The sequence below is a fragment of the Desulfitobacterium sp. THU1 genome (assembly GCF_038181555.1).
GTDB lineage: Bacteria > Bacillota > Desulfitobacteriia > Desulfitobacteriales > Desulfitobacteriaceae > Desulfitobacterium.
This window is the reverse complement of record NZ_JBBWUA010000004.1, coordinates 57,672-173,014: the sequence shown is the minus strand read 5'-3', so window position 1 is coordinate 173,014 and position 115,343 is coordinate 57,672. Positions and strand designations below refer to the sequence as shown.

The following is a 115,343-nucleotide window of genomic DNA, read 5'->3' as shown; positions in this document are numbered from 1 at the left end:
CCTCTAAGGAACGATGAATGCCCTCTATGACTTTGTTAACATCCCCTCCCCGAGTTATTTCTCTGAATTTTTCAGGGTTGAAGGTATCAAGACTAATATTGACTCTGCTGACCCCGGCCTTTTTTAAATCCGCAGCCATTTCCGGAAGTAGCAGACCGTTGGTTGTAATCATTAGATCCTCTACTCCCGGGATTTGCGATGCTTCTTGCAAAAAGTCGAGAACTCCTGCCCGAACTAGTGGCTCTCCCCCAGTGATGCGAAACCGTTTGAATCCAAGAGAAGTACTAATCTGCATAACGCGTAAAATTTCTTCATAGGACAAAATAGAATCATGGGGAATCCATTGGACTCCTTCAGCCGGCATGCAATATTGACAGCGTAGGTTGCAGCGGTCTGTAATGGAAATCCTCAAATATTCAATCTTGCGCTGATATTGATCTTGCATAGATTTCCTCACCCTTCATCTTTTACTATCTACCCTACAAGCAAATAAAAAAAGCTCCACGGTCTGTACAACCGCGGAACTATCCCGCATTTACTACAGACTCCTTTCCAAATGGGAGGCAAGACCGTTTCCAGTCATACCCGGTGCTTTCACACAGTCTGGTCAACCATAGTAAAACTTTAGGTCACCAGTTTCGGAGCATAAAACGTATTTAATTAAGCATTAAGAAGAAACTCTTCTTATATTAGTCTTATTGTTATATTCCTATTACATTTGTATTCGATTTATATCTATGATTCATATTATAAATGATATTTTATATTTAGTATACACCATTTTTCCATTTGTGAAAAGCGATTCTATCAGCATACCCCTGTGAGAAAATTTGCCATTGTGTCAAGACATCTGTTGTTTTTTTAGCGCTAAACACTCTTGGGGAGTATTGACGCTACTTAAATTCAGTTGAATCTCTGGAAAGTCTCGAAAATCTTCTTCTCTTAGAAAGTGAACGCTACACAGACGAAAAACGTCTCTCAAGCTTAAGCGGTTGGCCATTAACTGCTTTTCAATGACGGGCAGGCAGCTTTTATGGTAGAAGGCATGGAGAGGATAAAATCCTCCACCTATCTCCGGGGCCAAAATATCCTTTTCGTCAATCTCCCTGGCCATGAAACGAATCACTTCCGAGTTCAAGAAGGGCATATCACAGGCTACAAAAAATGTATGATCATAGCGGGCTACTCTTAGACAAGCTTCTAAACCTCCAAGAGGACCCCGATCCGGATAGTTATCCTTAACCACCTGAACATCATAGCTAGCGTATAACTCTGGATGATTGCTGCTAACGACTACTTCCGAAAAAACCATCCTTAATGCAGATAGACTTCTCTCAATAAGTGGTACGCCATCCCATTCGATAAAGGCCTTATTGCTTCCCATGCGGGAACTTTTACCTCCAGATAAGATTATTCCAGTCATGGGCAAAAGGTGTTGTCCGTGATTAGCACCCATCACATATGTCTCCTTTGCACTATCAATGCTTTAAATCTGTCTTTATTGTAACACAGGCAAACCCTTACTATAAAGTAGAAGTGTCAAGGGTATACACTGAATGAATACCCTTGACACTCCTGTAAACTTATCCCATATACGGGCTAGTCAATTAGTCAATTCCCTAATATGAGTTAAAACTCAGCCTGTCGCGAGTTTCCTTTATCCTCTCAGCGCACATAGGAAACTAGCTTGCTTGCGTTGACTTGTCCTCCTCTATGAGGGAAAGTCAACTAAGCACCAGACAAAGCGAGCTCTGTCTGGTGCAAGTTTCCCTTATCGTGCAGGTTGCTTTAGTGGTTCCACCCGCACACCGCAGACCTTATACTCATAGGTCTTAGTTACTTTATCATACGCCCCGTTCGTCAAGACATTCGTCGGAGACTCCTTGTAATGTAGGGTCATAAAGAGAACTCCTGGTGGGACTCGTTTGGTTACCCAGACCTTAGTCACTACCTCACCGCGGCGGGAAACTACTTTAACTATTTCACCGTCTTGGATCCCCAATCGTTTAGCATCCTTAGGATTAAGCTCAGCCAATTCCTCTGGCGCATGCTCATCCAGCGCCGCTGAAAAACGGGTGGAGATATTGTAGTGTTGCAGCTTACGGCCCGTGGTCAGTAGGAATGGATACTCTTCATCAGGCAGCTCATCCGGCACTTGATGCTCAATCGCCATGAACAAGCCTTTGCCGCGAGTAAATTTCCCTTCATGCAGGAATTTTGTTCCCGGATGCTCGGCATGGGGAACCGGCCATTGCAGACCCTGATTGCCCAGACGTCCATAGGTGATTCCAGCAAATGCAGGCGTCAGAGTAGCAATCTCCTGCATGATTTCCGCCGGAGATTCGTAAGTCATGGGATACCCCATCCGCGTGGCAAGATCGCAAATGATTTCCCAATCTGCCCTCGCGTCGCCGATAGGCTTAATTGCCCGATTAACCCTTTGCACCCGCCGCTCGGTATTCGTGAAGGTGCCGTCCTTTTCTGCAAAGCTGGCGCCAGGTAGAATTACATCGGCCAGTTCAGCAGTCTCCGACATGAAAATGTTTTGAACAACAAGGAAATCCAGTGTCTCCAGACCCTTACGCACATGATTGGCATCGGCATCAGTAAGCAAAGGGTCTTCACCCATGACATACATAGCTCTCAATTCCCGCTTGACCCCTGAGTCAAACATATCAGGAATCATGAAGCCTGGATTAGGGTTGAGGGTAACTCCCCAGGCCTCTTCAAACTTAGCCCGTGCAGCGGGGTTGGTAACGCTCTGATAACCGGTGTAAACGTTCGGCAGTGCCCCCATATCACAGGCTCCCTGCACATTGTTCTGCCCACGCAGCGGGTTGACGCCGGAGCTTTCCTTCCCGATATTGCCGGTCAGCATCGCTAAATTGGCCAGGGACATTACATTATCTGTGCCATAAACGTGCTCTGTAATACCCAAGGTGTAGAAAATTTGAGCACGGTCCACACTGGTGTAGAGGCGGGCAGCCTCAGTCATCAGCTCGATAGGAACCCCAGTAATTTTGCTGACTTCCTCTGGCGGAAAAGCTTTAAGGTTTTCTAGGAGTTCTGCATAACCTTCGGTCCGCTCCTCAATAAAGGCACGATCCTCCCAGCCGTTCTCCAGTATAATATTCATTATCCCGTTGATCAGGGCAATATCCGTACCTGGCTTTAACCTCAACCAAACATGCGCATCCTCGGCCAACTCAATCTCCCGGGGATCAGCTACAATCAGCTTGGCTCCCCTTGCCAGAGCTTGCTTCATCTTGGTACCGATGATCGGATGGGCTTCAGTGGTATTGGAACCGATTACAAACATAACTTGGGAATTAGGTATTTCATTGATGGAATTAGTCATCGCTCCTGAGCCAAATGAAGTGGCAAGACCTGCCACAGTGGGAGCGTGTCAGGTACGTGCGCAGTGATCGACGTTATTGGTGCCGATCACCGCGCGCATGAATTTTTGCATCAGGTAGTTTTCTTCATTGGTACAACGAGCTGAGCTAAGGGCCGCTATAGAATCCGCTCCGTATTGACCTTTGATCTCTGTGAACTTGTCAGCGATCAAATCAAGAGCTTCATCCCAGCTGGTCGGGACAAATTCTCCATCCTTTTTGATCAGCGGGGTAGTTAGGCGCTCAGGACTATGGATCAGGTCCATCCCAAAACGGCCTTTGACACAGAGGGCTTTGCCATTCACTGGCGCCTCAGGATTGGAGGTTACACCGATGACTTTGCCATTGCTGACATTTAGATCAAAGTTGCAGCCTGTGCCGCAGAAAGGGCAGGTAGTCTGGACTTTTTCGATATTCCAGGCCCGACCTTGACCAACCATCTTTTTCTCCACCAAGGCTCCTACAGGACAGACAGAAACACAAGAACCGCAGAATACACATTCCGATTCACTATAAGGAACGTCAAAGGCTGGTCCCACTTGGGAGTCAAAGCCCCTCTTAAAGAAATCTAACACGCTGCGCCCTTGGATCTCTTCGCAGGCCCGTACACATTTGCCACAAAGAATACATTTATTCGGATCTCTGAGAATAAAGGGATTGCTGTCATCAAGGGGAAGCTCACGCCGATCCCCTCGGTAATCTTCACCTGTTACACCATATTCATAAGCATATTCAGCAAGGGAACAATCCCCCATCTTCTGACAGGTCATGCAATCCAAGGGGTGGTTCGCCACTAAGAGCTCCAAAATCACCTTACGGGAATTGCGAACCTTTGGGGTCTGAGTTTTGACAACCATTCCTTGGGTCACCTGGGTAACGCAAGACGGCGGCAGATTGCGCATGCCTTCGATCTCGACAATACAAAGACGACAGGCACCGGCATTGGTTAGCTCCGGATCCTGACAAAGGGTCGGCACTGGGATATCGTGCATTCGGCATGCCTCTAAGACCGTGCTTCCTTTAGGCACTACTACTTCCTTTTCATCAATGGTTAAATTAAGCCATTCCACCAAATCCACCCCTTCTTTTAGGCCCGGATGACCGCGCCAAATTTACAGGAATCCATACAGCTTCCGCAACTGATACATTTGTCCCCATCAATAACATAGGGGGTATTCTTATTCCCAGCGATACAGTTCACCGGGCAATTTTTAGCACAGAGACCGCATTTCTTGCATTTCTCGGCATCAATCGAATAGGATAGGAGTTCACTGCATGCTCCCGCTCGACACTTCCTAGCTTCGATATGCTCGACAAATTCTTCGCGGAAGTACTTTAAGGCGGCAAGAACGGGATTAGGTGCATTCTGTCCTAAACCACAAAGTGAAGTCTCCTTAATAGTGAGGGCCAGCTGCTCTAGTTTATCCAGATCTGCCATCTTTCCCTCACCTCGAGAAATCCGGTCGAGTATTTCCCACATTCGTTTATTGCCCTCACGGCAGGGTGTGCATTTGCCGCAAGACTCCTCTTGAGAGAAGTTAACAAAAAATTTGGCTATGTCCACCATACAGGTAGTCTCATCCATCACGACCAGACCACCGGAACCGACCATAGCACCGGCTTTAGCTAAAGCATCATACTCAACTGGCAGGTCCAGCAGCTCTGCCGGCAAGCAGCTACCGGAAGGGCCACCAATTTGCACAGCCTTAAACTGCTTACCGTCTGCAACCCCGCCGCCGATATCAAAGATAATTTCTCTGAGAGGCATGCCCATGGGAACTTCTACTAACCCGGTGTTATTAACTTTACCTGTCAAAGCGAAAATTTTAGTTCCTTTACTCTTTTCGGTTCCGAACTGAGTATACCAAGATGCCCCATTCCTCAAAATATGAGGAATATTGGACCAAGTCTCCACGTTATTGATATTGGTTGGTTTACCCCACAAACCGCTTTGAGCAGGAAATGGTGGACGAACCCTAGGCATTCCTCTCTTTCCTTCGATAGAGGCCATTAAAGCCGTTTCCTCGCCGCAGACAAACGCTCCGGCACCCGCATAGATTTTCAGGTGGAAATTAAATCCTGAACCAAGGATATTATCACCCAAATATCCTGCTTCCGTAGCTTGAGCAATGGCAATCTGGAAATTTCTAATTGCTAAGGGGTACTCAGCACGACAATATACATATCCTTCATCGGCTCCGATCGCGTAGGCTCCGATTAGCATGCCCTCAATAACCGATTGTGGATCTCCTTCGAGAAGACCGCGATCCATAAAGGCTCCCGGATCTCCTTCATCAGCATTGCAGATGACATATTTCTTATCACCAGGATTAGAGCGACACAAGCCCCATTTCAAACCTGTAGGAAACCCGGCGCCACCACGTCCCCGTAGTCCGGAAGCCTTCACTTCCTCGATAACCTCATCGGGAGTCAGCAGTAGAGCTTTCTTTAAGCCTTCGAATCCACCCTGTGCTAGATAATCCTCGATTTTGTTCGGATCAATAAATCCACAATTTTTAAGCGCAATGCGGCTCTGCTTGGCGAAAAAGTTGATATCCCCATAGGTGACTGCCAACTCACCTGTCAGTGGTTCTTTGTATAAAAGTCTCTCAACCTTTTGATCTTGAGCTAAATCTTTCTCGACAATCTCTCGCACGTCTTCCGCTTGGATGTGGCGATAGAACTTTTTCTCTGGCTCGATGAATAAGGTCGGCCCTTGTTCACAAAAACCATGACAGCCGGTGGCTATTATATCGACACTCTCAGTTATTCCTTGGCTTGCGACCTCCGCCCGGAGCAAATCGATGATTTTATTAGCTCCCGAGGCCACACAACCTGTTCCGGCACAGACAAAAACCTGCTTTCTAGCTTCACTGTTCATCCCTATTCCTCCTACTTATACTCTGCCAGGATTCCCGGGATTTGCTCCGGATTTAAGCGACCATGTACATTGCCATTAATGGACATTACAGGAGCTAAACCACAGGCTCCGATACAGTTGACAATTTCTAGAGTATATTGTCCATCAGCTGATGTCTGCCCGTCTTTGATCTTCGTCACTTTCTCAATAGCTTCAAGAACTTTGGCTCCTCCACGAACATGACAAGCCGTACCGAGACAAACACTAATCACATTGCGCCCCATGGGGGCAAGACGAAACTGAGCATAAAAGGTGACCACACCATAAACTTTAGCAATAGGAATACGCAAGTCCTTACTTATAAGTTTGATAACATGTTCAGGTAAGTATCCATATAGTTCTTGTGCTCCCTGTAGGACGGGAATAAGCGCCCCTTTCTCATGCTTAAAACGAGCGATAATACCATCCAATTTCTCTTCTTTTGGATCAACTAGCTCCTTGCACTCCTGACACACCACTATATTCCTCCCTTTCCCTTTTTCCAAAAAATCAAAGCGTTATTCAAAACGCATGATACCCAGCTCAGTGATTAACGCATCTATCTTTTTATCGTAAACCTCAACCGGGATACTATCGACAATCTGGCAGTGAAAAGCAAGCGCTATCTTAGGTGTTTTATCTCTTACACGTTCAAAAAAACGATCATAGTAACCCCCACCATAGCCTAAGCGATTACCCTGCATATCAAAGGCTGCTCCAGGGACAAGTATACAATCGATTTCTTCAGGATGAACACGTATGAGGCCTTCTTTTTTCGGTTCGCGAATCCCCCACATACCCGGTTCAATATCCTTTTCCAAATCTTCAATCTGGGATAGCATAAGCACACTTTTAGGGGCACAACGTGGCAGAACTAATCGCTTCCCTGAATCAAGGACTTGCTGAGCCAATTCAGTAGTCTCAAACTCATCGCGAAAATTAAGAAAGAGCATGATCGTGCTGGCTTCCAAAAACTCAGGAGTCCGAGTCACGTAACCCCGAATCCTCTGACTATACTCAGCCCGCTCTTCTTGAGTCAGTGTTGCGCGAAGGGATAGAACCTTTTCTCGAAGTAAACTCTTTTCTTCAGCCACCCGATAATCCTCCAAATCGCTTGCAAAAATATGTCAGACTATTAAATGAGTTCGGCACATATTAGAGGATTCCTTCTCCAATCTTCGATTTTATCCTAAAACTAAGGGCACTAAAACAGGAACAAGGAGGGATAAGGAAAGTCCACTGATTATGGCCACGATACCAATCCCTTTCGGACCAACAGCGACCAGCACTGGCAAAGTCGAATCCATTGCCGTAGCTCCACTGGGAGCTACCAGCGCCAGAGGCCCCAACTTCTTTGCCAAAAAGGGAGCAAAAACAATTGCTAAGACCTCTCTAAAAATATTGCTCAAAAAGGCAATCGTTCCTAAAGAAACCGAGTGAAGATCAGAAATCAGAACTCCGGATAAACTATACCAGCCAAACCCAGCTCCCACTGCTCCACCTTCTCGGAAATCCCAGCCGAAGCATAGGCCAACCACCATTGCCGCAAGAATACTACCCAGGACTACCCCTATTGGTGCTAAGAATACCTGCCAACCCACTTTAATCATATGTTTCCAAATCTCACGATTCATTCCCAAATCAATTCCGACCATTACGAGGGTAAAATCGAGGGCAAGATCCGTAATCAAAGGCAATGTATTCGTCCACGTTTCGGGAAAGAAGGTCATTCCCGATAAAATTCCTAGCGCAAACGCCCCCATTATAGCAGCTGTCATTCGGTGAGGATGACCTAACTCTGTTGCGCTAACCTCCAAAGTATCGTGTTCGGGAAATAAAGGCGATTTCCCGATAAATAACTTCTCAAGAATTTGCACAGCCACTACACTGCCTAGTATGGCCGCGACTGCAAAGATAAAGGCCTGAAACCCAAAGCTTCCCAGTTGGGAAAGAGCATTCCTGTCTACACCGATGCGTAGACCCATGGTTAATAAAAGGAGCACAACCCCAAGCATCATGCCTCGTCCCGCCTGATCAAGGAGTCGCTTCGGGAACACTCGAAACCACCCTACCACAGCTCCTACAATAAGGCATGTAAATAGTATCCACATAGTTGTTCTCCATTCTCATAAAATTCAATAGCGCACCCTTTCATTTTATATCGAACAGTAGGAAAAAGAAAAGGTATTTGTTCCTATGAGCACTCCTACTAAGTTATCCCCATCCTCATTCCCGCAAAAGTGCTCCGATTACCAACTTATCCACATTATCCACAGGACCTGTGGGTAAATTTATGCAAATTATCCTCAAATCCTTGAAACTCCTCGATCCGCTAATACCAGTTACTCACAAAGTTATCCACATTATCCACAAAAGCAACTATCCACAGAACATATTATCCCCCCAAAGGGTCTACTTCCCGAAAGGCCTATTTTATGATGATTACTTCAACCTATTCAAACATGTAAGTTTTGTTATCTTAAAGCTTAGAGCCCAAAACCATTGAATATTCGCCACAGACAGAACTGATACTAATACGCCAAGAGCCCCCATATGTGAATGAGGGGCTCTCTCTGGTACCGTTTTATGAATCTTCTCCGCTCCCGCAGGTTTATTTCTATACAAGACTTAACCCCGGTATAGCATTTAAATCCCAAGGTGCGTAATCCTTTGCTAAATAACGATAATAGCCAGCTGTCGCGATCATCGCACCATTATCCGTGCAGAGAATTGGCGGAGGATAATGGAATGCTATTCCCCGTTTTTGGCTCTCTCCCGTCAACCGCTCCCTTAACAAGGTATTTGCAGCAACTCCTCCTGCGAGGACTAGCGTTGGTGCATTTGTTTTCTCTAAAGCTAGAAGGGTTTTGCGAACCAGTACGTCGACGATGGCTTCTTGGAAGGAAGCCGCTACGTCTTCAACCTTGACTGTTTCTCCCTTCATTCTTGCTGAATTCAAGGTGTTAAGGACTGCTGACTTAACCCCGCTAAAACTAAAATCCAAACTCCCGGGTTCCAGCATAGCTCTTGGAAATTCAAAAGCACGCGGATTCCCTTCTAAAGCAGCCTTTTGAATATAAGGACCACCCGGGTAGCCGAGTCCCAAGGTCCGAGCCACCTTATCTAATGCTTCCCCGGCAGCATCATCGCGAGTATGCCCAAGGACGCGGTACTGTCCATGCCCTTCGAAATATACCAAGTGAGAATGCCCCCCGGAGACGAGAAGAGCCAGTAGAGGAAACTCCAGTTCCGGATTGTGAAGGAAGTTAGCATAAATGTGCCCTTCTAAATGATTAATTCCCAGCAAAGGGATCCCCGCGGCATAGGCCATGGCTTTCGCTCCGGCTACCCCCACTAAAAGAGAGCCTACAAGTCCCGGACCATAGGTCACAGCGATCCCTGACAAATCGGCAAAGTCCATCTTGGCCTCTTCTAAAGCCTGCTCCACCACTCCTTGCAAATGCAGGATATGTTCCCGAGAAGCAACTTCCGGTACAACCCCGCCATATTTCTGATGGGTTTTAATTTGGGAAGAGATGACATGACTCAGCAAATCACGGCCATCTTGGAGTACTGCTGCTGAGGTTTCATCACAGCTTGTCTCAATCCCTAATATATTAATGTATTTATCATTCACTGGTACGACCTCCCGGTGGTTGCACTATCGATAATCATTAGCTATATCAAGCCACATAATTAAAGCGTCTTCTCGATTATCCGAGTAATATCCTTTGCGCACCCCCGCAGTCGCAAAGCCCAAACGTTCATAGAGTCTTTGAGCACTAGTATTGGTAGCACGAACTTCAAGGGTCATCCGCTCCATGCCTTCCCTAACCATAAAATCGATCACGGAACGCATCAGGAATTCTCCACGTCTTTTGCCTCGATACTCAGGAGCGATAGCAACATTAGTTATATGGCCCTCTTCAAGAATGAACCATAGCCCCATATAGCCAATAACCTTGCCCTCGTATTCTAAACAAAAATAGCGGGCGTATTCATTATCCCTCAACTCTCCAACAAAGGACTGAGGTGCCCAAGGGGCGGGAAAGCAAGCGTGTTCGATTTCCATAATCCTTGGTAAGTCCTTTTCTTGCATGGGACGAATGATCATTTCCCTTGACCTGCCTTCTCTTTCTTAGCCCAGTTCACCTCGGCTTCGGATAGTCGTATGTAATAAGGTTCTACCTGCTCATGATGCTGGTTATTCTCCCATGCATTCCATACACAGCGGGCCGTATACCCTCCTCGGGGAAGGGCTAAGTAGTCTGGCAAGAGAACCGCTCGTTCACCTAAATAGTTTTTTATTTTTTCTCCGTAGCGCAGAACGGCATCGCCCACAAAGATATGATGCTGATCCTGTGCAGCCAATTCTTTGAGCCAACGCTCAGGCTCAATGGCAAAGGGTTCTCTCGTGCGCACCGGTTTTTGCCCTGTCTCCGACCAGTAGTACTGGGCTGTATACCATTCATTCTTACGCGCATCCAAAATAGGTATAATGGCTTCCTTGCGGCTATGACCAGCCCAAGCTAAGGAATCCAAAGAGAGCACTCCAACTAAAGGTAGCTTTAATACTTGTGCCAACCCCTGCGCCGTGGCAATCCCAATGCGTATGCCCGTAAATGAGCCTGGCCCCTGTACTACACCGATGAAATCCAGATCCTGCAGTTTCCAAGTTGAGGCTTTGAGAACCTGATCCAAGACTGGAATCAGGCGCTCCGAATGATTTTTGGTTGAATGCAAAAAACCTTCCGCCACCAGTTGACCGTCTTCAGCCAGAGCTAAAGCCGTAATTTTGGTGGTGGTATCAATGGTAAGATATTTCATGAGACCTCCTCGAATTCCTTTAGACGTCTCTCCCAGTCATTTGTATTGGACCGGAAGCTGATGTTGCGCGGTTCCTCGCCTGATCCTTCGATACGAATTTCTAAGCAATCCTCCGGCAAGATATCTGCGGCAATCTCCGGCCACTCAATCAGACAAATAGCATCTTCTTGAAAAGCATCCTCAACCCCGATGATTTCTACTTCTTCGGGAAAGCGTAGTCGATATAGATCCATGTGAATTAGTCGAATAGGCTTGTTACCAGCAATCCCCCAATACTCTATTTGGAAGGTGAAGGTCGGACTGGTCATAGGCTCCTTGACTGCTAATGCTTCGCCAATTCCTTTGGCTAAAGCAGTTTTTCCCGCACCCAAATCTCCAATGAGGCAGATTACATCCCCTCCTTGGAGCAGTTTCCCAAGCTTCAATCCTAAGGCATGAGTATATTCTGGACTTAGACTTTGAATCTCTCGATTCATGATGACCCTCCAAACTATCCTGTAAAGTCTAACCACTAAAGCCTAGTCGGTTATCACCTGACCGTTAATAATCACTGTTTCCGGTCGAGCTTTTAAGACAAAGGGATGTTCACTCCAAAGCACGATGTCGGCATCTTTACCCACTTCAAGGGAGCCTACTCGGTCATCCACACCCAAGATTTCTGCCGGATTAATGGTAATAGCCTTTAAGGCCTCTTCTTCATCCATTCCAGCTCGAGCAACAAGAGCTGCACAGAGCGGTAGTTGTTCAATAGGAGTAACAGAGTGGTCAGTGATAATGGCAACCTTGACTCCCGCCCGGGTAAGAATCCCAGGGGTCTCAAAGGATTTATCCTTTAGCTCCACCTTAGCTCGATTCACAAGAACAGGACCGACTACTGCAGGATAGCCGTATTCGGCAAGCACATCTGCAATCTTATGACCCTCCGTACAATGCTCGATTATTAAATCCACATTAAACTCTTGAGCAATGCGAATAGCAGTCATAATATCATCCGCACGATGTGCATGTGCCCGCAAGGGAATTTCGCGCTTAATTACGCGAATCATGCTTTCCATTCCCAGATCTCGTTCCGGAAACTTTTCTGGATCATCTATTCCTTGTTCTAATTTTTCCAGATAGGTTTGAGCATCGACTAACGCTTGACGTAGCAGAGATGCTGTTGCCATACGAGTCATGGGCATTTTCTTTTGCTCTGCTCCATAAACAGCTTTAGGATTCTCACCAAAAGCCACCTTCAACCCTGCAGGCTCTCGCACAACCATCTTATCTACGACCCTGCCCACAGTTTTCAGCACAACACCGGTTCCTCCGATCACATTGCCGCTACCCGGAGTGGAAAACAGCGTTGTAACCCCGCCTAAACGTGCATCGCGAAATCCTTCATCTTCAGGATTAATTCCATCAATTGCACGCAATTCTGGAGTTATAGGCTCTGTCATCTCGTTGAGGTCATCTCCCTCGTGTTGGTATATCTCCTCACCAAGGCCTACATGGCAATGAGCGTCAATAAAGCCAGGTAGAACTAGCTTGCCTTCAGCTTCAATAACTGTTGCACCTTCAGGTGCAACTAATTCTTCGCCCATAGCCTTGATCTGAGTACCTTCCACAAGGATGCTTCCAATAAATTCTTGGCCTTTCATGGTCTTAATGCGACCATTACGAATAAAAAGGCTTGTCTCTACGTTCATACTTACCTCCGAAAATCTTTATTCTCATTAGGAATTAATTCCGTCCGAATCGATGCTTGCAGATATAATAATTACATTGAAACTAATGCATCCACTGGTATTTCCTTCATGGACAGACTTACTCGCTCACGCACCGAGTCGATACCTAAAACGCGGACTTTGACAATATCCCCCACAGAGAGCACTTCCATAGGATGCTTAATAAACTTTTCACTGATCTGAGAAATATGCACTAAACCATCGTGTTTAACTCCAATATCGATAAAGGCTCCAAAATCCACGATATTTCTGACGGTCCCTTCCAGGATCATACCAGCTTGCAAATCTTCGAGATGGGTAACATCTTGGCGCAATTTAGGCCTTGGCAAATCCTCCCGAGGATCTCGGCCAGGTCGCTGGAGAGCGGCCAGAATATCTTTGACTGTAGGAACACCCGCACTAAATTCTTGAGCACATTCTTCTGGACTTAGCTGAGCAATCCCTAGGCGAACTTCATTAGAACGTTGTTGGAGATCCTCGATGGTAAAACCTGCTTTATGCAAAATGTTTTGGGCAAGCTCGTAGGACTCAGGATGGACTGGTGTGTTTTCCAGCGGATTATCTCCTTCTGGGATACGAATAAATCCAGCACACTGCACATAGGTCTGTTCACCAAGACGGGGGACCTTCTTTAGCTGATCCCGTTTCTTAAATTTCCCGTGGTTTTCCCGATAGGCCACAATATTTTTAGCAATGGTCGGTTTAAGGCCTGCTACATATTGAAGGAGGGAGATTGAGGCAGTGTTTAAATCCACACCAACTGCATTAACGGCCGATTCCACGACTCCATGTAAGGATTCCTCAAGCCGTTTGGGTTGAACATCATGCTGATATTGCCCAACTCCTACGGCTTTGGGTTCAATTTTAACCAACTCTGCCAAGGGGTCCTGCAAGCGCCGAGCAATAGAGACTGCGCTACGCAAGGAGAGGTCAAAATCCGGGAACTCTTCTCCTGCCAGCTTAGAGGCAGAGTACACTGAAGCACCCGCTTCACTAACAATTATGTACTCAGAAGCTAAGCCGCTTTCACGGAGTAACTCAGCTGTTACTTCCTCAGTTTCCCGTGAAGCTGTACCATTTCCGATGGCGATCACATCCACTTGGTATTTTTCCATCGTATCTCTCAGTATTTTTTTAGCTTCTTCCCGCTTATTTTGGGGAGGATGTGGATAAATAACCCCTACATGAAAGAGCTTGCCAGTGTCATCGACTACAGCAAATTTGCATCCGGTCCGGAATCCCGGGTCTAACCCTAGTACCACTTTCCCACGCACTGGAGGTTGTAGTAAAAGTTGCCGCAAATTCCCGGCAAAGACCTTGATCGCTTGCTCTTCTGCTGTATCACTTAGAGCAGACCGAATTTCTCTCTCAATAGAAGGTGCTATTAAGCGTTTATAAGAATCATCCGCTGCTGAACGCACGATTTCCGCTGCAGGCCCTTGCTTCACAAAGACCTGTTCGATTAAGGCTAGAATGCGCTCTGCAGGAACTTCCACTTTCACACTGAGAAGCTCTTCCTTCTCGCCACGATTCAAAGCAAGTATGCGATGGGGAGGCAGCTTCTTCACAGGCTCTCGATAATCGTAATACATCTCATAGGCTGAGCGTTCTTCAGCTTTTTTCGCAGAAGCTACCATATCACCAAGGCGAAAAGTTGCTTCCCGCACCCTTTTACGCATGGTGGCATCATCGGAAATCATTTCCGCGATAATATCCGAGGCACCGCTAATTGCCTCTTCTGAAGTTTCTACACCAAGTTCCCCATTGATATATTTTTGAGCTTCTTCTAAGGGTTGGGCTTTGGGATATTGCTCTAAAATCCACAGTGCCAAGGGTTCTAGTCCCTTTTCCCTTGCCACCGTTGCCCGCGTCCGACGTTTTTGCTTATAGGGGCGGTAAATATCTTCCACTTCTTGAAGAATAGTTGCCTTGGTTATCTGAACGGCCAACTCATCTGTAAGCTTTCCTTGTTCTTCAATCAAACGCAAGACTTCACTCTTGCGATGTTCTAAATTTCTTAAATACTCCAAGCGCTCCACAATGCTACGGAGCACATTCTCGTCCAACTCCCCTGTTGCTTCTTTACGATAACGGGCGATGAAGGGAATCGTATTTCCTGCATCTAAGAGTTGAATCGCCTCGTTGATTTGCTGGGGCCGAAAACCAAGTTCTTGCGCGATGATTTTTGAAAATTCCAAAGGATAATCCCTCCTGATCGTTCTCAATTTTCTATTATATCATTCTTTCCTTAAAAAGCTAAAGAAAGATGGGGAAAGCAAAAAACAGGCCCTATTGAGAGCCTGTTGGGAGTCTGTTTTCAATCTCTACTAATAGCAACCGCGCCTTGATTCAATAAGTCTAAATGGTTCAGCGGAACCCTAATCTCACCTTTTTTTATGCAAACACCGTTAACGTCGATATGATTGATGTTCAGAACCAAATCACTGCCTATTTGTTCAAAATCCACGACCTCTTGATTAAGCTTAGGATCGTCGGGATAAAGAATATCCCCCTTCCCCGTGGATCGATGTACTTTAACCAACTCTCCTCCTTTAGATACTGTGCCATGAGCAAAGCCAATAATCGTTATGAACTCATCATCATTAAGCCAGTGAATTTTCTTCTTCGGAGTGTATTGGCCTTCAGGAGCGTAATAATCCCACAACTCTACGCGATACTCTTGGTCCAGCTGGAGTCGTGACCAACTACTGGTAACACTATCTTTGATATAAATATCCCCGATGGTTTCCCACTCATCCGGATAGATATAAGCTGTGTAGCGTTTATTCGGAGAACTCCCTTGAACCACATAATTACCCTGAAGAATAAAGTCAGGAACATAGGGATTGGGAATCACATGAAAAAGTTGTTCCGTTGGGGCAGTGCTTATTGACTGCGGAAGCCCTTCTTTCACTAAACCACTATTGGATGGACTTGGATTCTCTGCTGCAGCGGTCTTTACCTTCTTAACATAAGCAGCATAATTGGCTCTTTGTTGTTGCATTCTTTGCTGAGGGGTTTGGTCAGGATTGGTGACTTCCGTTTCTGAATAAGCCAGTTCTTCTGCACTAGGTCCCCTAAAGGCACTTATAGGAAAGATACCCATATTCATGAATGCAACACATAGTGCCATCCCCAGGAAAAGCAGGGCACTGCGAATAATCCATCGTTTCCTGATAGCGCTCCCTCCCTCAGTTTAGTCTTCAGTCTCAGTCATGATATATGTTCCATTATTTACCATTAACTTATGATGGATTCTCTATCCTTATGTCCCAATCCTTCTTTCCGGAAATATATATCATATCAACCTATAAATCGTGCGAATTATAGAGAAACCAACAAAAAAGCGAACTAGCCTATACTAGTTCGCTAAAAGCACCTAAATTATCAGTGGTATCAAGCAACATAAACTCATTAATGAATATGTAGCCCGGTATTTAAACTGCCGCTCCGAAAGCCCTCTAAATCTAGAGTAATATAGGTAAAACCTAATTCCTTAAGAGGTTCGACGATATCCTCAGGGTCCAGCTCCATGAGTTTTGGAAAGTCTTCTTGGGGGATCTCCAGTCGAGCCAGATCTTGATGATGCCGAACTCTCAAATTTTTAAACCCCAGATCCTTCAGCAAGGATTCTGCTCTCTCGACCCGCTGAAGCTTTTCAAGGGTGATCTCCTCGCCATAGGGAAAGCGTGAGGATAAGCACGGGCTAGAGGGCTTATCCCATGTCGAAAGCCCCATTTCCTTGGAAAGTTGACGGATTTCCGCTTTAGTTAGGCCTGCTTCTTGCAGCGGGCTTCTTACCCCCAATGCTCTCGCAGCTTGCATACCAGGGCGGTAATCCTTTAAGTCATCTGCATTGCTGCCATCCAGAACCCACTGGATCTTCTTTTCTTGAGCAATGGTTAAAAGCTTTGTAAACAACTCATTCTTACAATGATAGCAGCGGTTTTGGGGATTCTTTACAAATTCCTCCTTAGTCATTTCCTCGGTCTTTATGATTAAATAATCGGCCCCAAATTCTTTCACCTGCTGTAAAGCATTGTTGTAATCGGTGGTGGGCATAGTTTCTGATTCCCCAATGATGGCTAGGCAGTTATCACCTAATACCTCATGGGTTACTTTTAGGAGAAACGTGCTGTCCACCCCACCCGAAAACGCTACCACTGCAGATTCCATTTCTTTAATGATTTGCTTCAACTGATTCAACTTCTTTTGCATGATCTACCTCCTAAGCATTTCATAAGGCTAGCGATTCTCTTATGCTAGTTTTGTTAAAAATTATGCTAAATATTATTGCAAAACCCATAGGAATAGTATATATTGATTCTAACAAATTTCCATCTAAAAAATGAATTAAATACTGACTTTTGTCAAAGCTCTTATCAAGAGTGGCGGAGGGACTGGCCCGATGAAGCCCGGCAACCTGCATTATTGCGAGGTGCTAAATCCTGAGAACTTTAATGTTCGAAGATAAGAGGAAGTAGATTAACATTTACGACCTCTCTATGAGGTCGTTTTTGTTTGATTTTTATCCAATCCACAAAGGAGGACTACTAAATGAATATTTTAACCGAACTTGCTCAGATCGGCAATCGCTTAGATCCCAAAGGAGCGATTAGCTTTCCCATCTACCATTCATCCACTTTTGCCCATCCAGGCTTTGGGGAAAGCACAGGTTTCGATTATTCTCGTACGAATAACCCCACGCGCCAAGTCCTAGAGGATGCCATCGCTCGTTTGGAGGAAGGCACAAAGGGCTTCGCTTTTTCCTCAGGCATGGGCGCTATTACAACAATACTCACTTTATTTTCTCATGGAGACCATATTATTGTCACTGAGGATCTCTATGGGGGAACATATCGCATACTTGAGGAAGTCTTTAACCGCTTCGGCCTCCAAGTCAGCTTTGCCGACACTAGTAACCTTGAAGCCATAGAAAAGGAAATTCTCCCCCATACCAAAGCTATTTTTACTGAAACACCGACCAACCCAATGATGAAAATCGCCGACTTGCATGGAATCGCTCGCCTTTGTCAAAAGCACGGGCTCTTAGATATTGTAGACAATACCTTCCTAACCCCCTACCTCCAGAAACCTCTTCTGTGTGGAGCTGATATCGTCGTCCATAGCGGCACTAAGTATCTCGGAGGGCACAATGATATTATCTCTGGACTGGTCGTGGTTAAAGGTGAAAAACTCGCCACTCGCTTTGGACGGTTGCAGAACTCACTTGGAGCTACCTTAGGTCCCCAAGATTCTTGGCTGATGATTCGAGGACTAAAAACCTTAGCCCTACGCATGAAGGCTCAAGAGGAAAATGCCCTGCAAATCGCCCAGTGGTTATTAAATCATCCTAAGGTCACCGAGGTCTACTACCCCGGATTAAAAAACCATCCCAGCCATGCAACTCAACTCAACCAAGCCAAAGGCTTTGGCGCTATGCTCTCCTTCCGGGTGAAGGATTCTTCACTTATCCCCAGGATTCTAAAATCCCTCGAGATCATTTCTTATGCTGAAAGTCTTGGTGGGGTGGAATCCCTGATCACTTATCCTGCCACCCAAACTCATGCCGATATTCCTTTAGAAGTCAGGGCAAGGCTTGGTATTGACGATTGCCTGCTCCGTCTATCCGTAGGTATCGAGGCTGCAGAGGACTTAATTCGCGACTTAGAGTCCGCCCTAAGATAGCACGAGTAAACCCATACTACTAATCATGGCGTATATTCTGCATCATAACAGACAGTCATCATCCCCAGCAATGATACAATCCCTAATGCTTACATTGTAAAGATCACAATCGTCACGAAAATATTGACAGAATAGCAGGTAAAAGCAGTTATTGTAGAGAATATCTAAGAAAATTGTACATTCTTACACAAAGGGCCAAAGGAGGAGAGTATATGACAGACAATGTTGAGAAAAGGCCCGTGCAAATTGCTAAGTTCGCCTTTATCCAACTCGTTGTATTAGCTTTCTTATTCGCCATTAAAGAATATAACTACAATTTATCTCATGCCTTTGTGGAATGCTATTGTATTGCGGTTTCCTTAGGGATCGTTTTTATAGTCTTTAATTCAAATACTCATATTGACAATCATTTCATTAGAATACTAAGCACTGGTTATCTATGTATGATCCTTATTGATTTTCTACACATGATAGCCTATAAAGGGATGAATATCTTTATAGGTTATAATTCTAACTTGCCAACTCAGCTCTGGATTCTTTCTAGGTACGTCGAGGGCTTTGCCTTGCTTCTGGCAACCCTCTCGGTAGGCAAAAAAATCAAGATTAACTATATCTATTTATTCTTCCCTCTAATAACTATTAGCGGGGTTAGCTTAATTTTTTCCGGACTTTTCCCAAATGCCTTTATCGAAGGTCAAGGATTAACGCCTTTTAAAATAATAAGTGAATATGTCATTGTAGGTATAATTCTAATATCACTCCTATTGCTGTTCTTAAAAAGGGATAGATTTGATAAAAATGTTCGAAGATTTCTCTATCTTAGTTTCCTTTCCGCAATACTCACCGACCTAATGTTCACTTTTTATGGAGACCCTTTTGATGTCTTTAATCTTTTGGGACATTATTTTAAAATCCTGTCCGTCTATTTTATTTATAAAGCTGTAATGCAAATAGCTATAAAAACTCCCCAAGATATTATCTTTCGTGAAATAGAATTGAAGAAAAATAGTTTAGAAAATGAAGTAAGGAATTATATTGTCAAACTAGAATCTCTGAATCGTAGCCAGGCAGCGTTGATTAACAGCCTGCAAGAGCTGGTTTTTGTACTGGATGATCAATTAACCATAATAGAGTTTCATTATCCTGAAAGCGATGTCTTATATTTACAACCTGAAGATTTTCTTAACAAGCACTATGATGAGATCGGCTTCCCTGAACCGGCCAAAAGTACTATCAAAGAATCTATAGAAGCGACCTTGCAATATGGCAAACCAAGCCGTGCTGAATATTATCTTGATTTACACGAGGGGCGCGGTTGGTATGATATACAAGTCAGCATTATTCTCGGGGATAAGGTGACAAAGAACAAACTTCTCTGCACCATTCGCGATATAACCGAACGTCGCAAAATGGAAGAAATCATCTTCAATGAAAAGGAACAATTTAAAGCTACCCTCCTTTCCATCGGCGAAGGCGTAATTGCCACTGATGTTTGTGGAAATATTCTTGTCATGAATAACATAGCGGAAAAACTGACAGCTTGGAACCGCGAAGAAGCCTTAGGGAAGTCTCTCGGAGAAGTATTCCAAGTCATACATGAAATCACCCGAGAGAAATGCTCTAACCCAGTGCAAAAAGTCCTAGAAACAGCGGGTATCTTTAAAATGAGTGGTTATACTCTGCTCTTATCTAAAGCTAACACGGAGACCCCTATAGAAGTAAGTGCAGCTCCTATTCGGAGCAGCACAGGAAAAGCTACGGGAATTGTTATTGTTTTTCGAGACATTACTGAGAAAAGAGAAAAACAAAGGCAAATCGAATATCTGAGTTTTCACGATTCGTTAACTGGCCTTTATAATCGTCGATACATAAGTGAAATACTCAAGCAATTGGATACCGAGGAAAACCTCCCCCTTGCGCTTATTTTTATCGATGTCAATGGATTAAAACTGTCAAATGATGCTTTCGGTCACCAAGCGGGAGATCAATTGCTTAGAACTGTTGCCAAAGTTATGCAAGGGGCTTGCCGAGCCGGTGATATTATTGGCAGATTAGGGGGCGACGAATTTGCCATCGTACTTCCTAGAACGAACGAGACCATAGCGAAAGAAATCCAAGAAAAAATCGTTTCTACTGCTTCCCAAATAACTTTAGACTCTGTGATTGTCTCACTGGCTGCAGGTTGTGCCGTTAAAACTAGGAGCGATCAAGATATCGATGGGATTATAACTAACGCTGAGAATAATATGTATAAAAATAAAAGGCACTCCGGCAAATCAATGCGCAGCCATACTATTGAAACCGTACTCCGAAATATTAACCTCAAATATGATTCTGAACAAATTCATACCGAACGAGTTTCTGAATACTGTGAAGCTATTGCAAGGGCGATGAACTTACGCGAAAAAGAGATAAGAGATATTAAGACTGCAGGGTCTTTACATGATATCGGAAAAATCACCTTACCTGCCGATATATTAAACAAACCCTCAAAGCTCACTGACGAAGAGTATGAGATCATTAAGAAACATCCGAAACAGGTTATCAAATGCTAAGATCCGTAGATGAATACGTCTCCTTAGCTGAGCCTGTCCTTTATCACCACGAGCGCTGGGATGGTGAAGGGTATCCCTGCGGCCTTACGGGCGAGGACATCCCCCTTGCATCCAGAATTATATCTGTAGCTGATGTCTATGAAGCTATGACCGCCAAAAGGCCTTACCAAAGAACAAAAAACAAAGAAGAAGCTATTGCCGAGTTAAAGCGATGTGCAGGCACCCAGTTTGACCCAGAAATAGTCAAAGTGTTTATAGAGAAGGTATTATAAGTTTAGATTTTCGTTGAAAAATAAAGAAGGGTTCACGTGATTGGTAAACCTCTCCAGTCTCATGAACCCTTTTTTGCTACACATCTTCCTTAATCGTTCTCTTAAAATATGCCCTAAAATTCTTAATGGTTTCATTAAGCGTCTCATGTTTTACAGAAGTCGCATCGAATTTCACCCAAGAAAAGATGATCTGTACACAGATACCTATTCCAAAAGCAGATATAATTGTACCTATCCCGACGGGTCCCCCTAAAATCCACCCTATTAAGCATACCAATACCTCAATGGTCCCACGACACATTCCAACCGATAATTTGGTTAAGCGTTCCAAGGCAACCATCAAACTATCCCTAGGCCCCGCACCGAAACCCGAGGCAATGTAGAGATAGGAAGAATAGGCACAAACAAAAAGTCCAACAATCAGCATAATAAGCCCTGATACAAAGCTCTGCATCTCAGGGATGATTTCAAAAGATAATAGTAAATCCATAAAAATGCCAATGACAAAAATATTAACTAGGGTCCCAAAGCCCAGCTTCTCCCCTAGCAGCACAACAATGACACAGATTATGATGCTCGCCACAATGGAGACATTCCCGATGGACATGCCAATCGTATCGGAAATACCCCGATGGAATACATCCCAAGGAGCATAGCCCAAATTCGCCTGCATCGTCATGACAATACCCACTGATAATAAAGAAGTACCAAATAATAAATATATAATCCTTTTTATGTAACTCATCTCAATTTCTCTCCTCAGTTAATCCCGATATTCTCGATTATCTAAAAACCCACCATTGTATTGAAAGCAGCTTGCTCACAACATTAGCTGCTTTCTCTCGTTAAAAAACCCCCGATAAGATAAATAACAAGCCATGAACGAGGAAATGGATGTGGTGGAAAGCAACATGAATGTCACCATAATCTGATACTTAATCGCTTCCATAGGCGGTGCCCCCGCCATAATCAACCCAGTCATCATCCCTGGCAATGACACAATCCCTAAGGTCTTTGCGGAATCAATGGTGGGAAGCATCCCGGTCTTGGTAGCATCTCGGATGATTTCAATGGAGGACGGCAGGATATCAGCACCTAAGGAAAGCTTTGTCTCCACTTCTTCCCGTCTCGCTTTAAAGTTTGAGACCAATTGTTTATAACACAATCCTAAAGCAACCATGGAGTTGCTGATAATCATACCACCCACGGGGATCATTTGGTAGGGTTCATATTTGAGAGTTTTCGATAACGTTAGGACTGCTAAGGTCACAATAGTCCCTGCTGCAATGGATACAAAGGAGATTAGAAAACCATTCTTGACCTCTCTGCCCCTTTTCGCCGCATTATAGGCCGCATTTAAAATCATAAAGAGCAGTAAAAGGGTGGTAAAGATAGGATTATGCAACCCAAAAATATACTCTAGTACAAACCCCACCGCCACAAGCTGAACTACCGCTCGAATGACGCTAATGACGGTCTCCTTCTCCAAATTGAGCTTTTGCCAATATGAGAAGAATAGGGACACCAAAACCAAGGACGAAGCTAAAAGCAAGGAGGTTATGGTGATGGAATCAGAGCCATTCATCGTATAACCTCCCATCCTTTAATTTTACCCGCTTCCAAAGTCAATAATCTATTAGCATACTTACGGCTCTGTTCTAAGTTATGAGTAATCCACAAGATAGTTAAACCTTTTTCATGGTATTGTGAAATCACTTTTTCCACAATAGCCGTATTCTCACTATCCAAAGCTGATGTCACTTCGTCCAAGAGCAATACTTCTGGGATGAAAATCAAGCTTCTTAAAAGAGCAATCCGCTGTTTCTCTCCTCCCGAGAGATTTTTCACCCCTTTATTTAAATAGTTCTGGGGCATTTGGAACAAAGAAAACAATTCCTGCACTCTTTCTTGATCAAATTTTAGATTCCTGATCGTAAAGGGGAAGGACAAATTTTCCATAACTGTATCTCCAAAAAGATAGGGAATCTGGAAGCAATAGGCGATACTTTTCCTCAATTCTGTGGAGTTATATGCAAAAAGACTTTGGTTCTTAAAAAGAATATCCCCCTGGGTAGGACTGATTAGATGACTACAGAGTTTTAGGAAGGTGCTCTTACCACTACCCGATTGCCCAACAATAGAAATAAAGTCTCCTTCTTCAATGGTCACCGATAGGTCTCTTAAGATCTTGGCACCATCGTTTTCAAAGCACACATTTCTAAATTCTAACCATGACAAATGCATTCACCCCCATAGGTAAGTGTAGCATTTTGTTGGTCCATTATCCAAAATTAAATTTTTCACATCGAGTTATTTATAGAGTATTTCTTGATCCACCAATGCTCCTATCCCAATCCCCATGGCATAAGACACTAAATCCCTCCAGAGAAACCCATACCCCAATACTAAACCGCCTAGAGTGGTTTGCCTTAGGGCATCAATCCACGTTGCATGATAAAGCTGACTGACTTCGATTCCATAAGAAAAAAGCAGCGCCATTAGGGCAATCCAGCGGGTTTCTTTTGCTCTAAATATAAATGCAAATACGAAGAAAACCATGAGCGCCCATAGCATATCACCCAGAAAGAGATTAATCCAACTGGGAAAATACCCTGAAAATTGCCGACTACTTAGGCCAAGTATCATGGTCATCACTACTAGAGCAAGAAAAGTCGATCTATTCCTTTTGTCTACCATTGTTCTATCCTCACTTGCCTCACTTGCCTCACTTGCCTCACTTACCTCATTTCCTCTATTTCATGAGACTCGCGGATGAAAACACCTTCTGCCCCACTCTGAGCTGCCAAAATCATCCCCTGAGCCACAGTTTCTCCACCAATTGGTTTATACTTGCTAAGGGGCCCAGCAAAGAGGAAAGGCAATCTTTTACTAAGGGTTGCCGACACTGATTCACCCAATCGAAATTCTCTTCTATCCCCCAGTAGCAAAGAGGGTCGAAAGATATGAAGAGAAGCAATCCCTATTTTCTTAAGCTCTTGCTCAAGAAGGCCTTTCATGCGGGAGTAGAACACCCTAGATCGAGGATTTGCCCCCATCGAACTAATCACGAGAAACTTTTCAGCTCCCATTTCCTTGGCTAGGCGGGCTATTTCCAATGGGTATTCAACATCAACTTTTCTGAAGGCCTCTTGAGTTCCGGCTTTCTTAATAGTTGTTCCTAAACAACAGAACACATCGTTAACATCGAAACAAGCCTTATATTGAGCTAGATCATCAAATTCTAGCACTACCTCTTCTAATATAGGATGTTTTAATTCAAGGGATTTTCTAACAAAAATGATAACCTTCTCATATTCCGGACCATTTAATAATAGCTTAAGCAGTTCACTCCCTACCAAGCCACTGGCCCCAAATAACAGTGCTGATTTTGGTGTCACAGATATTCCTCCTGTTCACGCTATACAGTCATTAACCTCCACTTCCAAACCCTATTCATTATACTCTAATTGTTATAACGCTTTGAAGCAAGTAATGAAAGTATTGCTCCATTGTCTGCTCTAATCCATGTTGTGCAACAAAGAAGTATCCTGCCAGCAAAATCAAGAAGAACTATTGATCCGCACAGAAAAACATGGATTTTATTTAGTCTGTCTGTCATGATATACTGATTTTCGACTACGTCGTTTGACTTACGCATCAATTTAGGAGGTTTTACTCATGCAACATAAATTTTCGAGAACCGAAATTCTTATAGGCAAACCTGCTTTGAAGAAACTTAGCGAAAGCACCGTTATAATTTTTGGTATTGGCGGTGTGGGATCGTATACGGCTGAAGCACTGGCACGGGCTGGTGTAGGCCATTTAATTCTAGTGGACTATGACGAGATTTGTTTGACTAATATCAACCGTCAGCTTCATGCCCTCTACTCGACTATAGGCAAACCCAAGGTTGAAGTTATGAAAGCCCGAATTCTAGACATTAACCCTAAAGCGAAGGTGGAAGCCATCAAAGAGTTCTTTTCTGCCGAAAATGCGGAAAGCTTCCTGGGCAGCAAGCCTGACTACGTAGTGGATGCCATAGATACTGTCTCAGGTAAAGTCACTTTGGCCAAAGAATGTATCCGTAGAAGTATTCCCCTCATCTCCAGCATGGGCGCTGGTAATCGCCTCTCCGCTGAGAACTATCGGATCACAGATATATCCAAAACCAGTGGTGACCCTCTGGCGAAAGCTGTGCGGAAATTACTGCGTAAGGAAGGCATAACCAAAGGGATCAAAGTAGTTTATTCTCCGGATCTCCCCCTTACTCCACTACCTACCGAAGCTGATTGCCGGAATAACTGCATTTGCCCAGGAGGAGATGCTCATTGCGCAATAAAACGGCAAATACCCGGCAGCATTTCCTTCGTGCCACCAGTATCTGGACTTCTCATGGCGGGGCAAGTAGTTAATGATCTAATCGCAGATTGTGAACGTGTTAGTGATTAGTCATTGATATAGGAAACTTGCTTCAGATGGAGTTTTCCTCCATCTGAGGCTTAGTTGACTTATCCACTCAAGATGGTACCAGTTTTCCTCATCCTTTAGATTCTCAGGGACATTCTTAGTTAAGGTCTCGGATTATTCCACCGTTTGCAATAACCCTCTTTCTTTGGCCCGATGGAGTCTTCCAAATGGATAAAAAACGTGCCCACCAGGTTGTTTCTTAACTTGGAGAGCACAGGGGTTCGATACTATTAAGTTTTCTTTACATTTTCATTCCTGGCATCCCTTGAGTCAAATCCGTAATGAAGAGATGTGGATCTAGCATACCGAAGATCATAGCGACATGAGCTATAACGAGAAATATACCCACGAATGTAGCATGGAGTGCTAATTCTTGCTCAGGTGTGCGATTTTTTCCCAGTAGCCCGAGCTCTAGTAAAGCAAGCCCACCCAACGGAACAACCCCAAGCAAATAAAATCCAACAGCGACGACGTCGGCAAAGCCTCTCCATTCTCCACCTGTAGTAATCGGAATTACGGCTGTAGTAAAAAGATATAAGAAGATTCCCAGAAAGTATATGCCTGCAAAAATTCCTGTACCCTTATTGATTTTTCGTGCAGTGCCTTTAAAATTTCGAGTGAATAAGATTATTAGTTCAGTTATTGCCAAAGTCTCTGCACAGATTACTGGAACTGCCATAAAAATTAACAAATTCCATGGTTGATTAGATGCTAAAAGCTCCATATAATGCGTCATCGATCCCATGCGTGGACACCTCCAAAAAATTTTTTGAACCCCGTGTAAAGGATATAATGCAAAATTCATACCAACTTCGCTTGAAATACTGATTTTATATGCTTCAAGGCTTTGTTGACAATTATCCTTTAAATAAATAAATGAAGGTGTGCCATTTGACGCACCTTCATGTTGGATATCCTACAATTGCGTTCCTATCCATTCTTTACTGAGGCAATAATACCTCAGCTCGCACTCCACCTGATGACGTATTACTCAAAGTAATCCGTCCTTGATGTTGTTCGACAATCCGATATACGATTGATAAACCTAATCCCGTCCCAGTTTCTTTTGTCGTGAAAAAGGGATTAAACATATTGCTTATAGTTTCACTAGAGATACCGAGACCCTGATCAATAATTGCAAAGCCAGCCCATCCTGGTTGTTGGATCCCTTCAATTATTATGCTTTTTCCTCGCAAATCTTTTTGAGCATCTAAAGCATTAATAAGTAAATTGAGAATTACTTGCTTCATCTGATCTCTATCTACTTTTACCGTAATATTGGCAGCCTCGCTCAACCTTAGTTCAAGCACTAGCCCTGCTTCTTCAAGCATAGGCTTTGCTAATTCTGCACTTTCTTGGACCAATGTACCCAGACTTATTAATTGCCCTTCAGGTGCTTTTGGCCGAGCAAAGTTCAGAAAATTTGTAAGCAATCTGTTCAGACGGTTTGTTTCTTCTTGCAAAACTCGACAGTATTCAGAGACCACTAGATCCTCTGTTTTTTCTTTAGCAAGGAGTTGAGTTGTCACACGTATTATCCCTAATGGATTACGAATTTCATGGGCTAAACCTGCAGTTAGTTGCCCTAACGCAGTCAATCGTTCGTTGCGCCGAACTTCCGCTTCAAGCCGCAGACGTTCTTGGCCCTCAACCTCTAACTTCTTTAACAAATCTTCCTTCGTCTCTAAGGCAATTATTAAATTCCGATTGGCTTTCCGTTCCTGTTGAACTAGAAATCCTGTAAACCAACCAAAACCATTGATTAAAGCAATTTCAATCCATTGTGTATATTTAGCCTCTTTGCCCATCAACATTTGGAAATCAGTCATTACCAATAGATACAAAGCAGTAATAATCAACCCACTCCCAATACCTCCAGGAGGCCCAAAGCGGATTGCTGCATAAATAACTGGAATATAGTAGCCAAATTGGAGCAATAGATGATAATCAACTGAATAGTTATACCTCGTGTAGTGAATCACAGTCAAAATGATAATAAGTCCGGTAATAATTAGCATATCGAGAATAGCCCTCAGTGGAACTCTTACTTGCCTGAGCCTCTTCAGCACGATAGCTACCTCCTATTTTTCCGGTCAATTCCGTATTTTTCTAATCGGTATAGATAAGCATGACGAGATAATCCTAGAAGTTGTGCAGCATGAGTTTGGTTTCCATCTGCTCGCTCTAATGCCTGTTCCAAAAGTGTTTTTTCTAATTCTTCGAGAGATATCCCTTCTGAAGGCAAGGTAAATGCTTGAGCACCCTTCCCTTGCGTTCCTTTCATGAACAAATCAGGTATCCACTCCACTCCGATTTCCTGATATGGACAAAGGATAACCATCCGTTCAATGATATTTTGAAGTTCACGTACATTTCCAGGCCAATCATAGTGTTTAAATCGCTCTATTACTTCTTCCCTAAATCTTTTCGTCTCTCCATTGAGACTTAACTTTTCAAGAAAATGCTGTGCTAAGAGCGGAATATCCTCTATCCGTTCCCTCAAGGGTGGAAGATTGATGGGAAATACACTCAAGCGATAAAATAAATCTTCCCGAAATCGCCCATCTTTTATTTCCTCTAGAAGATCTTTGTTGGTTGCTGCAATAATTCTTACGTCCACCTTAAGGGTTTTTACACCTCCAACCCTTTCGAAGGTCCGCTCTTGGAGGACTCTTAAGAGCTTAGCCTGTACCCCAAGAGAGAGCTCACCGATCTCATCCAGGAAAAGCGTCCCCCCATCAGCTAACTCAAATCGACCTGCTTTTCGGGCATGGGCTCCTGTAAAAGCTCCTTTTTCATGTCCGAACAACTCACTTTCCATTAGGGATTCCGGAAGTGCAGCACAATTGACCCGAATCAGTGGACCTTCCCAGCGTGAGCTCAATGAGTAGATTGCATGAGCCACAAGTTCTTTGCCCGTCCCTGACTCTCCTTGGAGAAGTACAGTGGCTGAGGTGGGGGCTACCCTTTTCACTAAATTTAACACAGATCTCATCGGTGCACTCTGCCCAACCATTTGCTCCCAGCCCTGTTGTTCCATAACTTCCTGTTTAGGTGAATTCACTTGTTGGCGTAGATCCCTTAACTCAAACGCCTTCTCAACTGTTAAAAGCAGTTCATCAATATCAAATGGCTTCATGATATAGTCATAGGCGCCAAGCTTCATGGCCTCAACAGCAATAGCCGTGTTCCCATGGGCGGTCATCATAATGACTATAAGTTGAGGAGTAAAGCTTGTTATTTCTCTCAAAACCTCGATACCATTAACCTTAGACATTTTAAAATCAAGCAAAACCAAATCGGGGCGTTCGGAAAGGATCGCATCGAGAGCAGTTTGGCCATTCGCGGCAGTTAAAACCTCATACCCTTCCTTGAGCAGTGCCTTTTCTAAGGCCCACCGCATATTCGCTTCGTCATCAACTACTAGGACTTTCTTCATGGTTACCTCCAAATGCTATTAACGCTTATAGTTTCAACCTTTGCTAAACTTTAATACCTTTGCCAATACAAAAAAGGTTTACTAAAGTTCATTTGTAAACCTTTCTAACCGTATCGCCTTATACTTAACGTTTACTTATTCTTTTGGCCGTCACTCTGCTATCTGCAGTATATAGTCTGACTTCTATACCTATTTAAAAATAAAGATAACAAAAAAGAGAAACGCGAGCAAGGGCTCAAGCGTTTCTCCTTGAAATATTTTTTTATTACATTCTCATAGCCATCGGGAGCATGAAGAGATAAATATTGATCGCTCCTAATATTAAAGTTAAGAATGCAAAAGGCATGAAACTTGCTATTGATTTGCCTACAGCTTCAAAATTCGTTTTAGAAATTTTATAGGCTGCGAAAATCGAGGCAAACGTACCAATTGCAATTAACACATATTGTAATATTTGAATTGTTGAGTCACTCATCAGTGCTGTTGATGCTCCGTGACCCACCTCTACACCGAATAATGCCATAAAAGTAAAGATGACGGATTTTCCTTCAGCAAGTAAATGGAACAGATTATGGGCAATGTGTCCAGCAAGATCCAAAGGAATTAAGGCGTAACCGAAACGAGCGAAGTTTTCAATTGTGCTTCGTTTATTCGCAAGTTTCGAAACATAACTACTTCCAAACAAGGCAAGTACCGGTATAGCCATTGCGATAAGGAAGGTAATCGTAAAGGTTACAAAGTAATTTGTCGTACCTATAAAGTTTTCAAGTGCTTTGAGAATTTCTTGCCAAACTTCCAGCATAGTAATGTTCTGAACAAAGACAATTCCCATGATGACTATCGCGAGGAAAGATTCCTCAAATTTCGGTTTCTTAATAAACCACAAGCCTTTGGAAGGGACTCGTGTCACTAATTGAATAGAATCATTCGGGCAGGTTTTAATGCAGTTTGCACATAAGTTACAACGGGCCATGCTATCCATAGTCCGAGGAAATTCAAACATTGGGCAACCAGCAATTTTTTCATTCCCCTTATAGCAAGACTGGGTCGTGCATTTCGCACATTTCTCTGGGGTCGCATGGAGTTCTAAAGCGCCAGAACGAGCGTAGTTTCCAGATAGCCCCCCCAAGAAGCACACATACCGACACCAGGTACGGCGCTCGAAAAATGCCCCACTGGCGATAACTCCAGTCGTCATTATAAGAAGCAGTATTCCAGAGCCTCGAGGATTTTCCACAACACCTAAGGTATGATCAGACCATGTGATTAAGATAAAGAAGATATCAATAATCCAAATCCCATATTTCCTTAAAAATTTAGGGACAGGTCGATTATTCCCTACTATTTTTTGAACAAAGTCACTTACTGTAGCAAAAGGACATATTGCACACCAGAACCTTCCGAGAAGAACGAAAATGATCGGTATGAGAGGCCACCAGAGCACCCAAGTTCCTGCTGTACCAAAGTTATCATGTGCGGAACCAGGTCCGGCAATTAATTCAACAACTATGAGCGTAAATACAGCGAGCACAGGTATCTGGATTATAGCTGGAAACCAGCGACTCGTGAGAATAGAACGAATCACTTTATTATTTAGCAAATTATTCTTTTTTCCTTCAGGAATATTTTGGATTTTTGATTCAGCTTTTCTTGCGACTGACATACTCTTATCACCTTCCTTATCTACTGTTGAGGTTCAACTCTATTTGAGTGCTTTGAGATAGCGGCAATTAGGATAATCATTGCGTTTATTGCTAGAAATCCTCCGACGACTACCCAATTAACTCCCTCAGAGGTTTCGCCTTTTTCTTCATGACCTTCGCTTTGTTCTTCACCATGTTCTCCAGTATTTTTTTCTTCTTTATCACTTTCCTTCATTCCCTCCATGTTGAGATCCATGTCAGGCGTGGCTTCGTGCTCGGACATAGAATTCTCTGAAGTTGACTCTACTTTCATATCCATCCCACCCATTTGTCCACTTTCTTCAGCCAAACTAATACTAGTAAAACTGAATAAAAGGCTCAGACTAATCAGAGAGATGAGCATCCCTCTCTTTATTGCCTTTCTTTTTTGCATTACGTATTCCTCCTTAATAATTTGGGCCGCGGTTAACATAATGCAAATCTCATGCCAACTAAGACACACCTCTTATTACAGCGTAATTCCGTTTTGCTTTGGCATATTTAGGGCTTCTAAAGCTTTCTATATAATCGATAATGAGTGATATCAAACAAGGGACTGTCTCATTTGCTACACCAGCTATAGCCAACCATATCTGCCGTTTTCTCCTTCGCCTTTGAATCAATTCTTAAAGGAATGCCAGGCTGATGCCAAGCCTCTGGCGAGGCAGCTGCCTAGCTGCACTTTTGCAGGAGGAAACTATACAAGGTCGTTATGCTTTTTGACAATATAAAAAAAAGCAAGTGGTTGTATCCTCCACTTACTTCTAAATTAAATGTACTTTCTCAGGACCTTGTATTTTTACTCATGGATGAAATTAGTATGGATGATTTCTTCCTTTTCAGGGAACGGCACGCCAGCTTTTATCCCTGCCTCTTTGCACTTTAAGAACCATGCCATATTCCTTGCTAATATACGCATTGTTTGTAGGCCTTCTAAATCCTTTTTAACATCTTCAGGTGTAATACCGTGAACCATATTCCAATATCGTGAGGAGATTACTGGCATCTGGGATATAGTGAAATACTTGCTGAGCTGGTCAAGGGCGGCTGTTGTTCCAGCCCTCCTGGCAGAGACGACAGCTGCAGCTGGTTTTAAATAAAATGACTTTCTGCCTGCGTGGGAATCTGCATAGAACACCCGATCTAAGAAAGAAGTGATCGCACCACCAGCACCCGCATAGTGCACAGGAGAACCAAAAATAAAACCGTCAGCATCTTGGGCAAGGTCAAGAAACTCATTGACACAGTCTGAGAAAATGCAGCGTCCTAATTTTGAGCAGGATTTACAGGCGGTACAGCCAGTTAAGGGTTTTGTACCCAGTTGGAAGATTTGTGTTTCAATTCCTTCAGTATTGAGCGTCTTTGCCACTTCTTCTAGGGCACGATATGTACAGCCATGCGCATGAGGACTACCATTAACTAATATGACTTTCATCCCTAACTTACCTCCTTCATAAACAATGAGCATCCACTTAATGAAGATACTCATTCACTTTGTAGCTTATCACTATGAATTAGTTCTAAGCAAGAGTGTTCATAAAATATAAAAGCAAACAATCATAAAGAAAAGCCCAAAGCAAAATGATATACACTTCCACATAGAAAGCATAGCAAAACGCTTGGGGCTTCTCTGTTTATCTCTAAATTATTTAACGATGACTACCAGCCCTACGACTTACATCTTCTAAAAGTGAGAGATAACTGCTGATATAGGCAAACTCCATCTGAAGCTTGGAATCACTTGATAGGATTATGCTTCTTCGATCCCTACAACCTCATATCCTACTTCTTCAACGGCAGCTTTAATTGTATCATCGCTTACATCTTCGCATGCTTCAACTATAGCGTATTTACCCTCAAGGCTAACTTCCACCTGGGTTACTCCATTTAATTCACTTAAAGCCTCTCTTGTATGATTCACGCAATGTCCACAGCTCATTCCCTCAATAGATACTTTCTTTTTCATTTAATTAACCCCTTTCAACTACTGATAATATCTAATCTGCCCGTATATTTGCAGATTATCTCAATTTCTTGGCATTGGGTTTGGCAAATTTGAGTTATCCTACAGGCTTAAACCCTTTCAAACGCAAAGCATTTAGTAATACAGACACTGAACTGAAACTCATGGCTGCTGCTGCAAACATCGGATTAAGCAACGGTCCACCAAAGATGTGGAGAACTCCCATGGCAACAGGTATTCCTAAGGTATTGTAACCGAAAGCCCAGAATAGGTTTTGTTTAATATTTCGTATTGTACTTTTACTCAAATGAATCGCAGTTGGCACATCCATCAGATCACTTCTCATTAGCACGATATCTGCAGATTCCATGGCCACATCTGTCCCTGAGCCGATGGCTATACCTATATCAGCTTGGGCAAGAGCCGGCGCGTCATTGATTCCGTCACCCACCATGGCCACCTTTTTGCCCTCATCTTGAAGCTTTTTAACTTCATTTGCTTTATCCTCAGGCAAAACCTCGGCTAATACTCTGTCGATGCCTACGTGTTTAGCAATCGCTTCAGCGGTTCTCTTATTATCACCAGTAATCATGACCACTTCAATTCCCATGTCATGAAGTCTTTCAATAGCCTTTTTGCTGTTCTCTTTTACCGTATCCGCTACAGCGATGATCCCCGCTAACTTGTTGTCCATAGCGATATACATAGGAGTCTTACCTTCTTCAGCTAGCCGATCTGAAGTTTCTTCCAAATTTTCAAGGGATACCTTTCTTTCAATCATCAATTTCCTGTTGCCCAGCAGAAGATGTTTACCCTCAATATCTACTTCAATTCCATGGCCTGGAATGGCTTTAAAGGATTCTAGCTTTTTAAATTCTAAGCCCTGCTCTTCTGCCCCTTTGACGATGGCCTCCCCTAAAGGATGCTCCGAACCTTTCTCAGCGGAAGCCGCTAATTGTAATAAGTCATTTTGAGATATCCCATTGGCTACCACTACATCGGTCACCTTCGGCTTACCTTCAGTAAGGGTACCGGTTTTATCAAAGACAATGGTCTTTATTTTATGAGTTGTTTCTAACGCCACGCCGCTCTTGATCAATACCCCATGTTCAGCACCCTTGCCTGTTCCCACCATGATCGCAGTTGGAGTAGCTAAGCCCAAAGCGCATGGACAAGCAATAACCAAGACAGAGATGAAGATGGTGAGTGCAAATACGGTGGACTGCCCGCCTATGAAATACCAGGCCAAAGCGGATAAGGTGGCTATCCCGATTACGATAGGTACAAAGTAACCGGAAATAACATCGGCAAGCTTTGCGATGGGAGCCTTAGAGCCTTGGGCATCTTCAACCAGTTTAATAATCTGAGCCAATGCGGTATCCTTACCAACCCGAATGGCCCTATATTTTATCGTTCCATTCTTATTAATACTTGCCCCAATAATTGTGTCTCCAATATTTTTTTCTACCGGTATACTTTCCCCAGTAAGCATAGATTCGTCTACAGCCGTATTTCCCTCGATCACTTCACCATCTACTGGCATCTTTTCACCGGGTTTGACAATAATTACGTCTCCAACCTCAACTTCATCAATGTTGATGACAACTTCTTTACCCTCTCTTACGACAAGGGCTGTTTTGGGTGCAAGTCCCATCAGCTTCTTGATGGCCTCTGATGTCTTACCCTTTGTAACAGCCTCAAGATATTTACCCAGAGAAATTAGAGTAATAATGGTACCCGCCGCTTCAAAGTAGAGCTGATTGGCATAAGCCGCATCTCCAGCATAAATTTGAACGATGGCATATAATCCATAAAGGAATGCTGCAGAAGTCCCCATAGCAATGAGGGAATCCATATTAGGACTTCCTCGGAACAAGGATTTAAAACCAATCTTGAAAAATTTTCTTCCTGCAATCATAACGGGGGTAGTCAATAGCAGTTGAACAAGGGCAAAGTTAAGTGGGTTCATCATGGGATCAATAAACATGGGCAGTTTTAATCCGATCACTTCTCCAAACATATGTCCCATTGCCATATAAAGCAAGGGTACTGTGAAGATCGCTGAAATTACAAACCTCTGCCAAAGTTGTTTCCGTTCTTCCTCCTTACGTTCCTTATCAAGGTCTACTGTCGTTTCTTCTTCTATTGCCTTATAGCCCGCTTTTTCTATGACCTTCTTTATGTCGGATACGCCCACTAGAGAGGGCTCATAGCTTATGCTCAGCTTCTCAGTCGCCAAATTCACATTGGCCTCAATCACACCTTCAAGCTTACGCGTCACTCTTTCCACGGTCTTAGCACAGGCTGCGCAAGTCATGCCCTCAATTTTTAACGTTTTGCTAACATCATCAGTAAGGGCCTTATAGCCTGCCTTTTCCACCGCAGCTTGTATATCTCCAACGGTTAGTTTGTCCTCCTCAAAACTAATATTAAGCTTTTCAGTCGCCAAATTAACATTGGATTCGGTAACCCCTTCGAGTTTTTTGGTGACTCGCTCCACAGCCTTAGCACAGGCCGCACAGGTCATCCCCTCTATCTTCAAGGTTTTATTAGCCATGTTTTTTCCCTCCTTAATATTCCGCGTTGTTTTTATATATCCAAATGTGTAGAATTCGCACTATTTCTTCATGCGGAATATAGTCTTTAATAATTCGTCGATGACTTCATCATCGCCCTGACTCAAACGATCCTTGACACAAGATTTAAAGTGCTTTTCTAGCAACAACTTAGACACTCCATCTAAAGCTGATTGCACCGAGGTGATCTGATTAAGCACATCATCACAATAAGTATGCTTTTCAATCATTCCTTTCACACCTCGAACCTGCCCTTCAATTCGATTCAAACGATTAACTAACTCTTTAATTGTCTTTTCGTCATGGTGGGCTGTTCTTATTCCGCTCTCATCAGTTCCACAGCTAGAACAGTTATCCTTGACTTCGTCACCCATAGCACACAACTCCCTTTAGGAATTCCATATAGTATAGGGGGGTACCCTATATATCCTATATTTGCATTGTAGACCATATCCGCGGATCTTTCAAGAATAATTTAATCTCAAAATAAATTTTGATTTTCATATCTTCAAAATCTATCACGTGTTGAACCGAATTCATAGTGCAAAAAATCGGCTACCTTCATAAATTGAAGCAGCCGATTTAAGATGAGCTATTTTTAATGGTTGGCATCGATTGGTTTGTCTGAATGAGGATGTTCATTTATACCCGGCCAAGTATGACATTGTCTACAATCCGGCTGTACAGATGAATAATTATGGCACTTTACACAGAATTGTTCTTCAGTATTGAGGTTCGGGTCATGATGACAATCTAAACATGTATCTAAACTCTTCTGATAGGATTCGCCTCGGCTATTTACATAAGTTCTATCTCCGTTTCGAACGACATCATCCCTCCAATCAACAAGCAGCTTCATGTGATTAGCCCTCATATATTCCGTTGATTCTATACACTGTGTTACCCCTAATTCTTGGATCCGCGGTGTAGTAATACTGGTATTCGGACCCTTATTTTCTCTTCCCAGATTATAAAGAAACGGGAGAGCAGCTAAAGCACTAAAGATAATCAACCCAAGGATTATTTTTCTCTTCCTATGCATAAACCGAACCCCCACCATTATTTAAATCACTCAACTCATCTCTTATATTATCAACAAATTGATTTTGATTTATGTACTATAAAATCCTAGAATTCACAAGATATTCAAAACTTCTTCTCAAGCTCTTCATAAGGTTGAGCTATGCTAATAATGTACTTAATCCACTCAAGGAAAAATATTGGAGGGAATAATATGAAAAAGAAAATTGCCTTAGGAATTCTCACAATCGCTCTTACGATTGGCGGGGCTACATCAGCTTTTGCTGAAAGCGGTTCAACTAAAGCTGATGAACTCAAAAATCTTTATAGCCAATTGTTTACTGTACAGCAACAGATTATTGATAAGCAAGTAGAAGCCGGTGCTATGACCAAAGAAGAAGCTAAATACGCCAAAGATAATATCAACCAAGACCAACAATATCGTAATCAAGCTATCGAAAAAGGAAACCTTGGCGGTTTTTATGGACAACATTGCGGTGGTTACGGTTCTAATATGATGAATCAAGGCTATGCTTCTAATATGATGTACTAAAACCATCCCCTAACCAACAATAACCTTTAAAATATTCTAAAGTTACTTCCACCCCCAAGGCCTTGCTACAATTCATTAGTAGCGGCCTTTTTCTTAGTATACACAACTACCCCTACAAAACTTAGGCCTAGAACTATTTGTTCTAGGCCTACTAAATTACACGCCCCACCGCTATCGTCACATTCTTTCTGAAGAGCCCATCATACCGTTGCCACTTCCACTCAGACGTGAAACGAGATCACCCCAATGACAGGCATAGCACAGAATCCACCCGCAGCCGTCAGGCTTTGCCATTTACCTCGACTTTCCCCGGTTTACATTTCTGCGATATAGGCAATTGATATGACCATCAACATAAATATTCCAGAGCCAGTGCCTTCTCTAGCTATTACGAACACAGTAAATATCAGTAGTCCTTAAGTACAGACATTGAGGAAGAAATTTGAATGGCGCTTAAGGATATTTTACTTTCAAATAGTTGTTTATATTTTATACCCAACCCTACTTTCCAGTCAATCCCAAAGGATTATCATAGGAATCCAGAAGTTGTTGAAAAGCTCCAACTCCATGTCTAACAGCAAAGTCATGAAACGACTCATGAGAATGTTTATTGCTTTTAAAAAAATTGATAAAGTCCAGCAAAACCTCTTCTAACTTATCTGCTGGAACTGCCCCTTTAAGCGCTGTTGCAAATCCCGCATTTACACCAAGGCTTCCGCCAATGTATAGTTCAAACTTTTCGACTGTTTTCCCATTCTGCCTACCGATGGCTCCTCTTAAACCAATATCAGCAATTTGTAATTGACCACAAGAATTAGGACAGCCTGTGACATGGATCCGAATTGGTGTATCCAGTTGAACCTTTTCATCTAGACTTTGAGCCAATTTTGACGAAAAGTCTTTGGTTTCCACTAAGGCTAAATTACAGAATTCCTTTCCGGTACAAGAAACTGTATATCCCGCAAAGGAATTAGGGTTGGGAGTAAAGCGCTTAATAGTACTTTCAGCGAGAAGAGACTGGATATTTTCATCGGGTATATTCGCAAGCACGAGATTTTTCGATGGAGATACCCGGAGGGAGCCATTGCCGTACACGTCGGCACACTTGGCAATTTCTATTAACTCTTCAGGAGTTAAGCGACCAAGGGGCACAGAAAGTCCTACATAGTTAAGCCCTGTTTGCTTTTGCGGATGAACTCCGTAAAAATACCCGCCATTCCAGCCTCGCATCAAATCAGTTCCCGCTGTTTCAAGAGATCCAGTTAGTTTTAGAAGCTCCGCTTCAAACCTTTCAACTCCCCAATCCGCCACAAGAAATTTAAGTCTTGCATGGTGGCGGTTCTTTCTATATCCATAATCCCTAAAGAGAGTTGTCACGGCTATGGCTACCTTGAGCACTTCATCTGGATACACAAAGAGGTTCAGCTTCTGAGCAAGATGAGGTTTTGCCGATAATCCGCCACCTACGTAAACATGAAATCCATAGACATCCTTTACCCCATCCTTCTTAACAGCCGGGGTAAAGGCAAGATCATTGATCTGCGCATAACCCGCATTATCCACATTGGCCGAAATCGATATTTTATACTTTCTCGGCAAATTAGAAAATTCTCTGTTGCCCTGAAAATAATCAGAAACCTCTTTTACAATATCCTGAGTATCCATCGTTTCATTGGGGTCAAGTCCTGCAAGGGGATTCCCCATAATTGTTCGAGGGCAGTCCCCTTCAGCCCCAATCGCAGTCAGTTGAGCTTCCCTCAAGATTTCCATCACTTCAGGAATCGTTTCTATGGTAAGCCAATGAAGTTGAAAGGATTGGCGAGTGGTCAGGTCCAGAATACCTCGGCCATAATCTTTAGAGAGCCTCGCCAAGACACGAGCTTGATCAGAGTTTAGGATTCCACTGGGAGTTTTAACCCGCATCAAAAAATACCCAGCTTCCCTAGGTCTCTGGACATTCACCCCGGCCCATTTTAAGAGGGTTCGCTCTTGAATATCTATAGATTCAAATCCTGTTTCTTTGTATTCCGGAAGTCTATTGATAATATCTAAGCCATCCTTTTCTAGCTTCAATTTTTCAAAGTCACTTAACTCATCATTTACCCAGGCTCTATTCACGTCATACCCTCCTATACCTAGCGGTTTACTAGGTTTATGTATAAATAAATTTAACATATATCAAAGGATAATTCAACTAGAAATACAAAAAGAGTAGAATAAACTTCCTATTCGAGGAATTTAGCTCTACTCTTTTATCATTAATCTATTAAAAACGGAGATCTTGGGGGGTTCTATGGGCAGCATTGTGGAGGCTACAGCCTATTTAAAAGCAGCTGTCATATTTGGAAAGGTGTTCGTGAATTTCCTCAATAGTTAAGCTATCATATCCAAGGGTACGATTTTTACCGAGATTCTTTGCTAATAATAGTGCATGATCGGATTTTTCAAGAACCTCCTGAATTGTTCCCCCGTCCTCAGGACAACTTGCAACTCCTAAAGATACAGTAATAGGTGGATAAGGGTCGTTATCTAAGTTATTTACTTGGCAGCGAATTTTTTCAGCAATTTGGAGGGCATTCTTCTTTTCACAATCCTTAAGTAACACCACAATTTCCTCGCCTCCATAACGGTATGCTTTATCACCACATCGAATGGTATATCTTACCACATTACATACTTCATGAAGTACATTATCTCCAAACTTATGTCCATATTGATTATTAAACGCCCTAAAATTATCAACATCAATAAATAGTATCGAAAAGTTCTCATCACTTAGTTCACTAGAATCCAAATCAAGTGCTTTACGGTTTAACAATCCCGTTAAATCATCGACATATACCTTCAATTTAAGCATCTCATAATCCCGTTTAATTTGAGCATTCCTAGATATATACCAGTTAGCAAGTAGGTAATTAACCATTCCAAATCCAAAACCCAAAACAAGACAATGAATCAGCGTATTATTTGATAAAGGCATGGATATTAGATGAAGAAACAACGCACTTAAGACACCACTACTTATCATTATGACAAACAAGCCGATCTTGAGCATTTCCATCCGCTCCCTAAATCGAAAGTTCTCTCCTCATCCCATTTTATATACAGGCTATGAATTCTGAGCGAATTTGTAATGAAAACAATATGAAGCTTTTAAATTTTTTCGGGGTACTTTTTGCAAGTTCTTCATAATCATTTGATATGATTTAAAGAAGATTAGCAGATAGAGGAGCATTAAGTTATGAAATTTTCGCTTACCCAAAAATTCGTACTTCTAAGTCTTGTAGCATTTCTTATTACTGGACTCCTTATTAGTTATTTCGTCTCTGAGCATATAAAAAATGACATACTGAATAGCATTAACGAGACCTCACATTTTACTGGAGTTTACGAAGTCCATACCCCTTATACTGATATTGAAAGTCACACTAATAGTTTGAATAGGATAATTACTGGAATATCCTTCTTTGGGCTATTCATTCTCTACTTTTTTCTCTTTAGAAACGTTGCCAATGCTTCGCAGACCTTAATCGCACAAAACAAATTGTTAGTCGAGCAAAATCTTAGCCTTGAACACTCTTACACTCAGCTAGATTTATCCTACAGAAATACAGTTATGGCGCTCTCAAACGCTGTAGATGCTCGTGATAAGTATACTTCAGGCCATTCCCAAAGAGTTTCAATTATTTCGAGTGCGATTGGGCAAGTCATGGGATTGGATATAGAAATACTTCAACGACTTGAATTAGCAGCTCGTTTACATGATATTGGGAAAATCGGTGTTCCTGACGAAATCTTACACAAACCCGGTAAACTCTCAGAATTTGAGCAGGAAATAATCAGGCTTCATCCTTCAATTGCCTTTAGTATTTTAAAAGATATTAGTTTTCTCAACAGCATATTACCCATCATCCTACATCACCATGAAAGATATGATGGGTCCGGTTATCCTGCTGGTATCAAAGGAGAAGCTATACCATTTGAATCTCGTATCATTGCAGTTGCTGACACCTATGACGCCATGACCTCTGATCGTCCTTATCGCAAGGGACAGAATCATGATCTAGCCATTAAGGAAATTCAGAGATGCGTTGGTACACAATTCGATCCCAGTATAGTTGAAGCCTTTATGAAAGCTGATTTCCAGGGTATTTTTAGAAGTAATATCAAATTATTGCAGGATAAGTAACTCCTATAGAAAGAAGTAACTATTCCCAAAATTCGATGCTTCTTCCGCCATTGACCATTCTTCGGATATGACAGCAAACTCTATGCCTTTCAGCATAGAGTTTAAGATTCGTGACATTTACTACGTCTCGCTTTTAGGCGAGAATCACCTACTCCATTCTTCACATTGTTAACTTTATATAGTAATATCCACTCGAAAAGAAATCTCTTCTGAAAATGCTCAGAAGAGATCAAATTTGGGAGGCGTATTAGAGAATTTTTCTTTAAAGAATTTATCCCTTTTCCTTGTGCCCTCTCATCATCATGAACATCATTGGGATCATTATCAATGGACAGATGAAAGGAGCAAGCGTTAGTAACGTAGTCCTTATGCCAGGAGATAACAAACCTCCCACAAGTGGTATTAACAAAATAATTGCAATTGGTAAACCACAGCATAAAACCATCATCCACATGTGAGATAAAAAACCCTTAGGTTTCTTCTCATGTTGACAATCCGTCTCATTCCCGCTCTCATTCACATTTGAATTTTTGTTATCACAACAATTCATCTATTTGATCCTCTCCTATAAATAGTTTATTCCTAGGCCTCTTGAAATACTTTACTTTTAATTATAAGTATAAAATAAGGTTTTGATTATCTCATGAATGGCTTGTGAATTTCTTGCGAAGATTCTCAATCCTTGGAAAAAAGCGTCCTGTGTTATCAGCATAAGCTAAGTATTCTTCACGAAAAAACTTGATAGACTCACTTTCTTCAATCTTTGCTAATCTTATATACATAGTAACTAAGATCGGAAACATTATTATAGTCAATAATGTTGGCCATTGTAACAAGAAACCAAACATGATTACGATAAAGGCAATATATTGAGGATGGCGAACCCAAGCGTAAGGACCCGCTATAGCTACAACCCCCTTGCGTTGTGCTCTATACAAAAATATCCACGTAATGGCTAAGAACAACAAACCACCGTTGATTAATAAAACACTTGCAATATGAATAGAGCTAGTGTGTGGATCCCCACTTAAACCTAGTATGTCATACCAGAGGTGACCTGAATCGTGGGCAAATATATTGAGTTCAGGAAACTTCTTGCTCAACCAGCCGGAAAGCAGATATATTGTGAGCGGAAACCCATACATCTCTGTAAATAAGGCTATTATAAAGGCAGAAAAAGTTCCGAAAACACGCCAATCCGTTGCATTTTTCGGCCTTACAAAGCTAAAAGCAAAAATGATAAAGATTAAGGAATTAATTAAAACTATTTCCCAATAGCCATATTGAAACATTTGAATTTCCTCCTAGAAGAGTCCCTTTTGGACCCCGTCTTCTTTTATAGCTTCTATCCCTATCTTTATCTTGACAGATTCATTTGAATTTCCTCTGAAAACCTTATGAAAAAGATGTGAATACAATTTAAATTTCTGCCTCCTATTAAAGCAAAATGGCAAGAGTTCTAATCTCTTGCCATCCCTGATTTAAATAATATAGTGCGATTCTTTCCGGAAGCCTTTGCCCGAAGCAAGGCAAAATCTGCTTTCTCAATAATATCCTGTATTGGTTGTGGTTGCTCATTCTCTGAGCAACTCGCAACCCCTAACGAAACGGTGATTTGTGGGTAAGGTTCGTTGCTTAACATGTTGATACGAGTGCGAATCTTCTCTGCAATTTTTCGAGCATTTTCTATAGTACAGTTTTTAAGAATTACTACAATCTCCTCTCCGCCATAGCGATATGCATTATCCCCAACACGTATAGTTGTTTTCACTATCTCAGAAACCTTACGCAGAACCGCGTCCCCTGCTTCATGGCTATACTGATTATTAAAAACACGAAAATTGTCAATATCAATAAATATTACGGAGTAAGATGTTTCATTAAAATTATTTAAATCTTGATCTAATCCGCTGCGGTTGAATAATCCTGTCAGTTTATCTATATTAAGTTTTGACTTTAGCATTTCGTTTTGGCAACTTAGCTTTTTGTGTTTATAAAAAAACAAGTTGGCCAATAAAAAATTAATTAGGCCAAAACTAAAACCTAAAATAATACAATGTGCTAATAGATTGTTATACAGTGGTTCCATTAGACTATGTGTCAACCAAGTGTACAAAACACCTATGACAACCATTGCGATAAATAAAAGTAATCTGAGCATGTCATTTCCTCTTCTATCTTACTTCGGTAATATTTTCACATATATATTATAACACAACATTTTAAGCTTATACTCTCTTAAATATCTAATTGAGAATATCAATATTTCTAATACCAAATCTCGGGCATATAAAAACTTATATTAAATCAAAATAGGGTAGAAAAGCTCTTAAAGCATCTACCCCTTCCCTTTGTCAAGACAACTTGAGTTATTTTTGATATTACTGAAATATCATCTCAAATGATTTAATTTTCACTCTTTACACATATCTTCACGGTGTAAAAACATCTACCTCTCCTTATTCAATTAAATTCACCTTCTTGATAGAAAACCAAAGCCTCTATCTTATCTTCAAACTTACTGTGCCATCAAAGCTTATAATTGGATTAACTATATCTCTTTAAATTCTCTTTCCTCCGATTAAATTCTTCCGAGTCAATCTCTCCTCGTGCATATCGTTCTCTAAGAATATTTAATGCGTCATTGCGTCTACTCAAACCACCATCTCGTCTAAAGAGAGAAACACCAAACCAGATGATTAGGCTCCAGAAAGCAATCGTCATAAGCATACCCATCCAACCATAGCCACTTCCCCAAGGACCATAACTCCACATCATCATAATGACCCTCCTTACAACCCATTTTATCCGCATGCAAAAGCCAGGGACTTATTCAGGCTCTGCAACAATTTTTTTCATAATTGAGATACCTTGATCCTCTAAACTTCGGACCCTTAAACCTGCTTTAGCAATATTCTCAACCGTTCTTCGATTAATGTGCGAGCCGATTAATCGAACAGTAAAAGGATCCAGAAAATCCATGATTTTTCCGAACAGGGGATTATCGCTTCGAACATGTTCCAGAAGGAGAATTTTTCCACCCGGTTTACAGACACGTTTAATTTCTTGCAAGCCTTTGATTGGATTGGGAACAGAACAAAATACACACGTTGCTACAACAGTATCAAAGCTATTATCAGGAAATTGAAGGTCTTGGGCATCCATCTCCCGTAAACGAGCGGGGATCTGTAACTTTCTAGCCTTATCTTTCGCCTTTGCAAGCATTCCTGGACTTAGATCGATTCCTGTAATATCACTACCAGGTGGATAGTACTCCAGATTCTTTCCTGTTCCGACGCCAATTTCGAGAATTTTACCTTCTGCTTGGCTAAGTATCTTTTTCCTGATAGCTGGCTTAATCATCCGTTCCATATCGTAGAACTTTGAAGTCCGATCATATCTTTGGCGAGTTAACATCGTGTCTTTATCCATAACACCCATCCATTAGCATTTACTTCCTAATAATGCGTTATTTATTTCTGAGTACTTTCAGCCGTTCTTCGAATTCACAAATTTCAATTTCTCCTCGAGCATAACGTTCCCGAAGGACATCCAATGCATCCTTTACAGGGGCATCATTAGGTACCGGTTGCCCAGGATCACTTACCCAATATAACATTAAAAAAACTAAAAAAATCCATAAAATTATCATCATACTAATTACTCCTTTCTGTATTCTTCCCTTGTAAAAAATATAAACTCTTTCTTTGAGTATTTAGTGAACAATGTATGATTTTCTCATGTATTGGTTGGAATTGAACGCATTAGAATCTGGAAATAAAACAGCAAGAGCTATATCTCTTGCCGTTCTTTTTAACTATAGCACCCTTCTTGCTCCATAATAATGGTTATCCCAATAGCTCTCTGACAAACTACGAATGTCTACACCGCCACTTGATGCACCAATGGTGCTATTGCCTCCAATATAAATTCGTACATCAGAGGCTCCTTCTGTATAGGTACTAAAGAATATCAAATCCCCGGGTTTGAGTTCATTCCTTTTTACAGGGGTGCCGATTTTATACATATCAAATGAAGTACGGGGTAAGGAAATGCCCGAGGCCTTAAATACATATCCCACAAATCCAGAGCAATCAAATCCTTTAGGGGTTGTCCCTCCCCAAAGATACGGAACACCTATTAACCTGTTAGCTCTGTTAAGTAATTGTTCTACTTCACCTGCACCTCTGGAGACTGCTGGAGGAGAGCTTTTTTGAGCTATTGGTTTTTGACGTTGCGTTGGGGTTGGCTTTGGTATAGTCGGTGCTGGCGAAGTAGATACCTCTCTTTTTATGTTTTCAATCTTTACCTCAGTTGACTTAGACTCCGCAGGTTCTTGAGATTTCTTAGCTGATAATTGGGGTTGCTCTTTACTTAATTGTCGCAGCCATTTCTTCTCTTGGAGAATCTCCTTCTTAAAAGAATCATCTGCCACAGAAACACCAGCAGCTATCATGTCTTGACCAAGACTCTCAATTAGCTGGAAAGGAATGCCCAATTCAAGGCTAGTACTTGAAGGGACCGTATAAGCTTGTGTCGGAACAGCGTTGTATAAACTCGAAGCTAGCAGAACACCAGAAATAACTGCCACACTGAGCCACTTCTTCGAATACAATATATTCAATTATTTACCACCTTTCGTGCTTACGAGGTTAGTTGACGGATTCGGACAAAAGGTGTATGCCCTACGCGATTTTCGCGATTCACCCCACGAGACGTTTCCCCCGTTCTGAGGTTTTGTACCTCAGATTAAGCATTACTTAACTTTTCTTAGCCTACTATAAACCATACATTTGACTCCATTATGAAAAACCTGTGAAATTCTCATGAATACGGCATTTTACTCATTTGAACTGTTGTGCTTATTTCTCAAAAACAACATAAAACCAAAACTTACAATAATCATCCCTATACTGGTCCATTGACCTGATGTCCAATCGAACAAGTAGTACGGGCTATCTCCGCGGAGAAACTCTAGTGCAAATCGGCCGACTGAATAAAGAATGATATAGGCCAAGAAAACAACACCTTGCGGCCATTTACGCCAACGTGCAAGCATAAGAATTATGGCAAAAACAATAAAATCCCATTGTCCTTCCCAAACTTCAGCTGGCCACAGTGGTTGACTCCCATACGCTGCATATGCAGGTGTCCCTTCAGGGTAAACAACTCCAAAGTTCGATCCGGTAGGCGTTCCATACGCATCTCCATTAAGAAAACATGCAACCCTCCCGACCGCTTGTCCCAAAATTAATCCTGGTGCCGCGATATCAGCCAAACGCCAAAAGTTAATCTTCTTAACCTTCGTATAGATGACTGCGGCAAGAAAAGCGCCGACAAGAGCTCCTTGAATTGCCAATCCTCCATGCCAAATCTTAGGTATCTCTGCTAAGTTTTGCGAATAATAATCCCATTCATAAAAAAATACTTGCCAGGATCTTGCTCCAATAATTGCACCTATAATCCCATAGATAAGGACATCAAATAAATATTCCCTGTAATCTTTATCTGCTGTAAGAAAATAAGCAACTGCCAAACCTAATAGAATTGCGAAAGCTACAATAACTCCATAGGAACGAAGTGAGAAATCCCCAATTGTAAATAAAATCGGTGCCATAATTACCTCCGGTGTTGTTTTTAGTACTGCCAATTAAAACTTCGTGTTGGCGTATTGTACACATTTTGGACATTTAAAGTTAAACGGCTTCCTGGGCTAGCCTTTATAAACTCCGGACTTTCAACTTTAATTTCTGCCGAAAGGTGATGCCCTGAGCTTTCCCTTTTGAGTACTTCAATTTGAATAGGAATTTCTTTGTCATTGATTGAAATATTGATATTACCTTCAAATTGAAAATCATCTACATTGACCGCATGATTATTGAAACTAATCGAGAACACTTGCGCTGAGGATGGCTTTTCCTGTTTCACCCATTGTGCAACAACCTGCATCCCCTCTTGGTCATCAACGATCGGATCGGTTATTTTCTGGGCAGAGCTTTCACTGGTGTCCGAAGAAGTGACATTTGGCGTATTGGTCTTCACTTTTTTTGCTGCGTTTAACCCCGAATATATACCACCGACTAATAGAATCACTAATATTCCAATTAATATTTTAGTCTTCACAATCCAAGCCTCCCTTGAACTATCTTATTTACTATACACTAATCATCTAAATAGACTATGAATTAAATGTGAGTTTCTTGTGAATGATTACATTCCTAACGGAAGATTGGGCATAAAACGTCCTAGAAAACCTGTCAACTCCGTTAATTGATTGGTATAAATGATATATGCTATAAAAAGCATAAGAACCCCGGCCACACGTTCTGCAATAACTTGATGGCGACGATAGCGTTTTAATAAATTTATCACCTTATTAAATGACATTCCTGCCAATATATAAGGGATCGAAAGACCTAATGAAAAGAAAAACATTACGAGCATACCACTTCCGGGTGTTTGAGTTGTACCCGCTAGGGCTAAAATAGAAAACAGTGTCGGAGCAATACAATGAGAGCAGGCAATCGAGAATAGCAGTCCGACTAGGAAAGACGACCAGGCACTTCGAGTAGCTTTCTCCCTAAGCTTCGTAAAAAAACGCGGTTCCCAGTGAAGCCTATTAAGAAAAGGGAGTTGAAAAAATCCGAGCATTTTAAGGGCAAGAATCAGGATCACTGTACCCCCTAAGAAATTCAGCACCCCTTGCCACTGGCTTAGCAAGGAACCTAATTGCCCCGCCACCGCACCTGCCGCAATAAACACTATAGAAAATCCTGCAACAAAGGCAAGTGTATTTTTCATTATTCTTCGGCGTAAAGCAGCATCTAACGCAGCATCCTTTAGACCTGAGACAGTTAGTCCTGTAATTAGGGAAAAATAAACCCCTAACATCGGTATTATACAAGGGGAAAGAAACGATAAAATTCCTGCTGCAAAGGCAATTATGAGAACAGTAGTGCTCAAATTTCTCCTCCTAGAAAAGAGCCCTGAGTAGGCTCTTTTCTTACTAATTTTATTACTTATATCCTAACTTTATGGTAGCAGATTCTTTTGAATTTCTTTTGAAAACCCTATGAAAAAGATATGAATAGCATTTACGGTGGATCGACTTAGTGAACCTCGGTTTTATGGCTACGAACATGTTCAAGTAGAAAACCAGTTACGGAATTAACTCCATTCACATGGTTTTTACAACTAATTCCTAATTTCTTCACACTGCTAATCTATAATTAAATTGTTTCTTCCGCTATCTAATTAAAATTGGTGAAATATTGGCTTTTATAATTTAAAAGGGTGGTGTATTTGTTGGCAAAGTTCAATGTGAAATTAACCCGTCGCTTAACTTTAAAACTCGGCGCTATAGCTACTGTAGCCTTTACATTGGGGTTACCCTTAGCCAAGTTTGACGTACCCATTATTAATGCAGCAGAGGCCGGGGGGAGCGAATCAAAACAGATGGCCTTCTATCACAATCAGGGCATCTGCATTGGTTGTAGGGCCTGTATAGAGGCTTGTAAAACTTATTATAAATGGGAAATAGGCGCTGAGTGGCGAAAATTACCTACAAAGTCAACCCCAGATGGAAATTTATATCTATCCATAGCATGTAATCACTGTGCCAATCCTGCCTGTCTCAAGGTTTGCCCCGTCGGCGCCTATACCAAACGGGCAGACGGAATTGTTATTCAAGACCCAAACAAATGTGTAGGATGTGCATATTGTACATATGCTTGCCCATATGGCGCACCTCAGTTTGTGAGAGAAGAAAGCGGAGCTGTTCACAAATGTAATTTCTGCTCCCAATCGCAGGATAAAGGAGAAAAACCTCTTTGTGTCAAAACTTGCCCTACAACGGCCCTTCGTTTTGGCGAGCTAAAGGAACTCCAAAAAGAGGTGGGTGCCACTACTCCGAGTATTAACGGACTTCCTCCAACAAATATTACCGAACCTTCTTTTGTCATTATTCCCGCTCGACACTCCGATACGATGAAAAACTTCATTAGCAGATCGAATAAGAAGTAAATTCATCCGATGAATAATTAACGAATCCAGCTACAAAAGGCTGACCAAGAGGACTTTATCATCTTGGCCAGCCTTCATTTATGGATTGGCGCAACCACTCTCTAGCCACTTACAACAGACCACTATGCCAACAGGTACAGACATACAGCTAAAATAGAATTGGCCGCAGCCTATCTGAAAGCTGCAACCATTTATTATGTAGGTGGGTAATAATTGCTTATTTAAGTTCAGACCTTAAACTGCTCTACTTTTGACTGCAAATTTTGTATTATGCCGACAAAACCTTGCGTTTGAGAAGATATCTCTGTTATAGCGGCCGCTTCTTCTTGACTTCCAGCTTGTATCTGTTCTGTAGATTGATTTATATTACGACTGGATAACGAAATCTCCTGAATCGATTTTTCGATGACCTGAGCCTCAGAGGACATCCGCTGAATCGCTTGGTTAACCTTTTCAACTGTTTGTACTGCTTCGTCGGATGCAGCCAAAATCTGCTCAAATCCTACCCCAGATTCCCGAACACTTTCCATTCCCTGCTCGACAACTTGGGTGGTAACTTGCATCACATCCACGACATTTTGCATTCCTTGACGAACCGATGAACCAATCAAAGCGATTTTCTTAGCGGAATTAGCTGATTGCTCTGCTAGTTTTCTGACCTCTTCTGCTACCACAGCAAATCCTTGACCCTGACTTCCTGCACGCGCAGCCTCAATTGCAGCATTAAGTGCCAACAGGTTCGTCTGATCTGCTAAACCCGTAATAATTTCAACTATACTCTGTATCTGTTCGGATTCTACAACTAGTTGCTGAATTCTCCCCGTCATTTGCTGCTCTTGGAGGACCATTTTCTCCATCTGTACAATTGCCCTTTGGTTTGTTTTATTCCCTGCTAAAGCTTGCTTTTTATTTTGTCTCACGACATCTAGTGTGGTACTTTCCATTTGTCCAATTTGCATTATTCCCTCAGCTGTTCGAATAACGGCTTTTACGATGTCTTCAACGTTCCTTTGCTGAGCTTGTAAATGCCCTGCGACGTCCTCGATTGATGCAGCCATTTCTTGGGATGAAGCTTGAGCGCCTTCCATCTGAATAGCTAAGGTATCTACCGTTTGCCTAGCGGCCAATGCATTGTGCTGAACTTGTTGAATCAGTTCGCGAAGGTTGTCTACCATGGTGCTAAAATGATTAGATAAAAGTTGTACTTCATCTTTTGCCTGTGGCCTTGTGTTGAGCCTTATGGTCAAATCACCACTGGCAATTTTTGAACTAACTTCTGCTAAGTTTTTCAGAGGACCTACAATTGTTTTGGATAGCCAGAACCAACTCAAGGCAGCTATAACAACGCATAGAAGGCTAATTGTGAAAGCAAGAGTTAGTCCTTTCGTAGATATTTGACGAATATTTTCTATATCGGCGGCAACCATCTCTGTTTTGTGTTCAAGGAGTTCATTCACATCTTCATTCAACTGATCAATTGCCATCATCTCTTCGCCGTAGTGAATTTCTTGCGCGCCTGTTATATCTTTTTCTTTAACTTTGCTTTGAACCATTTGACTAAGCATTAGATACTTTTCGAGATCCTGCTCAAGGATTTTAATTCTTTCTGATTCTTCTATATCAATATTAAGCATTTTTGCTTGGTCCAAGCTTGCCTTAATCGCATCCGTTTGTTGAGAAATATTTTCCGTGTACATTTGGTCCTGTGTCACAATAAAGCTTAATTCACTCATTCCACGACCCTGAATATTAACTTGTATATCCTTGAGCAAAGCTTGTAAGGGGTAGTTATTTTCTGCAAAATCATTAAATCTACTAATTGTCCTTTGCCCTGACATAACAAATGCAATTCCCATAATGATAATAAGAAGCACAAGAATTAAGTTTGTTAGTCCTAGCTTAAAACTTATTTTCACAATTTTCCTCCTACTAAAGTACCAAAGTCTAATTCCTAGCGTCGTTTTTTTAAGTCAATTATTCAATTCGCAAGGATTCTCGAGCGGCCGAAAGTCCATTTTTTCCAATTACATTACCTCCAATTGCTTTTGTGCCCCCATATTTGGGTAAATGAAATACACTAGTATACAATCTATAAATTATGTATTTTGTTATAGATTTAACTCATAGGCATTCATAAGCATAAGATTAGGGATATGGCTGTTTAAAATAATACTTTTTTAGATCAAAAGTCTCTTCCTTAAAACAGGAAAGAGACTTTCTAATTTTCCAATTACCAGTTCATCATATTGTTTCCAGACCCCATCATGCCACCACGATGCATGGCGTTCATGTTTCCATTACTCATCATTTGATTCATAGCATCAACCACTTCCTCGCCTAGTTGAGCTTTAATCTCGGATGAATTCATCGCCTCCCTCATTTTCTCAAAATCACCAGATTTCATAGCCTCTTGCATAACTTCTGAATTGTGTACATTTTGCATAGCGTCAATATTCATGTAGTTATTTACAGGGGTATCTTCCACCGATTGGATACTTTCATTGGCCGCAGCTACTGGCGCAAAATTCTCCTGATTTGCTATTTCTGTGTTAGTACCGGCAAGTACGGGTATAGCAATAATCCCAAGAGCTAGTGCTGTACTGCTTAAGATCAATAGTGCACTTTTGTTATACTTTTTCATATATCTTTCCTCCTTAATATGTCAATATCTCCTTGACAATTTGAATTATAGCTAGAGATTTTGTCAAAACAATGACATTGTTATGAATAACTCATGAAGATATAAATTTTATCTTATCCCTCATTTGTGCAAATATATGTGTTTACATTGTGCCATGGAATGCAGGGCATTTGCGAGGTAACTAAAGCTCAGAAATAATCAGCTCTGGGCTTAAAAATATAAAATGGAGCCTTACCACCGGTAAAGCCCCTTACGCAAACAGCTACTTTGTTAAATCTTCTTTCCGCCGATGAAACTCTTCAGAATCAATCTCACCTCCAGCATATCGTTCTCTGAGAATATCCATTGCATCACTTCGGGTCTTTAATGTATCAGTACGCTCATTACCCCTTTTAAAGAGAGACACACCAAACCAGATTATGAGCACCCAAAAAAGAACTTGAACTGCCATCATAGCGAGGCCCGAAAACCAATTTCCGCCACCTGACCAAGGTCCATAACCCCACATCATCATTACATTCACCTCCCACACCTTATCTTGACCTAGAAATAGCATTTCTACGCTCAAAGCTAAGACGACTTCGCCGTACCTAGCACCTGCTGAGCAGAGGGGCGAAGTCGCTCATTGACCTTGTGCGCCGTGAGAATTATACTCTCTTAATAGCTGAATAAGACTCCTTCTGAGTAAGTTCAACCCAAATCTCAGATTATTACCAATTCATCATATTGTTTCCTGAACTCATCATACCACCACGATGCATAGCATTCATGCTTCCATTACTCATCATTTGATTCATAGCGTCAACTACTTCCTCGCCTAGTTGAGTTTTAATCTCGGGAGAATTCATTGCGTCCCTCATTTTCTCAAAATCCCCAGATTTCATAGCATCTTGCATAACCTCAGAATTATGGATATTTTGCATAGCTCCAATATTCATGTAGTTATTCACGTTAGAACCTTCTACTGATTGGATACTTTCACGGACCGCTTCCGCCGGTGCTAAGTTTGCTTGATTTGCTTTTCCCGCGGTAGTATCGGCAAGTACGGGTACGGCAATAATCCCAATCACTAAAGCGACACTGCCTAAGATTAATCCTGCTTTTTTGTTTAATTTATTCATGTTGTTTTCCCCCTTCAATATGTTGTGTTGCCTTGATGATTTGAATTATAGACAGGTATTTTGTCAAAAGAATGACATTATCATGAATATCTCATGAATTTGATAAAATTTATCAACTCCCGCTTCTCAGCCAAAAATCAGCAGAGTCATGCTTTTTTACTTCATCATCCACAACTAAACCATCATCGTACAATAGGCAAAATAGACTTTCAGATTCCATTTCTTCGCGAAATTTTCCTTCACAATCTGGGCAGAAGTAGTCTTCATTGCTTTTCGTAACATCTAGTGGTTTAAACCATTTACCGCATCCTCCACAACTAAATTCGCCTTCAACATACCTAACTAAAGCTTCAATTCTATCTTGCAGCCAAAGCATTTCCAATCTAATCCCTTTTACCTCATTGTTAAAGGTTATTCCTTCGACGTTAGTTCCCTTGTAATCCTTAAACGTAATAGAGCGTAAATCTTCACTTATCCCATTGGCTTTCTCTAGGATGCTTTTAACTTTATCCATGTACTATGTAACACCCTTTCTATCCTCATGTTATATTCCTAAATTACTTTGACCCATCTAAAACTAAACTGCTAAAAAAGTTAATTGAGTTTATGTTTCTTTTTCAGTGTTGTGATTTCTAATTGAAGTTCCTGAAGAGTTCTATGGCTCATCGTTTTCACCACCCACCTCTATTCAAATTTTGATTTCACCATCATATTCCCTTACAACACTTAAGATACTTTGAGTATAATTTAGCAATTAGAATATCCGATGAAAGACTTATGAATTTGTGGTGAACTCCCATTAATCTGTAAATCTCCAAAAAAAAAGCACCGGTAGGTGCTTCAAATAATTGTCTATTTTCATCTTAATCGTTGCTATTTATTTCGAACGTATAACTGACGTGTGCAACCTTATTGACAGTATGGATAACACTACAATATTTATCAAAGGAGAGGTCTATTGCCCGGCGTATTTTATCTTCTGGCAGATCGTTCCCCCAGAATTGATAAACGACTTTAATATTAGTAAATACTTTTGGATGTTCCTCTGCTCGCTCTCCATCAACACAGATTTCAAATTTCTTATAATTCACACGCATTTTTTCGAGGATACCTACAATATCTATCCCGCTGCACCCTGCTACGCCCATTAAGAGAAGCTCCATGGGGCTTGCACCTAAATGTTCTGAAAGCGCAATACTAGAAGAAATTTTTACGGTCTCTCCGGAGTGGCTCATTCCCTCAAAAGCCATTCCCCCAACATGTTTTAACGACACAAGCATTATCTGCTGCCAGCCTCCTCTGATATTTTTCATAAGTATGTTAAAAAGTTTGTTTAGCTGGGATCATTAGGACAAACTACCCTAGATTAACTACAAGTCAAAAACAGAAGTACTTAGATACCTCTCTCCAGTATCAGGTGCTATAGCCAAAACGCGCTTACCCTTACCTAGCTTTTTCGCAACAGCCAGAGCGGTATGAACGGCAGCCCCTGCCGAGACACCTACAAAGATGCCCTCACGTCTTGCCAAATCCCGGGTGGTTTGGGCAGCATCTTGATCCGATATGAGAATAATTTCGTCATAGACCTCTGTATTAAGAGTAGCTGGAATAAAGCCAGGCCCTGTCCCAGGAATACCATGGGGTCCCGGTTCTCCCCCCGAAAGGACCGGAGAGGTCTCGGGTTCAACAACAAAGATTTGGATTCCAGAAATCCTTTCCTTGAGAACCTCTCCAGTACCAGTTATGGTTCCACCTGTACCAGCAGTACAGACGAGAGCATCCAGTTGACCCTCCATCTGCTCGATTATCTCTAAGGCAGTTGTACGCCGATGAATCTCTGGGTTGTAATAATTCTCAAATTGATTGGGCATAAAGCTTCCTGCGATTTCAGCCATAATTTCCTGTGCCTTCTTAATTGAACCGGACATCCGCTCTGCTCCCGGAGTGAGTGCAACTTCTGCTCCATAAGCCTTGAGGATCGCGATCCTTTCCTTTGTCATGGTATCCGGCATGACAAGGATCGTCCGATAACCCCTGGCTGCAGCGACCATAGCTAAGCCAATGCCTGTGTTGCCACTGGTAGGCTCGACAATCGTCGCCCCCGGCTTTAGTAAACCATCTTTTTCCGCCTCTAATATCATATTTAAAGCGGCTCTGTCCTTGACACTCCCACTAGGATTGAAACTTTCCAACTTCACGAAAACTTCAGCCCCCTCTGTTGAGGGCAAGTGATTTAATTTGACAATCGGTGTTCTCCCAATAAGTTCAGTAATACTCTCTACGACTTTCATAATCAAAATCCCTTCTTTGGCGGGTAAATATTTCTATTGAAATCTATTTTCCGAGAACTTCATTCAGCAAGGTAAGATCGACTAAGCCAGTTACATCCGTGTTGCCTTGGACTAGTCCAAGATCTTTGGACCATTGTTCCATCTCATTGAGGATATTCCCATCGACCTCGTAAGTTATTTCAGTTCTTGCAAAGGACTTTTCCAAGACATCTAAGGGTAATTCTTGCTTAGCCAATTCGGCTAAGTTCTTTTGTGTTAACTTAATAGCTTCATCGGGGCTTGCTTTTACAAAATCTACCGCAGCCACATGACCTCTAAGAATAGCTTTAACAATCTCTGGATTTTCACTCACAAACTTCTTCGAGGCAACGAGAACTGTACTGGGTAATTTGCCATCCCAGGGCATATCTTGGGCTTCCACAATCACTTTTGCCCCTACTTTTGCTTCCATCTGAGCAGCCCATGGTTCTGAAACTACTGCCGCATCCAGTTGCTTTTGTTGGAACAGGGTCATTATATCGGCAGGCTTTTGGGTTACTTGCTTAACCGTTCCCCCTTGACTTTCCATCTTTAGGCCTTGCTCATGCATTAATATCTGTAAAGATATGTCATGGGTGCAAGCCCTAGAAGGTGTGGCAACAATTTTTCCATCTAGATCCTTGATGCTGTTGATATTAGAGTCTTTCGCTGCCACAACCACGTTACCCCCATTAGCAGCTCCGGAGAGGACAACCACATCTCCACCTTGCAAGTAGCGGGTAATCGCTGGCTCAGGTCCTACATAACCGATATCGATTTGCCCCGTACTCAATGCATCCATAAGAAGTGATCCATTGGGGAATTGGGTGGTTTCTAATGTTACTTTTTCTCCGAGCTCATCTTTAAAGAAACCCTTCTCAACACCAATCATGGCTGAAGCATGGGTGACGTTGGGGAAATAGCCGAGTTTAACACTAGATAATTCGCTGATTTCCGAGGTAGTTTTCGTGGTTCCGCAGCCCGCCAAAAATACTAAGGAGCTTGCTAGGATAAGTGCTAAGGGGCGTTTGATTTTCTTTAGATTGAGTTTCATAAAGGTTTCTTCCTCCACTTACATTCATTTTATTGTTTTATTGATCTATTATCTTAGGAATAACTGCCACAATGGGTTCATTTTTCTTATCTTTTTAAATAACCTTGAGATTATTTATGTCTTCGCTAACCCCCAACGAGTCAACACATTTCTTTCAATCCTTTGGAATAAAAGATTATCTAATATCATACCAATCACGGCAATAATGACCATAATCGAGAGAACTAAACTCATGTTCCCTACATCTCGTCCAAAGGTCAACATTTGACCCAACCCGCTTCCGCTGCCGATCAATTCTCCAGCCATAAGCGCTCGCCAAGCAAAGGCCCATGCTAGACGCATCCCTGTTATCAGGTAAGGAACTGAGGCCGGTAAGGTGACTTTCACGAAAAGCTGCCAACCTGAGGCACCCATAGTCCTTGCGGCCCGTGTCAAAACCGGTTGAACGTTGCGGATCCCCGTCGCTGTATTGGTTGTCATCGTCCAGGTACCACCTAGAGTAACAATAAAGATAATGGCTGTTTCAGACATCCCAAACCAGAGCAGTGCAAGTGGTAACCAGACGATGCTTGGTACACTTTGCAGCCCAATAACCAGCATTCCAACCGTTTCATTAATGATTTTAAACTTAGTAATACTAACCCCGAGTAAAACCCCGATCCCAATAGCTAAACCATAACCTATTAACAACCGCTGAAAGCTGGCCTTCAGTGCAATGATGAAACTGCCGTCTTGAAATCCATTCATAAGAGTTTGGGCAACAGTAAAGGGGGAAGGAAACATATAAGGAGGCCAAATCCCTAGTTTAAATATGACTTCCCATATCCCGATCAGAGCTCCAAGGAAGACGATTCGGCGTAACGTGGTAATCATGGTCCACCTCCTCCTGCATGACCTTTTCTATTTCTACTTTTAAGTCATCAAAGATCTGTCCTTCGATATAGGTCAAGTTGGGATCATTTTTACCTCTAGGTTGAGAATAAGGAATAGCAAATTCCTTAATAATCCGTCCCGGCCGTGTACCTAACAATACAATACGATTGGATAGCTGAACTGCTTCGTGGATACTATGGGTTACAAAGATGATCGTCTTTTTTGTCTTCTGCCAAATATCTTGTAACTCACTGTGAAGGAGAAGCTTGGTTTGCTCATCTAAGGCACCAAAGGGTTCATCCATGAGAAGGTATTTAGGATTCATGACCAAAGCCCGTGCAATGGCTACTCGTTGTTTCATCCCTCCAGATAATTCATGGGGATGGGCTTTCGTAAAGCGACCTAAATGCACCATCTTCAACGTTTCTTGAGCCATTTCTTCAGCTTGCTTTGAAGAAACGCCCTTGATTTTCAACCCAAACATAACATTATCGATAACCGATAACCAAGGAAAGAGAGCAGCTTCCTGGAAGACCATCACTCGATCACTAGCAGGGCCCGTTACGACTTGCTGATCCACAATAACTTCCCCCAGAGTAGATTTCTCTAACCCAGCAATGATGTTGAGCAAGGTTGATTTACCACATCCCGAAGGTCCCAGCAAAGAGACAAAGTCCCCATCGTTTACGGTAAGATTTACATTCACCAAGACATTCGTTTGTTTCCCATTTTGGGGAAAGCTTTTGCCTATGCCCTTAATCTGTATGGCCATGTTGATCACCTTCTTTATCTAAATCCTACTATTCCGCTTGATTTTGTTTTAAATCTCTCTTTGAATATTAACAAATCCTATTGGTTTAGTCAATATAAAAGAGCGATAAAATTAGAATAGCAATTTCAACAAGATGGATGTTCAAATAAAAAATGAGTATTCTTATTGGCAAAACTACCACAAGAATACTCATTTTGTGAACCTATGCTACGCAACTTTCTTTCATTATTCAGCTATTCTCTCTTAGAGGACTTCTCATATTCGTAGAGAGGAAGTTTAAAAGTCTGTTCAAAGCTATACTCAACATCGTTATTGCGAGTTTGGTTGAGAAACTCTTGAAAGGTTTCTAAGCCATACTTTTTGATTAGTGCATCTGTGGCTAAAAAACCTTGAGCTTCAAGATAATATAAGCTTTGCTCAGTGTTATCTAAAGGTAAGAGCTCACCCTTTTCCGCTAGATTCTGAATGCTTTCTCTCAACGCCACCGTTTCTACTTTGGCCTGAAAGGAATCGGCTACTTCATGGGCTGCAAGCCCCGTAACCCAGGCTGTCCCCTCATTCAACCATAATGGCAGTTTGCTAGCAACGCCTGCTTGGTTCAACGTGACATGAGTCAATTCATGGGTTAGAGCATTAGTAATTTCGTCTTTACCCTCCAAATTATAGAGGGGAATCCAAATGGAAGAATTCAAGGTAATGCCACCTGAGCTTTTAACAATCGTCGTGACATCTGATGAGGCAATCCCAGCTCCAAGGAGAGCCTGCCCATAAGATTCAGATGTGGTAAACAAAGTAATAGTAACCTTCTTGACCGGTAATAGCTTGAGCTTGTCTTTTAAAGTGGGCAAGGAAATCTCTTTAATAATTGTGGTATAGTCGCTAAGCTCAGTTTCAGTAATCCCAGCGTCACCGGCAACAAACGTAATCTTATCGGTGACCTGTAATTTTATACTAGATTCATCTGGTAAAGGTAAGCTCCCTATCCAATTTTCAATCTCAGTCTTCCTTATATAGCCTTCCGTCATATTCAGATAATGAGAAACCTGTTCAGCTTCTATAAATCGAGCATACGTTATTTGTATTTCATTTGAAAAGATGAACATAATAAGTGTGAAGAATAGGATAAGTACTCGTTTCACTATTTCACCTCTTACTGCGTTTTGGCGTAAAGAAAACCCGGCTTCGCCAAGCTTTTGATCACTCATCTATAAAGGCGAAGTCGCTAATTGTCCTTATACTGGAAGAAAGTATGCAAGGTCGTTATTCTCGCTGAAATGAAACAAAAATAACACCTCTAGATATTCTAACATGTTAGATCCTAATCTTGAGGTGTTAAATCTTGGATAGCGTTTTGAAAACTTCGGAAATATCTTTTAAAGTATTTCCTCCCTTGAATAATCATCCATCCCTTGAATGGTGACAATAATTTTATTGGGCAAACAAACAATGGCTTGGTTCGTACTATCGATCCATCCGGTATCTGAACAAATGCCTTTTGGACAGATTTCCTTATCCATCTCCTGCATTCTTACTCTGCCATTCTTCACTTCGATAAAACCAGTTTTGTCTCTAAACTTAAACTCATACGTTTGACTTTGTTCTTGAACCTCGAGGGGGATTCTTTGTTCAACCTCGTTTTCAACGACAATTACAATATTAGCGTCTTGATACTCCGTTTTCGCCAGTGCCATAGCCCCAAGTGAAACAACACTTATGAGTAAAACGCCGATGATAAGAAGCTTCTCAAGCTTTTTCATAATATAATCACATCACTTATATATACTTAAGCACATCCTGTAGATCTAATTTCAGTGTTCTCCAAACAGGGTATATCATTGCCACCATTCCTACTAATAGAGAAGCAACCACTAGGGCACTTCCTAGCCCTAGATGGGTCGAGAAGATGAAAGAATTATATCCTAAAAGCGGTCCGATGATTAAAGGAACAAATAGTCCTACGATATAGCCCAGCAGACTTCCCGCAAGGCTAACGATCAATGCTTCCCTGCCAAACAAGGTAAGAATATGCTTTTGGCGAAAACCAATAGCCCGAAGCACACCAAGTTCACGAGCTCGATCATTGACATTTCCCGCTAGGGTCACGATAATCACTAAAGCTCCGATTAACCCCATAGCTAAGGAAATAGTCCAGGAGAAGCTAGTAAAGCGTTCTACACTTTCTTTAGAACCTTGAACAATCTGAGTCACTTCAGTCACATTGGCCTCAGGTAATAAAGGAGATAATTGCGCCGCGGTTTGCGCTGTATCCAGCGTGTTGAGTTCAATTAAGGACCATTCTGTAGTGATCCCAGTCAGGGACCGAGCCGTATCAATCGTGGTAAAAACTCCTTGATCCTCTGACCCTCCGGTTTCTGCCATGATTCCTACTATAGGGTATTTAGCCTTACCAAAATCCACGATATCACCGACCTGGAGATTTGAATTCATAGCTAACTGTGAGCCAACAACGATTTCATTATCCTTTGGGACCTTACCATCAATCTTCCACCATGGCTTAATCTTGAGTTCCTGATCAAAGTCCACCCCCATAACCATATAGAGTTTTTCTGGGGATTGTATTGAGCCAATCACTTTAGGGGCGATGGTTACCTCTTCACCCATCTGTCTGTATATAACATCCACAGTCTTGGAATCAAGCTTCTTCACCTCATATTCCACACTGGAGACAGATAATCCCCCATAGCTCAAGTTCAATTGCTCCGTGCGTGGGCTAATGACGACATTGGCTCCGTACTCTGTTAAACTTTTTTGCAAGTCCTCCTTCATCCCCAAAGCAAGGATAGTTAAGGAGGAAATCGTTGCGACGATAAAAGCAAAGGTTAAGACAAGAAAAAGAGTTTTCCCAGGTCTTCTTCTCAGATTTTGCAGGGCGATATGATTAAGTGTCATAGTAACCTCCGATTAGAAGTAACGTAGAGCTTCTACAGGATCGAGCTTGGTAGCCTTCCAGGCAGGATAGATACTTGCTATAAGGCTGATTCCCAAGGCAGCCAGGATGGAGTATAGGACGAGGATCGGCTGAAATGGGACCTGAACGGTCATTTGAGCTAGCGAGGATCCAAAATTCATGGCTAATCCCATTCCTAGTCCGAATCCAATTAAACCACCCAGCACACTAACCAAGCTTACTTCGTATAGAAACATGCACAGAATGTGCTTTTTCCTAAAGCCTATGGCTCGAAGGACACCGATATCCCGAGTCCGCTCTTTTACAGCTGAAATCATGGACATGGCGACTACAAATCCACTGGTAATCAGCAAGATTACTGAAATGATCGTAGCGAAAAGGCTAAATTGCTGAACGGTATCGTCCCGTGACTCTAATGTGGATTGAAGAGCCGTCACTTTGGCTTCCGGTAATTTTTCACTCAGTTGTATCGTTACATCTTCGATTGGGCAAGTGTAGCAAAGAACAGCTGCTTCAATAAGATTAATGGCTGTGGGCTTGTTCTCTGCCTTTTGCAAAATAGTTAAATCCATAAAAATGGCCTGATCGTTCTCAATAGACCCAGTAGGTTGGATAATTCCACCCACGCGAAATTCCTGACCCTTAATTTGAACTAGCTGTTGAGGGCTTAGCTTAAGGATACGAGCCACTTCACTTCCGATTAGAATTTCATTGGCTACAGGAAGTTGTCCCGCCTCTAAACCATCAATCTTCCACCATTTCTTGAGACGAAGCTCGTCGGCAAATTGTACTCCTACGAGAAGTACTTTTTTATCTTGAATTGTTGCTTCAGCTAGTAATTTTGGCGATATTGTTGCTAGGGTCTCATTATTTTTAATCGTCTTCATCAAGGGAATCATCGATATGTCCAGTTCTTTTCCAAAACTTGTCCCCACGGTTACACCACCAAAGGATAAGGTTTCGCCCGCTTTTGGCAGGATCAGAAGGTTCGAACCAAACTGGTCGATTTTATCAGCGACATCCTGTTCCATAGAGCGGGTGGTGGTAAAGAGAAAGACGCTGGAAGAAACGCCGATGATAATACTTAATAGAAGCAAAAAAGAACGCAGCTTGCGCCTTTTTAGATTTCCTAAGGAAATGTCAAGGATCTTCATACTGCACCACCGACTACAGGCTCAGGACTTTTCACGATTATCCCATCCCGAATTTGCACTGAATGGGAAACATAAGCAAGATTCTCTAAGTTATGGGTTACCATAATAATGGTCTGTCCATCCCTGTTCAAGGCCTGGAAAAGCTCTAGGATTTCCTTCGCTGTTTTGCTATCTAGACTTCCCGTGGGTTCATCTGCAAAAAGAAGAACAGGCTCGTTAACTATGGCACGAGCAATAGCCACCCGGTTTTGTTCTCCTCCAGAAAGTTGGTTAGGTAAACGCATAGATTTTTGGCCCAATCCCACCTTCTCTAATACCCTTTGGGCCATCTCCCTTTGCTCCTTATCCGAATACTTGGTTATGGCTAAGGGAAGCATCACATTTTCTAAAGCTGTAAGATACGGAATTAACTGATATTGTTGAAAGACAAAGCCAATATATTCATGGCGAAAATCAGATCGTCTCTCCTCATCCAATCCATATACAGAAATATCATCGATTAAAACCTGTCCTTGGGTAGGTGGATTCAATGCCCCTAGAATACTGAGCAAAGTGCTCTTCCCTGACCCCGAAGGACCAAGCAAGGCCAGAAACTGGCCTTGGGTCACCTCGAGATTGATATTCTTAAGAGCATGAACAGCTCCCTCTCCACCTTGATAGGTTTTTGATACATTATCCACTTTGATTAGACTCAATTGATTCTCCTCCTAAGCTGCTGAGGTCTTCATCTTATAGCACCAAGATATTAAACTCTTGGCTTCCAAGCATCCAAAACAGCTTGATCCACTTCCAGTTTGTCTCCGTTTTGAGTATAGACTAAAAGATCTGGTGGATAGTCGGTGCATCCCCCGCCAATTCCTTTGAAGGAATCTAATTCCCACTTAGTATTACAAGCATTGCAAACGATTATATCTCCTTCAATCCTGAAAGAATCACTGTTGCAAGGTTCACAGATGCTGACAGCCACTACGACGCTACCATCGGGGCGAACCAATGCTGTAAGTGGAAGCGCTTTACCTCCGGCTTGATATTGCGTATAGATAAATTTCTTATCCTTAAGTTCCGATAGAGTCGAAATCACCACTTTACCATTTTCCGCCTTTACAGGGCCAACTTTAACTTGTTGGAGGGGAGTCGGTCCACTATAATCAACGGTTTGGCCAACAGTTGCAGTGGCGAATCGATCAGAGTCCGACTTATTATTGCCTGTTAAGAAGAAGCTTCCAGCGATAATCGCTACACCAAGAATAATCATACCGCCGATGAGAGGAGCTTTACTTTTCTTTTCTGGTTGGGAAAATCTCTCTTTTTTACTGTTTTGATCTTTACTCATTTAATATTAACCCTCCATCAATATTTCATTTCACTCTGCTTTGTCTTGATATTAGCCATCTATATTTTTGCTTAATTATATGATTTCCTAATGAAAAACTTATGAATTTCTCATGAATTCTAGGAACATTCTATGGATAACCCTATGCAACGCCTTTTTTGTCAAATAAAATAGAACTATGATATTAGATTTTGAGGTGAATTTCCTATGCGAATACTCTTGGTAGATGACGAAAAGAACATCAGTAACGTCCTTAAAGCTTACCTTCAGCAGGAAGGCTTTCATGTAACCACTGCGGTTAATGGCCTGGTTGCTCTAACCCTATTCAAAGAAAATCCTTATGACCTCGTCCTTTTAGATCTGATGTTGCCTGGCCTCACAGGCGAAGAAATTTGTAAGGAGATTCGTAAAATCTCTGCTACTCCCATTATCATGCTCACCGCTAAAGTTGAACTTGAAGATCGGATTCAAGGTTTTAACATCGGTGCCGATGACTATATTAGCAAACCCTTTAGTCCTCGGGAAGTGGTGGCGAGAGTCAAAGCCGTGTTACGACGCACTACTCTTGAGACGTCTCCCCTTGCCGATATCCTTACCTACGATAATGGTTTAGCCATCGATAACTCGCGTCATGAGGTCCGTTTGCATGAAAAAGTGGTCCCCTTAACCCCTACAGAGTTCAAAATCCTCTGTGCCTTAGCAAAATATCCAGGAAGGGTCTATTCCCGAGGTCAGTTGGTAGAGATTGTTCAAGGTCATGATTTTGGTGGAGATGAACGCGTTATTGACGCGCATATAAAGAAATTGAGACAGAAGATCGAGGCCGTTCCCAGCGATCCGAAAATTATCCTTACTGTGTATGGAATCGGCTATAAATTCAATCCCCATCAGGAGGAATAAACAATGCATAAACGACTATTTTTTTCCTCCTTCGCGATTATTCTCATAACCTTATTACTAAGCATTCTGTCCGTGAATCTGGTATTTCAAAAGCAATTCAGTGACTATCTTGCTCGCTCAACAGAAGAAACTCTGGAACAATTACCTGAACGTTTGAGCAGTAGTTTTCTTAGTCATGGGTGTTGGGATAAAGACTCCCTTTATGATATTGCACACTCCCTTCCCCTAGGAACTCATATCTTGCTTAAAAAACCTACCGGAGAAACAATCATGACCCTAATCAATCCCATGGAAACAATGATGCAAAGTGACTCCGAAATAAACATGGGTATGGGGATGGATATGGGACTAAACTATGCAGTCGAAGAATGGAAAAGCAAGACCCTGGCGATCTATAGTCCTCAGGGAATCCTGGCCTTTGCGGATGTTCGCTATCCTGCGAGAGCTAAGGTTCTAAATCCAGCCGACCAATCTTTCGTCTCGGCTATCTATCAATCCTTGCTCCTTGCCGGGCTCCTTGCTCTTATCATCGGCAGTCTACTCAGTTATTGGATCAGCCGTCGCTTAACCACCCCCTTGCAAACCTTAACTCATGCGGTTCAGCGCGTTGGAGAAGGCCATCTTGATCAACAAGTTTCTGTGATGACCCGGGATGAAGTGGGACAATTAGCAACGGCTTTTAATGGGATGGCGGATAACCTAAAAAAGCAAGAGCATCTCCGCAAACAATTCACAGCCGATATCGCTCATGAGTTACGTACTCCTTTAACCTCCATCCGCAGCTATATTGAGGCTTTCCAAGATGGAGTACTTCCAGCAGATAACGAAAACCTTACCATCATTAATGAAGAAATTGAACGCTTGGTCGAGTTATCCAGTGATCTTAAGGATCTCAATGTGGCAGAGATGGGTGCCTTACAACCGAATTTTACTCAAGTAGATATCAGCGAACTCATTGATAAAACAGTGAATAAGCTCTCTCCTCTCATCCAAGAAAAAGGGATAGATCTCGAATGGGATAAGCCGGACTCGTTTCTCATAGAAGGAGATGAATATTTATTAACTCGACTTTTCTATAATCTTCTCCACAATGCTTATAAATTTACAGAAAATCCGGGAACAATCTCAATTCTCATGGAGACTGAACCGAATGATATCCTTGTTTCTGTTCGTGACTCGGGGGTTGGTATTCCTGAAAAGGATCTTCCTCTGATCTTCGAACGTTTTTATCGGGCAGAAAAGTCCCGCTCTCGGGAAACAGGGGGTACGGGTATTGGGCTAGCCTTAGTTAAACAGATTACTCTTCTTCATCAAGGGACACTAGAAGTTAAAAGTGCACTAGGCGAAGGGAGCCAATTTACAATCTTACTTCCCCTTAGCATTAAAGAACAGTTTAATAATCAATAGCAGTACCTCTCTATACAGAAACTTGGTTGTAGGCCAAGTTTCTTATTATTTTGTGGAAGAGTCTTAAGTAGCTTAACTGTGTCAGTATAAAATTCTTACAAGAACTAAAAATAATAATATTTCACAGGGAAGGGAGACGCATGTATGTTCAAAAATGAAGGAGGCTCGCTAAAAGGAAAGCTTTTAGTACTTATGCTCGGTCTATTGGTTATCATTGTAGCCGTGATAGGATGTACAACACAGAACAAAAATCAACCAAACCAACCAAATATCCAACAAGGTAGCCAACCCCCAACCACTCAGACAGCTGATCGTCAAAACAACTCTCACTCTAAGATGGGAGTAAAATGTGAGCAATGTCATGTCACTGAAGGAAAACCCGTGACCAAGCAGCAATGCCAAAGTTGCCATAAAAACATAGAAGACCTCAGAGCGAAAACTAAAGATATGGATCCCAATCCTCACGGCCCTCATCATTATGACCTAGAAGATTGCACCATATGTCACTCCGTTCATGGTAAATCGCAAATGATGTGTTCCCAATGCCACGATTTCCCATGGATCAAAGAGTTAGACAAAGAGTGGGAAATTGTAGGAGAAACTAAACAGTAGAGAGGGGAACAAACCATGGCTAAAGAATTGGTCGGAAGAAGACAGTTTCTAAAGAAAATGGCGCTGACTGGTGTGACTCTTGTAGGTGCTGGCGCATTAGCAGGTTGTGCTAATGCCAGCCAAGGTCCCAGCACTACTAATACAAATAATGCAGGCACAACGAAAACAGCAGGTGGACTAAACTGGAATGAAGAAACGGATGTTATTGTGGTTGGCAGTGGGTTTGCAGCTCTATCGGCAGCCCTAGAAGTCGTGGAAGCAGGTTCCAAAGTCATAATCCTCGAGAAAATGCACGTTGCAGGCGGAAACTCGACGATAAATGGTGGAGATATGTGCTGTGCCAATACGAAAATGCAAGCAGCGGCTGGGATTAAAGATTCAGTCGAGCTTATGGTTAAGGATATGCTCAAAGCAGGTGGTAACTTAAATCATGTTGACAAAGCCACCATTGTTGCCGAAAAGTCCAATGAGGCCTTAGAATGGTGTCAAAATTACTTGGGCATAAAGTTTCGCGAAAAGCTCAATTTTCACGGCGGTCACTCTGTGCTTAGAGCTCATCAAACAGAAAATGCCTCAGGTTCAGGCTATATCAAACCGATGCTTACAAAATTAAATGAAAAAGGCATCTTCGTTGCAAAGAAAAGGAAGGTCACTCGGCTTATTGAAAACGACGAACAACGAATTATTGGGGTAGAGGTTCGTGATGGGTACAAATTCGGGGATGAGAACAGTGGCACCCTCATGCTCATTAAGGCCAATAAGGCTGTTATCTTAGCTTCTGGTGGTTTCTCCCAGGATATTCAAATGCGGGTGATCCATGAACCTAGACTTACGGATAAGTTTACGAGCACCAACCATCCCGGTGCCACAGGAGAGTTACTGAGAGAAACCTTAAAGCATAATGCTATGGACGTCCATTTAGACTGGATTCAACTTGGTCCCTGGACAAGCCCCGAAGAAAAGGGGTTTGGCTATGTTCCGCAATTCGTTGAGCGACTGGTGGGCTTCTCGCCGATGATTGATGTAAAAACAGGGAAACGTTTTATCATGGAAACAGGGAATCGTAAAGTCCGTGCAGACGCCATCATCGCCTTAGGCGAACCAAGTATCCTTGTTGGTGATGAATATGCTGTAAAACTCCAAATCCTCCCCAAAATCTTAAAGGGCGCCATGGAAGTAGGCGCAATCAAAAAATATAATACCCTTGAAGAAGTTGCTAAAGCATACAAGATTCCCGTCGAACCCTTTCTCGCTGAAATGAAACGTTGGGATTCTTTTGTACAAAAAGGCAAGGATGATGACTTTAATACCATGATTATGAAAGGTGCCAAACCTACCCGTGAAGCACCTTTCTACGTCACGAGATTATGGCCGAAGGTTCACCATACTATGGGCGGTCTCGTAACAAACGTCAAATGCCAAGTTATTAATCAAGATTTCCAACCGATAAAAGGGTTATACGCAGCTGGTGAAGTAACGGGTGGCGTGCATGGGGCAGTTCGTTTAGGCGGCGTTGCCTGCACAGATTGTATTGTTAACGGGCGTATCAGTGGACAAGAAGCTGCGAAGGAGCAGCCTTGGACCTAGAAACACCAATTATTCGATCAATACAGAAGCCAGAAAAGACCTTGGGCAGGAATACGATTATCGGCCCAAGGTCTCTCTGATTTACTGTAAACTCTGTGGATTCTCAAGAATCCTAAGGAAATGGTTAGCCTCCCGAAGGACATGATCTCCTAACAACGGTATGATAATTGATCTGATCTGATTAGCCAAAATTCCTTCCGTAGCGGCTGCTTTAAAATCGCGAATTTCTCTAGTTGCTGTGGTCTCTTCTGTGATTAACCTACCCAGTGTTAACCTCGCTAAGATATTTTGTTCTACCCTCCGAATTCTTTCGAGAAGGGAAGCAAATAATTCTGCAAAGTCATCCGCTGTATCGATTAAGGCAACCTCTGTGGGATCTAGCAGTTGAGCTATAAATTCAGCATGCTCTTGCATAATTTGATCCCAGAAGGTTTTTTCTTCAATAATCGCTTGTCTTAAATTAATCGGCTCTCTTCTTTGCAAACGCTGCAGATGTTCCACAAAGAAGATCGCTTCACGTCTTATATGCTCTATTAGTAAGGGGAAGTTAAAGGTAAATAAATCACCACTTAGCATTTCATTGAGAACCAAGGTCTTGAATTGAATGAGTTGCTGGGTCAAATTGATAGCTCGTCGATTTAAATCGAATACTGCAGGCACTAGGAATGGGTCCGGGGCACCAGCTTGAAGAGCTAACTCCTGCACTGTTAACTGGGTATCGAAAGGTACACCTGAAAGTTCCATGGTCTTTTCTTCCGCTCTAAGAGTCTTGTCTGTGACCACTTCTCCGGAAGAAAGAACAACGTTACTTACATTCCGATTGGCTAACCGGACAGCCTCCTGTAAAAGAGCATTAAATTGTTCTCTAAACTGGCTTGCCTGGTTAGCTAAGTTGGTATCTTTAGACAAGAATCCAGCTTGTAGGAAAAAGGAGTGCTCTTTCATGATGCGTAGAAAAAACAAGTGTAATTCTAGTGATAATCGTACAAAATCTCTTGTAGATATTCTTTGACTCATTATCCAACCTCCTAATCCAAAGTTTTCCTCACTTTAGGTTATGCAAACTTTGGACAGTGGTGACAAGCAAAACGAGCTTCACACACGAAAAATCGTGATGTGAAGCTCTTCCCAGGGAGTTCTCTTATAGGCCTTTAACCTCGAGTGCTCGAAAAGAATTGAGCACGGCCAAAACTGTTACACCCACATCGGCAAAAACCGCTTCCCACATAGTTGCTAGTCCAAATGCACTTAGGATCAGGACTGCTACCTTGATACCGATGGCAAATACAGCGTTCTGTTGAGCAATTTTCAATGTATTTTTGGAAATTTTTATAGCCGTAACTATTTTGGAAGGCTCATCATTCATAATAACAATATCAGCCGCTTCGATGGCTGCATCAGAACCTAAGCCTCCCATAGCAATGCCTATATCGGCACGAGCCAGCACGGGGGCATCATTAATTCCATCACCCACATAAGCAAGTTTGCCTTTTGCGGACTTTAGGGTAAATATCTCTTCTAGCTTTTCAACTTTATCTCCAGGCAAGAGCTCAGTGTATACTTTGTCGAGGCCTAATTCTTTACCTACTTTCAATCCTACACTTTGGGTATCGCCTGTGAGCATTACTGTCTTGCGAATACGGGAATCCTTCAATTCACGAATGGCCTGTGCCGCATCCATCTTCACTTCATCGGCGATCAGGATATAGCCTGCATACCGGTTATCGATTGCCACATGGACAACAGTTCCTGCCACCTCTCCGTTAAAGTAAGGTATATTCAGCTTTTCCATGAGCCGAAAGTTACCCGCCTTTACTTCTTTACCATCTATAACAGCCGCGACCCCATGGCCCGCGAATTCTTGAACATCGGTGATACGGTCATTATCGATTTCCTGGCCATAGGCACGTTTGAGGGAAAGAGATATCGGGTGCGTAGAATAACTCTCCGCATAGGCTGTTAACTCGAGTAACGCTTCTTTGCTCATGTTCACGGGGTGAATCTCTTGAACATTAAAAACCCCTTTAGTTAAAGTTCCTGTTTTATCAAAGACAACAATTTCTGCCTTGGCTAGAGCCTCCAGATAGTTGCTTCCTTTCACTAAAATACCTCTTTTGGAGGCGCCGCCAATTCCTCCAAAGAAACTCAAAGGAATCGAAATAACAAGGGCACAGGGGCAGGATACCACGAGAAAAGTAAGGGCACGATAGACCCAATCACTAAAAGATGCTCCCTCAATTACGATGGGCGGTATGATTGCTAACAGAGCAGCGATGATTACCACTATCGGGGTGTAATAGCGAGCAAACTTCGTGATAAACTGTTCAGATTTGGACTTCTTACTGCTGGCATTTTCCACTAGGTCAAGAATTTTCGTGACCATAGATTCTCCATATTCTTTTGTGACCTCTACTGTGAGGACTCCGTTCAGATTGATGCAACCGCTTAGAATGCCTTCTCCAATGCTTACTTCGCGAGGGACTGACTCTCCAGTTAAGGCCGTGGTGTCTAGCATTGAATTACCCTCGAGCACCTTGCCATCAAGAGGAACTCTTTCTCCGGCTTTGATAACGATAATCTCACCGACGTTGACCTCATCAGGGTCCATTTGCAGGAGTTGATCTCCGCGCTTTACGTTAGCATAATCCGGTCGAATATCCATCAAGCTGGCAATGGATTTTCTTGACTTATCGACAGCGTAGCTTTGGAACAATTCCCCAACTTGATAAAACAGCATCACTGCTACCCCTTCGGGATATTCGCCAATAGCAAAGGCTCCGATCGTGGCTATACTCATCAGGAAGTTCTCGTCAAAAACATTCCCGTGAAGGATATTTCTGCCCGCCCTTAAAACCACATCCCCACCTACGAGTATATAGCTAGCAATAAATAGGACTAGGGATAGCCCAAACGAATAAGGATTAATAATCAAGGCAGCAATAAAAATCACAACAGCAATGATGATCCGCATAAGTTGTTTCTTCATATTAACGTCCTTTGCGCCTATGCCTTTTTTACGATAACTTGGGGCTCAATTTTTTTAATAATTTTCTCCGCTGCTTCTATAATGGAAGACATCTTTTCTTCTTCAGCTTCAATAACCATTTTCGTGGTCATAAAATTTACGGTAGCATTATTAACTCCATCCAGCTCATTAATAGCACTTTCCATTCTTGCAGCGCAATTAGCGCATCCTAATCCTTCAAGTCTAAAGGTCTTTTTCTTCAAGTTAAACGCCTCCCCTATTCCACTATTAATCCTCATATTAATTTACTTTTATCCGTAGCTTCAATTAATCTATTTTCCCCAAGTATTTCATGATGTTAGACTTCCCGAATATGTTCTAATCCCTTTTCAAATATCTCCTTCACATGATCATCGGACAGTGAGTAAAAGACTATTTTTCCCTCTCTTCTGAACTTCACCAAATTGGCTTGCTTCAAAAAACGAAGCTGATGAGATATAGCGGATTTAGTCATATTTAAGAGCACAGCTAAGTCGCACACGCACATTTCTCTCTCGTCCAGCGCCCACATAATTTTCACTCGGGTGCTATCTCCTAAAACCTTGAAAAAGTCAGCTAAATCATAAAGGATATATTCATCAGGCATCTTCTGTTTGACTTCCTCAACTACATCGGCGTGGATTACGTCGCAATCACAATACACCTCATTCTTATTCATTATTGCGTCACCCCCCTTTCACAGATGGTCCAGACTCTCATCAATCTTTTCACGATGCTTTTGTAGATAGCACCTTTCAATTGAGCAACCGCTCAACTATTAATCATAATTATAGTTGAGCAGTTGCTCAATTGTCAATAGACTGTGTAATTCTATTGATATATTCTGTTTGGGTAAAGTGGTAATAGATGATATAATTTTTTAGCAAAGTATATATCTTTTACGATATCGACTTAAGGCAACTCACCTAAATGATTATTCGATTATCAACTTGCGAACGAGGCAAAAGTCGGGAGGGGCACATCACGGATACTTTAATGGCCATTGATTTAAGAAAAAGCGTACGTAATTTTCTACCCAAATCGGTAGAAGCCGAAATTATCACACAGCTTGTGCGAGCAGGAAATAGTGCACCCAAAGTGGGCTTTTTTCATATCACTGTCATCGAAAACTCCGAAGTTCTTAAGGAAATTAACGAACAAGCCTTGGTTCAATTTAAAAACTCTGGCGACAAGCTTCTGATGGGGCCAGCAGCAGTTGAGGGATACCGACCCCTATACGGTGCCCCTGTGTTTTTTCTCCTTTCCGCTCCATTAGCAAGCCCTTCAAAAGAGGCAACCACTTCCTGTGCAGTAACGTGCATTACCATCGCTGCAACAGCTCTTGGCCTAGGATCTTGTTATATTCAATCAGCTCTGTTGGGCATCAAGGGGAATCCAAAGCTCATTGAAAAAGTAGGCATCCCTTTTGGACTTACACCTATTTGTGGAGTTGTTGTTGGTTATTCCGCCGAGGAATCCTTAACCTCTCCCCGATACCGATCCACTGAAGATAATGTTAATTATTGCAGGTAAAAAAAGAGCGTCTGTCCCTGGAGCTATCTCTCATGGACAGGCGCTTATAATTTTAGCAAGAAATCCTTCTTCTTATGCAGCCTGATTCGCTGACTTTGTATGGCTAGTGACATTCCCTGCTTCAACCGGGAACAAGTGTTTTAAAAATCCTTTGCTCAAAAAGGGGAACTTGGTCACAAGTTTGTTCATAAAGAAACGGTCTACACCAATTGCCCCCGATGCAGCTGCAAAGTATAAAACGAGCAAGAAGCCAATAACCATTTGGGGGTTGGAAGATACTGTTCCTGAAAGCAAGAACGAAAAATTCATGGTTAGAGCAAAGAAAGCCGCTAAGGTTGTAAAGCATCCTAGAATAAGTCCTAAACCAATGAGTACTTCACCTGTTTTAACCATGAGAGCCATGATGTCCGCATTCGGTAAAAATACATGATTGATGAGCCAAGCCCAAGTATCCGTGACATTTGGTTTACCAGTTTTCCCCGCAGCGGCTAAAGCATCGGCTGTTTGTGCTAGACCTCCTTTTAAGAATCCACTAACTTGTTGCCCGCCAAATCCACTTTGAAACTTGCCAATTCCGGCATGAAGGAAATAGTATCCGAAGTAGAAACGAATAAGTAGGGCAATGACTGATTTGATTGGATTTTTCATAAACTAAACTCCTCCTGTAAATATGATTGTTATTACCATATTTTTAATTACAATAAAGTATTATGCAAATATTATGCCAACGATAAATCACTTTAAAATAGCCACTTCTGAAATAAGTAATGGTTAACTACTTAACACAAAAGAGTTAACAGCGTTAACTCTTTTGTGTGCTTCCAGAATACGCCCTATTGTTTTGATGCCATTATAAGTAGCTAGTTAACATCTGTGCCTAGAACAGGTATAATCAAATAATAAAGGTGATCTGCTTCAAGGGGAGTATAAAGTTAAATAACACCGTGAAAACCTATTATTTTACGATATTGGAGAACGATAATGAGAGATGAGCTTTTTGAAGCCTTTCCCTTTGGGATAATTCGAATAGACGAAAATGATACTATTCAAAGGATCAATTATTTTGCCAAGCAATTGATCCATACATTGGACCCTGAGTCCCTCGAAATGCTCCTGACTCTAAAACCGAAGAATGATATTACAACTTGGTCAGTAGCTAATCACCAAGTTGCGCTGAATGTTGAAGTATTTGAGGTGAGTGGAGATTCTCACCGTCTTCTACTTCTCGGTATGGAATCTAATTGCACCTCAATTCTTCCTTCGCATTTTGAAAGAAGTCTCGAAGATTTAACTACTGATCCTGAGGAAATTATTTCTCGAATTGTGAATCTGATCAGTGATGTAACCCCTTTCGAGCGTTTTGATCTAATGCGGGTAGATCCCCAACTCCGAAAATATAGCTATGCCTATTCCATCGGCTTTGGTATTGAAGGAAGCTTATACGCTCCCTACTCTATGATTCGCAAAACAGGCTTAGGATGGGTACTGGAAACCGAAGCACCTCAGCTGACTTCCTCACTACATACCGAAAGCTTCTCTTTCAGCGAAGACCCCTTATTGTACCAGACCGGATTTCGTTCTGCCTTGAGAGTTCCTATTCTCTTTGATTATGAAGTCATCGGCGCTATCCTACTTGGCAGCATGGAACCATTACAATTTGAAATTGAAGATGCATATTTAATCAACCAGCTTGCCAAGCACTTCAGTCAGGCCTTTTTTCATTCGGGAATTATTCAGGAGCGCACCTATCAGACCATGGCCACGTCCACCTATATACACAGCGTTACTAACAACCTTCAAGTTGAACATATTCCCAATTTCCTTACGGATTATTGTGCACAATTACAGCGAACAACTGAGCTTGAAAACATAAGTCTCTATATCCTCGATAAGCAACTTCAGAATTGCCAATGCCTGGTGAGTGTTGGAGAGGGCCTTTCTTTTAAAAAAGAGTGGATGCCTCTCAATAAAGGTATGACTGAAGTTCTCCGTGCTAAAAGCATTGTTTACTACACAATTGCTGATACTCAATCACTGGGCATCGACCCTTTCTTTAGCAAAAAATTTACCTCTATACTTTACTCTCCTATTGAACAAAACGAGCGTATTATCGCTGTACTTGCTGCCGCGGCCATGGACGAAAAAGCATATTCTCCTGTTCTTGCCGGGTTATTCAAGGTTGCTTCTGAGCACCTTAGCTCCATTATCGCCCGACTCCAACCCTACTATTCCGCTGAATCCATCACTAAATCCCATCCACCTAAGAAATCTCCCCATCAGTCTCCTAAAAGAGCAGTTCCTCCAGGATTTTCACGTATTATTGGAAGTTCTGATGTCATTCAGGATACGATTCAAAAAGCTGCCCGGGCCGCTCAATATGACTTTCCGATTCTAATTACGGGGGAAACGGGAACCGGTAAAGAATTATTCGCTAAGGCCATCCATCAAGCAAGTCAGGTTGCCCAGGGGCCTTTCATTGTGGTGAATTCTGCTGCTATACCTGCTAACCTCTTAGAGTCTGAACTTTTTGGCTACCATGAAGGAGCTTTTAGCGGTGGACTAAAGGGTGGAAAGCGAGGAAAGATTCTATTAGCTGACGGTGGAACCCTGTTACTCGATGAAATTGGAGAACTCTCTTCTGAGCTTCAAGCTAAACTCTTACGGGTTATCCAGGAACAAGAGGTCGAACCGTTAGGGGCGATAAAGCCTATACCAGTTAAGGTACGCATTCTCTCAGCAACTCATAAGAATCTCAATCAAATGGTTGAGCAAGAAGAATTCCGAGAAGATTTGCTTTATCGACTTAACTCTATAGAATTAAAAATCCCTCCCCTGCGCGAACGCGGGAAGGATATTATAGAACTAGCCGAGCATATGCTCCGATACATTGCACAGACTCATGGAACCCCTGAAAAAAAACTTTCTCCCGGTGCCCAAGATATTCTCCTTAGATACACTTGGCCGGGAAACATTCGTCAACTCCAAAATATAATGAACCGACTCTACGTTTTTGTAGAAGATTCCATCATTCAGTCACACGATCTCCCTCCCGATCTTCGAGTTTCAGGACCAAATAGAGGAAATTCCGAGAAGGAAGAGATTGAACACTTACTTGGTGAATTCGGAGGAAATAAAACGGCCCTTGCTCATTATCTTGGGATTACCCGTACTGGTCTTTGGAAAAAGCTTAAGCGCTTAGGCCTTCAGTGATCCCTCTTTAACTTGCTTCTGCACTGCAATCCATAACTTTCCTGTTTATTTTGTTTTGATCAGGTCATACTAGAATCAGTCACAGAAAACATAAATGAGCCTCACAGAATTCAGTGCTTCGAACTTGAAGATTATAATTCTAAAGGAGGTTACTTATCATGGCTAACAACAATCAACCTGCTACCCAAGGTGCTAATCAATCTCTCGACCAATTCAAATATGAAATCGCAAACGAATTAGGAGTTCAACTTGGTGGAGACCGCACAAGCCGTGAAAACGGTTCCGTCGGTGGAATGATGACTAAGCGGATGATTCAATTCGCTGAGCAAAACTTAAAGGGCGGTACAAAAATCTAACCCTCTTCCTCTGAACCAAATGGTAAAGCGCTGGCCTTAGCTGCCAGTGCTTAATTTTTTCCTGTGTGGACTATTACTTTAGTTTCATCATGCTATAATCTCGCCCTGCCATAATAAATTGTTGAAATATTCTCTGACTGTTCTTATCCTTAGCCATCACTTCAGGATGCCACTGCACTCCCACACAAAAAGAGGCTCCCCTCTTTTCAATAGCTTCGATGATTCCATCTGGAGCAACTGCACTGACAGTAAATCCTTTGGGTACCTCAGCAACCGCTTGATGGTGAACACTGTTGACACTGATGCGTTCTTCACCTAGGAACTCTTTTAAATATGATTCCATGAGAAGAATTTCATGCCAAGGAAAATCACGAGGTGCTTTCATTTTATGTTCCATCGACTTCGGACATTCGCTGACGATATCTTGATAAATCGCACCCCCTGCAGCAACCGCCAAAATCTGAATTCCTTTGCATATGCCCAAAAGAGGTAGGCACTTATCTATAGCCTTCCGGGTCATGAGAATTTCACTAAAATCTCGCTCAGGAAGACATTCTCCTATTCCCCTTAAAGGCTCTTCTCCCAATAAAATTGGTGATATGTCTCCACCACCTGTAAGGATAAGCCCATCGATTAATGCAACGACTTCATCTGCGTCTTCGACGCTAGCAATGGGTGGTAGTAATACGGGCTGCCCACCAGCCTGCTTCACAGCCTCTACATAAAGTGCCCGCGGATAAGATTTCAACTCTTCATTGCAATGAGCAATAGTTATCCCAATGATGGGCTTTCGCTCCATCTCAACACTTGACATGTTATCCATTATGTATTCACCCTCCTAGAATAGCATTGCTTCTCCACTAAGCATTCTATTCAAGAATCCTCTATTACGTGCGATTGGAAAGTAAAGCTTGTCAAACAAAAACAGCATTAGTTGTTCCCAACCAACGCTGTCCACTACTTAAATATCTGTTAGTCCCAAGCTGATTTCGATAGCTTGGTCTACTCTCAGCATCACTTCTTCATCGAGCACGGCCACTTTTTCTTTCAAACGACTTTTATCGATAGTGCGGATTTGCTCCGTCAGAATCACAGAATCTCTTTCCAATCCGCTACGTCTCGCCCGCACTTCTACATGAGTCGGCAATTTGGCTTTAGCGATCTGAGATGTAATCGCGGCAATAATAGTCGTCGGACTAAATTGATTTCCGATATCATTTTGGACCACTAAAACAGGACGCGTTCCGCCTTGCTCGGATCCGACGACGGGGTTTAGTTCAGCATAATAAATTTCCCCGCGTTTTATAATCATCTTTGACACTCCACATTAGTATCTTCAAATGCCGGTTGAACTTCATCTTCTGCAAGAAACAATTCTCTGGCAATGGCTAAATTCAACTGAGCCATTTCCTGATATCCTTTACGCATTTGCTCGCGGATTCCCCGTTTCCGGCGTTCGTGGAGAACACTATTTATTGCTTCGCGTATAAATTCGCTACGATTTCTATTCTCTAATGTAACGACATCATCCACTTCCGCAAGCAAATTTTCCGGTAAACTGATCATTATCCGCTTACTTTCAGCCACGTTAGCACCCCCAAGTCATTTAGCCATAGCTATACTCCATTATAGACAATAAACCTAAAAAGTGTCAACGAAGTAGGACCTTAGGAAGGCAAAAAAACCGATATATCAGGCCTTTTAAGGCATGTAAATTTTGGCATCTCATAAGTCTCCTTATCTTTTGAGCCTTTTTAAAGCTATATCTATTATATGAGTATAGCAAGAATGATATACTAAGAATCTGCCTAATTAAGAATTTACGCTTGATTTTACTGCAATACCTTATTAAACTGTTCAAACAATCACATCTTACCAATGATCCTCTGTAGCACTGTCTGATGGGCAAGCTCTTCCAATTCATCATCAAGCAAGGACAACGGTTCGGTCTGCCCTCTTCTTTCCATAGCCAATCTCAGTAGCAAATCCGCAAAGTGCGGGTTTTTGGGTAAAAGCGGTCCATGCAGATAAGTTCCAAAGACATTCTTATAGCGCATACCCTCACCATAATCTTCTCCATTATTCCCGTGACCATGGATGACCTTGCCTAACGGTTTGAGGTTATTCCCCAGATAGGTACGGCCCGAGTGGTTTTCAAATCCTACCAAAGTGGAAAGCCTTACACAATCACTCCCAGTGGATAAATCTTCAATGTCTAAATCGATCACGACATTACCGATGAGGCGGTTGGTTCCGGCAACGGTCCAAAGGTCCAATATCCCTAAACCTGGAATATTCCTCCCCTCAGCAGTCTGATAATATTTCCCTAAGAGTTGGTATCCACCACAGATGGTTAGAACCACAAGACCATCCTCAATGGCTGCCTTGAAATCATCCACACGATCCATGAGATCTTGGACGAGAATGTTCTGCTCGCGATCAGAGCCTCCCCCTATAAATAGGATGTCTAAGGATTGAAAATCGATTTTTTCCCCCAGAGATACTCTTTGGACTTCTAAATCTAGCCCCCGCCAGTGCGCACGTGCGGATAAAGCCATAATATTACCACGATCTCCATAGAGATCCAACAAATCCGGATAAAGATGGCAGAGTTTAATTTTCAAGTTGAACCCTCCCCTCTTTGACTTTGATACTGGGAGTTATCTCCGTTATCTTTTTTAATCTGCCTATTCTCCAGAATCCCTCGCATAGGGAAAAGTAAAGTATAAGTAGGTAGGATAAAAGTTGTTTCCCTTCCCTCCGAGTCAGCCTGCACTTTATCCAGAGCTTTACTCATTTCATGCTCAATGTGTAGCTTGTTCACCGGCACTCCTGCATATTTAAGCCGAACTGCCATATCTTCAGCCCGAAGACCGAAGCAAATTATTTTTTGAATTCGCTCCTCTTCTTGGCCTAAAAGTTCAAAATCCACATCCCACAACCAGGAGATGTCCCGCCCATCTGCAGCTAGATCATTAATGCCGATCAGCAGACGAATCGGTTGCTCCTTACGACTTAAGACAGTTTGAATAACTTGATTGAATCCCGTCGGATTTTTAACTAAGGTCAAAGTGATCGGGCCATTTGCTAAAATAAATTGCTCCATACGACCGGCTTGGGGGACAAATTCCCTCAAGCCCCGTTGTATTTCCCGATCTTTTATGCCTAAACGCTTCGCCGCGGTCAAAGCGGCTAAAGCATTATAGAGATTATAATAGCCCTGAAGAGCCATAGAATATGAGGTTGGTTCAACTTTAAACTGGATTCCCCCCTCACCGGCAATAATATCTTCAGCCAAAATAGACGGTTCTGGCCGCTTATAACCACAAGAACAGGCATACTTCCCCAATTGTCCATAGTGATAAAGAGTATACTTCAACTCTTCTCCACAACGGGGACAAAACCTCGCCTCCCTAGTCTCTGTACTCACTGATTTACTATCCGCTGTCCGCTCCACTCCATAATACAGAGTATGTAGACTCCCCAGTCCAAACTGTGCCACCAGCGGATCATCAGCATTGAGAATGAGGTGTGTCTCTTTGGGAAGTGCGTCTTGGACTAGCTTGATGGTGGTATCTAATTCCCCATAGCGATCGAGCTGATCCCTAAAAAAGTTAGTGATGATCGCAACCTGTGGGACAACCTGTTGACAGAATTTCGGCACGGTAGCTTCATCGACCTCTAAGAGAGCCATCTTGACCTGAGCTTGTCCTCCCCAACCTGTGTTTGCTAGCATGGCTCCAGTAATTCCTGTGACTAAATTGGCACCAGCCTGATTAAAGGCAAATGTCTTTCCAGCCGCTTTTAAAATCTGGGCGAGGAGATTGGTGGTAGTGGTCTTCCCGTTAGTTCCCGTCACCATAATGATCCCATCGTTAAAACCCACGCTTAATACGCCTATAAGTTGAGGTTCAATGCTTAAAGCGATTTTTCCAGGTAGGGTTGTTCCTTTTTTGCCCAGAAGCTGCAATATGCCACTAATTCCTTTACCTGCCCAAAGGGCAAGCCAAAAGCGCCACGTTCGTTTCACAACTGTGTCTCCTCGTATAATAAGATTTATTATTTTGTATTCGCTGTCCCAATTTTAGCACTCTTTAAGGAAGCATATCAAGAAGTATGCAAAGCGACTGAAAATAATTTACCAAGATATTTGGCTTTATAGCTATCTCTAGTATAAAATAAACTTAGCAACCAAAAACGGAGGGGAAAATCCATGTTATATTCTTTTAAAGATAAAAAGCCACAACTTGGTAAGAACTCTTTCATCGCTGATGGAGCTAAAGTTATCGGGGATGTGCAAATTGGTGACGAATCCAGCATCTGGTATAATTCCGTGCTTAGAGCTGATTTGGCCTCGATTGCAATTGGTAACCGCACCAATATTCAGGATTTATCAGTGATTCATGTCGATAGCGGTCATCCCGTTGTTATTGAGGATGATGTCACCGTGGGCCATTCTGTAACACTCCATGGCTGTACTATCAAAAAAGGTTCTATGATCGGTATGAGTTCGATCATTCTTAATGGTGCAGTCATCGCCGAATCCTCACTTGTGGGGGCAGGATCCTTGATAACTGAAAACAAACATTTTCCACCCTGTGTTTTGATTATGGGGTCTCCAGCTAAAGTGGTGCGCGAACTCACCAAAGAAGAGATCCAATCGCTCCAGGGCGCCGCCAATCGATATGTCGAAAAGTCCTATGAGCACAGGGAGAATTTCATTCTGCCGATTTCTTGAGTTTATATATCAATGACAAATTGAGTATCATCTTGGAAGAAAAAGAAAATCACTAAAACTTCAGTTTGAAGATTTAGTGATTTTTGCATTAGGATGGCTGATATTTAATGGTGCCTTACTTAGCAGCCATATTTACTCCACGCTCGAGATACTTTTCATTGATGCAGGTTAGAGGCTTTTCCCCATTAAGAACAGCTATGATGTTGCGAGCAGCTATTTCGGCCATTGCCTCACGAGTCTCAATTGTTGCATTACCTATATGGGGTGTAAGAATAACTTGATCCAGTTCATCCAAACCCGCAGTGATTTGAGGTTCATGCTCATACACATCTAAAGCTGCACCAGCAATTCTTCCTTGCTGTAAGGCTTCAAGAAGGGCTTGCTCATCCACTAAGGGGCCCCGAGCTGCATTGATGAGGTATGCGTTTTCTTTCATCATCGCCAAGGCCTGGGCATCAATCAGATGGTGAGTTGAAGGGCCATAGCTTAGGTTCAAGCTGATAAAATCAGCTTGCTGCATGACTTCGGCAAAGGATCCATAGCTAATCCCCAGCTCTTTTTCTTGTTGCTCTGTGAGTCGGGTACGACTATTGTAAATAATCTTCATATCGAACCCCTGAGCACGTTTTACGACCGCTTGACCGATACTCCCCATGCCAATAATCCCAAGTGTTTTTCCTGTCACGTCGACTCCAAGATGGTAAAGGGGTGCCCAGCCTTGAAAACGTCCAACTCTGGTCTCTTTATCCCCTTCGACAATTCTACGGGCGAGGGCTAAGATTAGACCTATCGTCAAGTCAGCTGTTGCCGCAGTAGACACATCCGGAGTATTCGTGACCGGGATGCCCTGTTTGCCCGCAGCCTCAATATCGATATTATTGAAGCCCGCACCATAGTTGGCGATTACTTTTAACTTAGGATTTGCTGCGATAATTTCACGATCAATGGGATCCGATAACAGGCAAAGTAACGCGTCCTTGCCTTCTAGTCCTTTTAAAATTTCTTCTTTACTTAAAAGGCGAAGATCATCATGCATCGTCACATCAAATTCTTGGGAAAGGATTTGATATGCTACCTTGGGCACTTTTCCTGAGATAAAAACTCTCTTTTTTATATTTCTGTCTTGTTTCATTGTACAAAACCTCCATTCACTATGTGAAACATCCTTGTGCAATAAAGATAGCATAGAAGCTTGAGCTTAGCAATGGATTTTCCAGAAGTTTCTATTTTGCAAATTCCGTTAAGCTTATAACGATTCTAAATAAAATATGATTTCAGATAATTTATCTTTATCTCCGTATAATAAAGGCCTCTCATCGCTACGTCACCGTAGGATGCGAGGCCATTATCATCTTATTTTCGATAGACCCTGGGTACCCGCTTTGCTATTCCACAAACGATTTCATAATTGATCGTATTAAGCCAACTCGCCATTTCGTCAGCATCAATCCGATCATAGCCATCAGTGCCTATTAGAGTGACCTCTTCTTCCACTTGAACATTGGGAATTTTCGAGACATCCAACAAGGTCTGGTCCATGCATACTCTCCCAATTATTGTGGCCCGTCTTCCCTTGACGAGAACTTCACCTCGATTAGAAAGGCTTCTGCGCAATCCATCGGCATAGCCTAACGGGATGGTTGCCACTTGAGTAGGATAAGCAGTTCGGAAGGTCCTACCATAACTTATGGTTTCTCCTTGAGGAACTGTCTTGATATGACTGATTCTAGCCTTCCAAGAAAGTACAGGTTCAAGTCCGATATCATTACCTACATATTGAGAGGGTGCAAGTCCATAGAGGATAATCCCTGGCCGTACTAAATCTAAATGAGCATCCGGCAATTGCAATAATGCTCCGCTATTTGCTGCATGGCGAATCGGTATATGAGCTCCTTTGGCCTTAATTTTATCGGTTAGCTCCAAAAACATCTTTAATTGTTCCTGTGCAAACCCCAAATCAGTATGATCAGCTGTAGCAAAATGAGTAAAGATTCCTTCAATAAAAAGATTTGGTAGCTTTAAACAGTCGAAAAGCTCTTCCCAGTCCTCTTCTCGAAAGCCTATACGTCCCATTCCAGTATCTACCTTTAGATGAATAACGGCCTGCTTCCCTTGTTTCTTGGCTTCCTTCGATATGAGCACTGCTTGCTCCAAACGATAAACGCCACAAATGATCTCTTCTTTGACAATCGTCTCTATGGAATCCATAGGCAATGTTCCAATCAACATAGGCTTTATATCCGGAAAAGCCTTTTTCAGCTCGATCGCTTCCTCCAACAGGGCAACTCCAAAACGCCGGGCGCCTTTTTCATGTAGCGCCTGCACCACTTGTACGGCCCCATGTCCATAGGCATCAGCCTTGACAATGGGCATTATTTCACTGTTAGTGAACGCCTTAATCCGGTCATAATTCCTTTGGAGTGCCGATAAATCAATCTCGGCCCAAACCGGTCGTCTAATATCCATGATGTCTCATCCTTATTGATTATTTTCTAAGCGTCTCCGTGCCTTAGGCAGTTGGTCCGCTACCTCACTCGCCGTAAAACCACTCCAGCCAAACTCTCCAGCCAGTAGGTCAGCGGCCATCCCATGAAGATATACTCCCAAGCAGGCTGCAGCAAGGGGCTCCACCCCTTGAGCTAACCAGGCTAGGATGCTTCCGGTGAGTACATCTCCCGTACCTCCCGTTCCTAGTCCAGGATTACCTGTAGGATTAAGAAAAGCCCGTCCATCGGGGGCGGCAATAATTGTCACAGCGCCTTTTAGGACTATGATACTCTCCCATTCGACAGCCTTGGTGAGGGATAATTCAAGTCGATTCGCCTGAACTTCTTCTGTAGAGCAACCGCAGAGGCGGGCCATCTCTCCTGGATGCGGAGTCAGTATTAAGGGCCCCCTTCCCTGCCGCCAGCCCAGAATTCCCGGTTCCTTCGCCACGATATTCAGGGCATCCGCATCAAGAATTACCGGAAGAGTCAGATTGAGTAAAACCTCCTCCAGGACCGGAAGGAATTCAGAATTTTGACCTAACCCAGGGCCTATTGCTAAGGCTTGGGCTTTCTCTGCCCGCTCACAAATCACTGACCAGGCATGTTCATTGAGGGATTTTTCTCCTTCTGCCCCCCAAACGGTGGCTTCCTTTAAGGCCAGATCGATCCCGTTCGCAAGTCCTTGGGGAACAATCATTTGTAAGAGCCCTATCCCTGAGCGCAGTGCCGCCTTACCGGCCAATAAAGCCGCTCCGGTCATGCCCTCCGAACCAGCCACTAAAACTCCTCGACCATGGGTTCCCTTATGCCCTTGGAGTCGTCGGAAGGGTAAAAGCTGGCGGATATCCTCTGTTAAAACAGATGTGGTTAGGGTCTCATGATCTAAAAACCTCTCCGGAATGGAGATAGGGTCCACAATCACTCGTCCAGCATACTCAGGACCGGCTCCTAAAAAATGCCCAAGCTTCGGCAACCCAAAGCTCACAGTTCCTTGGGCTATGATTGCTTGGCGATAAACCTTCCCTGTATCTGCTTCGACACCACTGGGAATATCTACAGCGATAATCGGAGCCTGAGCCCGATTAATTTCTTCAACGTAACCTTCTATTAAACTGGGCAAGGCCCCCCGAAAACCCGTGCCATAAATGGCATCAATAATCACATCCGCTTGAACAAGGGAGATTCTTACCAGCCTGAGTTGTTTTTCTCCATCAATAGTAAATAGCTTACCTCCCGTGTTCTGGTAAAGACGGTAATTGAGTGCCGCGTCACCTTGGAACTCCTCCGCCCCAGCAAAGGAATACACTATGACATCTATCCCTAAGATACTGAGATGGCGAGCAACGGCTAACCCATCTCCTCCATTATTGCCTTTACCCACAAAAACAGTAACCTTACTTCCCGTCAATCCCTTTTGACGAAGGCTAAGAAGCTGGCGAACCTCTTGCACCACAGCCAAAGCTGCGTTTTCCATGAGCAATAGGCTCGGCATACCAAATTCTCGGATAGCACGATCTTCGATTTCTCGCATTTGTTTGGCACTGACCACCCTCATAATCTCCACCCCCGCATCCTCATTCAAGATTCGTGGTTCCCCTTCTGCCTCTTTATGACTTAACTCCCCATTTAATAGAGTATGGCCATTCCTATAGCATACTCTTTTTCATGTGAGAGACTGAGCCGAATTTGAGTCCCACCCCGTGCGCGAACCAATTGCTCCGCCCTCTCCGTCATCGAGACCACAGGTTCTCCCAAATCGTTGCTGAGGATTTCTATGTCGTGCCAAGACAAACCTCTTAATCCCGTCCCTAAGGTTTTTAAAACTGCCTCTTTACCAGCAAAATGAGCCGCCCAGCTTGCCATAGGTTTAGCTTGCAACTCCATAATTTCACGATGTGTAAACAACCGCTCTTGCAGTTTAGGCGTCCGCTTAGATGCTGAGGTAAAACGTTGAATTTCCACAATATCTACCCCTGGAAACATATTGAACCCCCTAAATTATGCACTATATCCCTATGTGCTTGACTATTCCAGTTTCATCTTCATCATCTAAAAAAGAGAGTGGTAAATGCATAGTCACCGTTGTTCCCTCATGAGGCTGGCTCTGAATATTCAATCCATACTCTTCACCATAATAACCAAGTAAACGTTCATGGACGTTGGCCATACCGACCCCATTACCCGATCCCACTCCGGGTTTCAAAACATCTTGTAAGCGGTCCGGTTGAATCCCCACCCCATCATCAGCTATGTCAATATAGAGTTCCTGCCCCCTGCGTTCAACCTTTACTGAGACAATACCATTGCCGATCTTCTCACCAATTCCGTGTTTGACCGCATTTTCCACGAGTGGTTGAATACTTAAACGAGGAACCATCGCATCCATCAGTTCCTCAGGAATCTCGCCCTTGAAATATAGCTTGCGTCCAAAGCGTGCCTTTTCTAAGATCAAATAGGTCTTAACAAAACTCATCTCTTCCCGTAAGGTGATCAAGGTTCCATGAGATTTGAGGGCCTTGCGAAAAAACTCCGCTAGATGAATTAACAACCGCCGTGACCGATTGGGACTAGTGCGACTGGTAGCGATTATGGTATTCAGTACATTAAAAAAGAAATGGGGATTGATCTGGGCTTGCAAGGCATTCAACTGGGCCTCAGCAGCTAACTTGGCCTGATGGTCCAACTCTGCCAATTCGATTTGAATCCCTAACAACTGTGCCATACCTATGGCTAAGCGAATTAGGTCCGGTGAAATATGACCATCCTTCGTTTCATACAGCTTCATGGTCCCCACAACTTTACCTTGGCAATGCAGTGGAACAATAACAGCTGCCGCCAAAGGACAGTCACAGATGTTTTGTCGAGGGCAATTTAATTCTTTCTGGGTTCGAACAATTTTATAGGATCCAGTTCTGATCACATCAAGGGTCGCCCGAGTAAGTATACGATCTCCCGGATGATGTTGATCACAACCAGCGCCTAAATATGCCAGCTGTTTTTCACAATCTGTGATGGAAACAGCAGCAACCTGACCAATCTCCTGAATAATCTTGGCAATCGATTCGGCATTTTGGACATTTAATCCTCTGCGCAAATAAGGCAGGGTCTCATTGGCAATCTTGAAACTCAGCTCCGCATTGCGTTCCGTAGCTTTGCTAGCCGTCATCTTATATTGGACATTTAGGTGGTAGAGAAGAAAAAAAGTATTACCTATTAAGAAAGGAATAAGGAGTTTCATCTCACCCGTCACTAGGACAAGTGTCAATTCAGCACCTAAAACAACACAGGTTTGAAAGACCATCCATCATCCCTCATCTTCATCTCGAATTATTAGACTATTCGACAGATGCCAATCCACTTCCTGTATCTTCACCGAGGATTTCCTGGAGTTTTTCCTTACCTTGTTCAGAGCCTACGACAAGGAGTATATCTCCCTCAGCTAGGACAAACTCTGCACCCGGTGAGAACTGTTCGATGCCACTTCTCACTACGGCAACCACAGTCAGTCCGGTTCTCTCGCGCAACTTCAACTCGCTGAGGGTTTTCCCTTTAGCACTTGATCTTTGGACGATTTCAATTTCGGCCACATCCATCCAACGGCTAGCCAGGCGATCCGTGTAATTGATGATTTTCGTTAGGTTCGCATCGATTTTTGCATCGATCTCCCGTCTCTGCTCCATCAATTTCTTCATCTCATCAAAGTAAACTTGTACTTCTGCCTTTTGGTCAAAACCACGCATGAATTTCTCCGCCATACTTTTAGAGACCACTGTAATCCCCACTCCTTGACTCACCATCACGACTCCCATAGTTTGAAGTATGGCGATGGATCGCCGAATCGTCTCCGGAGACACATTATAACGTCCGGCTAAGGTTGAGCGTCCATGAATCTTTTCACCTTCCCGATATTCTCCCAAAACGATGGAGTGAGCAATATCTATTGCGATTTCTTGATAACGTGCTTGATGATCCATATGATTCCTCTCCTTGATTTCATATCTTAGCAACAATGATTACTATACTAAACTTGGATTTTTTAATACATAATAGCTTATTTGCATATCAACCATCTCTTTGAGACCTTTCTAAGCAGATAAATCACAATTCCAGTCGTGAGCAATGTAAAAAAATCAGATGTAATAAATCGGTAATTGACTGCAACCAACCTATATGTTACTATTAAGTTGTTAGTTAAGCAACTTCATAAGGCTTAATTTCCCAAAGGGAAAACGGGGGAACCAATAGTGGGGTGAATCGCTTCATAGCGTAGAGCATGTTTCAGCTCGAATCCGTCAGCTAACCTCGTCAGCACTGAGACACATGAAAGGGTGAAAGCACCTGCTTATGTATAAACACTTTGCTTTGGGAACCGTATCGGTTCTTTTTTATTTGTCTCAAAGAAACTCGGTGGCTCTCAAGTACGAATAGAGGAGGTAAACGTTATGGCAGTGGAATTCTTACCCCCTAACCCTAAAGAGGCTTCACTGGCTAGGGCCTTGGAATTAAAGCAAAAGGCTCAGCCTTACTTTAAATGCAAAGAAACAATTCCCAGCGGTCTTGTTTTAAGTGAGGAGTACAATAAGAATCGGGATTTTATTCTAGAGCAGTTCGATGCCAACCTTGATCATTGGCAGGATTGGCGTTGGCAGCTCAAGAACCGTATTCAAAGTCCAGAAACTCTAAGTACTTTGTTGCCACAGACGATAAAACACATTCATGAGATTAGTGAAGTCGGCAAAGCCTATCGATGGGCAGTTTCTCCCTACTATTTGAGTCTAATCGATAAGGATGATCCCCTTGATCCTATCCGAATGCAGAGTCTCCCTTCTATCCAAGAAATACGTGATCTTTCTGGGGAAGAAGATCCCATGGGTGAAGAATTCACTTCGCCGGCACCCTGTATCACCCGACGTTATCCTGATCGATTAATTATCAATGTTACTAATCTTTGCGCCATGTACTGCCGGCACTGCCAACGCCGCCGGAATATCGGGGAAACAGATCTCCACGAAACACGCGCTAATCTTGAGGCGGCCTTAGACTATGTACGCTCCAATCCGGAAATTCGCGATGTTTTGATAACAGGGGGTGACGCTCTCCTCCTTAGCGACCAAATGTTGGATTGGCTTCTAAGAGAATTGCATGGGATTCCCCATGTAGAAATAAAACGTATTGGCACTCGGGTCCCCGTAACTCTTCCCATGCGAATTACCGAAGACCTATGCAAGATTCTTGAAAAATATCCACCCCTTTATATCAATACTCAGTTCAATCATCCCAAAGAAGTGACCGAAGAAACTAAAAAGGCTGTTGACCGATTAATTAAGGCTGGTGTCGTCTTAGGTAATCAAGCTGTTCTCCTCAAAGGGATTAATGACCATCCAGATACTATGAAACGCCTCAATCAAGAACTTCTTAAAATACGGATACGGCCCTATTATATTTTCCATGCCAAAAATGTCAAAGGGACGAGTCATTTTATTCCCCGTATTCAAGACGGTTTAGAGATTATGGATCACTTGCGAGGCTATACCTCAGGTATGGCGATTCCGACTTATATCATTAACGCCCCGGGTGGGGGCGGGAAAACCCCGATTCTACCTCAATACCTTGTTTCCCTTAATGAGCATGAAGCTATTCTGAGAACCTGGGAAGGAAAAATTGTTCATTACCCTAATCATTAGTATACCTTAAAGAAGGAATGTATTGAACGACTAAACTGCGCTCCTATAAGGAGATCATCAGGTTAGTCGTTTTGTTTCGCTATAGCCTTCTTCCCTTGCCAAGTTTCCCGTTTTTCTAACTCCTGATCAATACCATTAAGAATCTCCCACTTCTTGAGACTCCAAAGAGGGGCGATAAGATCCTGCCGCGGAGCGTCTCCTGTTAAACGATGTATAACCATCTGGGCGGGAAGAATTTCTAGGGTGTTACAAATCAGCTTAATATATTCTTCCTGAGTGAGTAGAGGAAACGGACTGTCTTCATATATTTTAGCCAGTGGTGTTCCTCGCAGAACATGGAGGAGGTGTAGCTTGATTCCTTGCAGATCAAGCTTGGCGATGGCTTGGGCAGAATCAATCATATCCTCTAGAGTTTCTCCCGGTAGCCCGTAAATCAAATGAGCACAAACTCGAATATTTCTTTGGCGCAATTTTTCTAGCCCCCGCAGAAAATCCTCATAGGTGTGCCCCCGGCCAACCCATGCCATGGTGCGGTCATGAATGCTCTGTAGTCCTAACTCCACCCATAGATAGGTCCTATCGTTCAACTCTGCTAAATAATCCAAAACCTCTTCCGGCAAGCAATCCGGGCGGGTAGCAATGGACAGTCCCACTACCCCCTCTTCCTGCAAAGCTTGCTCATAGACTGCTCGCAGGCGTTCAATAGGGGCATAGGTATTTGTATATGCTTGAAAATAAGCCAGATATTTGGCTTGAGACCATTTTCGACTCATAACTTCTTTGACCGCACGGAACTGATCATGGATAGACAGCTCCACTTGCCCGGCAAAATCCCCAGATCCCCGCGCACTGCAGTAAATGCAGCCTCCTTGCCCTACTCGACCATCACGGTTTGGGCAGGTGAATCCCGCATCCAGAGATACCTTAAAGACCTTATCTCCAAAATGATCTCGCAAATGCTGATTTAATGTGTAATAACGTTTAACTCCATTTTGCCAATTAAAGCTCGTTTTTCCCTCACTTCGGTAACTCAACTTATATTGCCTCCACATTCCTTGATCCACTACCAGTTAACCTTGATATAGTTCGAGTTTTTCTCCGGAGGGGCCTCGAAAGAAAAAGTTAAAGCGTCCTTCCCCCATTTCCCGAGGTTCTTCGTTGATACACTCCACATGGTGATCCTTCAACCAAGTCACTGCCTGGAAGATATCCTCGACCCTTAGGGCAAGGTGATTGACCGCACCATCTTCGAATTTGCGTTGATCATCAATTTCAATAAGCTCAATAACATTCTCCCCAAATTTCATGAAAATAAGCTCAACGTTCCCCGGTTTAATCCTCTCGATCAGATCAAATCCTAAGACATCTTTGTAGAAGGCCACAGCCCGGTTCAAATCCACAGTCTTAATGCCAATATGGGCTAAGCCTTGAAACATTTCCTTCCCATTCAAAGTTGCACCCTCCACTCTTGTAAAATTTAACTATCTTCCCCTATTCTCCCTATATTCGGTGATGGGAAGCCTCCAAACTGAGGAGACGTTCTTTATGATCAAGACCACTGGCATAGCCGACCAAATCGCCGCTTTTTCCGACCACTCGATGACAAGGGGTTATAATGCCGATAGGATTCTTATTATTGGCCATGCCTACAGCTCGCGGGCCTTTAGGATTACCTACATTTTGAGCAATTTCTCCATAACTCCGTGTTTCCCCATAAGGGATTCTTCTTAGCTCTTCCCAGACCTTTTGTTGAAAGGTTGTCCCACGGGAATCAATGGGGATAGTAAATTCTTGACGATTTCCGGCAAAGTACTCAGCCAATTGGGTTATCACTTCACTATTGGGGTGAATTCTCGGCAGGACAAGTGCCCCTGGCGCTTGTTTTTTAACCCAAGCCCTAAGTTCATTTTCCTCCGTCTCCGGGTTACCAATGCTCAACCAGCAGAGTCCTTTTTGTGAGCTAGCAATACAGATACTCCAGTTAAAGTCTCCTTGTTGGAATTCTTTAGTGCAGAAAGTAATGACTTCCTTCTTCAACAACTCCGAAACTTTAAATGATTGCAATTCACCATCGATATAGATCTCGATAATCGAATGATCCTGCTCTAGTTCTTTCTTTAGATCTTCGGATATCTCCCACTTTTCCTCAGCCTGCGCATAATTCTCCATTAAAGAAAAAATCCAAACCGCTAAGCCTCTTAACTCGGCAGCATCTGCAGTTAGAAAAGGGCAGACTTTCTCAAAAACTGTGTCCACAGCTTGCGGAAGGACAATCGCAAGATGACATAATCCCCAGAGAGTACCCACTTGCAAGCTCTCATCATCGCTGAGATTTGCTAACTGCCAATTAAAATGCCCGCATTCTTTCGGGTTATGGGCCATGATACTACCAATTGCCTCGGAAGCATTCCAAGCTGTTCCGCCTGATTCATCATTTAAAGACCAGAAATATCTCCTGATAAGCTCAGCTGCGTAACCTTTATTCTGCTCTTCCACCAAAGCAGCGGCTACACCCAAGGCTTCCACTGCCCGCCAAAACATCAAGCCATCCTTCACATAAATCCTGCTCATGAGGCTACGAATGCAATTCTTCTCCCTTAGAGTCTCACTGCCCCCAGACCAATCTCTTTTTTGCAGGATACTTTCTAATTTCTTTTGCATACTCTCACCTTCTCTTATCTTCACTTATTTCCCTAATCATCCACCAAAATTCATCTTTTTTCAATAGTCTCTTCAGGCAAAATAATAAAAGCCGGCAGTTACCTACCGGCTTTTTTAGATCACGTCTTAATCTTTAATCTCTTTGTATTTATCCCAGTATGGACTCTCCACTAAAACATCTCCACCAATACCGAAATTACTATACTTATGTTCGTCGAGAACAACTGTAAAAGAAGCCATGGGCAAACCGGTTGCTTGAGAAGCAGCTTGAGATATACCGTGAATTAGGCTCCGCTTCTGATCCATGGAAAGTTCGGGACCGTCGAAATGAATCATTGGCATATAAACACCTCCCTAATAGCTTGTTAAATACATCTATTAAAATTCCCGATTTCCCTGAGAAACATGTAAACCCGAGAAGGAAATTTTATTTGTATGAAGAATAAAGAATATATGAAATGAATGGAAGTAAAGGCCATGGAGGTCTTACCGTTTTAACGGTATCTCCATGGCCTTTTCACAATAATTTTAAGGAGGAATCGATATGTGTGAAGCGAATGCCTATTTAAAAGATGGTGCGGAAGAAGTTCTGTTTATGGAAGCCGTGGATATTATCGAGCCCCATGAAGAAGGACTAAAGATTGTTGACATCTATGGCAAGCAAAAGTTTATTCGTGCAGTCATTAAGGATATGAATTTGCTCAACCATCGCATTGTGCTTGAGAAAGGTTGATGTATATGAAAATTGAATTCCAAGCTATTGGTACTATTCATACCCCCTATCTGCCTTCTCTTCCGATACCTAATCAACCTCATCAAAATGCGCCTGGGGAGTTTTGGATTAGCCTTGATCCCGAATATACCGACGGACTAGATTCTCTTGCATCTTTTCGCTATATTACAGTTCTTTTCTATCTAGACAAAGTCTCAGAACATAGCTTAAAAATCAACCCACCCTTTGCCCCAGAGTTGGAAGTTGGGGTTTTTGCCAGTCGTACACCTCGCCGCCCGAATCCGATCGGCTTAAGTGTCGTGGAACTAAAAAACATTGAAGGACATGAGATTCTGATCTCAGGCATTGATGTCTATAATGGCACTCCCCTCTTAGATATCAAGCCGTATATTAAAACACTGGATAGCAAAGCCGATGCCAATGACGGGTGGATGGATGCCCTTCCTGATAAGGAACATCGATTAGCACACTTCTTAGGTCTCGACCATGAGCACGAGCATTCACACGACTATGCTCACGGTCATTCACATGACCATGCTCACGAACATAAACATGACCACTCTCACGAACATAAACATGACCACTCTCACGAACATAAACATGACCACTCTCACGAACATAAACATGGCCACTCTCACGAACATAAACATGACCACTCTCACGAACATAAACACGACCATGATCACGATCATAAACACGACCATGATCACGAGCATAAACACGACCATGATCACGAGCATAAACACGATCATAATCATCAGCTTAAACACAAAGATTGAAAATCTAAAAGATGCTCTCTTGAGAATAGGTGATACCTAAACCTCTCGAGAGCATCTTTTCTATTACATCGACGTGTACGCGAACAGCTTTACTATCCCTTTGCCAATCGCCACTTCTTCCAGCGGGGAAGGAAGACTCGATCTACACCCCAATAGTAAGCAGCGGCACCGGCCCAGAGAAGCACTCCTTCCCAAAAAAGCATCACTGGATTAGTACTGACTGCTCCGGCTAATAGATAGCTTAAGTTCATCAATATGGCGGCTAGGAGGGCAAGGGAAGTAAGGAAGCCAAGAATAAGCCCTAAGCCAACTAACAATTCACCCCAAGCTACAACATAACCAAAAAAGGTGGCATTCGGCAAAGCAACATTTTCGATGAAAGTAGCATACCAGCCTTGGACGTCTGGATGTTGGCCGCCCGTCTTGGCTAAGGCAGCATTCAGAAAACCTGTCACTGCCGTGCCGGCTTGCGGTCCAACCCAAACAGTAGAACTTGCTCCAAATACTTTATCGAGACCATGACTAAACCATTCCCATCCCACATAAACCCTTAGTACGGTCCAAATAACCTGCATAAGCCGTGATTCTCGCCAAGCCATTTGCAATTCCTCCAGTCAAGCGAATCCATTTTACTGTATTTTTATGATATTTGAAACTTAATGTTAAGGTTAATGCATTTGTTTTTCTTGCCCTGGCACATTTGCCGTTATTGGTTTAGGTTGTGTATATTGAGGGTTATTTCTGGTATTATCTTGGTAGCCAGGTCCAACCTCTCCCTTGCTGTCCGCACTGCGATCTTTACCATATTGAGCGGGTCCACCAAATTTCTCATTAGGATTCTCTTCATATTGAATTCCATTGCCCTGATTCCAAGGTCCACGAGTATCTCCCAAGCCAGTGGATAAATTCATATATTTTTTTGAGAACTCGGAATCACGGAAATTCGCATCGACCCCAGTGCCTTTAAGAGTCTCGATTGCCTGCATAAAGGAGAAATTATGTGATTCTTCTCGGCTGAGAAGGAAGCGAACCATATCTTTAACTCCTGCATCATCGGTTTGTTGCAACAAGCGTTCATAGATTAACTTTGCACGAAGCTCGCCAGCGGAGTTGGAGCATAGATCTGCATAAAGATCCCCCGTAGTCTCGATATAAGATGCGTTCCAAGGAGCTCCCATTGAATTCGTCAAGCTAGGTCCACCTGTTAAGAGAGCCAAGTGGATAGCCGGGAAATCCCTTGGCACCTTATCTGTTGGCCCAAGAAGCATAGCGATACATTCTCCAACCATCTCAAAATGGCTCAGCTCTTCTGCAGCGATATCCTGCAGCATGTCCCGAATCTGGGGATTATTGCACCCAACTGCTTGAGTGAAATACTGCATAGCGGCTTTTAGTTCACCGTGAGGTCCGCCAAATTGCTCTAGTAATAGATTAGCAAACCGGGGATCAGGGCGATCAACATGCACTGTGTATTCCATATCCTTGATATGTTTAAACATAACGACACCCTCCTTTACTTAATAAGTAAACAAAGTTATTATCCTCTGTGAGGAAAAAACTATACACAAAAGTCAACACTTATAAATTAGGTTAGAGAAAACCAGACTTGTCGTGCTAATGTCGGTGCCGTTAACACTTTATGCTTTAATCCAAGTTGAGTGATCAGGAAATTCCCTGCCAGTAAAATCAATGCTATGATTTACCAAGATCCATTTTTCCATGCCTAGCATTAAAGAGCGAACTAATGGATCCATTCATACACTCCTTCCTGATTTCATAAGAGATTTCTATGGATAGGAAGACTTTAAAGAACTATTGATACAGATTAACTGGAATGTATCAAAACATGACAAAAAGGCCGTTATGAACGAACTAGTTTAGTCCATAAAGGCCTTTTATTAGCTAAAGTTTAGGGAACCATTCCGAAAGGCATTTTTACCAAATCATCTTTTTCATATTGATTGGGTTTTACATTAAGTTCTAGTCCAATATTGTTACTCACACTTTGCATATCTGTTTTCGTAGTTATTGTCATCTCGTTTTTATTATCATTTTCTACATTCACGATATTCCCTCCCTAAATTCACTATCAAACTATTTTTTACAACTTATTCTATTAGACACCGACAACAAAAAGATACCTCCTTTTGTTAATTTAGTTTCTACGATATCTATAGATTTATGCAAAATTATGCCTTAGCCGTTATTATAGGTTCGTTCAACGAGAACACTCAAAGAATCCAAGGCTATATCCCCCCACTACCCCAACAACCTGCAGGGTTGCCGGATCATGAACTGACTTGGCTGCGTCGGGTTAATTCTTAAAAACCTTTCACTAATTGCTAACAGATATCTTGTTTTTTTCAATGATATATGATAGTTTATCAATAAGGCATTCGAGATCTAAGGCACTCGATAGAGATTTTCTTATGAGAATCCTATGGGTGCTTTTTTCCTTTTGTTAGTCATATTAAGGGAGGATAAACGATGGATATCTTCGGCAAAAATGTATTTAATGATGGAGTTATGCGTGAAAGATTACCTAAAAACACTTATAAGGCGCTCCACAAAACTATTGATGAAGGACTACCTCTACAATTAGAGGTTGCCGAAGTTGTCGCTAATGCTATGAAAGACTGGGCTATTGAAAATGGAGCAACCCATTACACTCACTGGTTCCAGCCCATGACTGGCTTTACAGCAGAGAAACACGATTCTTTTATCTCACCGACAAGCGACGGACGCGTAATTATGGAGTTTTCGGGCAAAGAGTTAATCAAAGGTGAGCCCGATGCGTCATCGTTTCCTAACGGTGGAATCCGCTCAACGTTTGAAGCGAGAGGGTATACCGCTTGGGATTGTACCTCTCCTGCCTTTTTAAGAGAAGATGCCGGAAAGGTAATCCTTTGCGTTCCTACAGCCTTTTGTTCCTACACCGGAGAAGCATTAGATAAAAAAACTCCTCTCCTACGCGCCATGGAAACCATCTCGAAACAAGCCCTTCGTATCCTTCGCTTATTTGGCAACACTACTTCTAAACGTGTGACTCCTACAGTTGGAGCTGAACAGGAGTTTTTTTTGATCGAAAAAAAATACCACCAAAAGCGTCTTGATCTTATGCTTACCGGTCGTACCCTTTTCGGAGTTCTACCTCCCAAAGGGCAAGAGATGGAAGACCATTATTTTGGAATTATCAACGAGCGGGTAACCGCCTTTATGCAAGAAGTAAATATCGAGCTCTGGAAACTAGGGGTCCTGGCTAAAACCCAACATAAAGAAGCGGCTCCCGGCCAATATGAAATCGCACCTATATTCACCAGCACGAACATTGCTACAGACCATAACCAAATCATTATGGATACACTCCATAAAGTGGCTAACCGTCATGGCTTGGCTTGTCTCCTTCACGAAAAACCCTTTGCCGGTGTCAACGGATCCGGAAAACATAATAACTGGTCATTGTGTACGGATGAGGGAGCTAACTTACTTGAACCGGGTAAAACTCCTCATGAGAACGCACAGTTCTTGACCTTTATTTGCGCAGTCATTAAAGCTGTTGATGATTATGCTGAGCTTCTGAGGGCATCTGCAGCTAACCCTGGCAATGACCATCGTCTGGGCGCCAATGAAGCACCACCGGCCATTATTTCCATCTTCCTCGGTGATGAATTATCGGATATTATCGAACAACTAAAAATCGGCAAACCCAATACATCCAAGCAGGGAGGTCAAATGGCCATCGGGGTATCAACTCTACCTTCTTTGCCTAAGGACTCTACAGACCGCAATCGGACCTCTCCCTTTGCTTTTACAGGTAATAAATTTGAATTCCGCATGGTACCCTCTTCGCTTTCCATTGCTGGTCCTAATGTGATAATCAATACCATTGTCGCTGAAGTGCTTTCGCAAATGGCAGATCGCTTAGAGAAATCTGAGGACTTCCATAGTGAGCTTCAAGCTATTTTACAAGAGATCGCCATCAATCATTCCCGGGTAATTTTTGATGGCAATGGTTATTCCGAAGCTTGGGTTAAGGAGGCCGAGAGACGAGGCTTACCCAATCTCACTTCAACTGTGGAAGCTATTTCCGCATTAATCAGTAATAAAGCCATTGATCTCTTCAAAAAGCATGGGGTTTTCAGTCAGACAGAACTTCACTCTCGCTACGAAATCTATCTCGAGCAATATTCAAAAACTATTAATATTGAAGCCCTCACCATGATTGATGTGGCTAAACGCCAGGTCCTCCCCGCTGTTGTTCGGTACTCAACTGAGCTAGCGAACTCTATCAATACGATTCGCACTGCAGATCCTAAAGCAGATGTTTCAGCACAGAAGAATTTGCTCAACGAAATCGCCCCATTACTCAAAGAGCTTAGTCTTAGAATCAAAGACTTACAAGATGCTACCTCAGCGGCAAAACAACTTCATGGAGATGCCTATAGACAAGGCATTTTATATCGTGATTTGGTCTTCAAGACCATGAGCGAGTTGCGCCAGGTCGTCGACCATCTGGAAGTTCTGGTGGACTATGAAATGTGGCCGTTGCCTTCTTATACCAAGATGTTATTTAGACTTTAGTAAAAAATACAATCCTTAATTTCTCTATAAGCTAGCATTAAACCGCTAGCTTATACTTTTTTGACTAATCGCTACAAAAATATATATATAACTTTTACTTAAAAGCTATAATAAACCTAAGTCAACACTTATCATTTGAAGGGGTGCCCTCATGAACTCTCTAGAATTTATTGTCCGTATTGAATTTGTCGATCGCCCGGGTTTAGGTTATGATATTTTTCAGCGCTTTGAAGCCAATAACGTGGATAAAGTGACGATGGAAGTGACCCAATGGCAAGAAATGATGATAAAGTTTCGCTGTTCCACTCAGAAAGAATCTGAGGTTCTGATCCAAGATCTTCTGACCGTCCCCGGTGTAGTATCGGTAAAGATAGCCGAGCACATGCCTTATGAAGAGAGAGCGCTTGAACTCAATACTATTCTTAACCTTGTTAGCGAAGGAATCGTCGCCATCAATATCAAGCATCAAATCACCCATATCAACGATGTTGCTGCTCAGATCTTTCATACAACTCGTGAGAAAGCCCTCGGCCAAAATGCAGAGCTCTTATTTGATGCCAATCCTCCAATTTTTGATACCCTTAAAACCGGCATCCCCTATAGCCTAAAAGAGCGGGAAATTCAAAGAAATAACCATGTTATCCATTTCTTGACCAGTGGCGTGCCTATTGTAAATGGTAAGGGGCAGATTATCGGCGGAGTCATGACCATTAAAGATTTTCGCCAGGTGGAAGAAATTCTCTCCAAAGTCGAACGAAAATCTCAATCTTCACCCTTTGATCAAATCATCTACCAAAGTAGTCGCATGAAAGATCTGATCGAGACTGCTAAAACAGTGGCCCGAGGTACATCTACCATACTGCTTCGAGGTGAAAGCGGAACGGGTAAAGAGTTGTTTGCCAGAGCAATTCACGCCGAAAGCCCACGCTCTCGACTTGCTTTCATTCCCATTAATTGTGCTGCTTTACCAGATACTTTATTGGAGAGCGAACTTTTCGGGTATGAGGAGGGCTCTTTTACAGGAGCAACCAAAGGGGGTAAGAAAGGATTTTTCGAGCAAGCCCATGGAGGCACTCTTTTTCTTGATGAAATCGGAGAAATTTCTCCTCCTGTTCAAGTCCGCCTGTTGAGGGTTTTGCAAGAAGGAACGATACGTCGCATCGGAGCATCGAAAGAAATCCCTGTCGATGTCCGAATTATTGCCGCAACCCACCGCAACCTTGAAGAAATGATTAAACAAGGTCAGTTTAGAGAAGATCTCTATTATCGACTTAATGTGATCCCTCTTCAAATCCCCTCCTTACGAGAGAGACCTGAAGATATCCCTTTGATTGCTCAAGCCTTAACTCGAAAAATTGTCAAAAAACTGGGCAAAACTGAAATGTACCTCACTAAAGACAGTCTCGACTTACTCACGGCCCAAAAATGGCCCGGTAATGTTCGACAACTTGAAAATTTATTAGAGAGAATCATCAACTTAAATATCAATTTAGAGATCCAGCCCAGTTCCTTTTACGAATGGGTGGATAGTACATTAGGTGATCGACAACAGAAGACCTCCGAAAACACACCCGATCATATCATCATCCCCATGTCGAATCCTTTGTCTCCTCTTAAAGAGATTGTTGCCCAAGTCGAACGCCAAGTCTTGCTTAAGGTCCTTGCAACACATCGTTCCTCTCGTCAAGCTGGTAAAGTTTTAGGTGTTTCCAATACCACGATTTTAAATAAGATTAACTCCTACGGAATTAAAAATCTTGAAGGATCTGAAAAACAACCCTAAGCACTACAGGATTGATAAGTTTATTTATCAGGTGATAAGAAAAGTTGACAATTTTTCTTATCACCTTTTTTATGAGTGCGATCATTTTGCAATACCTGTCCTTATAAACTTGCATAAAACCATCTCTTTAAAAACAAAATATAACAAATAAATTCGTCAGCTTTGCAATTTCTCTTGGCATACAAATTGCATTTGTTATGGAATAGTACTTTTAATACATTTTTGAAAGGGGAAAGTATATGAGCACAAAAGAAAACGGTATGCATCGTGGTCTAAAAAACCGGCATATCCAAATGATCGCTCTAGGAGGAGCAATTGGCACCGGTCTTTTTTATGGATCTGCTGCAACAATTGAGCTTGCTGGACCAGCTATCACATTTTCCTATCTCATCGGTGGTTTCGCCATTTTTCTTATTATGAGAATGTTGGGGGAAATGTCTGTCGATGAACCTGTTTCCGGGTCTTTCAGTCACTTTGCCAATAAGTATTGGGGCGAATTTCCTGGATTCCTCTCCGGTTGGAATTACTGGTTCAATTACATTGTCGTAAGCATGGCGGAATTGACTGCTGTGGGGATCTATATTAACTTCTGGTTCCCTGATATTCCGCACTGGATGACTGCTCTAGTATGCTTGGTCCTCATTACTCTGCTTAACCTTATTAGTGTCGGTGCCTTTGGCGAATTTGAATTCTGGTTTGCTATCGTTAAAGTAGTTGCCATTATAGGCATGATTGTTTTCGGCTTATACATCATCTTCGCTGGAATCGGCGGTGAAGCTACGGGATTCAGCAATCTTTGGGCTCATGGCGGTTTTCTTCCCAATGGAATGACGGGACTTCTTTTCTCTTTGGTTCCAGTTATGTTTAGCTTTGGTGGAATTGAGCTCATCGGCATCACGGCCGGCGAAGCCGACAATCCCAAAAAATCCATTCCCAAAGCTATCAACCAAGTAATCTGGAGAATTCTTATCTTCTATGTGGGAGCCCTCTCCGTTCTGATGATTCTCTATCCTTGGAACCAAGTGGGTTCAGAAGGAAGCCCCTTTGTCATGATCTTTTCAAAAATCGGCATCCCTGCCGCAGCGACCCTTCTCAATATCGTTGTGCTAACCGCTGCTCTCTCCGTATACAACAGTGGAGTCTATAGTAACGCACGTATGCTCTACAGTCTCTCTTTACAAGGAAATGCTCCGAAAGTCTTCAGCAAACTAAACAAACGTGGGGTTCCGGTAACAGGTGTATTTGTCTCTTCCGGAATTACCTTACTCGCTGTTATCCTCAACTTTCTATTTCCCGGACAAATCTTTATGTATCTCATTGCGGTGGCGATTATTGCCGCAGTTATTACTTGGATGACGATTATTATCGTCAACCTGAAATTCCGCCAAGCAAAAATCGCTCAAGGCGAAGAAAATAATATTGAATTTAAAACTCCCTTACACCCTTTTTCCAACTATTTCTGTGCAGCCTTCCTGGTTATGATCGTAGTGCTTATGGCTTTTACTGAAAGCATGAAAATGGCGGTTTATGTACTACCCGCCTGGTTACTCATCCTCTGGATTGGCTTCAAAATTAAAAAATCCAGAGAAGGCAAGTAAAGCCTTGGACTTTGGCACGAATTTTGCACAACACTAAGTTAGAACCCTGTCACATCTGCCAAATACCGTCCGCTCATCATTTTGATAACCGGGGTATAAATAAAAAATAAATGGAGGTATTTGTTATGGCAATTAAGTATGTACCTGAACCGTTTCGAATTAAGGTAGTAGAACCCTTACGGATGCTTACTCAAGAGGAAAGAGAGGAAAAAATCGCTAAGGCCAATTACAACCTTTTCAACCTACGGGGAGAAGATTGCTACATCGATTTACTGACAGATTCCGGAACTAATGCGATGAGCCAAGAGCAGTGGGCCGGTGTGATGAGAGGCGATGAGGCCTATGCAGGAGCTTCCAGCTACTTTAAGCTCATGGACGCTGGTAAAGACATCTTTGGCTATGGTTATATTCAACCTGTTCACCAAGGTCGTGCAGCAGAGAAGGTCGTTTTTCCCTTGCTGCTCAGCGAAGGTAAATTTGCAATCTCTAACATGTTCTTTGATACCACCCGCGCCCATGTCATTTTATCTGGCGCTAGACCCATTGACTGCGTCGTAGAGGAAGCCAAAGATCCCTCAAAACGCGCTTCCTTCAAAGGCAATATGGACATTGCTAAGATGGAAGAAGTCATCAAAGAAAAGGGCCCAGAAAACATTGGCTTGGTTGTCATGACCATCACCAACAACTCTGCTGGCGGACAACCCGTCTCCATGAAAAACATTCGTGAAGCAGCTGCTGTTGCTAAAAAATACGGTATTCTGATGTGCATCGACGCAGCACGCTATGCTGAGAACGCTCACTTCATTAAACGGGATGAGCCAGAGTATAAGGATGTATCCATCAAAGATATCGTTCGTGAAATGTTCAGCTATGCCGACATCTTTACCATGTCAGCTAAGAAAGATACTATCGTCAATATGGGCGGTCTGATTGGTGTCAAAGATGCGGAATCTCCACTAATCTTAAAAATTAAGGCAAATTGCATTAGCTTTGAAGGTTTCTTCACCTATGGTGGTCTTTCCGGACGTGATATGGAAGCCTTAGCTATCGGTCTCTACGAAGGAATCGATGAGAATTATCTCCGTTACCGGATTGGTCAAATGGAATACTTGGCAGCTCGCTTAGATGATGCAGGTATTGCCTATCAGTCTCCCGTTGGCGGTCATGGCGTGTTCGTAGATGCTGCAGCTATGTTCCCCCATATTCCTTACTATGAGTTCCCTGCTCAAGTTCTTTGCATCGAGCTTTATAAAGAAGCTGGCATTCGGACTTGTGATATTGGTTCCTATATGCTAGGTAATGATCCGGATACCGGAGAGCAATTAAAGGCCGATTTTGAATTCAGTCGTCTTGCCATCCCACGCCGCGTTTACACCCAAGCGCATCTTGATATTATGGCCGATGCTTTGATCGAAATTAAGCAAAGAGCTCACACTATTAAACGTGGCTATAAAATCACTTGGGAACCCCCCATTCTCCGTCACTTCCAAGCATCACTAGCACCAATAGAATAGTAACACCATCACAAAAGCTTAGTTAATCGATAAACGCCCTGGGGCGCGGTGACTCCTATCACTGCGCCCCAGGGCGTCCGGATATTACGAAATTTAATTGCTTCAATAAGTATAGCCTTGTTTATGGATGTCTGCCTTCGGTTGGTGCTATAATAGAATCATTATCAACACCAACATGCTAAAGCGATACAAAGCTACCCTAAAACATTTCGAATTGGAGGTTCTATTATGTCCATTAAGGTTTTACACACTGAGAAGGCCCCTGCAGCCATCGGACCCTATTCTCAAGGAATCAAAGCAGGAAATTTTGTTTTTACTTCAGGTCAATTACCTCTGAATCCCGCCATCGGTGAATTAGAAAGCGACATACGTAAAGCAACTCAACAGTCTTTGGAAAATATTAAGAACATCTTAGAAAGCTCTGGAACCTCCATGGATAAAGTTGTTAAAGTTACTGTTTTCCTAAGAGATATAAATGATTTTGCGGCTATGAACGAAGTCTACGGCACCTTCTTTACAGCGAATCCACCGGCACGCTCTGCCGTTCAAGTTGCACGACTCCCCAAGGATGCTATTATCGAAATCGAGGCTATTGCTTTGGTAGACTAATGTCTTCCCATTGCAACAATAATATACCTCGTTTTTGAACTAAAATTGAACTCTATATGCTCCATATGTAAGATATCCCTTTAATTAGCCGCGACTTAGGTCGTGGCTATTTTTTTGCCAATAAAAATTCTCAAGATGCACATACTAAACTAACTTTGTAGAAGAAGGTGTAAAAATATGCTTAATGAATTAATGCTTCGCCTTATGAATCCTTTAACTGATGCTATGCTAGAAAATATGCTCACCGAATCCTACCCTAATAATCCTATGGTCATGACCACAACCTTTGAAAAACTGAGTTTACGGGCTGTGATCGAGGCTGGCATTCGAGCTGAGACTGGCAAAGCTCTCTCAAGACCTATGGGAAGCCCCTTACGCTTATCCCCTTGGGAACAACTCTTGCTCAACCCTAGGCAGCTCTTTCAACTTCCTACCCCAGACGAGACCACCATCGAAACTAAAGTGGTCATTGGTCCCCATGCCAAAAATCCCCTCAAGTTGGATACTCCCATTTTAATCACGGGCATGTCCTATGGAGGATCCCTGAATATGCCGATGAAAATCGCCCTTGCCAAAGGAGCTTCCATAGCCGGAACAGCCACCAATACTGGTGAATCCGCTGTTTCTGAAGAGGAACGAGAAGCTGCTGATTACTTAATCGGTCAGTATAATCGTGGTGGCTGGCTCAATACCCCAGAGCAGCTTGAGCTAGTGGATGCAATCGAGGTTCAACTTGGTCAAGGGGCATGGGGAGGAGCCGTTGCTTCTTCTGTGAAAGAAGATGAGATGGATGAACACTTGAGGGTACTATGGAAAGTTGATGAGGGCGGAAGCACTGGAAAACGCTCTCGCTTACCTGATGTCAATTCATCGGAGGACGTTGTTAAACTTATTAAAAAGCTGAAACAAGACTATACCGTTCCAGTTGGAATTAAAATAGCGGCTACTCACTTCATGGAACGAGAACTCGAAATCATCGCCAAGACAGAGGCAGACTTCATTTGCATCGATGGCCAAGAAGGCGGAACAGCCGCCGCCGCTCCCACTTTGGAAGACGATATGGGACTACCTACCCTCTTCGGTTTGGGCAGAACCATTCATTGGCTCAGAGAACAAAACCTTCGCGATAAATTCACTGTAATCGCTGCCGGTGGCTTCAGGACACCGGGTGAAATGCTAAAAGCTTTAGCTTTAGGCGCAGATGCTGTATACATAGGTTCTATTGCCATCATTGCCACTCTACAAAAACAGATCACTAAAGCCTTACCTCAACACCCCGCTCATCAACTCGCTTTGTATAACGGAGCACTGACAGATGAACTCGATATTGAGGAAGGAAGCCAGCATCTCGCCAACTTCCTGATGTCCTGCCAAGAAGAAATGAAAATGGCCCTACAAGCCATGGGGAAAAAGAGTATTCAGGAACTCGGTAGGGATGATCTTGTCTGTCTGGATTCCGAGCTGGCAAAAAACCTTGAGATCGGCTATGCAGGCACCCCAGCATCAAATCACTGGGGAGGCACTACTTTGGCAGCTCGTTAAAGATACCTAAGGTCACCTGTGCGGTACAGAAATAAGATAATCAAAAAGGAGGGGCTGCCCTCCTTTTTGATTTCACAGCTTGATTCTATTTAAGCTGTATTATAGTCCTTCTCTATTTAGTCTTACTCGTTGTTTTCTGGCGCTGCAGTGACGACTACTTCACCATTTGTGGAAGCAAGCACTTCACTTTCTTGGCCATCTGCGACAACGGTTATGACTTCTAAAGTATACTTATAGGTGCCAGCTTCATTAAAAGCGACTTTGAATTGACTTGCACCATTGATGAAGGGGAATCCTGTTGCAGGACCATAAAGAGCACTGCTTTTTTCATCTAAAGGAAGAGCTTTATAGATTCCGTCATTTTCAAGGTATTGAAGAACAACATTTTCTTTGTCCCCTTCAGTTAAGGTCACCTTGACAAGAACCTTGGTATTAGCTGCTGCTGGGTCAGACACAAAGCTATTAGGAGCAGTGGTCACATCGAATTCAGCCGTTTCACCAGCAGTTAACGCATTAGCTAATCCAGAAGTGATGGTAGGAGCAGCGAGAAGCTTCGCATCACCAGTTAACTCGGTGTTTTGAACCGTAAACTTGCGCCCGTCTTGGTACCCGATAGTGATCACAGCTTTGGTGGGGACATCCTCGACGGTTCCCTTGAACTCACCATAAGTCCAATAACCATCAGCCCCAAAGGATCCATTGATGTTGAAAGGAGAAGAAAGTTGTTTACCAGTTAACTCGAAAAGTTTCGCGTTATTAGCACGAGTAGCCGTGTTTGTAGCTAAAACTGTCTCAGTAACTTGCTCTTCTTCAGTTTTTTCATCTTTGATGGTTTCTACTTTAATCAAACTCACTTCAATGCTCTTTAAGTCTACAGGGAGTTTGTCTACTAAGGTGAACCCTACACTGTAGCCGTTAACCCCAGAGCTTTGCATTACACCGAAATCTTCAGCCTTAACATGGTTGAGAGCTTCTTTGTTCAGATCTTCCGGATTTCCAGTAAGATTGGTATTCACTACTTCGAAAACACGATCATCCGCATAGGTCACTTTGATAACAACCTTAGTGGGAACATCAAGAACTGTCCCATTATACTTTCCATAGGTCCAGAATCCATCGGCAGTGAAGTTTCCGTCAATATTAAAGGGAGTAGAAAGCTGTGTGGCATCAGGGTAAGAGTTAAAGAGTTTATCTAAACTGGTGTTTTTAGCAAGGACGTTATCCCCTTTATAAAGGGTGACCTCAACACTCTTTAAATCTCTAGCAGTTCCATCAACAATTTGGAAACCAACATTGTAACCATTCACGCCAGAAAATTGCATAACACCAAAATCTTGGGGACGAACATGATTCAAGGTGAGAGCTTTATCTGTGACAACAGTCGATCCACCGATGGCTACAATGCTTTTATTTCCTAATTTCGGAAGCAGAAAGTCTTCTACTTTTTTGCTGAGCTTATTATCAGTTAAAACAATCGGAGAATTGGTTTTTGCTGCAAGCGCAGATACAACCAGTGCATCCACAAGATGGTTATCAAAACCATTGCCAACATAAACCTTATCGTATTTCAGGTCAGAAAAGGTCTTTAAAACTTTCAGGTTCGTATCGAAACGATCATCCCCGAAAATACGAATCTTACTTTCACCATCTTTTCCTGGCAATTCCTCATAAACTTTTTTACTAACCAAGGTTTCTCCACCGAGGACGTAGGTTTCCTTCACTTGATCTTTGATGCTATCCAAATATTCTGCCTGTGCTTCCAAACCTTGATTTGGATGGGCTAACAGAATCGGCATATTCTTTGCAGCTGCTATAGAAGCTACAGAAAGAGCATCAGCATTTTTAAATGCAGTGGTGACCATAACTCCTTGTACGCCTACGAGCTGTTCTGCAATATTTTTCGCCGTTGCGAAGCGATCTTTACCGCCCAATTCCTCTTTGACGACAATTTTCAAGTCATTATCCTTGAAAGCCTTCTCTAGAGCATCCTTTTTTATAACACCACTTACAGTGTAAACTTCTTCAACCTTTAAGGTTTTAAGTGCTTCGATGGTTGCTTTAGGAATGATGGCACCATCAGTCAATAGAATGGGCGCATCCACAGAATTAGCAAAAGGTGCTGCAGTTAATGCATCCACTAAGTTTTCTTTTTTACCGGAAGCTAGGATTGCAACTTTAGTAGTTTCCCATCCCTCAGTCGCAACTTTTGCTGCTGTCTCAAAACGATTGTCACCATATAAACGATCAACGGAACTCTTAGTTTCACCGGCGGGAACCTGAGTGTCGGCTAAAACAGCTGCCGGAAATGCAGTGCCTAATACCATGGTTGCAACAATTACACTGGATAAAACACGAGCTCTTGTCTTTTTCATTCGAGTGATTTCCCCCTATAGTTGTTTTAATACATTTATGATTGCGTGCTACATGCAAATCACAAAGTATAAAGTGTATATAGATTTGCAAATCATGATATACACTATTGATATACTCGATGATTTCATGTCCGCAATACCAATGATATATCAAATACATCTATAAAGTCATTGATATATTTTTGGAAACGATTGTGAGATATATCTCGAAATAAAAACTACAAATATATAGAATGAACGCCGAGATAATTGGTAACTTTTGTAAATACACTCGAATATTGTGAATTAAGATATCGGTAAACCAACTAATGGTGTTTTCCATAAAGGAGGAAGCAATATGCACCTTTTCTCGCCACCAAAAACACAAGATAATTCCTTGGGCACCCCTCATGCCAACTCACGATTCTTTCAAAATAATATATATAAACAATCACCACTAGGTTCTTATCCCTTACCCTCGAATCCTAGAAGTGCACCTCTCTCCAATACGGAAAAAGCATTGCAAAGCGTCCCTCAATCAACTGTCAATCCAAACACTCCTACCATCGTAAATCCGATTACAAAAACGAACTCTTCTCACAATTCTTCAGAAAAATCATCTGTAAATGCTTCTGAAAATATCAATCCATCTCTAAAAACTCTTCTTCAAAACCAAGGCTTGAATCTTCTTAATAATTACGGTCCTATCCTTGCCCGAGAATTTGGGACGCCTTTAGCTAGAAACGTCGCACCTCAGCTCGCCGAACGATTAGGTCCAGCCCTTGCCAATAAAGTAACTCTTCCCCTAATAAAAAAAGTAGGCTTTCCCTTGGCTAAAAGGGTCGGCCTACCGTTAGCTAAAAAATTGGGTGGACTTGTATTGAAACGAATCGGTTTTTAGGATCTTTTCCAGATCAACATGGCTCCGAGTACAATTAAAACTAGGGGCCACATTTTACTTATGATAAAGGATAAGGTGTCCCAAATCGGAAACCATTGATTCAGCAAAAAAAGCACACCAAGAGCAACTAGGATGATTCCTGCTGTTCTGCCGCGTTGCGAGTAATTCTTACTTGTAGTGTACGAAGAACTTGTATGGGAGTCGACGCCAAAATCTCTTGCTGTATTCTTAACATTTTGTACGACCTCATCCATGATATCTTGAACATGATCACCTTGTCCACCGTAAGAAACGGGGCGTTCGCGCCGATCACTCGGTATTATAAATAACGCTGCAAGATAAAGTAGAACACCTGCCCCTCCCATAAATAATGTAATCAGAGCGACTACCCGCACCAAAGTTACATCCACTTCGAAATAGTCGGCTAACCCTCCACACACGCCACCTATCATCTTTTCCCTTGAGGACCGATACAAACGATTTGTCATGCCGATTTCCTCCCTGTCTATCTTCACAATTCACTATCTATGCTTTGTGAAAACCAATCTTCTTAGTATAATGATATTAAGAAAACTTTTTTAAGTTATCAATATCTTTCATTCCTAATACGCACATGGTGTTAAAAGGTTTCACCCATTTTAAATTTTTGTTGTCCTATTTATTCGAGCAACCTTTTAAATGAACCCAAAGCTAATATATATTATGGCTGATACATAGGAGTGCAAGGAGGAAGGTTTTATGGAAAGAAACAAGTCGTTTTTGGGAATTCTCCTTATCGGGCTGGGTGGTATCCTGTTGAGCGCTAATCTCCTCGGATTTCGATTCGAAATGATTGCCACTCATTGGCCGCTCTTGCTGATTCTCTTGGGTTTATTTTTTGAAGGAACCTATCTCACCGGAAAGAAGGCCCCCGGAATACTGGTTCCCGGGGGAATCTTGCTCGTTATTGGTTTTCTCTTTGAGTTTGAAATGTTAACCCATTGGCGTTTTTCCGAATATACATGGCCAATTTACCTCTTAGCTGTAGCCTTTGGCCTTCTACAGCTCTATCTTGCATCTGAACGCCCACGGGGGCTCCTAGTTCCTATCGCAATATTAAGTAGTATTGCTATAATTGCTTACTTATCTTTTATCTATAATGCCCTAGCTGTCACCGTGAATCTTGGTTTGATCGTTCCCCTCATTCTGATTGTGAGCGGAATATTAATCATCCTTCGCCGTTAATCAGGCAATCGCTCAAGCTCACTTTATGTAGAGCTTGTATAAGGCATGGGTGCCGCTATTCTCTTCGCCTTGAGCAGCTAATCGCTCGTAGAGAGATTTCGCCAACTCGAGGCCAGGAGTCGACAAACCCATTTCCCGGGCAGATTCCAAAGCAATTTTCATATCTTTGATAAAATGCTTCACATAAAAACCAGGCTCGAAATTCCCAGCAATCATTCGCGGACCGAGGTTGCTTAATGACCAGCTACCCGCAGCACCTCCAGCAATACTGTCCAGAACTCGAGTAGGATCTAAGCCGGCCTTCTGGGCATAAGCGATTGCTTCACAAACTCCAACCATACCGGCAGCAATCGTGACTTGGTTGGACATCTTTGTATATTGCCCTGCACCGGCTGGCCCCTGCAGGATAATATTTTTTCCCATGGCTTCAAAAATGGGTTTGATAGAGTTGAATACCTTTGCTTCTCCGCCAACCATGATCACGAGGGTGCCATTTTTCGCTCCCACATCTCCGCCTGATACTGGCGCATCAAGGATATCTATCCCTTTTGTTTTACCTTGCTCGGCAATCTTCTTGGCCAAGAGCGGGCTAGACGTGGTCATGTCAATCAAAACACTTCCTGGTTTAGCATGTGGGATCAATCCCCCTTCGCTCAGGTACACCTCTTCTACATCCTGAGGGAAGCCCACCATAGTGATGATTACATCGGATTGTTGAGCAAGCTCGGCCACAGTATCCACCCATTGGGCACCTAACGCAAAAAGTTCTTCAGCACTAGCTTTCGTCCGATTATATACTGATATGGAGTATCCTGCCTTCAATAAATTCTTAACCATACTTCTCCCCATAACCCCTGTACCTATAAAACCTATCTTCTGTAAAACTGTATTTTCTTTCATTGCCAAAACTCCCTTTACTCAATCTTGTCTTACTCGGTAGTTATTACCTAAATCATATTCTTATTATAACAGCTTGTCCTTTTTAAATAAAACCCGGCTTCGAAAAGCAAATAGCCATGATGGGATTCTATTGATCCTCATCATGGCTATTTGCTTAAGAATTATCCTTTTCCACCTTTGAACTCGGGCAGGGGTAAGCCAAGAATTCTCAGGTAATGAATTGCTTCTCTCAGCACATGGTCCGCAAGTAGGGGGAGCATCAGAGACCGCAAATGGCAGCATAGTATGGCATCGGTTGCCGCAGCTTTAAAATCTTTAAACTCCTCTGTCACACCAATGGTTTCATTGGTAATCTGTCTAAGATTAGAACGAGGCACCATTCCATCGCCAAATTTATTTAACAGCTGCTCATAAATTAATGCAAAATGATCGGCTTGGGCAATCATGGCTTTTTCCTTGGGATCCAAGAGATGACTGATAACTTCCGCATGCTCTTTCATGATGTGGTCCCAGAACATTTGCATCTCCACCATATGATAGGTAGGGTCTAAAAACTGATGATTCTGCAACCTCTTGATCTGTTTCATATACATTTCGGTTTCTACCATTTGATGTTCATAGATCGACGGAAAATTATGACTAAAAATACAGCAGCGACCAATTTCCTTCAATGCGCGGTCTAAATATTCATACATGGAACAGGCACAAGCGAGAGCTTTTTCATTGAGCATGCGTACCTGTTCAACTACCTCTTGTTCATAAGGAATCATTCCCATTCCCCCACCCATGTAGGGGTGTAGGCTCATAGTTTCGACGGTTAACTGGGTGGCTATAGGGATACAGGTCAGCTCTTGAGTCTTTTGTTCGGCTTTAATGGTCTTATTGGTAAATAACTCTCCAGATCTCATAACTTCAATACTGATTCTTCCATCAGCTAAGCAATTTGCCTCATGAAGGATTTCTTCAAATTGGCATTTGTATGCGTCCGCCTCTTGCATCCACTCGCCATCTTTACATATAAATCCGCTCTCCAAAAAGATGGCATGCTCTTTCATAATCCTCGCCCAAAAGAGATGAAGTTCTAATGACTCACGGAGAAAATCGCCGGTCATTGGCAGGGTACTCATAAAGGCAACTCCTTTCCATAAATGCCCCATGCACAAAGTATCTCTGAGACAGCATATTCATAACTACACACTATAGCTACCTTAAGCCCTATTCCTTTTTATTCCATCTGATTTAACATTCTTCTTTAGACTTGACTACCCCCCTTTAGTACCCAACCCATGTAAAGGCGTAGGCAGACGCGGAATAATTCTGTAAAAAAGAAAGACCGGAACAAGCCTTAGCCTCTCACAGTCTTTCTCTACCTAAACTATTCAACTATGAACCTTAACGATTCGCCCTCAGTGATTTTACGAGTGTATAGGCTGCTTCTTCACGGGTAACTTTTTTTGTTGGGTCGAATTTACTTCCTTCGATGTTCATAACATCCAAACCCTTAGTGAGGGCGATATAGCCTAGGCTTCCAGCGCTAAATGCTGTTGAATCCTCATAGGGATTTTGGAAAAGCTCTTCCATCTGAGCGATCTTCTCCAGCTGTAGCATCCGAATAACTAATTTGGCATGCAACTCGCGACTGACTTGATCATTAAGAGATAAACTTTCTTTCAGCCACCCCAGTTCCTTGGCTTGTTTCAAAAGTTCTTCATCAGTCATTCCTTGATAGGACCAAGCACCATTTTTAGCCACGAACATAGCTCTTAACAAGGATTCAACTGTAACATTTTCAGTGGGTCTGAACTCATCATCATATTCCCCAAAGGCTCCGGCTTGACCGAGGAGTTTGATCTCTTCTTCGGCAAAGCTACCCGAGCTATCGCTGAAGTTATAGGGTCTTGGTTGTTCCTTGATGGGTTTACCCTGCCAATCCAAAAATTCGCCGGTTTTGGCATCCATTAGATTGGAGACCATGTTATTGTTTTCTATCTTAGGTTGATAAACGATAAGTATATCGGACAATTGACCATTCTTGTTAATTTGCACATATTTCAGCTCTAGAGCTCTTTTTTGGAGGAAGGTATCCTCCCCTTGTTTTTGACTCATCGCCACGGAAGCACTGGGGAAATTCACATCAGAAAAATTCATATCAAAGGCAATCACTTTTTTACTATTACGATCAACTGTGACTGAGAATCCATTACCAGGCACAGCCACCCCATTCACTAGACGTTGATAACGAAAGTCATGGCTAGGTTGGTCTTCTGGATACTTTTGTCCATTATCTAGATTCTCTAAATATTCGACTTGTTGAAGGCGGTTGGGCTGAATCTTCTTCAAGAAAGCATCAGCAACTGCTTTGGCCCCGACCCGGTTTAAGGCATCCGCACCTTTCGGGTGTTGGGTAGAGGAATATACATTAAAGCCCATGACTTCACCGGTGGCTGCATCCACACGAGCATAAACAGCGTTATATCCCTCAGTGCTATCCTCGCTGCTCCAATCGAAGGACCAAACTTGCTTCTGATCTAAATCTCCTTGTCTGCCCAGATTGGCACTGCGTAGAGTAAGCCCCTCGGGTATGTCCACCCATTTTTTGACACTTTCAACAGCTTTCTCTTGTGAAAGAAGCTTAGCATTATTATCAACTTCTTTTTGCTCTTCAGGTGTTATAGCCTTTTCCGTAGCAGATTTCGCCATCCCACCCAAACCACCAATTGCATCTAAGGTCGAATCTTGGAGCCACTCCCCGGAGTTGAGCTTAAGCGGTTCACCTGTTTTGGCATCGATCATACCATTAAAAGATTTATTATTCAATTGATAGACCAACAAAGCACTTTTCTTGGCGTCAGCCATCTTGCTATCCAATGGTCTAACACCGGAGCTAAGGAAATACTGTAGTTCCAAGAGCTTATGATTGACAAAGGCTTCTCGTGCCTTAGTTTCCCCTATGACACCCGTAAGGCTTGGGATACTTTCCTTGCTCCAATTAAAAGAATAGCTTGTAACCGTACCATCATAGGCATTCACTTGAATACTGACTCCATTGCTAGGAAAAGGTACTCCATTGACTACTCGCTGCCATTGCACAGTGTAGGTGGTATACCCATAGTCTATGACAGGGATAATTTGCGTATTTTCAGGTTTAAGTTCTAATTCATTGAACCGATCGCCAAGAATACTTTCTACTAACTTTTCAGCGATAACTTGGGCCTCTTCATATGTATGCTGAGGAACACTTCCTTGATTGGCAGGATTTATGCTATTCCAACTGTTCATATAAATGATTTCGCCGGTATCCACATCTACTTGAGCGTTAAAGCTTCCACCTGATTCCTCCTTTGAATTCCAGAATAAGGACCAAGTCTGCCTTCCGTTATAGTTATTGTAACCCGATGTGAATTCCGTAAAAGCTGCTGGAACTGTAAAGTTCTTTTTCACTATTTTTATCGCGTCTTCCAGGGTCACTTTTACTTGGGTGGGAACCGCTATGGTCTCCACAACACTCATAGGTTTAACACTGAGCTCCGCTGCCATTATCGAGGCGGGTAAGGTGCCTTGGACTAATAAAGCAACCGCCATTGGAATCGCCAATTTACGTAATTTCTTGCTCATATTCCATTCCCTTCTTTCATTGTCTTTATAAACCTCATTTGCCATAATAGACGCAAAATCCTGCTTAGATATGACGTGTGAAATATTCTTTTAATAAGATATTTGTAATCCTCTCTAAAATATACCAACTATTGAACCAATAATGTCCAATAAATCCAATTTCTAATTAGTACACTTTTCTAAACATTTTTAATTCTCAGAAGGGAATCTCAAATTAATGCAGAATAAATAAGGAAAGAACAAACGCGACAGGAGGTAAGAAGAATATGAATCGCAGTATTTGGTTTTTTTCTGTTGCCTTAGCAACTCTATTTCTTCTTGGACATTGGATTCCTGAATTTTCTGCAGCCTCTAATCTCAGCTCCCCTGCGCAGCCTGTATTAGCTTCCAACTTAAGCCATGAGATTGACCCAGCTGAACGCAAAGAAATGGAAACTCTAGCTCTAGATTTTACCAACGGGTATTACACGTATACTTTGGACAATTATATGCAAGCTGGCCAAAGCCTCCTTCCCCTCTTAACCAAGAATTATCAACTAACTTACGCTATCTCTCTCGAAAAAAGCTTTACCGCAGCCAAAGCTGTGCAAGCGGAATCCTCAGTAGTAAGTGCCTTCATCATGGGGGTCGAGAAAACTGCACCTGATGCCGGAATAATTAAGTTGCAATTTAAAGCCAAAGTTTTGACTCATGAAGTAGAAACCTTGAACCGTTATAGCACGACTTTAGAACTTAAAAAAGAAGATGGAGCTTGGCGAATCAACGATATACTCGAAGAGGATCCCGTTGCATTCTCGAATCTCCAAAGTCTGCTCTAGGCAACAAAAGCGAAAATTAAAAGTACTCTCGTAGCGGTTCAAAACAGCTAGAGAGTACTTTTTTATTGTCACATTGATTCAGAATAGCTCACCCAGTGCTATCGAATTAGATGAAGAATAACCAAGTTACGAGGGCAAAGAGTGGTAACAAAATGCAAATGCTATAGGCCATATACCCAAAAAAACTAGGCATCTTCACACCAGATTCCTCAGCGATGGAACGGACCATAAAGTTGGGGGCGTTACCAATATACGTAACTGCTCCAAAAAACACAGAACCGGCAGAAATCGCCATGAGGTAGATCGGTTGATCGATCAAGAACTGAGCTACCGCTGGGGCTTCAGACATACCGGGATAGAATTGTCCTAACGCAGTGCTAAAGAAGGTCAAGTAGGTAGGCGCATTGTCGAGGAAGCTCGATAAAGCACCGGTAATCCAGAAGTACTGGGCAGGTTCTTCCACCGCAGCCGTAATGAAAGACAAAGCTCCGGATTCACCGGCTTTCAAAATAGCAAGAACGGGGGCCATGGTCACAAAGATACCGAAGAAGAGATAAACAATCTCTAAAATAGGACCCCAAGAATATTCATTTTCCTCACGCACAGCTTTCGGGGTGATTTTCATCGAAATGACAATAATAACTACTAAGGCAAGATTGCGAATGATATCTTGCCAACCAACGTGAACACCCAACAGGGATACTTCGCTCATCTTTACATAGCCACTAAAAAGAATAACACCAATAATAACCGC

At 42.5% G+C, this 115,343-nt stretch carries 110 protein-coding genes, 2 pseudogenes and 4 riboswitches (2 of these 116 cut by a window edge); of the genes and pseudogenes, 26 read left to right on the top strand and 86 right to left on the bottom strand.

The genetic code is table 11. The features are described 5' to 3' along the window. From moaA to larE, 15 genes are all read right to left on the bottom strand, one after another. Positions 1-445: the 5' end (the start) of a GTP 3',8-cyclase MoaA gene (gene moaA, locus AAC978_RS05955; RefSeq protein ID WP_341547121.1), read on the bottom strand. It extends 527 nt beyond the left edge of the window; the window shows 445 of its 972 coding nt (coding positions 1-445); its start codon is at positions 443-445; the stop codon falls past the left edge of the window. A gap of 86 nt (positions 446-531) precedes the next feature. Beyond that, positions 532-656, bottom strand: a riboswitch (molybdenum cofactor riboswitch). A gap of 185 nt (positions 657-841) precedes the next feature. Further along, positions 842-1,456: a molybdenum cofactor guanylyltransferase gene (mobA, locus tag AAC978_RS05950; protein WP_341547120.1), complete on the bottom strand. Its 615-nt coding sequence runs from the start codon at positions 1,454-1,456 to the stop codon at positions 842-844. Positions 1,457-1,771: 315 nt separating this feature from the next. Further along, complete coding sequence (gene fdhF, locus AAC978_RS05945; RefSeq protein WP_341547119.1) at positions 1,772-4,465, bottom strand: formate dehydrogenase subunit alpha; 2,694 nt, start codon at positions 4,463-4,465, stop codon at positions 1,772-1,774. 17 nt (positions 4,466-4,482) lie between these two features. Beyond that, positions 4,483-6,276: an NADH-quinone oxidoreductase subunit NuoF gene (gene nuoF, locus AAC978_RS05940; RefSeq protein WP_341547118.1), complete on the bottom strand. Its 1,794-nt coding sequence runs from the start codon at positions 6,274-6,276 to the stop codon at positions 4,483-4,485. Positions 6,277-6,287: 11 nt separating this feature from the next. Beyond that, a complete protein-coding gene (gene nuoE, locus AAC978_RS05935) occupies positions 6,288-6,770 on the bottom strand; it encodes an NADH-quinone oxidoreductase subunit NuoE (RefSeq protein WP_341547117.1) in 483 nt (160 codons plus the stop codon). 42 nt (positions 6,771-6,812) lie between these two features. After that, a complete protein-coding gene (locus tag AAC978_RS05930) occupies positions 6,813-7,388 on the bottom strand; it encodes a 5-formyltetrahydrofolate cyclo-ligase (protein ID WP_341547116.1) in 576 nt (191 codons plus the stop codon). 90 nt (positions 7,389-7,478) lie between these two features. Next, the gene (locus AAC978_RS05925) at positions 7,479-8,405 is read right to left on the bottom strand and encodes a lysine exporter LysO family protein (protein ID WP_341547115.1); all 927 of its coding nucleotides are present in this window, start codon (positions 8,403-8,405) and stop codon (positions 7,479-7,481) included. A 506-nt stretch (positions 8,406-8,911) separates the two neighbouring features. Next, positions 8,912-9,931, bottom strand: a complete 1,020-nt coding sequence (tsaD, locus tag AAC978_RS05920; protein WP_341547114.1) for a tRNA (adenosine(37)-N6)-threonylcarbamoyltransferase complex transferase subunit TsaD — start codon at positions 9,929-9,931, stop codon at positions 8,912-8,914. Between the two features lie 24 nt (positions 9,932-9,955). Then, positions 9,956-10,408 (bottom strand): ribosomal protein S18-alanine N-acetyltransferase, encoded by a 453-nt coding sequence (gene rimI / locus AAC978_RS05915; RefSeq protein WP_341547113.1) that lies wholly within the window; start codon positions 10,406-10,408, stop codon positions 9,956-9,958. Beyond that, complete coding sequence (tsaB, locus tag AAC978_RS05910) at positions 10,405-11,121, bottom strand: tRNA (adenosine(37)-N6)-threonylcarbamoyltransferase complex dimerization subunit type 1 TsaB (protein ID WP_341547112.1); 717 nt, start codon at positions 11,119-11,121, stop codon at positions 10,405-10,407. The genes rimI and tsaB overlap by 4 nt, the downstream gene beginning before the upstream one ends. After that, the gene (tsaE, locus tag AAC978_RS05905; protein WP_341547111.1) at positions 11,118-11,597 is read right to left on the bottom strand and encodes a tRNA (adenosine(37)-N6)-threonylcarbamoyltransferase complex ATPase subunit type 1 TsaE; all 480 of its coding nucleotides are present in this window, start codon (positions 11,595-11,597) and stop codon (positions 11,118-11,120) included. The genes tsaB and tsaE overlap by 4 nt, the downstream gene beginning before the upstream one ends. A 42-nt stretch (positions 11,598-11,639) precedes the next feature. Beyond that, positions 11,640-12,809 carry an amidohydrolase gene (locus tag AAC978_RS05900; protein WP_341547110.1) on the bottom strand — a complete coding sequence of 390 codons (1,170 nt, stop codon included), beginning with the start codon at positions 12,807-12,809 and terminating at the stop codon, positions 11,640-11,642. 71 nt (positions 12,810-12,880) lie between these two features. Beyond that, positions 12,881-15,046 carry a Tex family protein gene (locus AAC978_RS05895; RefSeq protein ID WP_341547109.1) on the bottom strand — a complete coding sequence of 722 codons (2,166 nt, stop codon included), beginning with the start codon at positions 15,044-15,046 and terminating at the stop codon, positions 12,881-12,883. 119 nt (positions 15,047-15,165) lie between these two features. Next, positions 15,166-15,960, bottom strand: a complete 795-nt coding sequence (locus AAC978_RS05890) for a DUF4652 domain-containing protein (protein ID WP_341547108.1) — start codon at positions 15,958-15,960, stop codon at positions 15,166-15,168. Between the two features lie 302 nt (positions 15,961-16,262). After that, positions 16,263-17,066, bottom strand: coding sequence for an ATP-dependent sacrificial sulfur transferase LarE (gene larE / locus AAC978_RS05885; protein ID WP_341547107.1), 804 nt, complete (start codon positions 17,064-17,066; stop codon positions 16,263-16,265). A gap of 158 nt (positions 17,067-17,224) precedes the next feature. Further along, positions 17,225-17,325, top strand: a riboswitch (SAM riboswitch). Between the two features lie 80 nt (positions 17,326-17,405). Here larE and AAC978_RS05880 point away from each other — a divergent pair. Both AAC978_RS05880 and AAC978_RS05875 read left to right on the top strand, forming a co-directional pair. After that, positions 17,406-18,536, top strand: a complete 1,131-nt coding sequence (locus AAC978_RS05880; protein WP_341547106.1) for a trans-sulfuration enzyme family protein — start codon at positions 17,406-17,408, stop codon at positions 18,534-18,536. Positions 18,537-18,748: 212 nt separating this feature from the next. Beyond that, positions 18,749-21,363 (top strand): annotated as a pseudogene (locus AAC978_RS05875) (MASE3 domain-containing protein). Positions 21,364-21,439: 76 nt separating this feature from the next. Here AAC978_RS05875 and AAC978_RS05865 read toward each other — a convergent pair. The 5 genes from AAC978_RS05865 to AAC978_RS05845 form a co-directional block, all read right to left on the bottom strand. Beyond that, a complete protein-coding gene (locus tag AAC978_RS05865; RefSeq protein ID WP_341547103.1) occupies positions 21,440-22,108 on the bottom strand; it encodes a YczE/YyaS/YitT family protein in 669 nt (222 codons plus the stop codon). A 75-nt stretch (positions 22,109-22,183) separates the two neighbouring features. Then, positions 22,184-22,948 (bottom strand): ABC transporter permease, encoded by a 765-nt coding sequence (locus tag AAC978_RS05860; protein ID WP_341547102.1) that lies wholly within the window; start codon positions 22,946-22,948, stop codon positions 22,184-22,186. Further along, entirely contained in the window at positions 22,945-23,607 is a 663-nt protein-coding gene (locus tag AAC978_RS05855; protein ID WP_445900285.1) for an ABC transporter ATP-binding protein, read from the bottom strand. Before AAC978_RS05855 ends, AAC978_RS05860 begins: the two co-directional genes overlap by 4 nt. A gap of 66 nt (positions 23,608-23,673) precedes the next feature. Then, positions 23,674-24,060, bottom strand: coding sequence for a ribosomal maturation YjgA family protein (locus AAC978_RS05850; RefSeq protein ID WP_341547100.1), 387 nt, complete (start codon positions 24,058-24,060; stop codon positions 23,674-23,676). Between the two features lie 41 nt (positions 24,061-24,101). Next, positions 24,102-24,761 carry an oxidoreductase gene (locus AAC978_RS05845; RefSeq protein ID WP_341547099.1) on the bottom strand — a complete coding sequence of 220 codons (660 nt, stop codon included), beginning with the start codon at positions 24,759-24,761 and terminating at the stop codon, positions 24,102-24,104. Positions 24,762-25,041: 280 nt separating this feature from the next. On the opposite strand from AAC978_RS05845, the gene AAC978_RS05840 reads away from it, so the two are divergent. After that, positions 25,042-25,812, top strand: coding sequence for a tRNA threonylcarbamoyladenosine dehydratase (locus AAC978_RS05840; RefSeq protein ID WP_341547098.1), 771 nt, complete (start codon positions 25,042-25,044; stop codon positions 25,810-25,812). 259 nt (positions 25,813-26,071) lie between these two features. Here AAC978_RS05840 and AAC978_RS05835 read toward each other — a convergent pair whose 3' ends face one another. From AAC978_RS05835 to dsrJ, 10 genes are all read right to left on the bottom strand, one after another. After that, on the bottom strand, positions 26,072-26,575 hold the full coding sequence (locus AAC978_RS05835) for a DUF6803 family protein (protein ID WP_341547097.1): 504 nt from the start codon (positions 26,573-26,575) through the stop codon (positions 26,072-26,074). A gap of 196 nt (positions 26,576-26,771) precedes the next feature. Further along, positions 26,772-27,899, bottom strand: coding sequence for a two-component system sensor histidine kinase NtrB (locus AAC978_RS05830; RefSeq protein WP_341547096.1), 1,128 nt, complete (start codon positions 27,897-27,899; stop codon positions 26,772-26,774). A 5-nt stretch (positions 27,900-27,904) separates the two neighbouring features. Next, positions 27,905-29,269, bottom strand: a complete 1,365-nt coding sequence (locus AAC978_RS05825; RefSeq protein WP_341547095.1) for a sigma-54-dependent transcriptional regulator — start codon at positions 29,267-29,269, stop codon at positions 27,905-27,907. Between the two features lie 265 nt (positions 29,270-29,534). Further along, complete coding sequence (locus AAC978_RS05820) at positions 29,535-30,932, bottom strand: 4Fe-4S binding protein (RefSeq protein WP_341547094.1); 1,398 nt, start codon at positions 30,930-30,932, stop codon at positions 29,535-29,537. A 20-nt stretch (positions 30,933-30,952) separates the two neighbouring features. After that, a complete protein-coding gene (locus AAC978_RS05815) occupies positions 30,953-31,345 on the bottom strand; it encodes a hypothetical protein (RefSeq protein ID WP_341547093.1) in 393 nt (130 codons plus the stop codon). Between the two features lie 405 nt (positions 31,346-31,750). Then, positions 31,751-32,386, bottom strand: coding sequence for a flavodoxin family protein (locus AAC978_RS05810; protein ID WP_341547092.1), 636 nt, complete (start codon positions 32,384-32,386; stop codon positions 31,751-31,753). A 315-nt stretch (positions 32,387-32,701) separates the two neighbouring features. Continuing rightward, positions 32,702-32,917, bottom strand: coding sequence for a heavy-metal-associated domain-containing protein (locus AAC978_RS05805; protein WP_341547091.1), 216 nt, complete (start codon positions 32,915-32,917; stop codon positions 32,702-32,704). Positions 32,918-33,011: 94 nt separating this feature from the next. Next, complete coding sequence (locus AAC978_RS05800) at positions 33,012-35,471, bottom strand: heavy metal translocating P-type ATPase (RefSeq protein ID WP_341547090.1); 2,460 nt, start codon at positions 35,469-35,471, stop codon at positions 33,012-33,014. A gap of 60 nt (positions 35,472-35,531) precedes the next feature. Further along, a complete protein-coding gene (locus tag AAC978_RS05795; RefSeq protein WP_341547089.1) occupies positions 35,532-35,864 on the bottom strand; it encodes a metal-sensitive transcriptional regulator in 333 nt (110 codons plus the stop codon). Positions 35,865-36,088: 224 nt separating this feature from the next. Further along, entirely contained in the window at positions 36,089-36,532 is a 444-nt protein-coding gene (gene dsrJ / locus AAC978_RS05790) for a sulfate reduction electron transfer complex DsrMKJOP subunit DsrJ (RefSeq protein WP_341547088.1), read from the bottom strand. Between the two features lie 192 nt (positions 36,533-36,724). On the opposite strand from dsrJ, the gene AAC978_RS05785 reads away from it, so the two are divergent. Further along, the gene (locus AAC978_RS05785; protein WP_341547087.1) at positions 36,725-37,063 is read left to right on the top strand and encodes a DUF2680 domain-containing protein; all 339 of its coding nucleotides are present in this window, start codon (positions 36,725-36,727) and stop codon (positions 37,061-37,063) included. 501 nt (positions 37,064-37,564) lie between these two features. Here the strand turns inward: AAC978_RS05785 and AAC978_RS05780 are convergent. Beyond that, a complete protein-coding gene (locus tag AAC978_RS05780) occupies positions 37,565-39,181 on the bottom strand; it encodes a nitrite/sulfite reductase (RefSeq protein ID WP_341547086.1) in 1,617 nt (538 codons plus the stop codon). 205 nt (positions 39,182-39,386) lie between these two features. Beyond that, positions 39,387-40,118, bottom strand: coding sequence for a GGDEF domain-containing protein (locus tag AAC978_RS05775; RefSeq protein WP_341547085.1), 732 nt, complete (start codon positions 40,116-40,118; stop codon positions 39,387-39,389). 186 nt (positions 40,119-40,304) lie between these two features. On the opposite strand from AAC978_RS05775, the gene AAC978_RS05770 reads away from it, so the two are divergent. Then, positions 40,305-41,252, top strand: coding sequence for an HD-GYP domain-containing protein (locus tag AAC978_RS05770; RefSeq protein WP_341547084.1), 948 nt, complete (start codon positions 40,305-40,307; stop codon positions 41,250-41,252). Between the two features lie 641 nt (positions 41,253-41,893). Here AAC978_RS05770 and AAC978_RS05765 read toward each other — a convergent pair. The 9 genes from AAC978_RS05765 to AAC978_RS05725 form a co-directional block, all read right to left on the bottom strand. Beyond that, positions 41,894-42,544, bottom strand: a complete 651-nt coding sequence (locus tag AAC978_RS05765) for a methyltransferase family protein (protein ID WP_341547083.1) — start codon at positions 42,542-42,544, stop codon at positions 41,894-41,896. Between the two features lie 167 nt (positions 42,545-42,711). After that, on the bottom strand, positions 42,712-43,413 hold the full coding sequence (locus AAC978_RS05760; RefSeq protein WP_341547082.1) for a GGDEF domain-containing protein: 702 nt from the start codon (positions 43,411-43,413) through the stop codon (positions 42,712-42,714). 386 nt (positions 43,414-43,799) lie between these two features. After that, positions 43,800-44,033 (bottom strand): SHOCT domain-containing protein, encoded by a 234-nt coding sequence (locus AAC978_RS05755; RefSeq protein ID WP_341547081.1) that lies wholly within the window; start codon positions 44,031-44,033, stop codon positions 43,800-43,802. Positions 44,034-44,081: 48 nt separating this feature from the next. Further along, a complete protein-coding gene (locus AAC978_RS05750) occupies positions 44,082-44,684 on the bottom strand; it encodes a class I SAM-dependent methyltransferase (RefSeq protein WP_341547080.1) in 603 nt (200 codons plus the stop codon). A 37-nt stretch (positions 44,685-44,721) separates the two neighbouring features. Further along, on the bottom strand, positions 44,722-44,907 hold the full coding sequence (locus tag AAC978_RS05745; RefSeq protein ID WP_341547079.1) for an SHOCT domain-containing protein: 186 nt from the start codon (positions 44,905-44,907) through the stop codon (positions 44,722-44,724). Positions 44,908-45,069: 162 nt separating this feature from the next. Beyond that, a complete protein-coding gene (locus AAC978_RS05740) occupies positions 45,070-45,876 on the bottom strand; it encodes a C40 family peptidase (protein WP_341547078.1) in 807 nt (268 codons plus the stop codon). A 2-nt stretch (positions 45,877-45,878) separates the two neighbouring features. Then, positions 45,879-46,018, bottom strand: a riboswitch (cyclic di-AMP (ydaO/yuaA leader). A 74-nt stretch (positions 46,019-46,092) separates the two neighbouring features. After that, the gene (gene lgt / locus AAC978_RS05735) at positions 46,093-46,869 is read right to left on the bottom strand and encodes a prolipoprotein diacylglyceryl transferase (protein ID WP_341547077.1); all 777 of its coding nucleotides are present in this window, start codon (positions 46,867-46,869) and stop codon (positions 46,093-46,095) included. A 20-nt stretch (positions 46,870-46,889) separates the two neighbouring features. After that, complete coding sequence (locus AAC978_RS05730) at positions 46,890-47,375, bottom strand: hypothetical protein (protein WP_341547076.1); 486 nt, start codon at positions 47,373-47,375, stop codon at positions 46,890-46,892. A gap of 87 nt (positions 47,376-47,462) precedes the next feature. Further along, entirely contained in the window at positions 47,463-48,215 is a 753-nt protein-coding gene (locus tag AAC978_RS05725; RefSeq protein WP_341547075.1) for a cytochrome c biogenesis CcdA family protein, read from the bottom strand. 333 nt (positions 48,216-48,548) lie between these two features. Here AAC978_RS05725 and AAC978_RS05720 point away from each other — a divergent pair, with 333 nt between their 5' ends. After that, a complete protein-coding gene (locus tag AAC978_RS05720) occupies positions 48,549-49,274 on the top strand; it encodes a 4Fe-4S dicluster domain-containing protein (protein WP_341547206.1) in 726 nt (241 codons plus the stop codon). 227 nt (positions 49,275-49,501) lie between these two features. On the opposite strand, the gene AAC978_RS05715 is transcribed toward AAC978_RS05720, so the two are convergent. From AAC978_RS05715 to AAC978_RS05640, 16 genes are all read right to left on the bottom strand, one after another. After that, positions 49,502-51,190, bottom strand: a complete 1,689-nt coding sequence (locus AAC978_RS05715) for a methyl-accepting chemotaxis protein (protein ID WP_341547074.1) — start codon at positions 51,188-51,190, stop codon at positions 49,502-49,504. Positions 51,191-51,504: 314 nt separating this feature from the next. Then, complete coding sequence (locus AAC978_RS05710) at positions 51,505-51,915, bottom strand: hypothetical protein (protein WP_341547073.1); 411 nt, start codon at positions 51,913-51,915, stop codon at positions 51,505-51,507. A gap of 262 nt (positions 51,916-52,177) precedes the next feature. Then, positions 52,178-52,429: an SHOCT domain-containing protein gene (locus AAC978_RS05705; RefSeq protein ID WP_341547072.1), complete on the bottom strand. Its 252-nt coding sequence runs from the start codon at positions 52,427-52,429 to the stop codon at positions 52,178-52,180. 196 nt (positions 52,430-52,625) lie between these two features. After that, positions 52,626-53,036: a hypothetical protein gene (locus tag AAC978_RS05700; protein WP_341547071.1), complete on the bottom strand. Its 411-nt coding sequence runs from the start codon at positions 53,034-53,036 to the stop codon at positions 52,626-52,628. A 112-nt stretch (positions 53,037-53,148) separates the two neighbouring features. Then, a complete protein-coding gene (locus AAC978_RS05695) occupies positions 53,149-53,550 on the bottom strand; it encodes a hypothetical protein (protein WP_341547070.1) in 402 nt (133 codons plus the stop codon). A gap of 349 nt (positions 53,551-53,899) precedes the next feature. Further along, a complete protein-coding gene (locus tag AAC978_RS05690) occupies positions 53,900-54,349 on the bottom strand; it encodes an OsmC family protein (RefSeq protein ID WP_341547069.1) in 450 nt (149 codons plus the stop codon). A 57-nt stretch (positions 54,350-54,406) separates the two neighbouring features. Further along, on the bottom strand, positions 54,407-55,327 hold the full coding sequence (cysK, locus tag AAC978_RS05685) for a cysteine synthase A (protein WP_341547068.1): 921 nt from the start codon (positions 55,325-55,327) through the stop codon (positions 54,407-54,409). A gap of 43 nt (positions 55,328-55,370) precedes the next feature. Further along, the gene (locus AAC978_RS05680) at positions 55,371-56,399 is read right to left on the bottom strand and encodes an aliphatic sulfonate ABC transporter substrate-binding protein (protein WP_341547067.1); all 1,029 of its coding nucleotides are present in this window, start codon (positions 56,397-56,399) and stop codon (positions 55,371-55,373) included. Positions 56,400-56,513: 114 nt separating this feature from the next. After that, positions 56,514-57,272, bottom strand: a complete 759-nt coding sequence (locus tag AAC978_RS05675; protein WP_341547066.1) for an ABC transporter permease — start codon at positions 57,270-57,272, stop codon at positions 56,514-56,516. After that, complete coding sequence (locus AAC978_RS05670) at positions 57,205-58,044, bottom strand: ABC transporter ATP-binding protein (protein WP_341547065.1); 840 nt, start codon at positions 58,042-58,044, stop codon at positions 57,205-57,207. The genes AAC978_RS05675 and AAC978_RS05670 overlap by 68 nt, the downstream gene beginning before the upstream one ends. 233 nt (positions 58,045-58,277) lie before the next feature. Further along, positions 58,278-59,183 carry a hypothetical protein gene (locus AAC978_RS05665; protein WP_341547064.1) on the bottom strand — a complete coding sequence of 302 codons (906 nt, stop codon included), beginning with the start codon at positions 59,181-59,183 and terminating at the stop codon, positions 58,278-58,280. A 234-nt stretch (positions 59,184-59,417) separates the two neighbouring features. Further along, complete coding sequence (locus tag AAC978_RS05660) at positions 59,418-59,801, bottom strand: NusG domain II-containing protein (protein ID WP_341547063.1); 384 nt, start codon at positions 59,799-59,801, stop codon at positions 59,418-59,420. 16 nt (positions 59,802-59,817) lie between these two features. Then, positions 59,818-60,954: an ABC transporter permease gene (locus AAC978_RS05655; RefSeq protein WP_341547062.1), complete on the bottom strand. Its 1,137-nt coding sequence runs from the start codon at positions 60,952-60,954 to the stop codon at positions 59,818-59,820. Positions 60,955-60,966: 12 nt separating this feature from the next. After that, positions 60,967-62,127: an ABC transporter permease gene (locus AAC978_RS05650; protein ID WP_341547061.1), complete on the bottom strand. Its 1,161-nt coding sequence runs from the start codon at positions 62,125-62,127 to the stop codon at positions 60,967-60,969. Then, entirely contained in the window at positions 62,124-62,822 is a 699-nt protein-coding gene (locus tag AAC978_RS05645) for an ABC transporter ATP-binding protein (protein ID WP_341547060.1), read from the bottom strand. The genes AAC978_RS05650 and AAC978_RS05645 overlap by 4 nt, the downstream gene beginning before the upstream one ends. A 50-nt stretch (positions 62,823-62,872) precedes the next feature. Further along, positions 62,873-63,460 (bottom strand): DUF2318 domain-containing protein, encoded by a 588-nt coding sequence (locus AAC978_RS05640; RefSeq protein WP_341547059.1) that lies wholly within the window; start codon positions 63,458-63,460, stop codon positions 62,873-62,875. A 207-nt stretch (positions 63,461-63,667) separates the two neighbouring features. Here AAC978_RS05640 and AAC978_RS05635 point away from each other — a divergent pair, with 207 nt between their 5' ends. From AAC978_RS05635 to AAC978_RS05620, 4 genes are all read left to right on the top strand, one after another. Then, the gene (locus AAC978_RS05635; protein ID WP_341547058.1) at positions 63,668-64,360 is read left to right on the top strand and encodes a response regulator transcription factor; all 693 of its coding nucleotides are present in this window, start codon (positions 63,668-63,670) and stop codon (positions 64,358-64,360) included. Positions 64,361-64,363: 3 nt separating this feature from the next. Further along, positions 64,364-65,767, top strand: coding sequence for a sensor histidine kinase (locus AAC978_RS05630; RefSeq protein ID WP_341547057.1), 1,404 nt, complete (start codon positions 64,364-64,366; stop codon positions 65,765-65,767). Between the two features lie 144 nt (positions 65,768-65,911). Further along, on the top strand, positions 65,912-66,379 hold the full coding sequence (locus tag AAC978_RS05625) for a cytochrome c3 family protein (RefSeq protein ID WP_341547056.1): 468 nt from the start codon (positions 65,912-65,914) through the stop codon (positions 66,377-66,379). 15 nt (positions 66,380-66,394) lie between these two features. Beyond that, positions 66,395-67,966, top strand: coding sequence for a flavocytochrome c (locus tag AAC978_RS05620; RefSeq protein ID WP_341547055.1), 1,572 nt, complete (start codon positions 66,395-66,397; stop codon positions 67,964-67,966). Positions 67,967-68,047: 81 nt separating this feature from the next. Here AAC978_RS05620 and AAC978_RS05615 read toward each other — a convergent pair whose 3' ends face one another. The 4 genes from AAC978_RS05615 to AAC978_RS05600 all read right to left on the bottom strand — a co-directional run bounded on the left by AAC978_RS05615 (position 68,048) and on the right by AAC978_RS05600 (position 71,649). Further along, positions 68,048-68,983 (bottom strand): DUF2935 domain-containing protein, encoded by a 936-nt coding sequence (locus tag AAC978_RS05615; protein ID WP_341547054.1) that lies wholly within the window; start codon positions 68,981-68,983, stop codon positions 68,048-68,050. 124 nt (positions 68,984-69,107) lie between these two features. Further along, complete coding sequence (locus AAC978_RS05610; protein WP_341547053.1) at positions 69,108-70,952, bottom strand: heavy metal translocating P-type ATPase; 1,845 nt, start codon at positions 70,950-70,952, stop codon at positions 69,108-69,110. A 17-nt stretch (positions 70,953-70,969) separates the two neighbouring features. Beyond that, positions 70,970-71,194: a cation transporter gene (locus AAC978_RS05605; protein WP_445900284.1), complete on the bottom strand. Its 225-nt coding sequence runs from the start codon at positions 71,192-71,194 to the stop codon at positions 70,970-70,972. Positions 71,195-71,289: 95 nt separating this feature from the next. After that, positions 71,290-71,649 carry an ArsR/SmtB family transcription factor gene (locus tag AAC978_RS05600; RefSeq protein ID WP_341547052.1) on the bottom strand — a complete coding sequence of 120 codons (360 nt, stop codon included), beginning with the start codon at positions 71,647-71,649 and terminating at the stop codon, positions 71,290-71,292. A gap of 251 nt (positions 71,650-71,900) precedes the next feature. Here AAC978_RS05600 and AAC978_RS05595 point away from each other — a divergent pair, with 251 nt between their 5' ends. After that, positions 71,901-72,503 (top strand): nitroreductase family protein, encoded by a 603-nt coding sequence (locus AAC978_RS05595; protein WP_341547051.1) that lies wholly within the window; start codon positions 71,901-71,903, stop codon positions 72,501-72,503. 72 nt (positions 72,504-72,575) lie between these two features. Here the strand turns inward: AAC978_RS05595 and AAC978_RS05590 are convergent, their stop codons facing one another. Further along, complete coding sequence (locus AAC978_RS05590) at positions 72,576-73,151, bottom strand: DoxX family protein (RefSeq protein ID WP_341547050.1); 576 nt, start codon at positions 73,149-73,151, stop codon at positions 72,576-72,578. A 333-nt stretch (positions 73,152-73,484) separates the two neighbouring features. Here AAC978_RS05590 and AAC978_RS05585 point away from each other — a divergent pair, with 333 nt between their 5' ends. Both AAC978_RS05585 and AAC978_RS05580 read left to right on the top strand, forming a co-directional pair. Then, on the top strand, positions 73,485-75,713 hold the full coding sequence (locus AAC978_RS05585) for a sigma-54-dependent Fis family transcriptional regulator (RefSeq protein ID WP_341547049.1): 2,229 nt from the start codon (positions 73,485-73,487) through the stop codon (positions 75,711-75,713). Between the two features lie 158 nt (positions 75,714-75,871). Next, positions 75,872-76,069, top strand: a complete 198-nt coding sequence (locus AAC978_RS05580; RefSeq protein WP_341547048.1) for an alpha/beta-type small acid-soluble spore protein — start codon at positions 75,872-75,874, stop codon at positions 76,067-76,069. Positions 76,070-76,142: 73 nt separating this feature from the next. Here AAC978_RS05580 and AAC978_RS05575 read toward each other — a convergent pair whose 3' ends face one another. From AAC978_RS05575 to AAC978_RS05555, 5 genes are all read right to left on the bottom strand, one after another. Next, positions 76,143-76,868, bottom strand: coding sequence for a gamma-glutamyl-gamma-aminobutyrate hydrolase family protein (locus tag AAC978_RS05575; RefSeq protein WP_341547204.1), 726 nt, complete (start codon positions 76,866-76,868; stop codon positions 76,143-76,145). 162 nt (positions 76,869-77,030) lie between these two features. After that, on the bottom strand, positions 77,031-77,381 hold the full coding sequence (locus AAC978_RS05570) for a type II toxin-antitoxin system PemK/MazF family toxin (RefSeq protein WP_341547047.1): 351 nt from the start codon (positions 77,379-77,381) through the stop codon (positions 77,031-77,033). Then, a complete protein-coding gene (locus AAC978_RS05565; RefSeq protein ID WP_341547046.1) occupies positions 77,378-77,656 on the bottom strand; it encodes a CopG family ribbon-helix-helix protein in 279 nt (92 codons plus the stop codon). The genes AAC978_RS05570 and AAC978_RS05565 overlap by 4 nt, the downstream gene beginning before the upstream one ends. Before the next feature lie 278 nt (positions 77,657-77,934). Further along, positions 77,935-78,693: a type 1 glutamine amidotransferase gene (locus tag AAC978_RS05560; protein ID WP_341547045.1), complete on the bottom strand. Its 759-nt coding sequence runs from the start codon at positions 78,691-78,693 to the stop codon at positions 77,935-77,937. Further along, on the bottom strand, positions 78,690-80,099 hold the full coding sequence (locus AAC978_RS05555; RefSeq protein ID WP_341547044.1) for a MurT ligase domain-containing protein: 1,410 nt from the start codon (positions 80,097-80,099) through the stop codon (positions 78,690-78,692). Before AAC978_RS05555 ends, AAC978_RS05560 begins: the two co-directional genes overlap by 4 nt. A gap of 183 nt (positions 80,100-80,282) precedes the next feature. On the opposite strand from AAC978_RS05555, the gene AAC978_RS05550 reads away from it, so the two are divergent. Further along, on the top strand, positions 80,283-80,807 hold the full coding sequence (locus tag AAC978_RS05550; RefSeq protein WP_341547043.1) for a gamma carbonic anhydrase family protein: 525 nt from the start codon (positions 80,283-80,285) through the stop codon (positions 80,805-80,807). A 115-nt stretch (positions 80,808-80,922) separates the two neighbouring features. On the opposite strand, the gene AAC978_RS05545 is transcribed toward AAC978_RS05550, so the two are convergent. The 6 genes from AAC978_RS05545 to AAC978_RS05520 form a co-directional block, all read right to left on the bottom strand. After that, positions 80,923-81,939 carry a 2-hydroxyacid dehydrogenase family protein gene (locus AAC978_RS05545; RefSeq protein WP_341547042.1) on the bottom strand — a complete coding sequence of 339 codons (1,017 nt, stop codon included), beginning with the start codon at positions 81,937-81,939 and terminating at the stop codon, positions 80,923-80,925. A gap of 221 nt (positions 81,940-82,160) precedes the next feature. Continuing rightward, complete coding sequence (gene alr, locus AAC978_RS05540) at positions 82,161-83,273, bottom strand: alanine racemase (protein WP_341547041.1); 1,113 nt, start codon at positions 83,271-83,273, stop codon at positions 82,161-82,163. Between the two features lie 12 nt (positions 83,274-83,285). Next, positions 83,286-84,851: an NAD(P)H-hydrate dehydratase gene (locus tag AAC978_RS05535; RefSeq protein WP_341547203.1), complete on the bottom strand. Its 1,566-nt coding sequence runs from the start codon at positions 84,849-84,851 to the stop codon at positions 83,286-83,288. Between the two features lie 71 nt (positions 84,852-84,922). Then, entirely contained in the window at positions 84,923-85,279 is a 357-nt protein-coding gene (acpS, locus tag AAC978_RS05530) for a holo-ACP synthase (RefSeq protein WP_341547040.1), read from the bottom strand. Between the two features lie 22 nt (positions 85,280-85,301). Further along, positions 85,302-86,597 carry a GAF domain-containing sensor histidine kinase gene (locus tag AAC978_RS05525; protein ID WP_341547039.1) on the bottom strand — a complete coding sequence of 432 codons (1,296 nt, stop codon included), beginning with the start codon at positions 86,595-86,597 and terminating at the stop codon, positions 85,302-85,304. A 34-nt stretch (positions 86,598-86,631) separates the two neighbouring features. Further along, positions 86,632-87,270, bottom strand: coding sequence for a TrkA C-terminal domain-containing protein (locus tag AAC978_RS05520; RefSeq protein WP_341547038.1), 639 nt, complete (start codon positions 87,268-87,270; stop codon positions 86,632-86,634). A gap of 223 nt (positions 87,271-87,493) precedes the next feature. After that, a riboswitch (cyclic di-AMP (ydaO/yuaA leader) is annotated at positions 87,494-87,621 on the top strand. Between the two features lie 117 nt (positions 87,622-87,738). Here AAC978_RS05520 and eam point away from each other — a divergent pair. Continuing rightward, complete coding sequence (eam, locus tag AAC978_RS05515; protein ID WP_341547037.1) at positions 87,739-88,980, top strand: glutamate 2,3-aminomutase; 1,242 nt, start codon at positions 87,739-87,741, stop codon at positions 88,978-88,980. Positions 88,981-89,042: 62 nt separating this feature from the next. Here the strand turns inward: eam and AAC978_RS05510 are convergent, their stop codons facing one another. The 4 genes from AAC978_RS05510 to AAC978_RS05495 form a co-directional block, all read right to left on the bottom strand. Further along, on the bottom strand, positions 89,043-90,032 hold the full coding sequence (locus AAC978_RS05510; protein ID WP_341547202.1) for a TIGR01212 family radical SAM protein: 990 nt from the start codon (positions 90,030-90,032) through the stop codon (positions 89,043-89,045). 18 nt (positions 90,033-90,050) lie between these two features. Continuing rightward, positions 90,051-90,431: a VOC family protein gene (locus AAC978_RS05505; RefSeq protein ID WP_341547036.1), complete on the bottom strand. Its 381-nt coding sequence runs from the start codon at positions 90,429-90,431 to the stop codon at positions 90,051-90,053. Between the two features lie 49 nt (positions 90,432-90,480). Next, positions 90,481-91,641 (bottom strand): DVU0298 family protein, encoded by a 1,161-nt coding sequence (locus tag AAC978_RS05500; protein WP_341547035.1) that lies wholly within the window; start codon positions 91,639-91,641, stop codon positions 90,481-90,483. Positions 91,642-91,767: 126 nt separating this feature from the next. After that, positions 91,768-91,983 carry a tautomerase family protein gene (locus AAC978_RS05495; RefSeq protein WP_341547034.1) on the bottom strand — a complete coding sequence of 72 codons (216 nt, stop codon included), beginning with the start codon at positions 91,981-91,983 and terminating at the stop codon, positions 91,768-91,770. Positions 91,984-92,185: 202 nt separating this feature from the next. Between AAC978_RS05495 and AAC978_RS05490 the strand changes: the two genes are divergently transcribed. Both AAC978_RS05490 and tsaA read left to right on the top strand, forming a co-directional pair. Beyond that, positions 92,186-92,374, top strand: coding sequence for a CooT family nickel-binding protein (locus AAC978_RS05490; RefSeq protein WP_341547033.1), 189 nt, complete (start codon positions 92,186-92,188; stop codon positions 92,372-92,374). 5 nt (positions 92,375-92,379) lie between these two features. Further along, positions 92,380-92,988: pseudogene (tsaA, locus tag AAC978_RS05485) on the top strand (tRNA (N6-threonylcarbamoyladenosine(37)-N6)-methyltransferase TrmO); the annotation flags it as partial. 257 nt (positions 92,989-93,245) lie between these two features. Here the strand turns inward: tsaA and AAC978_RS05480 are convergent. The 3 genes from AAC978_RS05480 to AAC978_RS05470 form a co-directional block, all read right to left on the bottom strand. Continuing rightward, complete coding sequence (locus tag AAC978_RS05480) at positions 93,246-93,752, bottom strand: DoxX family membrane protein (RefSeq protein WP_341547032.1); 507 nt, start codon at positions 93,750-93,752, stop codon at positions 93,246-93,248. 69 nt (positions 93,753-93,821) lie between these two features. Continuing rightward, entirely contained in the window at positions 93,822-94,652 is an 831-nt protein-coding gene (locus AAC978_RS05475) for a manganese catalase family protein (protein ID WP_341547031.1), read from the bottom strand. A gap of 410 nt (positions 94,653-95,062) precedes the next feature. Further along, entirely contained in the window at positions 95,063-95,218 is a 156-nt protein-coding gene (locus tag AAC978_RS05470) for a hypothetical protein (RefSeq protein WP_341547030.1), read from the bottom strand. A 422-nt stretch (positions 95,219-95,640) separates the two neighbouring features. On the opposite strand from AAC978_RS05470, the gene AAC978_RS05465 reads away from it, so the two are divergent. The 6 genes from AAC978_RS05465 (at position 95,641) to AAC978_RS05440 (ending at position 104,780) form a co-directional block, all read left to right on the top strand. Continuing rightward, positions 95,641-97,734, top strand: coding sequence for a glutamine synthetase III family protein (locus AAC978_RS05465; RefSeq protein WP_341547029.1), 2,094 nt, complete (start codon positions 95,641-95,643; stop codon positions 97,732-97,734). A gap of 151 nt (positions 97,735-97,885) precedes the next feature. Further along, a complete protein-coding gene (locus AAC978_RS05460) occupies positions 97,886-99,517 on the top strand; it encodes a sigma-54 interaction domain-containing protein (protein ID WP_341547028.1) in 1,632 nt (543 codons plus the stop codon). 239 nt (positions 99,518-99,756) lie between these two features. Further along, entirely contained in the window at positions 99,757-101,115 is a 1,359-nt protein-coding gene (locus AAC978_RS05455; protein ID WP_341547027.1) for an amino acid permease, read from the top strand. 125 nt (positions 101,116-101,240) lie between these two features. Beyond that, positions 101,241-102,629, top strand: a complete 1,389-nt coding sequence (locus AAC978_RS05450) for a tryptophanase (RefSeq protein WP_341547026.1) — start codon at positions 101,241-101,243, stop codon at positions 102,627-102,629. A 228-nt stretch (positions 102,630-102,857) separates the two neighbouring features. Beyond that, positions 102,858-103,238: a RidA family protein gene (locus AAC978_RS05445; RefSeq protein ID WP_341547025.1), complete on the top strand. Its 381-nt coding sequence runs from the start codon at positions 102,858-102,860 to the stop codon at positions 103,236-103,238. 177 nt (positions 103,239-103,415) lie between these two features. After that, the gene (locus AAC978_RS05440) at positions 103,416-104,780 is read left to right on the top strand and encodes an FMN-binding glutamate synthase family protein (protein WP_341547024.1); all 1,365 of its coding nucleotides are present in this window, start codon (positions 103,416-103,418) and stop codon (positions 104,778-104,780) included. A 122-nt stretch (positions 104,781-104,902) separates the two neighbouring features. On the opposite strand, the gene AAC978_RS05435 is transcribed toward AAC978_RS05440, so the two are convergent. Then, positions 104,903-107,152, bottom strand: coding sequence for a cell wall-binding repeat-containing protein (locus AAC978_RS05435; RefSeq protein ID WP_341547023.1), 2,250 nt, complete (start codon positions 107,150-107,152; stop codon positions 104,903-104,905). 337 nt (positions 107,153-107,489) lie between these two features. Between AAC978_RS05435 and AAC978_RS05430 the strand changes: the two genes are divergently transcribed. Further along, the gene (locus AAC978_RS05430) at positions 107,490-108,032 is read left to right on the top strand and encodes a hypothetical protein (RefSeq protein ID WP_341547022.1); all 543 of its coding nucleotides are present in this window, start codon (positions 107,490-107,492) and stop codon (positions 108,030-108,032) included. Here the strand turns inward: AAC978_RS05430 and AAC978_RS05425 are convergent. Further along, a complete protein-coding gene (locus tag AAC978_RS05425) occupies positions 108,029-108,520 on the bottom strand; it encodes a PspC domain-containing protein (RefSeq protein ID WP_341547021.1) in 492 nt (163 codons plus the stop codon). The genes AAC978_RS05430 and AAC978_RS05425 overlap by 4 nt on opposite strands. 250 nt (positions 108,521-108,770) lie before the next feature. Here AAC978_RS05425 and AAC978_RS05420 point away from each other — a divergent pair, with 250 nt between their 5' ends. After that, on the top strand, positions 108,771-109,256 hold the full coding sequence (locus AAC978_RS05420; RefSeq protein ID WP_341547020.1) for a LiaF transmembrane domain-containing protein: 486 nt from the start codon (positions 108,771-108,773) through the stop codon (positions 109,254-109,256). A gap of 18 nt (positions 109,257-109,274) precedes the next feature. Here AAC978_RS05420 and AAC978_RS05415 read toward each other — a convergent pair whose 3' ends face one another. The 3 genes from AAC978_RS05415 to AAC978_RS05405 all read right to left on the bottom strand — a co-directional run bounded on the left by AAC978_RS05415 (position 109,275) and on the right by AAC978_RS05405 (position 113,771). After that, entirely contained in the window at positions 109,275-110,156 is an 882-nt protein-coding gene (locus AAC978_RS05415; protein WP_341547019.1) for an NAD(P)-dependent oxidoreductase, read from the bottom strand. Positions 110,157-110,317: 161 nt separating this feature from the next. Then, entirely contained in the window at positions 110,318-111,283 is a 966-nt protein-coding gene (locus tag AAC978_RS05410; protein ID WP_341547018.1) for a DUF2935 domain-containing protein, read from the bottom strand. A gap of 265 nt (positions 111,284-111,548) precedes the next feature. Next, positions 111,549-113,771 (bottom strand): YcdB/YcdC domain-containing protein, encoded by a 2,223-nt coding sequence (locus AAC978_RS05405; protein WP_341547016.1) that lies wholly within the window; start codon positions 113,769-113,771, stop codon positions 111,549-111,551. A 266-nt stretch (positions 113,772-114,037) separates the two neighbouring features. Between AAC978_RS05405 and AAC978_RS05400 the strand changes: the two genes are divergently transcribed. Further along, the gene (locus AAC978_RS05400) at positions 114,038-114,589 is read left to right on the top strand and encodes a hypothetical protein (RefSeq protein ID WP_341547014.1); all 552 of its coding nucleotides are present in this window, start codon (positions 114,038-114,040) and stop codon (positions 114,587-114,589) included. 106 nt (positions 114,590-114,695) lie between these two features. On the opposite strand, the gene AAC978_RS05395 is transcribed toward AAC978_RS05400, so the two are convergent. After that, on the bottom strand, positions 114,696-115,343 hold the end of the coding sequence (locus tag AAC978_RS05395; protein ID WP_341547012.1) for a sodium:proton antiporter. It continues 753 nt past the right edge of the window; 648 of the gene's 1,401 nt are visible here — the last part of the coding sequence; the start codon falls outside the window, past its right edge; its stop codon occupies positions 114,696-114,698.

What these genes read in the sequence shown, in the direction of transcription:
- mobA (WP_341547120.1), bottom strand. Translation starts at nt 1,456, where the DNA reads ATGGGTGCTAATCACGGACAACACCTTTTGCCCATGACTGGAATAATC.
- nuoF (WP_341547118.1), bottom strand. Translation starts at nt 6,276, where the DNA reads ATGAACAGTGAAGCTAGAAAGCAGGTTTTTGTCTGTGCCGGAACAGGT.
- AAC978_RS05925 (WP_341547115.1), bottom strand. Translation starts at nt 8,405, where the DNA reads ATGTGGATACTATTTACATGCCTTATTGTAGGAGCTGTGGTAGGGTGG.
- rimI (WP_341547113.1), bottom strand. Translation starts at nt 10,408, where the DNA reads ATGATCATTCGTCCCATGCAAGAAAAGGACTTACCAAGGATTATGGAA.
- tsaB (WP_341547112.1), bottom strand. Translation starts at nt 11,121, where the DNA reads ATGAAATATCTTACCATTGATACCACCACCAAAATTACGGCTTTAGCT.
- tsaE (WP_341547111.1), bottom strand. Translation starts at nt 11,597, where the DNA reads ATGAATCGAGAGATTCAAAGTCTAAGTCCAGAATATACTCATGCCTTA.
- AAC978_RS05900 (WP_341547110.1), bottom strand. Translation starts at nt 12,809, where the DNA reads ATGAACGTAGAGACAAGCCTTTTTATTCGTAATGGTCGCATTAAGACC.
- AAC978_RS05890 (WP_341547108.1), bottom strand. Translation starts at nt 15,960, where the DNA reads ATGAATATGGGTATCTTTCCTATAAGTGCCTTTAGGGGACCTAGTGCA.
- larE (WP_341547107.1), bottom strand. Translation starts at nt 17,066, where the DNA reads ATGCAAAAGAAGTTGAATCAGTTGAAGCAAATCATTAAAGAAATGGAA.
- AAC978_RS05880 (WP_341547106.1), top strand. Translation starts at nt 17,406, where the DNA reads ATGAATATTTTAACCGAACTTGCTCAGATCGGCAATCGCTTAGATCCC.
- AAC978_RS05865 (WP_341547103.1), bottom strand. Translation starts at nt 22,108, where the DNA reads ATGAGTTACATAAAAAGGATTATATATTTATTATTTGGTACTTCTTTA.
- AAC978_RS05860 (WP_341547102.1), bottom strand. Translation starts at nt 22,948, where the DNA reads ATGAATGGCTCTGATTCCATCACCATAACCTCCTTGCTTTTAGCTTCG.
- AAC978_RS05855 (WP_445900285.1), bottom strand. Translation starts at nt 23,607, where the DNA reads ATGCATTTGTCATGGTTAGAATTTAGAAATGTGTGCTTTGAAAACGAT.
- AAC978_RS05850 (WP_341547100.1), bottom strand. Translation starts at nt 24,060, where the DNA reads ATGGTAGACAAAAGGAATAGATCGACTTTTCTTGCTCTAGTAGTGATG.
- AAC978_RS05840 (WP_341547098.1), top strand. Translation starts at nt 25,042, where the DNA reads ATGCAACATAAATTTTCGAGAACCGAAATTCTTATAGGCAAACCTGCT.
- AAC978_RS05835 (WP_341547097.1), bottom strand. Translation starts at nt 26,575, where the DNA reads ATGGGATCGATGACGCATTATATGGAGCTTTTAGCATCTAATCAACCA.
- AAC978_RS05825 (WP_341547095.1), bottom strand. Translation starts at nt 29,269, where the DNA reads ATGAAGAAAGTCCTAGTAGTTGATGACGAAGCGAATATGCGGTGGGCC.
- AAC978_RS05820 (WP_341547094.1), bottom strand. Translation starts at nt 30,932, where the DNA reads ATGTCAGTCGCAAGAAAAGCTGAATCAAAAATCCAAAATATTCCTGAA.
- AAC978_RS05815 (WP_341547093.1), bottom strand. Translation starts at nt 31,345, where the DNA reads ATGCAAAAAAGAAAGGCAATAAAGAGAGGGATGCTCATCTCTCTGATT.
- AAC978_RS05810 (WP_341547092.1), bottom strand. Translation starts at nt 32,386, where the DNA reads ATGAAAGTCATATTAGTTAATGGTAGTCCTCATGCGCATGGCTGTACA.
- AAC978_RS05805 (WP_341547091.1), bottom strand. Translation starts at nt 32,917, where the DNA reads ATGAAAAAGAAAGTATCTATTGAGGGAATGAGCTGTGGACATTGCGTG.
- AAC978_RS05800 (WP_341547090.1), bottom strand. Translation starts at nt 35,471, where the DNA reads ATGGCTAATAAAACCTTGAAGATAGAGGGGATGACCTGTGCGGCCTGT.
- AAC978_RS05795 (WP_341547089.1), bottom strand. Translation starts at nt 35,864, where the DNA reads ATGGGTGACGAAGTCAAGGATAACTGTTCTAGCTGTGGAACTGATGAG.
- dsrJ (WP_341547088.1), bottom strand. Translation starts at nt 36,532, where the DNA reads ATGCATAGGAAGAGAAAAATAATCCTTGGGTTGATTATCTTTAGTGCT.
- AAC978_RS05785 (WP_341547087.1), top strand. Translation starts at nt 36,725, where the DNA reads ATGAAAAAGAAAATTGCCTTAGGAATTCTCACAATCGCTCTTACGATT.
- AAC978_RS05775 (WP_341547085.1), bottom strand. Translation starts at nt 40,118, where the DNA reads ATGCTCAAGATCGGCTTGTTTGTCATAATGATAAGTAGTGGTGTCTTA.
- AAC978_RS05770 (WP_341547084.1), top strand. Translation starts at nt 40,305, where the DNA reads ATGAAATTTTCGCTTACCCAAAAATTCGTACTTCTAAGTCTTGTAGCA.
- AAC978_RS05765 (WP_341547083.1), bottom strand. Translation starts at nt 42,544, where the DNA reads ATGTTTCAATATGGCTATTGGGAAATAGTTTTAATTAATTCCTTAATC.
- AAC978_RS05760 (WP_341547082.1), bottom strand. Translation starts at nt 43,413, where the DNA reads ATGCTCAGATTACTTTTATTTATCGCAATGGTTGTCATAGGTGTTTTG.
- AAC978_RS05755 (WP_341547081.1), bottom strand. Translation starts at nt 44,033, where the DNA reads ATGATGATGTGGAGTTATGGTCCTTGGGGAAGTGGCTATGGTTGGATG.
- AAC978_RS05750 (WP_341547080.1), bottom strand. Translation starts at nt 44,684, where the DNA reads ATGGATAAAGACACGATGTTAACTCGCCAAAGATATGATCGGACTTCA.
- AAC978_RS05745 (WP_341547079.1), bottom strand. Translation starts at nt 44,907, where the DNA reads ATGATGATAATTTTATGGATTTTTTTAGTTTTTTTAATGTTATATTGG.
- lgt (WP_341547077.1), bottom strand. Translation starts at nt 46,869, where the DNA reads ATGGCACCGATTTTATTTACAATTGGGGATTTCTCACTTCGTTCCTAT.
- AAC978_RS05710 (WP_341547073.1), bottom strand. Translation starts at nt 51,915, where the DNA reads ATGAAAAAGTATAACAAAAGTGCACTATTGATCTTAAGCAGTACAGCA.
- AAC978_RS05705 (WP_341547072.1), bottom strand. Translation starts at nt 52,429, where the DNA reads ATGATGATGTGGGGTTATGGACCTTGGTCAGGTGGCGGAAATTGGTTT.
- AAC978_RS05700 (WP_341547071.1), bottom strand. Translation starts at nt 53,036, where the DNA reads ATGAATAAATTAAACAAAAAAGCAGGATTAATCTTAGGCAGTGTCGCT.
- AAC978_RS05695 (WP_341547070.1), bottom strand. Translation starts at nt 53,550, where the DNA reads ATGGATAAAGTTAAAAGCATCCTAGAGAAAGCCAATGGGATAAGTGAA.
- AAC978_RS05690 (WP_341547069.1), bottom strand. Translation starts at nt 54,349, where the DNA reads ATGAAAAATATCAGAGGAGGCTGGCAGCAGATAATGCTTGTGTCGTTA.
- cysK (WP_341547068.1), bottom strand. Translation starts at nt 55,327, where the DNA reads ATGAAAGTCGTAGAGAGTATTACTGAACTTATTGGGAGAACACCGATT.
- AAC978_RS05680 (WP_341547067.1), bottom strand. Translation starts at nt 56,399, where the DNA reads ATGAAACTCAATCTAAAGAAAATCAAACGCCCCTTAGCACTTATCCTA.
- AAC978_RS05675 (WP_341547066.1), bottom strand. Translation starts at nt 57,272, where the DNA reads ATGATTACCACGTTACGCCGAATCGTCTTCCTTGGAGCTCTGATCGGG.
- AAC978_RS05670 (WP_341547065.1), bottom strand. Translation starts at nt 58,044, where the DNA reads ATGGCCATACAGATTAAGGGCATAGGCAAAAGCTTTCCCCAAAATGGG.
- AAC978_RS05660 (WP_341547063.1), bottom strand. Translation starts at nt 59,801, where the DNA reads ATGAAAAAGCTTGAGAAGCTTCTTATCATCGGCGTTTTACTCATAAGT.
- AAC978_RS05655 (WP_341547062.1), bottom strand. Translation starts at nt 60,954, where the DNA reads ATGACACTTAATCATATCGCCCTGCAAAATCTGAGAAGAAGACCTGGG.
- AAC978_RS05650 (WP_341547061.1), bottom strand. Translation starts at nt 62,127, where the DNA reads ATGAAGATCCTTGACATTTCCTTAGGAAATCTAAAAAGGCGCAAGCTG.
- AAC978_RS05640 (WP_341547059.1), bottom strand. Translation starts at nt 63,460, where the DNA reads ATGAGTAAAGATCAAAACAGTAAAAAAGAGAGATTTTCCCAACCAGAA.
- AAC978_RS05635 (WP_341547058.1), top strand. Translation starts at nt 63,668, where the DNA reads ATGCGAATACTCTTGGTAGATGACGAAAAGAACATCAGTAACGTCCTT.
- AAC978_RS05630 (WP_341547057.1), top strand. Translation starts at nt 64,364, where the DNA reads ATGCATAAACGACTATTTTTTTCCTCCTTCGCGATTATTCTCATAACC.
- AAC978_RS05625 (WP_341547056.1), top strand. Translation starts at nt 65,912, where the DNA reads ATGTTCAAAAATGAAGGAGGCTCGCTAAAAGGAAAGCTTTTAGTACTT.
- AAC978_RS05620 (WP_341547055.1), top strand. Translation starts at nt 66,395, where the DNA reads ATGGCTAAAGAATTGGTCGGAAGAAGACAGTTTCTAAAGAAAATGGCG.
- AAC978_RS05615 (WP_341547054.1), bottom strand. Translation starts at nt 68,983, where the DNA reads ATGAGTCAAAGAATATCTACAAGAGATTTTGTACGATTATCACTAGAA.
- AAC978_RS05610 (WP_341547053.1), bottom strand. Translation starts at nt 70,952, where the DNA reads ATGAAGAAACAACTTATGCGGATCATCATTGCTGTTGTGATTTTTATT.
- AAC978_RS05600 (WP_341547052.1), bottom strand. Translation starts at nt 71,649, where the DNA reads ATGAATAAGAATGAGGTGTATTGTGATTGCGACGTAATCCACGCCGAT.
- AAC978_RS05595 (WP_341547051.1), top strand. Translation starts at nt 71,901, where the DNA reads ATGATTATTCGATTATCAACTTGCGAACGAGGCAAAAGTCGGGAGGGG.
- AAC978_RS05590 (WP_341547050.1), bottom strand. Translation starts at nt 73,151, where the DNA reads ATGAAAAATCCAATCAAATCAGTCATTGCCCTACTTATTCGTTTCTAC.
- AAC978_RS05585 (WP_341547049.1), top strand. Translation starts at nt 73,485, where the DNA reads ATGAGAGATGAGCTTTTTGAAGCCTTTCCCTTTGGGATAATTCGAATA.
- AAC978_RS05580 (WP_341547048.1), top strand. Translation starts at nt 75,872, where the DNA reads ATGGCTAACAACAATCAACCTGCTACCCAAGGTGCTAATCAATCTCTC.
- AAC978_RS05575 (WP_341547204.1), bottom strand. Translation starts at nt 76,868, where the DNA reads ATGGAGCGAAAGCCCATCATTGGGATAACTATTGCTCATTGCAATGAA.
- AAC978_RS05570 (WP_341547047.1), bottom strand. Translation starts at nt 77,381, where the DNA reads ATGATTATAAAACGCGGGGAAATTTATTATGCTGAACTAAACCCCGTC.
- AAC978_RS05550 (WP_341547043.1), top strand. Translation starts at nt 80,283, where the DNA reads ATGTTATATTCTTTTAAAGATAAAAAGCCACAACTTGGTAAGAACTCT.
- AAC978_RS05545 (WP_341547042.1), bottom strand. Translation starts at nt 81,939, where the DNA reads ATGAAACAAGACAGAAATATAAAAAAGAGAGTTTTTATCTCAGGAAAA.
- alr (WP_341547041.1), bottom strand. Translation starts at nt 83,273, where the DNA reads ATGGATATTAGACGACCGGTTTGGGCCGAGATTGATTTATCGGCACTC.
- AAC978_RS05535 (WP_341547203.1), bottom strand. Translation starts at nt 84,851, where the DNA reads ATGAGGGTGGTCAGTGCCAAACAAATGCGAGAAATCGAAGATCGTGCT.
- acpS (WP_341547040.1), bottom strand. Translation starts at nt 85,279, where the DNA reads ATGTTTCCAGGGGTAGATATTGTGGAAATTCAACGTTTTACCTCAGCA.
- AAC978_RS05525 (WP_341547039.1), bottom strand. Translation starts at nt 86,597, where the DNA reads ATGGTCTTTCAAACCTGTGTTGTTTTAGGTGCTGAATTGACACTTGTC.
- AAC978_RS05520 (WP_341547038.1), bottom strand. Translation starts at nt 87,270, where the DNA reads ATGGATCATCAAGCACGTTATCAAGAAATCGCAATAGATATTGCTCAC.
- eam (WP_341547037.1), top strand. Translation starts at nt 87,739, where the DNA reads ATGGCAGTGGAATTCTTACCCCCTAACCCTAAAGAGGCTTCACTGGCT.
- AAC978_RS05510 (WP_341547202.1), bottom strand. Translation starts at nt 90,032, where the DNA reads ATGTGGAGGCAATATAAGTTGAGTTACCGAAGTGAGGGAAAAACGAGC.
- AAC978_RS05500 (WP_341547035.1), bottom strand. Translation starts at nt 91,641, where the DNA reads ATGCAAAAGAAATTAGAAAGTATCCTGCAAAAAAGAGATTGGTCTGGG.
- AAC978_RS05495 (WP_341547034.1), bottom strand. Translation starts at nt 91,983, where the DNA reads ATGCCAATGATTCATTTCGACGGTCCCGAACTTTCCATGGATCAGAAG.
- AAC978_RS05490 (WP_341547033.1), top strand. Translation starts at nt 92,186, where the DNA reads ATGTGTGAAGCGAATGCCTATTTAAAAGATGGTGCGGAAGAAGTTCTG.
- AAC978_RS05480 (WP_341547032.1), bottom strand. Translation starts at nt 93,752, where the DNA reads ATGGCTTGGCGAGAATCACGGCTTATGCAGGTTATTTGGACCGTACTA.
- AAC978_RS05475 (WP_341547031.1), bottom strand. Translation starts at nt 94,652, where the DNA reads ATGTTTAAACATATCAAGGATATGGAATACACAGTGCATGTTGATCGC.
- AAC978_RS05465 (WP_341547029.1), top strand. Translation starts at nt 95,641, where the DNA reads ATGGATATCTTCGGCAAAAATGTATTTAATGATGGAGTTATGCGTGAA.
- AAC978_RS05460 (WP_341547028.1), top strand. Translation starts at nt 97,886, where the DNA reads ATGAACTCTCTAGAATTTATTGTCCGTATTGAATTTGTCGATCGCCCG.
- AAC978_RS05455 (WP_341547027.1), top strand. Translation starts at nt 99,757, where the DNA reads ATGAGCACAAAAGAAAACGGTATGCATCGTGGTCTAAAAAACCGGCAT.
- AAC978_RS05450 (WP_341547026.1), top strand. Translation starts at nt 101,241, where the DNA reads ATGGCAATTAAGTATGTACCTGAACCGTTTCGAATTAAGGTAGTAGAA.
- AAC978_RS05445 (WP_341547025.1), top strand. Translation starts at nt 102,858, where the DNA reads ATGTCCATTAAGGTTTTACACACTGAGAAGGCCCCTGCAGCCATCGGA.
- AAC978_RS05440 (WP_341547024.1), top strand. Translation starts at nt 103,416, where the DNA reads ATGCTTAATGAATTAATGCTTCGCCTTATGAATCCTTTAACTGATGCT.
- AAC978_RS05435 (WP_341547023.1), bottom strand. Translation starts at nt 107,152, where the DNA reads ATGAAAAAGACAAGAGCTCGTGTTTTATCCAGTGTAATTGTTGCAACC.
- AAC978_RS05430 (WP_341547022.1), top strand. Translation starts at nt 107,490, where the DNA reads ATGCACCTTTTCTCGCCACCAAAAACACAAGATAATTCCTTGGGCACC.
- AAC978_RS05425 (WP_341547021.1), bottom strand. Translation starts at nt 108,520, where the DNA reads ATGACAAATCGTTTGTATCGGTCCTCAAGGGAAAAGATGATAGGTGGC.
- AAC978_RS05420 (WP_341547020.1), top strand. Translation starts at nt 108,771, where the DNA reads ATGGAAAGAAACAAGTCGTTTTTGGGAATTCTCCTTATCGGGCTGGGT.
- AAC978_RS05415 (WP_341547019.1), bottom strand. Translation starts at nt 110,156, where the DNA reads ATGAAAGAAAATACAGTTTTACAGAAGATAGGTTTTATAGGTACAGGG.
- AAC978_RS05410 (WP_341547018.1), bottom strand. Translation starts at nt 111,283, where the DNA reads ATGAGTACCCTGCCAATGACCGGCGATTTTCTCCGTGAGTCATTAGAA.
- AAC978_RS05405 (WP_341547016.1), bottom strand. Translation starts at nt 113,771, where the DNA reads ATGAGCAAGAAATTACGTAAATTGGCGATTCCAATGGCGGTTGCTTTA.
- AAC978_RS05400 (WP_341547014.1), top strand. Translation starts at nt 114,038, where the DNA reads ATGAATCGCAGTATTTGGTTTTTTTCTGTTGCCTTAGCAACTCTATTT.